This window comes from Phyllobacterium sp. RCAM01083, assembly GCF_055685835.1.
Window position 1 is genome coordinate 2,828,971 of the sequence record NZ_JBVFZN010000005.1, and the last position, 111,268, is coordinate 2,940,238.

The 111,268-nt window shown below is 57.7% G+C and carries 112 protein-coding genes, 2 tRNA genes and 2 pseudogenes (2 of these 116 running past the window's edge); 64 read left to right on the forward strand and 52 right to left on the reverse strand.

The annotated features are described in order from the left end of the window. Positions 1 to 186: the 3' end of a nicotinate phosphoribosyltransferase gene (gene pncB, locus ACZ25R_RS20655; protein WP_288193704.1), read on the forward strand. It extends 1,122 nt beyond the left edge of the window; 186 of the gene's 1,308 nt are visible here — the last part of the coding sequence; the start codon falls outside the window, past its left edge; its stop codon occupies positions 184 to 186. Positions 187 to 382: 196 nt separating this feature from the next. Here pncB and ACZ25R_RS20660 read toward each other — a convergent pair whose 3' ends face one another. Further along, a complete protein-coding gene (locus tag ACZ25R_RS20660) occupies positions 383 to 652 on the reverse strand; it encodes a BQ00720 family protein (protein WP_105734008.1) in 270 nt (89 codons plus the stop codon). 44 nt (positions 653 to 696) lie between these two features. Next, positions 697 to 1,119, reverse strand: coding sequence for an Hsp20 family protein (locus ACZ25R_RS20665; protein WP_223614066.1), 423 nt, complete (start codon positions 1,117 to 1,119; stop codon positions 697 to 699). Between the two features lie 112 nt (positions 1,120 to 1,231). Here ACZ25R_RS20665 and ACZ25R_RS20670 point away from each other — a divergent pair, with 112 nt between their 5' ends. Next, positions 1,232 to 2,170, forward strand: coding sequence for a nucleoside hydrolase (locus ACZ25R_RS20670; protein WP_346306162.1), 939 nt, complete (start codon positions 1,232 to 1,234; stop codon positions 2,168 to 2,170). Positions 2,171 to 2,325: 155 nt separating this feature from the next. Then, positions 2,326 to 2,886 carry a L,D-transpeptidase gene (locus tag ACZ25R_RS20675; RefSeq protein ID WP_472462062.1) on the forward strand — a complete coding sequence of 187 codons (561 nt, stop codon included), beginning with the start codon at positions 2,326 to 2,328 and terminating at the stop codon, positions 2,884 to 2,886. A gap of 4 nt (positions 2,887 to 2,890) precedes the next feature. Here the strand turns inward: ACZ25R_RS20675 and ACZ25R_RS20680 are convergent, their stop codons facing one another. From ACZ25R_RS20680 to ACZ25R_RS20710, 7 genes are all read right to left on the reverse strand, one after another. After that, the gene (locus ACZ25R_RS20680; protein ID WP_472462530.1) at positions 2,891 to 3,424 is read right to left on the reverse strand and encodes a DUF934 domain-containing protein; all 534 of its coding nucleotides are present in this window, start codon (positions 3,422 to 3,424) and stop codon (positions 2,891 to 2,893) included. 5 nt (positions 3,425 to 3,429) lie between these two features. After that, positions 3,430 to 4,182 carry a phosphoadenylyl-sulfate reductase gene (locus ACZ25R_RS20685; protein WP_472462531.1) on the reverse strand — a complete coding sequence of 251 codons (753 nt, stop codon included), beginning with the start codon at positions 4,180 to 4,182 and terminating at the stop codon, positions 3,430 to 3,432. Further along, positions 4,175 to 5,845 carry a nitrite/sulfite reductase gene (locus ACZ25R_RS20690; RefSeq protein ID WP_472462063.1) on the reverse strand — a complete coding sequence of 557 codons (1,671 nt, stop codon included), beginning with the start codon at positions 5,843 to 5,845 and terminating at the stop codon, positions 4,175 to 4,177. Before ACZ25R_RS20690 ends, ACZ25R_RS20685 begins: the two co-directional genes overlap by 8 nt. A 23-nt stretch (positions 5,846 to 5,868) precedes the next feature. Next, positions 5,869 to 6,183 carry a DUF2849 domain-containing protein gene (locus tag ACZ25R_RS20695; protein WP_223614062.1) on the reverse strand — a complete coding sequence of 105 codons (315 nt, stop codon included), beginning with the start codon at positions 6,181 to 6,183 and terminating at the stop codon, positions 5,869 to 5,871. 18 nt (positions 6,184 to 6,201) lie between these two features. Continuing rightward, positions 6,202 to 7,656, reverse strand: coding sequence for a siroheme synthase CysG (gene cysG / locus ACZ25R_RS20700; protein ID WP_472462064.1), 1,455 nt, complete (start codon positions 7,654 to 7,656; stop codon positions 6,202 to 6,204). 294 nt (positions 7,657 to 7,950) lie between these two features. After that, entirely contained in the window at positions 7,951 to 8,646 is a 696-nt protein-coding gene (locus tag ACZ25R_RS20705; protein WP_472462065.1) for a methyltransferase family protein, read from the reverse strand. A gap of 123 nt (positions 8,647 to 8,769) precedes the next feature. Further along, on the reverse strand, positions 8,770 to 9,168 hold the full coding sequence (locus tag ACZ25R_RS20710; RefSeq protein WP_472462066.1) for a chlorophyllide reductase: 399 nt from the start codon (positions 9,166 to 9,168) through the stop codon (positions 8,770 to 8,772). Between the two features lie 105 nt (positions 9,169 to 9,273). Here ACZ25R_RS20710 and ACZ25R_RS20715 point away from each other — a divergent pair, with 105 nt between their 5' ends. Both ACZ25R_RS20715 and ACZ25R_RS20720 read left to right on the forward strand, forming a co-directional pair. Continuing rightward, positions 9,274 to 9,855, forward strand: coding sequence for a DUF2975 domain-containing protein (locus tag ACZ25R_RS20715; protein WP_472462067.1), 582 nt, complete (start codon positions 9,274 to 9,276; stop codon positions 9,853 to 9,855). A gap of 10 nt (positions 9,856 to 9,865) precedes the next feature. Further along, on the forward strand, positions 9,866 to 10,078 hold the full coding sequence (locus tag ACZ25R_RS20720) for a helix-turn-helix domain-containing protein (protein WP_472462068.1): 213 nt from the start codon (positions 9,866 to 9,868) through the stop codon (positions 10,076 to 10,078). Here ACZ25R_RS20720 and ACZ25R_RS20725 read toward each other — a convergent pair. The 6 genes from ACZ25R_RS20725 to rph are packed head-to-tail and all read right to left on the reverse strand — an operon-like array spanning position 10,075 to position 14,295. Next, positions 10,075 to 10,440, reverse strand: coding sequence for a YraN family protein (locus ACZ25R_RS20725; protein ID WP_472462069.1), 366 nt, complete (start codon positions 10,438 to 10,440; stop codon positions 10,075 to 10,077). The genes ACZ25R_RS20720 and ACZ25R_RS20725 overlap by 4 nt on opposite strands. Next, positions 10,437 to 11,336: a 16S rRNA (cytidine(1402)-2'-O)-methyltransferase gene (gene rsmI, locus ACZ25R_RS20730; protein ID WP_346306154.1), complete on the reverse strand. Its 900-nt coding sequence runs from the start codon at positions 11,334 to 11,336 to the stop codon at positions 10,437 to 10,439. Before rsmI ends, ACZ25R_RS20725 begins: the two co-directional genes overlap by 4 nt. Before the next feature lie 9 nt (positions 11,337 to 11,345). Next, positions 11,346 to 12,518, reverse strand: coding sequence for a radical SAM family heme chaperone HemW (hemW, locus tag ACZ25R_RS20735; RefSeq protein WP_472462070.1), 1,173 nt, complete (start codon positions 12,516 to 12,518; stop codon positions 11,346 to 11,348). Then, a complete protein-coding gene (gene rdgB, locus ACZ25R_RS20740) occupies positions 12,518 to 13,162 on the reverse strand; it encodes an RdgB/HAM1 family non-canonical purine NTP pyrophosphatase (RefSeq protein ID WP_223614054.1) in 645 nt (214 codons plus the stop codon). Before rdgB ends, hemW begins: the two co-directional genes overlap by 1 nt. Then, positions 13,159 to 13,566, reverse strand: coding sequence for a VOC family protein (locus ACZ25R_RS20745; protein ID WP_223614053.1), 408 nt, complete (start codon positions 13,564 to 13,566; stop codon positions 13,159 to 13,161). Before ACZ25R_RS20745 ends, rdgB begins: the two co-directional genes overlap by 4 nt. A gap of 12 nt (positions 13,567 to 13,578) precedes the next feature. Further along, a complete protein-coding gene (rph, locus tag ACZ25R_RS20750) occupies positions 13,579 to 14,295 on the reverse strand; it encodes a ribonuclease PH (RefSeq protein WP_223614052.1) in 717 nt (238 codons plus the stop codon). A 137-nt stretch (positions 14,296 to 14,432) separates the two neighbouring features. On the opposite strand from rph, the gene hrcA reads away from it, so the two are divergent. The 3 genes from hrcA (at position 14,433) to ACZ25R_RS20765 (ending at position 17,117) form a co-directional block, all read left to right on the forward strand. Continuing rightward, the gene (gene hrcA / locus ACZ25R_RS20755; protein WP_403179521.1) at positions 14,433 to 15,503 is read left to right on the forward strand and encodes a heat-inducible transcriptional repressor HrcA; all 1,071 of its coding nucleotides are present in this window, start codon (positions 14,433 to 14,435) and stop codon (positions 15,501 to 15,503) included. Positions 15,504 to 15,630: 127 nt separating this feature from the next. Continuing rightward, complete coding sequence (gene grpE / locus ACZ25R_RS20760; RefSeq protein ID WP_223614050.1) at positions 15,631 to 16,344, forward strand: nucleotide exchange factor GrpE; 714 nt, start codon at positions 15,631 to 15,633, stop codon at positions 16,342 to 16,344. Between the two features lie 119 nt (positions 16,345 to 16,463). Then, positions 16,464 to 17,117: a trimeric intracellular cation channel family protein gene (locus ACZ25R_RS20765; RefSeq protein ID WP_223614049.1), complete on the forward strand. Its 654-nt coding sequence runs from the start codon at positions 16,464 to 16,466 to the stop codon at positions 17,115 to 17,117. On the opposite strand, the gene ACZ25R_RS20770 is transcribed toward ACZ25R_RS20765, so the two are convergent. Beyond that, the gene (locus tag ACZ25R_RS20770; RefSeq protein ID WP_472462071.1) at positions 17,109 to 18,101 is read right to left on the reverse strand and encodes an adenosine kinase; all 993 of its coding nucleotides are present in this window, start codon (positions 18,099 to 18,101) and stop codon (positions 17,109 to 17,111) included. The genes ACZ25R_RS20765 and ACZ25R_RS20770 overlap by 9 nt on opposite strands. Positions 18,102 to 18,267: 166 nt before the next feature. Between ACZ25R_RS20770 and ACZ25R_RS20775 the strand changes: the two genes are divergently transcribed. Next, positions 18,268 to 18,984 (forward strand): sulfate transporter family protein, encoded by a 717-nt coding sequence (locus ACZ25R_RS20775; RefSeq protein ID WP_472462072.1) that lies wholly within the window; start codon positions 18,268 to 18,270, stop codon positions 18,982 to 18,984. On the opposite strand, the gene nth is transcribed toward ACZ25R_RS20775, so the two are convergent. Beyond that, the gene (gene nth / locus ACZ25R_RS20780; protein WP_472462073.1) at positions 18,981 to 19,748 is read right to left on the reverse strand and encodes an endonuclease III; all 768 of its coding nucleotides are present in this window, start codon (positions 19,746 to 19,748) and stop codon (positions 18,981 to 18,983) included. The genes ACZ25R_RS20775 and nth overlap by 4 nt on opposite strands. 34 nt (positions 19,749 to 19,782) lie before the next feature. On the opposite strand from nth, the gene ACZ25R_RS20785 reads away from it, so the two are divergent. Together ACZ25R_RS20785 and ACZ25R_RS20790 are read left to right on the forward strand one after the other, a co-directional pair. Continuing rightward, entirely contained in the window at positions 19,783 to 20,277 is a 495-nt protein-coding gene (locus tag ACZ25R_RS20785) for a DUF2244 domain-containing protein (RefSeq protein WP_472462074.1), read from the forward strand. A gap of 131 nt (positions 20,278 to 20,408) precedes the next feature. Next, entirely contained in the window at positions 20,409 to 21,314 is a 906-nt protein-coding gene (locus ACZ25R_RS20790) for a methylated-DNA--[protein]-cysteine S-methyltransferase (RefSeq protein WP_403179532.1), read from the forward strand. Positions 21,315 to 21,339: 25 nt separating this feature from the next. Here ACZ25R_RS20790 and hisC read toward each other — a convergent pair whose 3' ends face one another. Next, positions 21,340 to 22,437 carry a histidinol-phosphate transaminase gene (gene hisC, locus ACZ25R_RS20795; RefSeq protein WP_472462075.1) on the reverse strand — a complete coding sequence of 366 codons (1,098 nt, stop codon included), beginning with the start codon at positions 22,435 to 22,437 and terminating at the stop codon, positions 21,340 to 21,342. Positions 22,438 to 22,651: 214 nt separating this feature from the next. Here hisC and ACZ25R_RS20800 point away from each other — a divergent pair, with 214 nt between their 5' ends. Both ACZ25R_RS20800 and cueR read left to right on the forward strand, forming a co-directional pair. Next, complete coding sequence (locus tag ACZ25R_RS20800) at positions 22,652 to 25,168, forward strand: heavy metal translocating P-type ATPase (RefSeq protein ID WP_472462076.1); 2,517 nt, start codon at positions 22,652 to 22,654, stop codon at positions 25,166 to 25,168. 7 nt (positions 25,169 to 25,175) lie between these two features. After that, complete coding sequence (gene cueR / locus ACZ25R_RS20805; protein WP_223614041.1) at positions 25,176 to 25,571, forward strand: Cu(I)-responsive transcriptional regulator; 396 nt, start codon at positions 25,176 to 25,178, stop codon at positions 25,569 to 25,571. Here cueR and ACZ25R_RS20810 read toward each other — a convergent pair. Further along, positions 25,568 to 25,861, reverse strand: a complete 294-nt coding sequence (locus ACZ25R_RS20810; protein ID WP_223614040.1) for a Dabb family protein — start codon at positions 25,859 to 25,861, stop codon at positions 25,568 to 25,570. The genes cueR and ACZ25R_RS20810 overlap by 4 nt on opposite strands. A 236-nt stretch (positions 25,862 to 26,097) precedes the next feature. On the opposite strand from ACZ25R_RS20810, the gene ACZ25R_RS20815 reads away from it, so the two are divergent. The 6 genes from ACZ25R_RS20815 (at position 26,098) to ACZ25R_RS20840 (ending at position 31,071) form a co-directional block, all read left to right on the forward strand. Continuing rightward, positions 26,098 to 28,794 carry a DUF4118 domain-containing protein gene (locus tag ACZ25R_RS20815; protein WP_472462077.1) on the forward strand — a complete coding sequence of 899 codons (2,697 nt, stop codon included), beginning with the start codon at positions 26,098 to 26,100 and terminating at the stop codon, positions 28,792 to 28,794. Further along, positions 28,791 to 29,477, forward strand: a complete 687-nt coding sequence (locus ACZ25R_RS20820; RefSeq protein WP_288195144.1) for a response regulator — start codon at positions 28,791 to 28,793, stop codon at positions 29,475 to 29,477. The genes ACZ25R_RS20815 and ACZ25R_RS20820 overlap by 4 nt, the downstream gene beginning before the upstream one ends. Before the next feature lie 89 nt (positions 29,478 to 29,566). Next, positions 29,567 to 30,028, forward strand: coding sequence for an OsmC family protein (locus tag ACZ25R_RS20825; RefSeq protein WP_223614037.1), 462 nt, complete (start codon positions 29,567 to 29,569; stop codon positions 30,026 to 30,028). A gap of 12 nt (positions 30,029 to 30,040) precedes the next feature. Next, positions 30,041 to 30,247, forward strand: coding sequence for a glutathione S-transferase (locus tag ACZ25R_RS20830; RefSeq protein WP_472462078.1), 207 nt, complete (start codon positions 30,041 to 30,043; stop codon positions 30,245 to 30,247). A 4-nt stretch (positions 30,248 to 30,251) separates the two neighbouring features. Beyond that, on the forward strand, positions 30,252 to 30,584 hold the full coding sequence (locus tag ACZ25R_RS20835; protein ID WP_464662083.1) for an ArsR/SmtB family transcription factor: 333 nt from the start codon (positions 30,252 to 30,254) through the stop codon (positions 30,582 to 30,584). Between the two features lie 13 nt (positions 30,585 to 30,597). After that, complete coding sequence (locus ACZ25R_RS20840) at positions 30,598 to 31,071, forward strand: SRPBCC family protein (RefSeq protein ID WP_472462079.1); 474 nt, start codon at positions 30,598 to 30,600, stop codon at positions 31,069 to 31,071. A gap of 16 nt (positions 31,072 to 31,087) precedes the next feature. On the opposite strand, the gene ACZ25R_RS20845 is transcribed toward ACZ25R_RS20840, so the two are convergent. Further along, entirely contained in the window at positions 31,088 to 32,041 is a 954-nt protein-coding gene (locus ACZ25R_RS20845; RefSeq protein WP_472462080.1) for a DMT family transporter, read from the reverse strand. A gap of 216 nt (positions 32,042 to 32,257) precedes the next feature. Between ACZ25R_RS20845 and ACZ25R_RS20850 the strand changes: the two genes are divergently transcribed. Then, positions 32,258 to 32,629 carry a hypothetical protein gene (locus ACZ25R_RS20850; protein ID WP_472462081.1) on the forward strand — a complete coding sequence of 124 codons (372 nt, stop codon included), beginning with the start codon at positions 32,258 to 32,260 and terminating at the stop codon, positions 32,627 to 32,629. Between the two features lie 22 nt (positions 32,630 to 32,651). Here ACZ25R_RS20850 and ACZ25R_RS20855 read toward each other — a convergent pair whose 3' ends face one another. After that, positions 32,652 to 33,257, reverse strand: a complete 606-nt coding sequence (locus tag ACZ25R_RS20855) for a TetR/AcrR family transcriptional regulator (RefSeq protein WP_472462082.1) — start codon at positions 33,255 to 33,257, stop codon at positions 32,652 to 32,654. 106 nt (positions 33,258 to 33,363) lie between these two features. Here ACZ25R_RS20855 and ACZ25R_RS20860 point away from each other — a divergent pair, with 106 nt between their 5' ends. Continuing rightward, positions 33,364 to 34,137, forward strand: a complete 774-nt coding sequence (locus ACZ25R_RS20860; RefSeq protein ID WP_472462083.1) for an NIPSNAP family protein — start codon at positions 33,364 to 33,366, stop codon at positions 34,135 to 34,137. 47 nt (positions 34,138 to 34,184) lie between these two features. Here ACZ25R_RS20860 and ACZ25R_RS20865 read toward each other — a convergent pair. Next, positions 34,185 to 34,260: transfer RNA gene (locus ACZ25R_RS20865), tRNA-Ala, on the reverse strand. Between the two features lie 164 nt (positions 34,261 to 34,424). Next, positions 34,425 to 34,814, reverse strand: a complete 390-nt coding sequence (locus ACZ25R_RS20870) for a TIGR02300 family protein (protein ID WP_105734052.1) — start codon at positions 34,812 to 34,814, stop codon at positions 34,425 to 34,427. Between the two features lie 252 nt (positions 34,815 to 35,066). Here ACZ25R_RS20870 and aroA point away from each other — a divergent pair, with 252 nt between their 5' ends. From aroA to rpsA, 4 genes are all read left to right on the forward strand, one after another. Continuing rightward, positions 35,067 to 36,422 (forward strand): 3-phosphoshikimate 1-carboxyvinyltransferase, encoded by a 1,356-nt coding sequence (gene aroA, locus ACZ25R_RS20875; protein WP_472462084.1) that lies wholly within the window; start codon positions 35,067 to 35,069, stop codon positions 36,420 to 36,422. Positions 36,423 to 36,427: 5 nt separating this feature from the next. Then, a complete protein-coding gene (locus tag ACZ25R_RS20880) occupies positions 36,428 to 36,784 on the forward strand; it encodes a hypothetical protein (RefSeq protein WP_472462085.1) in 357 nt (118 codons plus the stop codon). Positions 36,785 to 37,169: 385 nt separating this feature from the next. Continuing rightward, a complete protein-coding gene (cmk, locus tag ACZ25R_RS20885; RefSeq protein ID WP_464663154.1) occupies positions 37,170 to 37,826 on the forward strand; it encodes a (d)CMP kinase in 657 nt (218 codons plus the stop codon). Between the two features lie 126 nt (positions 37,827 to 37,952). Next, positions 37,953 to 39,653 carry a 30S ribosomal protein S1 gene (gene rpsA, locus ACZ25R_RS20890; protein ID WP_091879198.1) on the forward strand — a complete coding sequence of 567 codons (1,701 nt, stop codon included), beginning with the start codon at positions 37,953 to 37,955 and terminating at the stop codon, positions 39,651 to 39,653. Between the two features lie 70 nt (positions 39,654 to 39,723). On the opposite strand, the gene ACZ25R_RS20895 is transcribed toward rpsA, so the two are convergent. The 3 genes from ACZ25R_RS20895 to ACZ25R_RS20905 all read right to left on the reverse strand — a co-directional run bounded on the left by ACZ25R_RS20895 (position 39,724) and on the right by ACZ25R_RS20905 (position 42,759). Then, on the reverse strand, positions 39,724 to 40,311 hold the full coding sequence (locus tag ACZ25R_RS20895) for a hypothetical protein (protein WP_346306129.1): 588 nt from the start codon (positions 40,309 to 40,311) through the stop codon (positions 39,724 to 39,726). Between the two features lie 85 nt (positions 40,312 to 40,396). Further along, positions 40,397 to 41,395 (reverse strand): zinc-dependent alcohol dehydrogenase family protein, encoded by a 999-nt coding sequence (locus tag ACZ25R_RS20900; protein ID WP_472462086.1) that lies wholly within the window; start codon positions 41,393 to 41,395, stop codon positions 40,397 to 40,399. An 80-nt stretch (positions 41,396 to 41,475) separates the two neighbouring features. After that, positions 41,476 to 42,759, reverse strand: coding sequence for an ABC transporter substrate-binding protein (locus ACZ25R_RS20905; RefSeq protein ID WP_472462532.1), 1,284 nt, complete (start codon positions 42,757 to 42,759; stop codon positions 41,476 to 41,478). A 433-nt stretch (positions 42,760 to 43,192) separates the two neighbouring features. Between ACZ25R_RS20905 and ACZ25R_RS20910 the strand changes: the two genes are divergently transcribed. The 4 genes from ACZ25R_RS20910 (at position 43,193) to ACZ25R_RS20925 (ending at position 47,713) form a co-directional block, all read left to right on the forward strand. Beyond that, on the forward strand, positions 43,193 to 44,239 hold the full coding sequence (locus tag ACZ25R_RS20910; RefSeq protein ID WP_472462087.1) for a LacI family DNA-binding transcriptional regulator: 1,047 nt from the start codon (positions 43,193 to 43,195) through the stop codon (positions 44,237 to 44,239). Positions 44,240 to 44,352: 113 nt separating this feature from the next. Continuing rightward, positions 44,353 to 45,339 (forward strand): tagatose kinase, encoded by a 987-nt coding sequence (locus ACZ25R_RS20915; RefSeq protein ID WP_472462088.1) that lies wholly within the window; start codon positions 44,353 to 44,355, stop codon positions 45,337 to 45,339. Position 45,340: 1 nt separating this feature from the next. Beyond that, positions 45,341 to 46,609: a D-tagatose-bisphosphate aldolase, class II, non-catalytic subunit gene (locus ACZ25R_RS20920; protein WP_472462089.1), complete on the forward strand. Its 1,269-nt coding sequence runs from the start codon at positions 45,341 to 45,343 to the stop codon at positions 46,607 to 46,609. Positions 46,610 to 46,744: 135 nt separating this feature from the next. Continuing rightward, positions 46,745 to 47,713 carry a complex I NDUFA9 subunit family protein gene (locus ACZ25R_RS20925; RefSeq protein WP_472462090.1) on the forward strand — a complete coding sequence of 323 codons (969 nt, stop codon included), beginning with the start codon at positions 46,745 to 46,747 and terminating at the stop codon, positions 47,711 to 47,713. Between the two features lie 57 nt (positions 47,714 to 47,770). Here the strand turns inward: ACZ25R_RS20925 and ACZ25R_RS20930 are convergent, their stop codons facing one another. Then, positions 47,771 to 48,577: an undecaprenyl-diphosphate phosphatase gene (locus ACZ25R_RS20930; RefSeq protein ID WP_223614023.1), complete on the reverse strand. Its 807-nt coding sequence runs from the start codon at positions 48,575 to 48,577 to the stop codon at positions 47,771 to 47,773. A 161-nt stretch (positions 48,578 to 48,738) separates the two neighbouring features. Here ACZ25R_RS20930 and ACZ25R_RS20935 point away from each other — a divergent pair, with 161 nt between their 5' ends. The 3 genes from ACZ25R_RS20935 to ACZ25R_RS20945 are packed head-to-tail and all read left to right on the forward strand — an operon-like array spanning position 48,739 to position 51,478. Then, positions 48,739 to 49,431, forward strand: a complete 693-nt coding sequence (locus tag ACZ25R_RS20935; protein WP_223614022.1) for a glutathione S-transferase family protein — start codon at positions 48,739 to 48,741, stop codon at positions 49,429 to 49,431. Next, entirely contained in the window at positions 49,431 to 50,609 is a 1,179-nt protein-coding gene (gene queG, locus ACZ25R_RS20940; RefSeq protein WP_472462091.1) for a tRNA epoxyqueuosine(34) reductase QueG, read from the forward strand. Before ACZ25R_RS20935 ends, queG begins: the two co-directional genes overlap by 1 nt. Then, a complete protein-coding gene (locus ACZ25R_RS20945; protein WP_464663151.1) occupies positions 50,609 to 51,478 on the forward strand; it encodes an SDR family oxidoreductase in 870 nt (289 codons plus the stop codon). Before queG ends, ACZ25R_RS20945 begins: the two co-directional genes overlap by 1 nt. On the opposite strand, the gene ACZ25R_RS20950 is transcribed toward ACZ25R_RS20945, so the two are convergent. Beyond that, positions 51,475 to 52,515 carry a zinc-dependent alcohol dehydrogenase family protein gene (locus ACZ25R_RS20950; protein WP_472462092.1) on the reverse strand — a complete coding sequence of 347 codons (1,041 nt, stop codon included), beginning with the start codon at positions 52,513 to 52,515 and terminating at the stop codon, positions 51,475 to 51,477. The two genes, ACZ25R_RS20945 and ACZ25R_RS20950, sit on opposite strands and share 4 nt — an antisense overlap. Before the next feature lie 157 nt (positions 52,516 to 52,672). On the opposite strand from ACZ25R_RS20950, the gene mepA reads away from it, so the two are divergent. The 10 genes from mepA (at position 52,673) to ACZ25R_RS21000 (ending at position 62,213) form a co-directional block, all read left to right on the forward strand. Further along, entirely contained in the window at positions 52,673 to 53,662 is a 990-nt protein-coding gene (gene mepA, locus ACZ25R_RS20955) for a penicillin-insensitive murein endopeptidase (protein WP_472462533.1), read from the forward strand. A gap of 154 nt (positions 53,663 to 53,816) precedes the next feature. Continuing rightward, entirely contained in the window at positions 53,817 to 54,209 is a 393-nt protein-coding gene (locus ACZ25R_RS20960; RefSeq protein WP_223614019.1) for a methylglyoxal synthase, read from the forward strand. 44 nt (positions 54,210 to 54,253) lie between these two features. After that, on the forward strand, positions 54,254 to 55,282 hold the full coding sequence (locus tag ACZ25R_RS20965; protein WP_105734066.1) for a glucokinase: 1,029 nt from the start codon (positions 54,254 to 54,256) through the stop codon (positions 55,280 to 55,282). Between the two features lie 164 nt (positions 55,283 to 55,446). Then, entirely contained in the window at positions 55,447 to 57,279 is a 1,833-nt protein-coding gene (locus ACZ25R_RS20970) for an ABC transporter ATP-binding protein (protein ID WP_464662054.1), read from the forward strand. Continuing rightward, entirely contained in the window at positions 57,276 to 58,100 is an 825-nt protein-coding gene (gene dapB / locus ACZ25R_RS20975; protein WP_472462093.1) for a 4-hydroxy-tetrahydrodipicolinate reductase, read from the forward strand. The genes ACZ25R_RS20970 and dapB overlap by 4 nt, the downstream gene beginning before the upstream one ends. Positions 58,101 to 58,127: 27 nt before the next feature. Continuing rightward, positions 58,128 to 58,748, forward strand: a complete 621-nt coding sequence (locus ACZ25R_RS20980; protein ID WP_223614016.1) for a 2,3-bisphosphoglycerate-dependent phosphoglycerate mutase — start codon at positions 58,128 to 58,130, stop codon at positions 58,746 to 58,748. Positions 58,749 to 58,940: 192 nt separating this feature from the next. Next, positions 58,941 to 59,025: transfer RNA gene (locus ACZ25R_RS20985), tRNA-Leu, on the forward strand. Positions 59,026 to 59,219: 194 nt separating this feature from the next. Continuing rightward, entirely contained in the window at positions 59,220 to 60,314 is a 1,095-nt protein-coding gene (locus ACZ25R_RS20990; RefSeq protein ID WP_472462094.1) for an agmatine deiminase family protein, read from the forward strand. A 109-nt stretch (positions 60,315 to 60,423) separates the two neighbouring features. Further along, a complete protein-coding gene (locus tag ACZ25R_RS20995; RefSeq protein ID WP_288191847.1) occupies positions 60,424 to 60,603 on the forward strand; it encodes a hypothetical protein in 180 nt (59 codons plus the stop codon). Positions 60,604 to 60,686: 83 nt separating this feature from the next. Further along, on the forward strand, positions 60,687 to 62,213 hold the full coding sequence (locus tag ACZ25R_RS21000) for a UxaA family hydrolase (RefSeq protein ID WP_464662049.1): 1,527 nt from the start codon (positions 60,687 to 60,689) through the stop codon (positions 62,211 to 62,213). Positions 62,214 to 62,259: 46 nt separating this feature from the next. Here ACZ25R_RS21000 and ACZ25R_RS21005 read toward each other — a convergent pair whose 3' ends face one another. From ACZ25R_RS21005 to uxaC, 6 genes are all read right to left on the reverse strand, one after another. Beyond that, positions 62,260 to 63,105 (reverse strand): ABC transporter permease, encoded by an 846-nt coding sequence (locus ACZ25R_RS21005; protein ID WP_464662047.1) that lies wholly within the window; start codon positions 63,103 to 63,105, stop codon positions 62,260 to 62,262. Positions 63,106 to 63,107: 2 nt separating this feature from the next. Further along, complete coding sequence (locus tag ACZ25R_RS21010; RefSeq protein WP_346307870.1) at positions 63,108 to 64,010, reverse strand: ABC transporter permease; 903 nt, start codon at positions 64,008 to 64,010, stop codon at positions 63,108 to 63,110. Positions 64,011 to 64,018: 8 nt separating this feature from the next. Next, positions 64,019 to 65,086, reverse strand: a complete 1,068-nt coding sequence (locus ACZ25R_RS21015; RefSeq protein WP_223614010.1) for an ABC transporter ATP-binding protein — start codon at positions 65,084 to 65,086, stop codon at positions 64,019 to 64,021. Positions 65,087 to 65,147: 61 nt separating this feature from the next. Beyond that, positions 65,148 to 66,326: an ABC transporter substrate-binding protein gene (locus tag ACZ25R_RS21020; RefSeq protein ID WP_223614147.1), complete on the reverse strand. Its 1,179-nt coding sequence runs from the start codon at positions 66,324 to 66,326 to the stop codon at positions 65,148 to 65,150. Between the two features lie 91 nt (positions 66,327 to 66,417). Then, a complete protein-coding gene (locus ACZ25R_RS21025) occupies positions 66,418 to 67,926 on the reverse strand; it encodes a mannitol dehydrogenase family protein (protein WP_472462095.1) in 1,509 nt (502 codons plus the stop codon). A 23-nt stretch (positions 67,927 to 67,949) separates the two neighbouring features. Continuing rightward, positions 67,950 to 69,350 carry a glucuronate isomerase gene (uxaC, locus tag ACZ25R_RS21030; protein WP_472462096.1) on the reverse strand — a complete coding sequence of 467 codons (1,401 nt, stop codon included), beginning with the start codon at positions 69,348 to 69,350 and terminating at the stop codon, positions 67,950 to 67,952. 302 nt (positions 69,351 to 69,652) lie between these two features. Here uxaC and ACZ25R_RS21035 point away from each other — a divergent pair, with 302 nt between their 5' ends. The 4 genes from ACZ25R_RS21035 to gshB all read left to right on the forward strand — a co-directional run bounded on the left by ACZ25R_RS21035 (position 69,653) and on the right by gshB (position 73,541). Continuing rightward, positions 69,653 to 70,429: a GntR family transcriptional regulator gene (locus tag ACZ25R_RS21035; protein WP_472462097.1), complete on the forward strand. Its 777-nt coding sequence runs from the start codon at positions 69,653 to 69,655 to the stop codon at positions 70,427 to 70,429. A gap of 33 nt (positions 70,430 to 70,462) precedes the next feature. Further along, entirely contained in the window at positions 70,463 to 71,653 is a 1,191-nt protein-coding gene (gene uxuA / locus ACZ25R_RS21040) for a mannonate dehydratase (protein WP_472462098.1), read from the forward strand. 473 nt (positions 71,654 to 72,126) lie between these two features. Beyond that, a complete protein-coding gene (locus ACZ25R_RS21045) occupies positions 72,127 to 72,444 on the forward strand; it encodes a septal ring lytic transglycosylase RlpA family protein (protein ID WP_199537995.1) in 318 nt (105 codons plus the stop codon). Positions 72,445 to 72,599: 155 nt separating this feature from the next. Then, positions 72,600 to 73,541, forward strand: coding sequence for a glutathione synthase (gene gshB, locus ACZ25R_RS21050; RefSeq protein ID WP_223614006.1), 942 nt, complete (start codon positions 72,600 to 72,602; stop codon positions 73,539 to 73,541). Here the strand turns inward: gshB and ACZ25R_RS21055 are convergent. Further along, a complete protein-coding gene (locus tag ACZ25R_RS21055; protein ID WP_472462099.1) occupies positions 73,538 to 74,437 on the reverse strand; it encodes a LysR family transcriptional regulator in 900 nt (299 codons plus the stop codon). The two genes, gshB and ACZ25R_RS21055, sit on opposite strands and share 4 nt — an antisense overlap. Before the next feature lie 146 nt (positions 74,438 to 74,583). Between ACZ25R_RS21055 and ACZ25R_RS21060 the strand changes: the two genes are divergently transcribed. From ACZ25R_RS21060 to ACZ25R_RS21110, 11 genes and pseudogenes are all read left to right on the forward strand, one after another. Then, positions 74,584 to 75,465 (forward strand): MBL fold metallo-hydrolase, encoded by an 882-nt coding sequence (locus tag ACZ25R_RS21060; protein ID WP_472462534.1) that lies wholly within the window; start codon positions 74,584 to 74,586, stop codon positions 75,463 to 75,465. Between the two features lie 151 nt (positions 75,466 to 75,616). Continuing rightward, a pseudogene (locus tag ACZ25R_RS21065) lies at positions 75,617 to 75,715 on the forward strand (ATP-binding protein); the annotation flags it as partial. Between the two features lie 38 nt (positions 75,716 to 75,753). Beyond that, complete coding sequence (locus ACZ25R_RS21070) at positions 75,754 to 77,520, forward strand: recombinase family protein (protein WP_472462100.1); 1,767 nt, start codon at positions 75,754 to 75,756, stop codon at positions 77,518 to 77,520. 133 nt (positions 77,521 to 77,653) lie between these two features. Then, positions 77,654 to 78,280 (forward strand): hypothetical protein, encoded by a 627-nt coding sequence (locus ACZ25R_RS21075; protein WP_472462101.1) that lies wholly within the window; start codon positions 77,654 to 77,656, stop codon positions 78,278 to 78,280. Between the two features lie 135 nt (positions 78,281 to 78,415). Beyond that, positions 78,416 to 78,751: a hypothetical protein gene (locus ACZ25R_RS21080; RefSeq protein WP_472462102.1), complete on the forward strand. Its 336-nt coding sequence runs from the start codon at positions 78,416 to 78,418 to the stop codon at positions 78,749 to 78,751. A gap of 189 nt (positions 78,752 to 78,940) precedes the next feature. Further along, complete coding sequence (locus ACZ25R_RS21085; protein ID WP_472462103.1) at positions 78,941 to 79,501, forward strand: hypothetical protein; 561 nt, start codon at positions 78,941 to 78,943, stop codon at positions 79,499 to 79,501. Positions 79,502 to 79,616: 115 nt separating this feature from the next. Then, positions 79,617 to 79,985 (forward strand): hypothetical protein, encoded by a 369-nt coding sequence (locus tag ACZ25R_RS21090; RefSeq protein WP_472462104.1) that lies wholly within the window; start codon positions 79,617 to 79,619, stop codon positions 79,983 to 79,985. A gap of 253 nt (positions 79,986 to 80,238) precedes the next feature. Beyond that, positions 80,239 to 80,871 (forward strand): hypothetical protein, encoded by a 633-nt coding sequence (locus ACZ25R_RS21095; protein WP_472462105.1) that lies wholly within the window; start codon positions 80,239 to 80,241, stop codon positions 80,869 to 80,871. After that, positions 80,868 to 83,105, forward strand: coding sequence for an NACHT domain-containing protein (locus ACZ25R_RS21100; protein ID WP_472462106.1), 2,238 nt, complete (start codon positions 80,868 to 80,870; stop codon positions 83,103 to 83,105). Before ACZ25R_RS21095 ends, ACZ25R_RS21100 begins: the two co-directional genes overlap by 4 nt. 91 nt (positions 83,106 to 83,196) lie before the next feature. Further along, the gene (locus tag ACZ25R_RS21105) at positions 83,197 to 83,832 is read left to right on the forward strand and encodes a recombinase family protein (RefSeq protein ID WP_472462107.1); all 636 of its coding nucleotides are present in this window, start codon (positions 83,197 to 83,199) and stop codon (positions 83,830 to 83,832) included. A gap of 62 nt (positions 83,833 to 83,894) precedes the next feature. Beyond that, positions 83,895 to 84,473, forward strand: coding sequence for a histidine phosphatase family protein (locus tag ACZ25R_RS21110; RefSeq protein ID WP_472462108.1), 579 nt, complete (start codon positions 83,895 to 83,897; stop codon positions 84,471 to 84,473). 481 nt (positions 84,474 to 84,954) lie between these two features. Here ACZ25R_RS21110 and ACZ25R_RS21115 read toward each other — a convergent pair whose 3' ends face one another. From ACZ25R_RS21115 to ACZ25R_RS21125, 3 genes are all read right to left on the reverse strand, one after another. Then, positions 84,955 to 87,594, reverse strand: a complete 2,640-nt coding sequence (locus ACZ25R_RS21115) for a DNA polymerase (protein ID WP_472462109.1) — start codon at positions 87,592 to 87,594, stop codon at positions 84,955 to 84,957. Positions 87,595 to 87,663: 69 nt separating this feature from the next. Continuing rightward, complete coding sequence (locus ACZ25R_RS21120; RefSeq protein ID WP_472462110.1) at positions 87,664 to 89,307, reverse strand: DUF6119 family protein; 1,644 nt, start codon at positions 89,305 to 89,307, stop codon at positions 87,664 to 87,666. A gap of 37 nt (positions 89,308 to 89,344) precedes the next feature. After that, positions 89,345 to 89,503, reverse strand: a complete 159-nt coding sequence (locus tag ACZ25R_RS21125; protein ID WP_472462111.1) for a phospholipase effector Tle1 domain-containing protein — start codon at positions 89,501 to 89,503, stop codon at positions 89,345 to 89,347. A 175-nt stretch (positions 89,504 to 89,678) separates the two neighbouring features. On the opposite strand from ACZ25R_RS21125, the gene ACZ25R_RS21130 reads away from it, so the two are divergent. Continuing rightward, positions 89,679 to 90,431, forward strand: coding sequence for a hypothetical protein (locus ACZ25R_RS21130; protein WP_472462112.1), 753 nt, complete (start codon positions 89,679 to 89,681; stop codon positions 90,429 to 90,431). A gap of 115 nt (positions 90,432 to 90,546) precedes the next feature. On the opposite strand, the gene ACZ25R_RS21135 is transcribed toward ACZ25R_RS21130, so the two are convergent. From ACZ25R_RS21135 to ACZ25R_RS21145, 3 genes are read right to left on the reverse strand one after another with little or no spacing between them, the layout of a single operon-like run. Continuing rightward, positions 90,547 to 91,446 (reverse strand): plasmid partitioning protein RepB C-terminal domain-containing protein, encoded by a 900-nt coding sequence (locus ACZ25R_RS21135; RefSeq protein ID WP_472462113.1) that lies wholly within the window; start codon positions 91,444 to 91,446, stop codon positions 90,547 to 90,549. Further along, positions 91,443 to 92,354, reverse strand: coding sequence for a plasmid partitioning protein RepB C-terminal domain-containing protein (locus tag ACZ25R_RS21140; protein WP_472462114.1), 912 nt, complete (start codon positions 92,352 to 92,354; stop codon positions 91,443 to 91,445). The genes ACZ25R_RS21135 and ACZ25R_RS21140 overlap by 4 nt, the downstream gene beginning before the upstream one ends. Further along, the gene (locus ACZ25R_RS21145; RefSeq protein ID WP_472462115.1) at positions 92,351 to 93,916 is read right to left on the reverse strand and encodes a recombinase family protein; all 1,566 of its coding nucleotides are present in this window, start codon (positions 93,914 to 93,916) and stop codon (positions 92,351 to 92,353) included. The genes ACZ25R_RS21140 and ACZ25R_RS21145 overlap by 4 nt, the downstream gene beginning before the upstream one ends. 93 nt (positions 93,917 to 94,009) lie before the next feature. On the opposite strand from ACZ25R_RS21145, the gene ACZ25R_RS21150 reads away from it, so the two are divergent. The 3 genes from ACZ25R_RS21150 to ACZ25R_RS21160 all read left to right on the forward strand — a co-directional run bounded on the left by ACZ25R_RS21150 (position 94,010) and on the right by ACZ25R_RS21160 (position 97,528). Further along, the gene (locus ACZ25R_RS21150; protein ID WP_472462116.1) at positions 94,010 to 94,645 is read left to right on the forward strand and encodes a hypothetical protein; all 636 of its coding nucleotides are present in this window, start codon (positions 94,010 to 94,012) and stop codon (positions 94,643 to 94,645) included. A gap of 848 nt (positions 94,646 to 95,493) precedes the next feature. Then, positions 95,494 to 96,546 carry a type I restriction endonuclease gene (locus tag ACZ25R_RS21155; protein ID WP_472462117.1) on the forward strand — a complete coding sequence of 351 codons (1,053 nt, stop codon included), beginning with the start codon at positions 95,494 to 95,496 and terminating at the stop codon, positions 96,544 to 96,546. Positions 96,547 to 96,652: 106 nt separating this feature from the next. After that, entirely contained in the window at positions 96,653 to 97,528 is an 876-nt protein-coding gene (locus tag ACZ25R_RS21160; RefSeq protein ID WP_472462118.1) for a DUF3800 domain-containing protein, read from the forward strand. Positions 97,529 to 97,787: 259 nt separating this feature from the next. On the opposite strand, the gene ACZ25R_RS21165 is transcribed toward ACZ25R_RS21160, so the two are convergent. Both ACZ25R_RS21165 and ACZ25R_RS21170 read right to left on the reverse strand, forming a co-directional pair. Continuing rightward, positions 97,788 to 98,114 (reverse strand): hypothetical protein, encoded by a 327-nt coding sequence (locus ACZ25R_RS21165; RefSeq protein WP_472462119.1) that lies wholly within the window; start codon positions 98,112 to 98,114, stop codon positions 97,788 to 97,790. A 9-nt stretch (positions 98,115 to 98,123) separates the two neighbouring features. Beyond that, positions 98,124 to 98,540: a PH domain-containing protein gene (locus ACZ25R_RS21170; protein ID WP_472462120.1), complete on the reverse strand. Its 417-nt coding sequence runs from the start codon at positions 98,538 to 98,540 to the stop codon at positions 98,124 to 98,126. A 150-nt stretch (positions 98,541 to 98,690) separates the two neighbouring features. Here ACZ25R_RS21170 and ACZ25R_RS21175 point away from each other — a divergent pair, with 150 nt between their 5' ends. Together ACZ25R_RS21175 and ACZ25R_RS21180 are read left to right on the forward strand one after the other, a co-directional pair. Beyond that, a complete protein-coding gene (locus ACZ25R_RS21175) occupies positions 98,691 to 99,017 on the forward strand; it encodes a helix-turn-helix domain-containing protein (RefSeq protein WP_472462121.1) in 327 nt (108 codons plus the stop codon). Positions 99,018 to 99,063: 46 nt separating this feature from the next. After that, positions 99,064 to 100,500: pseudogene (locus tag ACZ25R_RS21180) on the forward strand (YifB family Mg chelatase-like AAA ATPase); the annotation flags it as partial. 63 nt (positions 100,501 to 100,563) lie between these two features. Here ACZ25R_RS21180 and ACZ25R_RS21185 read toward each other — a convergent pair. The 8 genes from ACZ25R_RS21185 to dnaK form a co-directional block, all read right to left on the reverse strand. Beyond that, complete coding sequence (locus ACZ25R_RS21185; protein WP_346307878.1) at positions 100,564 to 101,187, reverse strand: transglutaminase-like cysteine peptidase; 624 nt, start codon at positions 101,185 to 101,187, stop codon at positions 100,564 to 100,566. Between the two features lie 322 nt (positions 101,188 to 101,509). Next, positions 101,510 to 102,787: a polyhydroxyalkanoate depolymerase gene (locus tag ACZ25R_RS21190; protein ID WP_346307879.1), complete on the reverse strand. Its 1,278-nt coding sequence runs from the start codon at positions 102,785 to 102,787 to the stop codon at positions 101,510 to 101,512. Positions 102,788 to 102,980: 193 nt separating this feature from the next. After that, complete coding sequence (locus ACZ25R_RS21195) at positions 102,981 to 103,268, reverse strand: DUF1330 domain-containing protein (RefSeq protein ID WP_223614001.1); 288 nt, start codon at positions 103,266 to 103,268, stop codon at positions 102,981 to 102,983. Positions 103,269 to 103,323: 55 nt separating this feature from the next. Then, positions 103,324 to 104,019 carry an orotidine-5'-phosphate decarboxylase gene (gene pyrF, locus ACZ25R_RS21200; protein WP_472462535.1) on the reverse strand — a complete coding sequence of 232 codons (696 nt, stop codon included), beginning with the start codon at positions 104,017 to 104,019 and terminating at the stop codon, positions 103,324 to 103,326. A 97-nt stretch (positions 104,020 to 104,116) separates the two neighbouring features. Continuing rightward, complete coding sequence (locus ACZ25R_RS21205) at positions 104,117 to 104,698, reverse strand: NADPH-dependent FMN reductase (protein WP_464662013.1); 582 nt, start codon at positions 104,696 to 104,698, stop codon at positions 104,117 to 104,119. A 36-nt stretch (positions 104,699 to 104,734) separates the two neighbouring features. Then, positions 104,735 to 105,328, reverse strand: a complete 594-nt coding sequence (gene pmtA / locus ACZ25R_RS21210) for a phospholipid N-methyltransferase PmtA (RefSeq protein WP_464662011.1) — start codon at positions 105,326 to 105,328, stop codon at positions 104,735 to 104,737. An 84-nt stretch (positions 105,329 to 105,412) separates the two neighbouring features. Next, on the reverse strand, positions 105,413 to 106,543 hold the full coding sequence (dnaJ, locus tag ACZ25R_RS21215) for a molecular chaperone DnaJ (protein WP_223613999.1): 1,131 nt from the start codon (positions 106,541 to 106,543) through the stop codon (positions 105,413 to 105,415). An 859-nt stretch (positions 106,544 to 107,402) separates the two neighbouring features. Continuing rightward, the gene (gene dnaK / locus ACZ25R_RS21220; protein WP_403179652.1) at positions 107,403 to 109,319 is read right to left on the reverse strand and encodes a molecular chaperone DnaK; all 1,917 of its coding nucleotides are present in this window, start codon (positions 109,317 to 109,319) and stop codon (positions 107,403 to 107,405) included. A gap of 227 nt (positions 109,320 to 109,546) precedes the next feature. Between dnaK and ACZ25R_RS21225 the strand changes: the two genes are divergently transcribed. After that, complete coding sequence (locus ACZ25R_RS21225) at positions 109,547 to 110,707, forward strand: zinc metalloprotease HtpX (protein WP_472462122.1); 1,161 nt, start codon at positions 109,547 to 109,549, stop codon at positions 110,705 to 110,707. Position 110,708: 1 nt separating this feature from the next. Here the strand turns inward: ACZ25R_RS21225 and ACZ25R_RS21230 are convergent, their stop codons facing one another. Further along, positions 110,709 to 111,268, reverse strand: partial view of a Gfo/Idh/MocA family protein gene (locus ACZ25R_RS21230; protein ID WP_472462123.1) — the 3' portion only. 430 nt of this gene lie beyond the right edge of the window; only the last 560 of its 990 coding nucleotides appear in the window; its start codon lies off the right edge, out of view — the gene reads right to left on this strand; its stop codon occupies positions 110,709 to 110,711.

Here is a 111,268-nt window from a genome sequence, read left to right on the forward strand (position 1 = left end):
GCGCCGCGTTTCAACGATCAGCTCAATGCCATTTCGCTGGTCTGCAAGGTCAGCGAAGCCAATGGCCGCCCGGCGGTCAAGCTTTCGGACAACCCGAAGAAGGCAACCGGCGACAAGGCCGAAATCAAACGCTATCTGGACTTGTTCGGCGCGGAAGACCGGGTGGAACAGGCCGTGAAGGTTTAAGCAGAAGAAGCTGCATTGCCATCCTGCGTGGTTCGACAAGCTCACCATGAGGGGAGTGGTCTGGCTGCAATCCTCAACTTCCCTCATGGTGAGCTTGTCGAACCACGCACATTGCTGCTGCGATCTGTTTGATATGAACAAAACCCCGCCGGCAAGCCAGCGGGGTTTTGGAAATTCAGCGTCAACCGGACGGCTGTTACTGCAGCATGACTGTCTGCAGCTCGTGCTCCTGCGCGCCGACAAGGATATTGTCGCGTTCATCGGAAAGCACGATGGGATCGCCATTGGCGGCAAAGAGCGCCCAGAGTTCGACACCCGGCGTCATCGGCGGCAATGCAGGGAAACTGGTGGCGAGATCGTCGGTCTTCACCTTGCGCATATAGGCGACCTGTCCGGCGCCAAGACGCGAGAATTCCAGTTCACTCAGGAAATTCTTCGAAACAGTGTTTTGCATATCAGCCTCCATATTCGGACGGTCCTTCCAAAGGCCCCGTCCTGTTAGAGCCACGATCAGTCCTGAACTGCAATGTTGATGCGTTTGACCAATCGTTCGGGTTCCGGACGGTCGAGATCGATCGACAGAAGCCCATTCTTCAATGTGGCAGCACTCACGCGCATTCCATCGGCAAGAACGAAAATGCGCTGGAACTGGCGCGCGGCAATGCCACGATGCAGATATTCCCGTTCGCTTTCATCGGCCTGCCTGCCGCGGATGACCAGCTGATTGTCTTCAGTCGTCACTTCCAGATCGTCATTGGAAAAGCCGGCGACCGCGAGGGTGATACGAAGCTGTTCCCGGCCGTTATCGCCATGGATGCGTTCGATATTGTAGGGCGGGTAGCCGTCACCGGATTTGGCGATACGCTCCAGCGTCTTTTCCATCGTGTCGAAACCAAGCAGCAAAGGGCTTGAAAACGGTGTCATTCGTGTCATCTGTGCAGTCCTCAGAAAAGCGACCGAAAAGAGAAACCCGGAGATGGCATTTCCCTTCTGTCCTTTGATATGGTCGATCCCGATGCAGACTTCAAGAGAATGAAAGCAAGAGATGACGCGGAAAATCATAATTGACACGGATCCGGGCCAGGACGATGCGCTGGCAATCCTTCTGGCACTGGCAAGCCCGGAACTGGACGTTCTGGGAATCACGGCGGTTGCCGGCAATGTTCCCCTGGACCTGACCAAAACCAATGCCCGAAAGATCTGCGAACTGGCTGGACGACCGGATGTGAAGGTCTTTGCCGGCGCAGACCGGCCCCTGATGCGGGCGCTTGTCACCGCTGAAAACGTCCACGGCAAGACCGGCCTCGATGGTCCGGACCTGCCTGAGCCTGCCATGCCCCTGCAGGAGCAGCATGCGGTCGATTTCATCATCGAGACTTTGCTGACGCAGGAAAGCGGCACTGTGACGCTGTGCCCGCTCGGCCCCCTCACCAATATTGCACAGGCCCTGATCCGTGCCCCGCAGATCGCCACGCGCATCCGCGAAATCGTACTGATGGGCGGCGGCTTTTTCGAAGGCGGCAATATCACCCCGACCGCCGAATTCAACATCTATGTCGATCCACAGGCGGCACACATCGTGCTGACATCGGGTGTACCGATTGTGATGCTGCCGCTCGACGTGACGCACAAGGCGCTGACGAGTGCCCGGCGGATCGAACGCTTCCGGGCCATGGGAACCCGGTCCGGCGCTGCGTCCGCAGAGCTGCTCGAATTCTTCGAGCGGTTCGACGAAGAGAAATACGGCAGCGATGGCGGCCCGCTGCATGATCCGAACGTCATTGCCTATCTCCTGAAGCCGGACCTTTACAAGGGGCGGCATTGCAATGTCGTCGTGGAAACGGCGTCGGACCTTACCCTCGGCATGACCGTCGTCGACTGGTGGGGCGTGACCGACAGGCCGAAAAACGCCTTTTATATACGCGATGTGAACGATGAGGGATTCTTCGACCTGCTGATCGAACGCATCGCCCGCCTTCCCTGAGCCGAAACAGGTCCGGCAGCCCTCTGCCGGACCTATCTCCTTGTTTCATCACAAAAAGGTGAGTCAACGTAAACCTTCAGTCAGCAATTTCCGCCCATAATCCTCCCGTGACCGGAAGGCCCGCAAGGGCTGCGCTCAAGCCTATTGGGATCGATATGCTGACACGACGGACGTTCTTCTGCGGATTGATGGTGACCGTTGCCGCGCCTGAGGCAGCTTCGGCAAAACCCAGGAAACCCTTTATCCTCAATCCCGAATACATGCCGCAGATCGTTGACTATCCGACCTATGAAGAGGCCGGAACAGTCATCATCGATCCGCGCCACCGCTTTCTCTACCTCGTCGAGGATGAATATTCAGCCATCCGTTACGGCATCGGTGTCGGGCGGGCCGGACGGGCCTTCTCGGGAACGGCGGAAGTCGGCCGCAAAGCCAAATGGCCGCGCTGGCAGCCGACAGACAACATGATCAAACGCCAACCGGAAAAATATGCCCGCTATGCGGACGGGGTTGCCGGCGGCGGCAGCAATCCGCTGGGGGCCCGCGCCCTCTACCTCTACCGCAATGGCCGCGACACCTATTACCGCATCCATGGCACCACCGAACCCTCGTCGATCGGCAAGGCCGTCTCCAACGGTTGCATCCGCATGATCAATGACCATGTGGTCGACCTGTACGACCGCGTTCCCCTGGGAACGCCCGTGATCGTCCTCTGATCGCTCAGGAGCGCGTGTCGGGCACGCGGCGCCAGCTGTAGGTGCCCGCCCTGGTGTGGGAGCCGCGGCCAGGCTGATAATAAACCGGCGTATCGTGCAGGTTGTGGCCGGCGAGGCGTGTCAGCGTCACCGCGTGGGTGACCTTCAGCGTATCGAAGCCGGTGCGCAGCATGTAGGCAACCTGATCGATCAGCACATCGCCGACCGCACGCAGCTCGCCCTGAAACTGATGGCGATCCTTCAGAACCTCGGCCTTCGAATAGGAACGGCCATCATTGAAGGCCGGAAACTGCAGCGCAATCACCGGGATTGAACCAAGCAACGGCAGAAGCGGATCGATGCTTTCGCCGGGCGCGACGGAAACACCGATCCGCCGGTTGGTCGCATTGCGCACCCCCTCGTCAAGTCCGAGCCAGACGGCCAGCGGCAGGATGACCGCCGGGGCATCGCCTGCCTCCTCCAGCGTTTCAGCCGTGATATAGGGGTCCTCGCGGAAACCTTCGCGGCCCCACAGCTGGCTCTCGGGCTTTTCAGACATGTCATTCATAGGTTCGAATCCGTCAGGGAAATATTGCTCAGCTGGTCGGTGAGGCCAGTCAGGTGGATACCGCATTCGGTTTTATCGGTGCCTGCCCAGCGACCGGCGCGGTCATCTTCGCCTTCCTTCACCGGCGACGTGCAGGGCATGCAGCCGATGGACCGGTAGCCTTCAGCGACGAGCGGGTGCGGCGGCAATCGGTTGGCGGCCATATAGGCCTTCAGATCGGCAGACGTCCAGCGCGCCAGTGGATTGATGCGCACGCGCGCGCCAACGGACTCGAACACCGGCAATGCCGTGCGCGTCGAGGCCTGGAACTGCTTGCGTCCGGTCATCCAGGCGCGATACGGCGCGACAGCGCGGGCCATCGGCTCGACCTTGCGGATATAGCAGCAGCGGTCCTTGTTGGTCATGGACAGCGCCCCAAAGGGATCCTCGTCTTTCAGGCTCTGCTTGAGCGGATGAATGTCCTGCACGTCGGTCAGGCCGAGCTCGTGCACGAGCTGGTCGCGGTAGCGCAGCGTGGCCGGAAAATGCTTGCCGGTCTCGAGAAACAGCACCGGCAGGGCGCGATCCACCTGCGCGATCAGGTGCAGAAGCACCGAGGATTCCGCCCCGAACGAGGAAACCACGGCGATGTCCTGTTTGAAGAGCTGGCCGATCGCCAGTTCGATGATCTGCGCCGGGTCGAGATTGCCATAGCGGGCTTCAAGCGCCCGCGCTTCGTCCGCCACGGTGATCTCGTTGGTTTCAAGCAGCATTGGCAGCCTCGCTATAGAGCGCCTCCTTGAAGGGAGCAGCGCCCAGACGCCGGTAAGCCGCAAGGAAGGTTTCTTCCTTGTCCGTCCGGACTTCGAGATAGCGGTCGACGATGGTCTCGATCGCGTCGACGATTTCTTCGGAGGAGAAGCCGCGCCCGGTGATATCGCCGATGGTGCAGACCTCGTCGCCGGAGCCGCCGAGAGAAATCTGGTAGAGTTCCTCGCCCTTCTTCTCGACGCCGAGAATGCCGATATGACCGACATGGTGATGCCCGCAGGCGTTGATGCAGCCCGAGATCTTCAGCTTGAGTTCGCCGATATCGGCCTGGCGCGCCGGATCGGCAAAGCGTTCCGATATGCGCTGGGCAACCGGGATCGAGCGGGCTGTCGCCAGCGCGCAATAATCCAGACCCGGGCAGGAGATGATGTCGGTGATCAGCCCGGCATTGGCCGTGGCGAGACTGTCGGTCAGCAGCAGATCGTAAACGATGCGCAGATCGGCAATCGCCACATGCGGCAGAATGAGATTCTGCTCGTGGCTGACGCGGATTTCGTCCTGGGAGAACTGTTCGGCAATATCGGCAACCAGATCCATCTGGGCATCGGTGGCATCGCCCGGAATGCCGCCGATCGGCTTCAGGGAAATGGTCACGACGCCGTAATCCGGGTTCTTGTGCGGTGTCACGTTCTGGTCGACCCAGGCGGCAAAGGCATGATCCGCCTTGCGGGCACCGGCCAGTGCCGACCAGCCTTCCGGCCGCTGCGGCAGATGCGGCGGACGGAAGTAACTGTCGATGGCATCGACATCCGTCTGCGGCAGCTTCAGGTCGCTGTTCTTCAGCGCCAGCCATTCGGTTTCCACCTGGCGGGTCAGCTCTTCCGTCCCGGTTTCATGCACGAGAATCTTGATGCGCGCCTTGTACTTGTTGTCACGGCGGCCGTTGAGATTGTAGACGCGCATGATCGCGGTCGTATAGGTCAGCAGATCCTCAACGGGCAGGAAGTCGCGGATCTTCTTGGCAACCATCGGCGTGCGGCCCTGTCCGCCGCCGACATAGACGGCAAAACCGATCTCGCCCGCTTCGTTCTTTTTCAGATGCAGGCCGATATCATGCACCTGGATGGCTGCACGGTCGCGCTCGGCGCCAGTAACGGCGATCTTGAACTTGCGCGGCAGGTAGGAGAATTCCGGATGCATCGACGACCACTGGCGCAGGATTTCCGCATAGGGGCGCGGGTCTGCAACCTCGTCGGCGGCAGCGCCGGCAAAGTGATCGGCGGTCACGTTGCGGATGCAGTTGCCTGACGTCTGCAGCGCATGCATCTCGACTTCGGCAAGTTCGTCGAGAACCTTCGGCATGTCCTTGAGCGCGGGCCAATTGTACTGGAGGTTCTGGCGCGTGGTGAAGTGGCCGTAGCCGCGGTCATAGGTGCGGGCGATGTGGGCAAGCTTGCGCATCTGGCGCGACGACAATGTGCCGTAGGGGATGGCAACGCGCAGCATATAGGCATGCAGTTGCAGATAGACGCCGTTCATCAGCCGCAGCGGGCGGAACTGGTCCTCGGTCAGTTCGCCAGCCAAACGGCGCTCGACCTGATCCTTGAACTGCTCAACGCGGGCGGAAACAAACGCGTGATCAAACTCATCGTAACGATACATTCTGCGGGGCCTTCGATTATCAGTTAAGCAGCGTTTGCCGCAGGCTTTTCCGCCTGCTTGCCAAGGTCGAGACGGACGGTCGGGCCGAGCTGGCGGATGCGCTCGCGCAGACGGACCGGATAAAGATGCTCGCCGCGCTCTTCCACGTCGATGACATTGACGTCGATGACAAGATTGGACTTGATCGCCGCCTTGCCCGCTTCCTCCAGCGCCGCCGCCGCTTCCGCGTGGCGGGCCACGAGGGCGCCGTCAATGTGATCGAGCCATTCGCCATTGGCGCCAAGCCATACGGCTTCGCCATCGGTCAGACGGTTTGCAGTGAGAACTTTAACACTCATGATCATCATCCTTCGCAATCAAGCGGCATTGGATTGGAGGTGGCGCGCAGCCACCGGAGAGGTTGGGCTGCGGATAGCCAGCGGCTCGGCCTTGTCGATCGCGGCACCGGCCACGGCATCGCCGATGACCACCATGACGGGACCGTCAAGGTCGGGGCGCTGTTCCAACGCCGGCAAATCCTGCAGCGTGCCGTGGAACATGCGGCGATCCGCACGTCCGGCATTTTCGATCACGGCCACGCCGGTATCGGCATGCAGGCCGGCGCTCATCAGCCGCTCGGCGACCGAGGCTGCAACGCTGCGGCCCATATAAACCGCAATGGTTGCGCCCGAAATGGCGAGGCGCGCCCAATCGGGCAGCACTTCGCCTGCCATGTCATGACCCGTGGTGAACACAAGGGAGGATGCGACACCACGCAGGGTCAGAGGCAATTGCATATCGGCTGCCGCGGCAAAGGCCGAGGTGATGCCGGGAACGATCTCGAAAGGGATACCGGCGGACCGCAGCGCGGCCATTTCCTCGCCGGCGCGGCCATAGACCAGCGGATCGCCGGATTTGAGGCGCACGACGCGCTTGCCTTCACGGCCGAGCGAAACCAGCAGTTCGTTGATTTCGCTCTGGCTTTTCGAATGGCAGCCCTTGCGCTTGCCGACGGAAAGCCGGGCTGCATCGCGGCGGCCCATGGAGACGACCGCCTCAGGCACCAGTGCGTCATAGACGATGACATCCGCTTCCATGAGAACGCGGTGCGCGCGCAGGGTCAGCAGATCCTCGGCGCCAGGGCCTGCGCCGACCAGCCAGACATAACCTTTCGGCTCGTCCTGATTGTCGAGAAGCAGCCCGGCGGCCTGGCGGGCAGCGTCGAGATCATTGTTGTAGACCTTGCCGGCCACATCGCCCGAGAAGAACGAGCGCCAGAACAGACGGCGCGGCAGGCCTTTCTTCACCAGCTTTTCGACAGCGGGACGATAGGCATTGGCGAGACGGGCAAGATCGCCCAGGCGCGGCGAGAACGCCGCATCGATACGGGCGCGAATGATCTGGCTGAGCACGGGGCCCGTGCCTTCCGAACCAATGGCAATGGCAATCGGCGCACGGTTGACGATGGCGGGGGTGAAGAAATCGCAGAGTTCCGGACGGTCGACCACATTGACCGGGACATGCTGGCGGCGCGCTTCGGCGGCAATGGCACTGTCCTGCACTTCATCGCCTGTGGCAACAAAGGCCAGTTTTGCGCCCGAGAGGTGCTTTGGGGAAAAATCTTCCGCGACATGCTGGTGACGGCCCGCGCGGATGAACGCGGCCAGTTCGTGTTCCGGATGGGCCGCAACAATGCGGATCAGCGCATTCGTCTGCGCCAGAAGCCGGGCCTTGTTCAGTGCTTCTTCACCTTCGCCGACAACCACAACCACTTCATTCCGCACGCGGAAGAAGGCAGGAAAGACAGAAAGCTGATTGGCATGGATGGACATGAGCAAGACAATCCCGGTGAATGCTGGGATTATCGTTGATCGGACCGCTCTTTATAAGGAACAGAAGTGCGCCGAATCGAACGGCGGAGCATAGAATTTCTGAAAATCCCGGAACAAGCGGATTCCCTTTCCATGCATCACAAGAAAATGCCGCCCAGCCTTTGCCGGGAACGGCAAGACGGGACAGGCAACAGCAAACTGTGCCGGTTCAAGGAATACCGGCCCAATACACGACTACTTTTATCGTGTTAACGTGGAAATGCAAGCCCTTTCTGCATGTCGTGCAAAGGGCCATCACCACAGCGTCGGAACGAGACGGTAACGCACCTGCTGGCAAAAGGCGGTGTAACCCGGCAAATTCGCCTTGAGATATTTTTCCTCATCGAGCAGACGGGCAACGACCACCAGGCTGAGCGCGATGGCAAAAGGCAGAGACCACAGTGACCCGAGCGCGAGGGATGACGCGATGAAGGCCAGCACGCAGCCGGAATACATGGGATGCCGTACAACGCCATAGGGTCCGGTTGCGATGACCCGCTGCCCCGATTTGACCTCGATAATGCTGGAAGCATGGCTGTTTTCCCGGAATGCAAGAAAGACAATCCAGGCCCCGGCGAGAAAAGCGGCATTGCCAAGGATGACCACCGAGACGGGCGAGGGCAGCCCGGTAAAGTGACGCTCGATCCCCGGCATAATGTAGGTCAGGAGGCCGACCACGGCCGCTACGGTCTGGATGCGCTTCTGCGCCGGTTCGTGCTCGGCGCCCGCCCCGGCCCTCAACCGGCTTGCGACAAGGGCGGGATCGTGTTTGAGAAAATAATAGGAAATGAAGCTCGTACTGATGCTGAAAACCAGCCAGAAAAGCCAGCCCTGCCAGAACGACAATGACCAGGCGGGCAGCATGAGCAGCAACAGAAGGATGACGATGCCCTTCGCCTGCCCCTCCCACGCCTTCCTGTGCAGGTCATGCGGCGAGAGATGCATGGACATGATCAGCTCTCCTTCGGTTGGGGCGCGAGACCGGGGATATCGGACACCTCCGTCTGCTTCGGCCTTATCCAGTAGAATAGAGCCGAAACCCGATTGCCGGCAACCATCGTGGTGCCTGCCGCTTCAGTCGGCGAGCGCGCAGCCCGCACGCTTGATCATATCACGCACGATCAGCGGTGTGGCTGCCATCTGCTGCCATCGGCCCTTTGGCTGTACCTCCAGCGCGCGCCGCACCGCCTTGTCATCGAGAGTGATGCGGGTTCCGCACGCTGCGAGCGGCGAGCCATCCGTTTTTGCCGCAAAGTCCATGATGATAGCCGCGGTCTCTCCCACACCGGCGAGATAGGCGGTCAGAACCTGGCTCGCAGTGGGATTGGACGATGCCTGGTCGAGCATCGCCATGACCTGCGTGACCGAAATCTGCCCCTTGGCGGTGGACGCTGCCGCCATTGAGGCGGTGGCCAATCCAAGGGTGAAAGCTATGGAAATGAAAAATGCGCTGGCCGTTCCAAGAAGGGGCATTCCAAAAACTCCTGTGTTGGTTTGAAATTCGTATCTCGAAAATTTATTATTGTAAAACGATAATTTCTTGCTATTATTCTGGAAGAAAACTCACAGAGGTGCCCCATGAGCAATCTTTCTTCGCTTGATATGCCTACGACTGGACACATGCCGGCTCACCGCACGGAGCGCATCCGGCGTCTCAGTAAAATCATGTCGGGTCTGTATCTCGCCACATCGGTGATCTTGACCGCAGGAACGCTCTACTACTGGTTTGCGACGCCGCCGGCCGATATCCTGACAGCGGCCAAGCTACCGGTTACCGGAGTGGAAAATCTTGGTTTCCCGACCCGTCTTCTTGCTTTTCTCGTCTCGATGCTGCCACTGGCAGCGTTGATCTGGGGATTAAGGCAGGCCCAACGGTGCTTCAACGGCTTTGCCAAACAGCAGTTTTTCACGGCCGAAACCGTCGGCAGCCTGCGCGCTTTCGCAATGGCGGTCTTTGTATCGACACTCCTCCAGCCCTTCGCCTATGCAGCCCTCTCGCTCATCCTGAGCTGGACCAACCCGGTCGGACTACGCACACTGTCCATCGGCATCAGTTCGGACATGTGGCTCGGATTGCTGTTTGCCGGAACCATCATCGTCATTGCCTGGGTGATGCGGGAAGCCATCGCGATAGCCGATGAAAATGCCCAATTCATCTGAGGATAAGCCCATGCCCATCAAAGTCAGGCTCAATGTCATGCTGGCCGAGCGCAACGTGAAATCCAAGGATCTGGCGGAACATGTCGGGATAACGGAAGCCAATCTGTCCCTGCTGAAACAGGGCAAGGTGAAAGGCATTCGCTTCGAGACCCTGGAGCGCATCTGCGACTATCTCGACTGCCAGCCCGGCGATCTCATGCGGTATGACAAGGAGGACAGCTAGACCGTGAAAAGTGCCGGGACATGCACCGGCCAGCGCCATGGCACAATCGCCACGAGATCATACCGCAATGACAGGTTCGCGTAGTCGGGTTGACGGGCGAGCCACAGATCGGCCGCCGATTCGATGCGTTTCATGGCTGTCCAGGTCACCGCATCCATCGCCTGTTCAAGTGTCCGGCGGGCTTTCACTTCAACGATGAGAACAAGATCGCCGCGCCGGGCAATGAGGTCGATCTCGCCAAGTCTGGTCCGGTAGCGCCGCTCGACAATGCGAAAACCTTTCAGCATCAGCGCAACAGCAGCGAAATACTCGGCGAAGTGACCGCGCCTGTAGGCCCTGTGTCGCTCGCCCGCACCTGTCATTTCATTGCAAGCAACCGCTGGTAGAGTTCCCCCTTCGGCCGGCCCGTCATGCGCGATGCTTCGCCCGCCGCTTTGGCCGGCGACATTTCAAGGACAAGCGCACGCAGCAATGCATCGACATCATCGTCGGTACGGGCAATGTTCTGATCGCCCTCGGGCGGCCCGACAACAAGAACCACCTCGCCGCGGATGCGGTCCTCGCCATCGAATTCCGCCGCCAGTTCCGCCAGCGGCAGGGTAACCACGGTCTCGTAGGTCTTGGTCAGTTCGCGGCACAGCGATGCCTGCCGTTTCGGGCCGAACACCTCGACCATGTCCATAAGCGTGGCGGCGGCACGATTGGGCGATTCAAAAAACACCAGCGCGGCATCCAGCGTCTTCAGCGATTCAAGTTTCGACCGGCGCTGCCCCTGTTTCGACGACAGAAATCCGGCGAAGTAAAAGCTGTCGGTGAATAGACCCGAGGCCGTCAGCGCCGCCAGAACCGACGACGCACCGGGAATCGGCACCACGCGGATACCGGCTGCCTTGGCCTCCGGCACGAGGCGCCCGCCCGGATCGGAAACCAGCGGGGTCCCTGCATCCGATACAAGCGCCACGCTTTTTCCGGCAAGCAGGGCTTCGATCAGCTTTGGCCCGGCTTCCCCGGCATTGTGTTCATGATAGGCATAGGGGCGGCGGGAAATGCCGTATCTGTCCAGAAGAACCCGACTGACACGGGTATCCTCGCAGGCGATCACATCGGCTGCCGCGAGCGTTTCGATGCCGCGCAGCGTCATATCACCGAGATTGCCGATGGGTGTGGCGACGATGTAAAGCGCCGGCTCAAGCGGCCGGGCACGAAACGCCGTGTTGCCGATCTGATAATCCCGTTCCCTGGCTTCCCCGTCAGACACGTCGCACCCTCACGCTGCCAGATCGGCAATGACCGCATTCAGAACGATGGCGCCTTCGGGCGTCGTGCGGATGCGGCTGTTGCCGATATATTCGATCAAACCCTGTTCGGCCAAGGAAATCACGCGCTTTTCCTTGACGCCATGGCCGGTCAGCCGCTCATAGCGCGCAAGATCGATGCCTTCGACGAGCCGCAGGCCCATCAGCAGGAATTCATCACCTTCCTGTTCCCCGCTCAGCAACTCTTCCTCGACAACGCCATGGCCATCGCTCTCGACCTTGCTGACCCAGGTTTCCGGGTGACGTTCGGTGATCGTCACCGCGCGCTTGCCGTTCTCGATAAAGCGGCCATGGGCGCCGGGTCCGACGCCAACATACTCGCCATACCGCCAGTAGACGAGATTGTGCTGGGATTCGGCGCCGGGCGCCGCGTGGTTGGAAATCTCATAGGCCGGCAAGCCGCGCCGGGCCGTTACATCCTGCGTTTCCGCATAGAGCGCTGCCGCATGATCGCCATCGGGCGTTATCAGTTTGCCGGCTTTCCATAGCTGGTAGAAGGGCGTGCCCTCCTCAATCGTCAACTGATAGAGCGACAGGTGATCGGCGGCGTAGGAGATAGCGCGGTTCAGTTCCTCGCGCCATGCCTCGATCGTCTGGTCAGGACGGGCATAGATCAGATCGAAGGACAGGCGCGGAAAAATATCGCGCGCCAGCCCGATAGCCACCAGGGCTTCGTCGACATTGTGCATGCGCCCGAGCCGCCGCAGGTCAGGATCGTTCAATGCCTGCACACCCAGCGAGACACGATTGACACCTGCCGCCCGGTAGCCGCGAAAACGGTTGGCCTCGACGCTGGTCGGATTGGCTTCCAGCGTGATCTCGATATTGTCAGGCACCGACCAGTTCCTGGCAATCTCGTTGAGCACCGACCCGACAGTTTCCGGCTCCATCAAAGACGGCGTACCGCCGCCGAGAAAGATACTGGAAATCGTGCGCGGTCCGGTGCGCTCGCGCATGGTCGCCATTTCGCAGGCGAAGGCCGCGGTAAACCGCGGCTGGTCCACCGGCTGGTGACGGACATGCGAATTGAAATCACAATAGGGGCACTTGGCCATGCAGAAGGGCCAGTGGACGTAAACGCCGAAGCCCCCTTCGTTCTCCTGGCTGCGCAGCAATGGGGTCATCAGGCCCCCAGACAATCGCGGGCAAAATGCTGGAAAGCCCGTGCACGATGCGACAGGGCATCGGCTTCGCCAGGCTTCCAGCCATGTTTCTGCTCGGCGGTCATTTCCCCGAAGGTCGCATCATGGCCTTGCGGCTTGAACACCGGATCAAAACCGAAACCGGCAGTGCCGCGCGGCGGCCAGACGATCTCGCCTTCCACTTCGCCGCGATAGTAATTGGCTTCACCGTCTGGCCAGGCGAGGCAGATCACGGAAACGAAGCGGCCGCCGCGATCCCTGGCGTCAGTGATGCCCCGTTCCTGCAGCGCGGTTTCAACCTTTTGCATCCCATGGGCGAAATCCCGCTTGCCATCCGGCAGTTCCGCCCAGTTGGCGGTGTAAACGCCGGGGTCGCCATCCAGCGCATCGACACAAAGGCCGGAATCATCGGACAGCGCGACAAGGCCGGTCGCCTTGGCCGCCGCGAAAGCCTTGATGTAGGCGTTCTCTTCGAATGTGGTGCCGGTTTCATCCGGTTCAGGCAGACCGAGGTCACCCGCCGACACCACTTCGAAACCGAAGGGGCCAAGCAGATCGATCATTTCCTGGATCTTGCCCTTGTTGTGACTGGCAACGAGCAGTTTGCCTTTTTCGAGTGTTCTCATGTCAGGTTCCATAAAGCCGGTTCGGCAAATTCAATCGAGTTTCCGGACGGATCGCGGAAATACAGGGAGCGGGCGCCATTGGGCCAGTCAAATTCACTTTCGATGGCAATGCCATTGGCCTCAAGATGGGACTTCCAGCCGGAAATTTCATCCCGTGTTGCGCGAAAACAGACATGGCCCGGCCCCTTGGCACCATGGGCCGGGATGGGAAGACCGCCCTTGGGCCTTTCCCTCAGCTTTTCCGCATCGAACAGGATCAGGACACCGGCGCCGCAGCGGAAAAACACCGATTCATTGCCCGCCCGCAGGATGACGTCCAGTCCGAGTATATCGGCATAGAACCGTGCAGCCACGTCGATATCGGTCACATAGAGTGCTGTTTCCAGAATACCCGATGGCTGCATGGTGTTTTCCGTTTACGAGACCGCCATTTTCTGCAGCGAAACCAGCCGGGTGATGCCGTTGCGGGCAAGCCCCATCAAGGCCAGTAGCTCGTCCTGCGAGAATGGCTCGCCTTCCGCCGTTCCCTGTACTTCCACGATACCACCTTTGCCGGTCATGACGAAGTTGGCATCGGTCTGTGCCGTTGAATCCTCGGCATAATCGAGATCAATCACGGGCGTGCCGTCGGAGATGCCGCAGGAAATCGCCGCAACATGGTCCTTCAATACCTTTTCGACCTTGAGCATCTGGCGTGTTTCCATCCAGCGCAGGCATTCGTGCAAGGCAACCCAGCCGCCGGTGATGGCTGCCGTCCGGGTGCCGCCATCGGCCTGAATGACATCGCAGTCCACGGTGATCTGCACTTCGCCCAGCGCCTGCAGGTCCACGACGGCACGCAGCGAACGGGCAATGAGCCGCTGAATTTCCAGGGTGCGGCCGCCCTGCTTGCCGGATGAAGCCTCGCGGCGCATGCGATCGCCGGTCGAACGCGGCAGCATGCCGTATTCCGCCGTTACCCAGCCTTTGCCGGTATTGCGCATCCAGCCCGGCACCTTTTCCTCAAGGCTGGCGGTGCACAGCACGTGTGTATCGCCAAACTTGACCAGGCACGAGCCTTCAGCATGTTTGGAAACGCCGCGCTCGAAGGAAATGGCGCGCATTTCGTCTGGGGCTCGTTTGGAAGGACGCATGGAATGACCTCTTGAAAAATATGGTTGTCCGGCCTTTTAGAGCAACGGACGCTTAAATGGAACCATGAAGCAAAAGCTTTGATGATTGGACCGACAACGCCTATATTCCCTGGCAGAGAACAAGGGCGTCGCACAGAATGAACAAGGCAGTTACTCCCGAACCATTGCAATCCCTCGACCAGCGGTCACGGGATATTTTCCGGCGCATCGTCGAGAGCTATCTCGGTGACGGCGAACCGGTGGGATCGCGCAACCTGTCGCGCATCCTGCCCGTGACGCTTTCCCCGGCGACCATCCGCAATGTCATGAGCGATCTCGAGCATCTCGGCCTTGTCTATGCGCCGCACGTGTCGGCGGGACGGCTGCCGACGCAATTGGGCCTGCGGTTCTTTGTCGATGCCTTCATGGAGGTGGGCGACCTTTCCTCCGACGAGCGCAATTCCATCGAGGCGCAGGTGCGGGCGGGCGGCGACGCCCAGTCGAGCGAGAACATGCTGACGCAGGCCAGCCAGATCCTGTCGGGCATGTCGCGCGGCGCCGGACTTGTGCTTGCAACCAAAGCGGAAGGCGCACTCAAACACATCGAGTTTGTGCGGCTGGAACCCACCAAGGCGCTGGCGGTGCTGGTGACCCAGAGCGGCGACATTGAAAACCGGGTGATCGACCTGCCGCCCGGCGTGACGCCGTCGCAATTGATCGAAGCATCGAATTTCCTCAATGCGCATATTCAGGGCCGCACCATCACCGAAGCGCGCGTGGAAATTGCCCGCTTGAAGGACGAAACCCAGCAGGCGCTCGATGTCCTGTCGCAACACCTGGTCGAGCAGGGACTTGCGGTCTGGGGCGGCACGGGTGGCGGCCAACCGCCGCGGCTCATCGTGCGCGGGCGCGGGAACCTTCTGGATTCCATCAACGCCGAAGCGGATCTCGACCGGCTGCGCCATCTGTTCGATGATCTCGAGACCAAGGAAGGCACGATTCAACTGCTCGATCTGGCCGAAGCGGGATCGGGCGTGCGCATTTTCATCGGCTCCGAGAACAAGCTGTTTTCACTTTCCGGCTCATCTCTGGTCATCGCGCCCTATCGCGACTCGGAACAGCGGGTCATCGGCGCCCTCGGCGTTATCGGCCCCACCCGGCTGAACTATGCGCGCATTGTTCCGATGGTGGACTATACGGCGCAGCTGGTCTCACGACTGTTGCGATAGAGCGAAGGATACTGCACTGGCGCTGTGCCGCCACGCGAACTTCCTCCGCTTCGGGCATTTGCACTTGATTTTCATGGCCTAAACCTCGATATCCAGCGCACATTCGATTTATGAACGGACAGGATAGATGACTGAAGAAAAGAAACATCATGACGCACCCGATCTCGATCAGCGCGATCTGAAGAATCCGCGCGACCGTGATGCGCTGAAGCGTGCCGCCGATGATTTTCTGAAATCGCGCAAGGCAGAGGAATATGCCATGGCGCAGGAAGAGGAAGAACAGGCGGAAGCAGCCAACAGCGTCGAACTGGATGCATTGCGCGGCGAAAACGGCGATCTGCGCGATCAGCTGCTGCGTCTGGCCGCCGATATGGAAAACCTGCGCAAGCGCACTGCCCGTGATGTTCACGATGCGCGTTCCTATTCGGTCGCCAATTTCGCCCGCGACATGCTTTCGGTTTCCGACAATCTGAAGCGCGCGCTCGAAGCCATTCCGGCCGATGCCCTCGCCAATGGCGATGCAGGTTTCAAGGCACTGGCCGAAGGTGTGGAAATGACCGAGCGCTCGATGATGTCGGCGCTGGAACGCCACGGCGTCAAGAAGATCGAGCCACAGGGCCAGCGTTTCGACCCGAATTTCCATCAGGCCATGTACGAAATTCCCAACGCCGACGTGCCGCACAACACGGTGCTGCAGGTGGCGCAGGCCGGTTTCGTCATCGGCGACCGTATGCTGCGCCCGGCACTCGTCGGCGTTTCCAAGGGCGGCCCGAAGCAGGCTGCGGGCGAAGGCCAGGCAGAGCCGGGTCCGATCAACCCGCAGGCGGAAAAAGACGCATAACCATAGCGTCATCTCAACGACAAAGGCCAGATTCCGGCGACGGGGTCTGGCCTTTTCAATTTAGCTGTTTACGCTCCGTATTGGTCATGTTCTACCTTTTACATGGAGGGGAACAGCCGATGACATCGATCCAGATATTCAATTATGCGGGCGTTTTCGTTTTCGCCGCGACAGGCGGCCTCGCCGCCTCGCGCCGCCAGCTTGATATCATCGCTTTCGTGTTTCTGGCTGCGGTAACGGGCATCGGCGGCGGCACCCTGCGCGACCTCATCCTCGGTGTCCCCGTCTTCTGGGTCCGGGAGCCCGGCTATATCCTCGTCTGTGCCGCGGCGGCCATCATCGTCTATTTCTCCGCCAATCTCCTGGAATCACGCTACCGGCTTCTGCTGTGGCTCGATGCGCTGGGGCTTTCGGCCTACAGCGTCATGGGCGCGGCAAAGGCGCTGGCGCTCGGCTTCAGCCCGACCATTGCCGTTGTGACAGGCATTTTGACGGCCACATTCGGCGGCGTGCTGCGCGATATCGTTTCCGCGGAACCGTCGGTGCTGATGCGGCGCGAAATCTACGTCACCGCGGCGCTTGCCGGTTCGGTCGCCTACACGCTGCTGCTGGGGCTTTCGGCGGGGCCGGAGGTTTCGGCCCTGTTCGCCGCGCTGACCGCCTTTGCGGTTCGCGGCGGCGCGCTTTACTTCGGCTGGACCCTGCCGAACTACCACAAGGTGGGCCGCACGCCTGAAGAGCTCAAGCGTGACGGCATCGTTCGATCAGAGTAAACGGGCCTGCTGGGCAGCCACTTTCAGATTTTGCGCCGGACGCGGTCCGATCTGCTGGATCACGAGGCCGGCGGTCAACGAGCCGAGCCGCGCACAATCGGTCAACGAGCGGCCATTGGTGTAGCCGAACAGGAAGCCCGACGCATAGAGATCACCCGCACCCGTCGTATCGACAAGCTCGGCGATCTCGATCGCCGGAACGGCAACGGTTTCGTCTTTCGAGACAACCACCGAGCCCTTTTCCGAGCGGGTGATGGCGGCGAGCTTGCAATCCTTGCGGATGGCATCGAGCCCCTTTTCGAAATCGTCGGTCTGGTACAGCGACTTCAGTTCCGCCTCGTTGGCGAAAACAATATCAACCGTGCCGGAACGCATCAGCTCAAGGAATTCCTCGCGATAGCGATCCACGCAGAACGGATCCGACAGGGTCATCGACACTTCGCGCTTGTGCTCATGCGCAATTTTCGCCGACAGGCGGATGGCTTCCTTGGCGCGGGGCGGGTCCCAGAGATAACCTTCGAAATAGGTGACCTTCGCTTCCGATACCTTGGAGCTTTCCACGTCTTCCGGTCCAAGCTCGACGCAGGCGCCGAGATAGGTGTTCATCGAGCGCTCGCCATCGGGCGTAACGAAAATCATCGAGCGGGCCGTGGGCGGCGGCGCTTTCAACACCCGCGTATCGAAGGCAACGCCCTGCGCGCGGATATCGTGGGTAAAGATGTGACCGAGCGGATCGTCAGCAACCTTGCCGAAATAGGCGGCGCGGCCGCCAAGGCTGGCAACGCCGGCCGCGGTATTGCCAGCACTTCCGCCAGAAGCTTCGATGGCCGGTCCCATGCGCTCATACAGAAATTCCGCACGGTCGGCATCGATCAGGTTCATCGCATTCTTGATGATACCGTTCTTGACGATAAAATCGTCATCCGTGCGGGCGATGATATCGACAATGGCATTGCCGATGCAAAGCACGTCATAACTCGACATGAAAACTCCAGGATTGATTCAATTGCAGTTCTTGGCCTCTGGTTCGCCAAGTCCTAGCCGGAACAGCGGGCCTTGACTACCCCTAATGCGCGGGCGCGCCTTGTCTCTGCCGGACGCGCTCCTTATGTCCCAAACATTGGAAAGACCGGAAAGGAAGAACGGCACCATGATTTTTGACAGCGCCCAGGCCGCAGCAAGTCACCTGTTCCGGCCGGAATTCCGTTCTGTCCTGTGGAAGTCTCTCGGAATGACCGTGCTTCTGCTGATCGGTGCCTGGTTCGGGCTGCGGGAACTCTTTGCCTTGCTGGCATTGCCCTTTTTCGATCAATGGATGCCGGATCTGCCATCCTGGGCCGGCTGGCTCGGCTTTATCGCCGGTGTATTCGCCAGTATCGCCCTGGCGCTGGGGCTGGCACTGCTGATCGCGCCGGTTTCGGCCATCGTCGCCGGATTGTTTCTCGACGATGTGGCTGAAGTTGTGGAAAAGTCGGATTACCCGCTCGATCCGAAAGGCCGCCCGCCGCCGGTCCTGCGCTCCTTCGTGCTTTCGCTGAAATTCCTCGGCGTCATTATCCTCGGCAATATCATTGCACTGCTGATGCTTCTCATTCCCGGCGTCAACATCATCGCGTTCTTCGTGGTCAACGGTTATCTGCTCGGCCGGGAATTCTTCGAATTCGCCGCCATGCGGTTCCGCCCGGAAATGGAGGCTAAGGCGCTGCGGTCGAAACATGCAACGACGGTTTTTCTGGCCGGTCTCGTCATTGCGGCCTTCATGGCCATTCCGATCCTCAACCTTTTGACCCCGCTGTTTGCCGCGGCCATGATGGTGCACCTGCACAAGGCAGTGGCTCAATCGGAACCACCCGCAGGGCTGCGCTAGAAAACCTGTGGGGGCAGCGGTACCAAAGGCGCAGGCAACTCCGATGTCTTTTCCGCTGCCTTGCAGATATCGGCAATGACGCAGGCCGTGCATTCGGGCTTGCGGGCCTTGCAGACATAGCGGCCATGCAGGATCAGCCAGTGATGGGCGTGATAGAGATATTCCGCCGGAATGATCTTCATCAATTTGGCTTCCACCTGATCCGGTGTCTTGCCCGGCGCGAGGCCAAGCCGGTTGCCGATGCGGAATATATGCGTGTCGACGGCCATCGTCGCCTGCCCGAAAGCCATGCTGAGCACCACATTGGCGGTCTTGCGGCCAACACCGGGAAGCTTGACCAGCTCATCGCGATCATCCGGCACCTCGCTGCCATAGTCGCGGATCAGGGCTTCCGACAGGGCAATGACGTTCTTCGCCTTGTTGCGCCAGAGCCCGATGGTGCGGATGTATTCGCCGACAGTTGCCTCGCCGAGATCGCGCATCTTTTCCGGTGTATCGGCAACCTTGAACAGGGCGCGGGTTGCCTTGTTGACGCCGACATCCGTCGCCTGGGCCGAAAGCGCAACCGCGACCAAGAGGGTAAAAGCATTGACATGCTCGAGCTCACCCTTGGGTTCCGGCCGCTGGATCGAGAACCGGCGAAAAATCTCGTGGATCTCATCGGCGGTATAGCGTGTACCAGCGACAAGGCGCGGCCGCTTCGCCGGCTTTTCGGCGACCGCACTCACGTCAATCTGATCAAGTTTGCTCTTGGGATTTTCCATGACCCTTCTATACTCAAGCGTCATGAGCCAAACAATGAACCCAATTGACGCTGTCGCGCGCAATGAAGAGGAAATTTTCCGCGCCCTTCTGGTGCCGCACCGGTCGCTTGGCCGCAAAGGCTTTCTCATTGTCATGGCCGCGATCGGCGGATGCAGTTTTCTGACCGGTCTTTTCTTCCTGTCGCTGGGAGCATGGCCGGTTTTCGGCTTTTTCGGCCTTGATGTCCTCCTGATTTATCTTGCCTTCCGGATGAACTACACCGCAGCAAAAGCGCATGAAGAGGTCAGCGTTTCAAGGACCGCGCTGCAGATCAGGCAGGTGGCGCCGTCGGGCCGGACCAACCTGCACGAATTCAACCCGTTCTGGACACGGTTCAATGTCGCGCGACACGCGGAAATCGGCATCACCTCCATGCGGGTGGAGGGACAGGGCAAGGCGGTGACGATCGGCTCGTTTCTCAATCCCGATGACCGGGAAAGCTTTGCCATGGCATTCACCCGGGCCCTGGCCGCGGCCAAGGGCCGGTAGTTTTCATATCACGCAAGAATCGGGTGGCAGATCAGGCCCCTGCATGGTCATATGACACTCGACATGAATTGAAAGCCTGATCTGTCTTTGCGACGCAACGCATCGGATCATGCCGGAATGAGGTAACGACCATGAAACCGCATGCCATCCTTCAGAACGATATCACGCCTTCGGGCAATGACTATGCCATCGTCAGCCATATCATCGAGCGGATCAGTGAGGATTATCGCGACCAGCCATCGCTCGAGGTCCTGGCCAAGGAGGCAGGGCTTTCACCCACGGCCCTGCAGAAGCTTTTCACCCGCTGGGCGGGCCTGTCGCCCAAGGGCTTTCTGCAGGCCGTGACCATCGACCATGCCCGCCGGCTGCTCGACGAAGGCATGCCACTGCTGGAGACGGCCCTGGAAACCGGCCTGTCGGGGCCAAGCCGCCTGCACGACCTGTTCGTCACCCATGAAGGCATGTCGCCGGGCGATTACAAGACCCGCGGTGCGGGCCTCGTCATCCGTTACGGCTTCCATATCTCGCCCTTCGGGCGGGCCCTGGTGATGGTGACGGATCGCGGACTGGCGGGTCTTGCCTTTGCCGATCAGGGGCATGAACGCGAAACCATGGAAGACATGACATCGCGCTGGCCCAATGCCACCTATGTCGAAGACCTTGGCGCCACGTCGCCCTATGCGGCGCGGGTGTTCAACCCGGCTGAATGGCGTTCGGACCGGCCGCTGAAAGTGGTGATGATCGGCACGGACTTCCAGCTGCGTGTCTGGGAAGCCCTGTTGAAGGTGCCGATGGGCAAGGCCTGCGCCTATTCGGACATCGCCCAGGAAATCGGCTCGCCCAAAGCCTCCCGCGCCGTCGGTGCTGCGGTGGGCGCCAACCCGATTTCCTTCGTGGTTCCCTGCCATCGCGCCGTCGGCAAATCCGGCGCCCTCACCGGCTATCACTGGGGCCTGACCCGCAAGCGCGCCATTCTCGGCTGGGAAGCCGGGCAGATGGGCGACGGCACGCAACTCGACATGGCCCGTTCCGGCTGATCGCCGGCTCCTCCCGAGACACCCATCAAGGCCCGGCAGCAATGCCGGGCTTTTGTCCTTTCAACGATGCGATCACGTCGGCCAAGCCGGACAGAAGCGTCTCGCACTCTTCGTCCGTACCGATGCTGATGCGCAGATAGTCGTGTATGCGCGGTTTCGGGAAATGCCTGACCAGAATGGCCCTGCTTCTAAGCTCGGCAGCGATCTGCGCGCCGGGCAGCACGGCATGGCGTGCAAACAGAAAATTGGCCGCCGACGGAAGAACCTCAAACTGCATCGCGCGCAAGGCGACCGACAATCTTTCCCGGGTGGCCATGATCCGGTCGCGTTTTTCCTCGAACCACGCCCGGTCCTCCCAGGCGGCAACCGCTCCCGCGATGGCGAGACGGTCGAGAGGATAGGAGTTGAAACTGTCCTTCACCCGTTGCAGCGCTTCAATCAGCGCAGGCTGCCCGACGGCAAAGCCGACGCGCAGGCCGGCCAGCCCGCGCGATTTTGAAAAGGTCTGGGTCACGAGCAGATTGGGGAAGCGTGCGACCAGGGGGATCGCACTCTGTGCACCAAAGTCCACATAGGCTTCATCGACCACCACAACCTGGTCGGGATGATCGGCAAGCAATGCCTCGATTTCCGCCAGGGGCAAGGCCGCGCCGGTGGGGGCATTCGGATTGGGCAGGATGATTGCGCCGCATGCCTGCCGGTAGTCGGCAATGCGGACCGCCATCGTGTCATCGAGTGGAACAGCCCGAAAGTCTATTGCGTAGAGACGGCAATAGGTCGGGAAGAAACTGTAGGTGATATCCGGAAACAGCAAGGGCTTGTCGTGTTTCAGCAGTGCCTGGAACACGTGCGCCAGCACTTCGTCAGATCCGTTGCCGACAAAAACGTGATTGGCGTCAAGCCCATGGCTTTTGGCGATGGCTTCTCTCAGCCTGTGCGCCGTTGGATCGGGATAGAGCCGCAGCGCTTCCGTCGTCTCGGCTGCTATGGCCGCCAGTGCACGCGGTGACGGGCCATATGGGTTTTCATTGGTGTTCAACTTGATCAGATCGGGCAGCACCGGTTGCTCTCCCGCGACATACGGGGTCAATGTGTGCACGAGAGAACTCCAAAAACGGCTCATCTAAATGTCCAGTACTGCGTTGGCCGGGTGATCGCGATTCAAGCGAACAGTGCGCGTCGATTCCCGTACCATGGCAAAAACAGACTCTTGCAACAATCGAAATCCCCAGCCATTGCGCGGCATTGAAGAAACTTTCGGGCAGGCCTTGACCTTCCAGTTACTGGAAGAATTACCTTTGCATCACTATCTTCCCGTCCATGTCGAAAGTTCCATCATGAAACATGACCATCACGACCACGATCACGCTCACGCTCATAGCACCCATAGCCACAGCTGTTGCAGTACGCACGCGGCGCAGGCGGAGGTCGTGCGCGATCCGGTCTGCGGCATGCTGGTTGACCCTACGGCCGGCAAGCCGACGGCGGAGCATGCGGGCCGGGTGTTTCACTTCTGCTCGGCGGGCTGCCACAAGAAATTCACGGCCGACCCGGAGCCCTACCTGACGGCGATCGATCCGGTCTGCGGCATGACCGCCGACCGGGCGACGGCAAAACACTTCCTGCGGCACGACAACGAGAAATATTATTTCTGCTCGGCCAGCTGCATGGCGAAATTCGAAAAGGCGCCGCAGGACTATCTCGGCGACAGGCCGGCACCGAAGCCGATGCCAGCGGGAACCCAATATACCTGCCCGATGCATCCGGAAATCGTCAAGGACGGCCCGGGGTCATGCCCGCTGTGCGGTATGGCGCTCGAACCCATGGGCATTCCCACCGGGGATGAAGGCCCGAACCCTGAACTCGTCGATTTCACCCGCCGGTTCTGGATCAGCGCGCTCTGTTCCATACCGCTGCTCTTCATCACCATGGGCCCCATGCTTGGCCTGCCTTTCCGCGACTGGATCGGGGAAAGCCGCGCGATCTGGCTGGAACTGGTCCTCGCCACCCCGGTTGTCCTCTGGGCGGCCATCCCCTTCTTCGAACGCGCCTGGGCATCCCTCGTCAACCGCAGCCCGAACATGTGGACGCTCATCGCCATCGGCGTCGGTGCGGCCTATGCGTTCAGTGTCGTGGCAACACTCGTCCCCGACATTTTCCCGCATGCCTTCCGCATGCATGGCGGCAGTGTGCCGGTTTATTTCGAGGCGGCGGCCGTTATCATTACGCTTGTCTTCCTCGGACAGATCCTGGAGCTGAAAGCGCGCGAGCGCACCGGGTCCGCCATTCGCGCCCTGCTTGACCTTGCGCCCAAAACCGCGCGCCGCGTGGCAGCAGACGGGACGGAAAACGATATCCCGCTGGACGAGGTCGTGGCCGGTGACCGGCTGCGGGTCCGTCCGGGTGACAGTGTGCCTGTGGATGGCATTGTGCTGGAAGGCCGCTCGTCCATCGACGAATCCATGCTGACGGGCGAACCGTTGCCGGTTGAAAAGACTGAGAATGATGCGGTGATCGGCGGCACGCTCAACCGCAACGGCACGCTGCTGATCAAGGCGGAGAAAGTGGGCGCCGATACGGTCCTGTCGCAGATTGTCGGCATGGTCGCCACCGCCCAACGCTCGCGCGCGCCCATTCAGGGTCTGGCGGACCGCGTCGCCAGCTATTTCGTGCCTGCGGTGGTTCTCGTTGCCATCGTCTCATTCATCGCCTGGGCCTGGTTCGGACCGGAACCCGGCATGATCTACGGCCTTGTCGCGGCCGTCTCGGTGCTGATTATCGCCTGTCCCTGCGCGCTCGGTCTCGCAACGCCCATGTCGATCATGACGGCCACAGGGCGCGGCGCGCAGGCCGGTGTGCTGATCAAGGATGCGGAAGCGCTGGAACGTTTTGCCGGTGTCGATACACTGATCGTGGACAAGACCGGCACCCTCACCGAAGGCAGGCCGAAACTCACCGACGTCATTGCAGACGGACCAATTGCCGAGGACCAGTTGCTGATTCTTGCAGCCAGCCTCGAAAAAGGCTCGGAGCATCCGCTTGCCGAAGCCATCGTCGAAGGTGCGAAAGCCCGCACTCTTACCCTGCTCAAGGCCGAAACGTTCGAAGCGGTCACCGGCAAGGGCGTTTCCGGCAGCATCGGCGGGCAGTCCGTTGCGCTCGGCAACAAGGCCATGATGCAGGACGTCGGTGCCGACATATCCGCCCTGAGCGGGAAGGCCGATGCGCTGCGGACCGGCGGCAAGAGCGTTTTGTTCATGGCGATCGACGGCAAGGCCGCCGGCATCATCGCGGTCGCCGACCCGATCAAGGCCACGACGGCCGAGGCGATCCGCCTGCTGCACAAGGCTGGTCTCACCATCATCATGGCGACCGGCGACAACCAGATCACCGCCCAGGCGGTCGCCGCCCGGCTCGGCATCGATGAAGTGCGCGCCGACATGATGCCCGAGAGCAAGAAGCGGCTGGTCGATGAGCTCCGGGCCAAGGGCGCAAAGATCGCCATGGCCGGTGACGGCGTCAACGATGCCCCGGCACTTGCCGCGGCCGATGTCGGCATTGCCATGGGCACGGGTGCCGACGTTGCGATGGAAAGCGCGGGCATTACCCTGGTGAAGGGCGATCTCAACGGCATTGTCCGTGCCCGTCATCTCGCCGATGCAACCATCCGCAACATCAAGCAGAACCTGTTCTTCGCTTTTGTCTATAATGTGCTGGGTGTGCCGGTTGCGGCGGGCGTGCTCTACCCCGTCTTCGGCGCCATGCTTTCGCCCATGCTGGCGGCAGCGGCAATGAGCCTTTCCTCCGTATCGGTCATTGCCAATGCATTGCGGCTGCGGACACTGAAACTGTGAGGTTCACATGAATATCGGCCATGCATCGGAAAAATCGGGCCTCCCGGCCAAGACCATCCGCTATTACGAGGATATCGGGCTGCTGAAGCCCGACCGGTCCGACAACGGCTACCGGGATTATTCGATGTCGGATGTGCACAAGCTGCGTTTCCTGCAACGCTCGCGCGGGCTTGGATTTTCCGTGGAGGAATGCCGCCAGCTTCTGGCGCTCTACGAAGACAAGGAGCGCGCGAGCTCCGATGTCAAAAGCATCGCTCGGACGAAACTGAAGGAAATCGAGCGCAAGATCACCGAACTGCGCGAACTGCAGCACACCTTGCAGCACCTGGTCGCCCATTGCCATGGCGACCAGCGGCCGGACTGTCCGATTCTGGAAAGTATTTCCGGTACGGCTGACGCTTAAGCCAGCGTGGAAACCACATCGGCCGAAATGCGCAATTCGCGCAAGGGGCGAACCACCGCTGTGGTTTCACTGTAGATCGGGTGCGCCTTGTAGGCGGCCAGCGCCTCGGCGCTTGCGAACTCGCCATAAACGACAATATCGATTTCACCCGAGATCGGATCGGTCTTGGTGTTCTTCATGACCTCGAACACGAGGGAGTGCGGAATTTCTCCAAGCCGCTTGAGACGCGTATGGATCGTGTCGACATCATCCGGATTGCGGGCGCTGAAGAATACAATATGGCGGATCACGGTCTTGTTCCTGCTTGATCGAACTGGCGCGGACTTTTAAAGCACCCGCCTTCGACGTCAATAGGTGTGCTGTCGCAGGCGGCCTCCATGACCGGCATTTTGCCGGTCCGGCACACAGTCTGCCCTGGTCGCTGCGAACACGCGGCATCCTGCCCTTGGCATTTCCACCAAGGGTGGGGTAAAGGTTCTGGCGCTCAACCGGCGCAGGCGACCTGAAAAAGCAAACTGAGGCGTATATGGCCGACCACGGTCAACAGACACGACCCGATCCTGACAAGCTGCTGGAGCTGGCCACGCGCGAATCGCGCGGCAAGCTGACCGTTTTCCTCGGCGCTGCCCCCGGCGTGGGTAAAACCTATGCCATGCTGGTGCGGGCGCAGCGTCTGAAGGAAGACGGCACCGACATCGTCATCGGCCTTGCCGAGACGCATGGGCGCGCGGAAACCGCCGAACTTCTTGACGGACTGGACGTGCTGCCGCGCAAGCAGATCGGCTACAGGGGCCGCACGCTGGAAGAATTCGACCTTGACGCGGCCCTGGCGCGCAAGCCGAAAGTGCTGGTCCTTGACGAACTCGCCCACACCAACGCGCCCGGCAGCCGGCATCCCAAACGTCATCAGGACATTGAAGAGCTGATCTGGCAGGGTATCGATGTCTGGACTGCGATGAATGTCCAGCATCTGGAAAGCCTGTCCGATCTGGTGACAAAGATCACGGGAGTGACCGTTCGCGAGACCGTGCCGGATGTGGTCCTCAAGCGCGCCGACGAGGTGCTGCTGGTCGATCTGCCGCCGGCGGAACTGATTGCACGGCTGAAGGAGGGCAAGGTCTACCTGCCCGGCAATGCCGAACGGGCAGCGCGGGGTTTCTTCAAACCGGCCAACCTCACCGCCTTGCGCGAGCTTGCCCTGCGCCGTACCGCCGATCGCGTCGACGACCAGATGATCGATCTGTTGCGGCAAAACGCGATCGAAGGCCCGTGGGCCACCGGCGAGCGGCTTCTGGTCTGCGTCGGACCGGACAGCCTGTCCGAAAAGGTTGTCCGCACCGCAAGCCGCCTCGCCTCCGGCCTCAACGCCCGCTGGCTGGTGGTTTCACTGACCAAGACCAGCGATGCGGGCATGGACACGGCGGCAAACCAGCGGCTTGATGAAATCCTTGATCTGGCGGAAAGGCTCGGCGCGGAAACGCGGCGCGTGATCGCCCGGGACTTTGTCGACGAGATTTTCCGCATTGCGCGGCGCGAGAATGTGACGCAGGTCGTGCTCGGCCGCCCGAAAGGCAAGCGTTTCTCCAATCCGTTCCGGCGGTCGCTTCCCGACGAGATCGTCAAACGCTTCACCGATGTCGGCGTGCACATTGTTACCGGCGACGAGCAGGACAAGCCCTATGTGCCCCCGGCGCCGCAAAAGCGCTCGGCACGCGAACTCGCCACATCCATCGCCATTCCGATAGCGGCAACAGCCGTGACGACGCTTCTGGGGCTTGGCGCCAGCGAGATCGTCCACCCGCAAAACCTTTCCATGCTCTATCTCGTTGCCGTCATCCTGTCGGCGATGTCGAGCGGGCGTTTTGCCGCCATCATTGCCGCCGGCCTGTCGTTTGTTCTCTACAACTACTTTTTCATCGAGCCGGTCCACAACTTAAGCATCGCCAAGCCGCATCAGCTGTTTTCGCTGATCATCTTTCTCGGCGTGGCCTTGATGATCGGTGATCTCGCCGGGCGTTTGCGCGACCAGGTGGCGCGATCGCGCAATCAGGCAAAGAATACACAGGCCCTCTACGAATTCTCGCGCAAGCTATCGGGCACCGCCCGGCTGGATGATGTGCTTGTGGCTGCTGCCATGCACCTGCATTCAACGCTCGGAACGGGGGTGGTGATCCTGCTGCCGGAAGACGGCGACCTGTCGCTGCAGACCGCATGGCCGCCTGACATGACGCTCGACAATACGGACATGACCGCCGTGCGCTGGGCATTCGAGAAGAATGAACGGTCCGGGCATGACACAGGCACGCTGCCGCAGATCAGCTGGCAGTTCCTGCCGATCATGACATCGCATGGCGTTGCCGGCGTGCTCGGCCTTTCCATGACCGAGCACCCCGCCTCGCTGACCGAAAGCGAAGACCGCATGCTGGTCGCCATTCTCGATCAGACGGCGATCGCCATCGACCGTGCCCAGCTGGTGCGGGAAAATGCCAAGACGGCAGCATTGCAGGAAAGCGAAAAACTGCATGCCGCGCTGTTCTCCTCCCTGTCCCACGACCTGAAGACACCGCTGGCCTCGATCACGGGCGCCGTCACCACGCTGCGCGAGCTTGGCAGCCGCATCAAGCCGGAAAGCCACGACGATCTGCTGCTTTCCATCGAGGAGGAATCGGGGCGCCTGACCCGTTTTGTCTCCAATCTTTTCGACATGACCCGGATCGAAGCCGGCACACTGAAGGTCAAGCACAGCCCTGTCGACGCAGCGGATATCATCATTTCATCGGTCGAGCGCATGAAGCGGCTCAAACCGGGCGCCGCCATCGAGATCAGCATCGCTCCGGACCTTGCCACCGTCAGCGGGGATTCGTCCCTGCTCGGACAGGTGCTGTTCAATCTGCTCGACAATGCAGCGAAATATGGCGGCGACAGCCCGATCACCATCTACGCAAAGCAGGATGCGACGGAGGTGGCAATCAGCGTCACCGATCAGGGCAAGGGCATTCCGGCAAAGGACATCGACCGCATCTTCGAAAAGTTCTACCGGCGCGTCAAAGGCGATGGCCGGGCGGCGGGGACCGGCCTCGGCCTGTCGATCTGCCGTGGCTTCGTTGAAGCCATGGGCGGCACGATCAAGGCGGAAAGTCCAGCCATCCGCAAGCGCGGCACGCGGTTTATTATCCGGCTTCCTATTTTCGATGCAAGCGAGAGCGGAGATGCGACACCATGAACGAGAACCGCATTCTGGTTGTCGACGACGAGCCGCAGATTCAGCGTTTCCTGCATCCGGCACTGACGGCATCGGGCTATGACGTCATCTCCGCCGCCACGGGTGCGGATGCGGAACGGCTGATCGCCACCAGCGCGCCCGACCTTGTCATTCTCGACCTTGGCCTTCCCGACAAGGACGGCAAGGAGGTCATCAAGACCGTGCGCGCCTTTTCCGAAGTGCCCATCATCGTCCTGTCGGCGCGCGACCGGGAAGTCGAAAAGATCGCCGCGCTTGATCTCGGCGCCAATGACTACGTGGAAAAGCCTTTTGGCATCGGCGAACTGCTGGCGCGCGTGCGCACGGCGCTGCGTCAGAAAGTGGCGGGAACCAGCGTTCCCTCGCGCTTTGAAAGCAACGGTCTTGTGGTCGACATGGTCAAGCGGGTGGTGACGCTCAAGGGCGAAGCCGTGCACCTGACCCGCAAGGAATACCAGCTGCTGGTCCACCTTGTCCTGCATCCCGGACTTGTCGTCACCCATCGCCATCTCCTGGCATCGATCTGGGGAGCGGCCCACGTGGAAGACCTGCATTATCTCAGGGTTTTTGTCGGACAGCTGCGCGCCAAAATCGAGGAAGATCCCAACCATCCGCACTTCATCCGCACCGAGCCGGGGGTCGGTTACCGGTTCATCGCGGAATAGGATTCGGCCGCAGCCTGAAGTTCCTGTCGACAATGGCGCCAAGCTTTGTCAAGCTTCGGTCAATTCAACAACAGATTCGGGAAACGCCCATGACCTCCTTCAGCGCGACGGTTCTATGGAACCGTGCTCCAGATGCCGCATTTACCGACAACAAATACAGCCGCGCCCATGTCTGGCAGTTCGACGGCGGCGCTGAGGTGCCGGCATCCTCATCGCCGCATATTGTCCGGCTGCCCTATTCCGCTGCGGAGAATGTCGACCCTGAAGAGGCCTTCGTCGCCTCGCTTTCCAGCTGCCACATGCTGTTCTTCCTGGCGGGCGCGGCCAAGGGCGGCTTCGTCGTCGATGAATACCGCGACGCGGCAAGCGGAGAACTCGGCAAGAACGAACAGGGCAAGCTGTTTGTCAGCAAGGTCGTGCTGAAGCCGCAAGTCCGCTATGCCGGCGCGGCACCGGACCGGGCAACGGAAGAACACCTGCACCACGAGGCGCATGAACAATGCTTTATCGCCAATTCCGTCCGCACCGATATCAGCGTCGATCTGGGTTAAGGGGAAAACATCATGTCAGACCTGAAAATCAGCGACGCGGCCAACACCACCTGCCCCTGGTCGGGCGATCCGATCAGCGAAGACAGCCTCACGCTTTACAAGGGCGCCATTGTCGGCTTCTGCAACTCGGGCTGCCGTGACAAGTTTGAGAAAGCCGTCAATCACTTCGAGGAAGCGCTGGCGCGCACGTTGACAAATCCGGCCATCGGCATTACTTAAGTATATGCTTAACCAACAAGCCTCACTCGATCTTATGTTTCAGGCGCTGGCGGACCCGTCCCGGCGCATCATGGTGGAACGGCTGAGCCGCGGCCCGGCCTCGGTCAGTGAATTGGCGAAGCCTCTGACCATGTCCCTGCCCGCCGTAGTGCAGCATCTGCAGGTTCTCGAGAACAGCGGCCTGATCCGCACGGAAAAGGTCGGCCGGGTGCGCACATGCCACATCGAATGGACCGCCATGCGAACGGCCGAGCAATGGATGGATGAACGGCGCAAATCATGGGAGCGCCGGCTCGACCGGCTGGGCGAGTTTCTCGCCGAAGACGGCAATCAATAACCGGAGCGAAAGCATGACGAAGAGATCTGTCAAACACGATACATTCACCATCGAGCGCAGCTATGCCGCCGCCCCGGCGCGCGTCTTCTTTGCGCTCAGCGACAAGACCGCCAAGAGCAAATGGTTTGCCGGCCCCGATGACTGGGGCGTCGCCCGGTTCGAGATGGATTTCCGGATCGGCGGCCGCGAGACCAACAGCGGCGGACCGAAAGGCGGGCCGGTGCATAGGTTCGAGGCCCTCTATCAGGACATCGTCCCGGACCAGCGCATCATCTACAGCTATGACATGTATCTCGATGACAAGCGGATTTCCGTTTCACTCGCGACGATGGAACTCAAGCCGGAAGGCACCGGCACAAAGCTCGTCTTCACCGAGCAGGGCGCCTTTCTCGACGGATATGACGAGCCGGGACAACGCCAGCGTGGCACGGAAGAGCTGCTCGACGCTCTCGGCGCATCGCTGAAAGGCGCGCCTGTCAACGCCTGACGGGGCGTTTTCTGCCTCAGACCGGATCGCCGGAACCGGTAACGATGGCTTCGGCCGGTTCCGCCTTCATCCGCCCCTGCCGCTTCAGCTGCTGTTCGCGGAAGAAGATGAACAGGCCCGACGCCACGATAAAGCCTGAACCGATCAGCATGGGCAGGCGCGGCACGTCGCCAAACACCAGCCAGCCGAACACGATGGCCCAGAACAGAAGCGTGTATTGCAGCGGCGCAACGGTTGCCGCATCGGCCATCTTGAGCGCACGGTTGACGAGCATGTGCGCCAGCATGGCGACAACACCGAGCACGGCGAGCAGAACCAGATCCCTTGGGCTGACCGGTTTCCAGTCGAAATAGAGCGAGGCGGCGCCCGCAAGGCCGGCACCGACGATCTGCCAGAACACCAGCGTCGTATCGGGCGTGCCGCGCAACGAACGGCCGAGCAGCAGCATCAGGGCAAAAGTCATGCTGCCCAGAATGGAAATGATGGCCTGTGGCGTGAGGGCCTGCGACGACGGCTCCAGGGCAATGACGACGCCGATGAAACCGACGATGATGGCGCTCCAGCGACGCCAGCCGACGGGTTCCTTCAGCACGAGCGGCGAGATCGCGGCGACATAGATCGGGGCCGCCAGCCAATAGGTCATGACATCGGCCAGCGGCAGATAGACGACGGCAAAGTAGAAGGCGAAAATCTCCGCCGTCGACGCGGCAACGCGGGCAAGCTGCAGGACCCGGCGGTCCACCTGCAGGACTTTCTTCGGTCCCGAATACCAGAGGAATGGCGCGAGAATGATCAGGGCGGCGACACTGCGGACAAAGACGACCTGACCGACGGAATAGGTCGACACCAGCCATTTGCCCATCACGTCGTTCAGGGCGAACATCAGCATGCCCAGCAGCATCAACAGGACGCCGGTGCGCGCCAGGGATGATTCGGGCGTTCCGGAAAGGGCAACCGGGCGGGCAGACATGGGAGCTTCCTCGATTCTGATCTTTTCCGACTGGTTTGATCGATTTTCTCGCGCTAATCCAGTCGAAAACGGCAATCGCCGCGCGGGCCAGTGAAATAGTCTCCGGCGAGGACAACCTACCTATTTTTTGCTAGCGGCGGTGCTCTGGCACAAATCCGAATTCGAGACTATAGATTTGCACAGACTGTCATGTCTGTTCAGAGAAAGAATGCGCTCATGCCACAGGTTTCGCAGCTGTTCTTCAAATCCGCGACGATCTTGTTTCTACTGGGTATCATCATGGGGCTGCAAATGGGGATATCGGGCGATCACAGCGCCTTTCCCGCCCACGCCCATCTCAATCTTCTCGGTTGGGTCAGCAGCGCGATATTCGGCACCTACTACGCGCTCAACCCGGCAAAGGCCGCCGGACGCCTGCCAATGCTTCAGTTCATCGTCTACACCGTGGGTGTCGTTGTGATGATACCGCCGCTGTATTTCCTGTCGCTTGGCAATGCCGCGATGGAACCGCTGGTCGGCATCGGCTCGATGATCGTGTTCGCCGGCGTGCTCTTGTTCACGGCGGTGGTTTTCTCACGGCAGGCCTGACAAGCGGCTCAGCGTCTGAACTCTAGGGCAAAAGCTTTTCCAGCTGCACCGCGCAATCGCGCAGCGGCAGCGCGCTCTGACTGGCCTTGGCCATCGCCATGGCGCCGGAATAGGCGGCGATCACCAGTGTGGCCAGCGCCCCGGCCTGCCGGGGTGCGAGTGCCTGATCGTCATCCTGGAATCTCTGTGCAAGCACCCCGACCCAACGCTCAAAGATGGCGTTGGACGCATGGCGAAAATCAGGATCAGCCAGCGAAAGCTCCATGGCGAGATTGTTGAGCGGGCATCCCGTCACCGCCTGATTGCGCTCCAGTTCGCCGGCCACCGCGGAAAAAAACGCCAGGACGCCAGTCTTCGGCCGGTCTGCCCGCAGCACCGGCTCGATCGCGGTTGCGTTGACCTCGCGCGCCACCCGTTCTTCTATGACGGCAAGCCCCAGGGCCTTCTTGGTGGGGAAATGATGATGCAGGGCGCCGCCCGTCGCCCCGGCCGCCTGAACGACATCCTGAACGCTGGTCGAATGATAGCCGCGCCTTTGGAAAAGGTCCGCCGCCACATCGAGGATGCGTGAACGCATTCCCTGCGGATCATTGACCCTCTTCGGCTTTCCGATCGAATCCTGTGCCATGTCAGCCCCTTCACGCCGCCGCAGACTAACAAGTTGACAAAAACAGGACAACCGGTTTTATTAAAAACAGGATGACCGGTCTGTTTTATGGGGAGGATTGAACGAGATGCCCGAATTGATGCAATCAAAGGCTGTTCAGCGGACCGCGGCGGCGGGGAGGCATTTCAGTTCCATCGTCGAACTCAGGCGCTATACGCTTCATCCCGGCCGCCGTGACGACCTCATCGAGCTGTTCGACACCCATTTTCTGGAAAGCCAGGAGGCCTGCGGCACGACCGTCATCGGCCAGTTCCGCGATCCGGATGATCCCGACGCCTTTGTCTGGCTGCGTGGTTTTGAAGATATGGCAACCCGGCAGGGGGCGTTGACCGCGTTCTATGACGGCCCGGTCTGGCGCGCGCATCGCGACAGGGCAAACGGCACCATGATCGATTCCGACAATGTGCTATTGCTTCACCCCGCCGAATCATCCAGCGGGTTTTCGCTTCCCGCCGCCCGGCCGGCGTCCCCGACGGAAGCCGCGTCACCGGCGGTGTTTCAAGTGGTCACCTATCAACTCAAGCAGCCTGCGGACCAGGGCTTCCACAGCTATTACAGCATGTCCGTCGCGCCGCTCCTGCAAGGACGGGGCGACAATCCGGTTGCCGTCTTCACATCCGAGCACGGCGAGAACACGTTCACCCGGCTCCCCGTGCGGCAAAATGAAAATGTGCTGGCGGTCTTTTCCCGGTTTGAAGATGAGTCCGCACACAAAACCTATAGGGCAGCGCTGGAGAACGACGCGGCATGGCTGTCGGAGCAGACACGGCTCGCAGCCTATCTCACCGGCAAGCCACTTGTGACACGCCTGGTGCCGACTGCGCACTCGCGGCTGCGCTGAAGCGGCAACCATGTGCCGCGGACAAAATTCTGAAATCACTGAAGATTTGGTGGAGCCAAGCGGGATCGAACCGCTGACCTCTTGCATGCCATGCAAGCGCTCTCCCAGCTGAGCTATGGCCCCATTCCATTAGCCGGTTTCGGCTAAGCCGGATAAATCCGGCTGGACAGTCGAACGGTTGGGAACCGTTCCGAGGCGGGTACATATCGCCCGCCGCAGAGAAGATCAAGGTCTATTCGCCGGATATTTCCGTTATTTTTCGGAAGAGCGAAAGACCTTGTTCAAAATCAGTTTTCGTCGTCTTCGCCGATGCCGCCGCCGAGGATATCGGTAACGTCGTCATCTTCATCTTCCTCGTCTTCGGCAAGGAACGTGTCGTCATCATCGGCATCGTCGACGTCCACATCGACGTCATCGCCCAGATCCGGCACGTCGCCATCGACATCGCCATCGGCTTCTTCAAGCGAAACGAATTCCGGCTTTTCCAGAACGACATCGAGTTCTTCGGTCTCGACTTCTTCCTCTTCCTCACGCGCGGAAGGAACAGTCGAATCAAAATAGCTGAGCGGATAGCTCTTGCCTGTATAAGGGGAGACGATCGGATCGCGGTTCAGATCGTAGAATTTCTGACCTGTTTCAGGGTCGACTCGCTTGGTACCAAGTTTTGGATTTACCACGTTATGCCTCGTCTTCTGGCTGCGCCTGCATCCGGTATGCCATCGTCCAACCGTTTATGCCAGCGCTCATCAAATGGATTTCTGGTCCCATAAACGCAATTCAGCGCATTTGTCAAAGCCAAAACGACGCGAGATTGCCGTTCGGCCGAACTATGCATTTGCGAGATGACCGGACGAACAAGCTGTGTTAGGAACGCCGACGCCTACAGGCTCGAGATGAAACACCAATTTTCCTTGTGATTGATCGTACTCATGTCCCATTCCGCATTGCCCAAGCCCGCCACCGCCCGCCGTTCCAAGGCCCTGTCCGGAGATATTCGGATTCCCGGAGACAAATCGATATCGCATCGCTCCTTCATGTTTGGCGGCCTTGCCTCGGGCGAGACCCGCATCACCGGACTGCTGGAAGGCGAGGACGTGATCAACACCGGCCGGGCCATGCAGGCCATGGGTGCGAAAATCGCGAGGGAAGGCGATGTGTGGATCATTCAGGGCACCGGCAATGGCTGCCTGCTGCAGCCGGAAGCGCCGCTCGATTTCGGCAATGCCGGTACGGGTGCCCGCCTGACCATGGGGCTTGTCGGCGTCTACGCGATGGAAACCACCTTCATTGGCGACGCCTCCCTGTCCAAGCGCCCCATGGGCCGCGTGCTCAATCCCCTGCGGGAAATGGGCGTTCAGGTAACCGCATCAGACGGTGACCGCATGCCGCTGACACTGCGCGGCCCCAAGGTTGCCGCCCCCATCACCTACCGGGTTCCGATGGCGTCGGCACAGGTCAAATCAGCCGTGCTGCTGGCGGGCCTCAACACACCGGGCATAACGACGGTCATCGAACCGGTCATGACGCGCGACCATACGGAAAAGATGCTGCAGGGGTTTGGCGCCAATCTTTCCGTCGAAACCGACAAGGACAATGTCCGGCACATCCGCATCGAGGGCCAGGGCAAGCTCACCGGCCAGATCATCGACGTGCCCGGCGACCCGTCGTCGACGGCGTTTCCGCTGGTGGCGGCACTGCTCGTGCCCGGTTCCGATATCACCATCCGCAATGTGCTGATGAACCCGACCCGTACGGGCCTCATTCTGACCTTGCAGGACATGGGCGCCAGCATCGAGATCCTCAATGCCCGCCTTGCCGGCGGCGAGGATGTCGCGGACCTGCGCGTGCGCGCCTCCGAGCTGAAAGGCGTGATCGTCCCGGCTGACCGGGCGCCCTCGATGATCGATGAATATCCCGTGCTCGCCGTCGCGGCGGCCTTCGCCACCGGCGAGACCGTGATGAACGGCCTCGAGGAATTGCGGGTCAAGGAATCGGACCGCCTGTCAGCCGTTGCCAACGGCCTCAAGGCCAACGGCGTCGATTGCACGGAAGGCCCGGAAACCCTGAGCGTGCGCGGCCGCCCGGATGGCAAGAACCTCGGCGGCGGCACGGTCGAGACCCATCTCGATCATCGCATTGCCATGAGCTTCCTCGTCATGGGCCTCGTCGCGGAAAAACCCGTTACCGTCGACGACTCCACCATGATTGCCACGAGCTTTCCGGAATTCATGGACATGATGAGCGGCATGGGTGCCGAGATTTCCGTGCAGGAAACACCAGCCTGATACCGATGAGCGCGCTTTTTTCCGCCCTGACGGTTTACGCCCTTTATATGATGTCGAGCGTTCCGTTCGTCGTCTGGGCGGGACGAAGCGCCTATCGCGGCACAATTTCCAGTGGATCATCGCAGCCATGGCCCGGCATTTTGAGTTCGATCATGCGGGTCGTTCTTCCTTTGCTCCTGATCTTCCTCTATGCGTGGAATGTCTCCGATGGTTCCCGGCCGGATTTTTCCGTGCCTGAGACTGCGGGAACAAGCGATTGGATGCCCTATCAGTTTCTGCTTCTGCCGCCCGCGTTCGGATCAATCGTCGGTTATGGCATAGGCTTCCTCATGGGCGCAAAGGCAAGAAACAGAGAGCGATGATCGAACCTGCTGTCCATTTGCAGACTGCGTTGACAACGGCTCCCCTGCAGGCAGGGAGTGCCTGATGTTTTTCCTGCTCACCTCCCTGGTCATTGTTGGCGTTGCCTACGCCATTGAACGGTTTGCGCTGAAAATTCGCTTCGGGCTCTTCGCCCTGCTGTTCTGGCTGTTTGTCTTCCAGTTTGCCCTGATATTCGCCATCGATGCGCTGCTGCAGAACATGTCCGCCTATCTGCCGGCATGGCTTTCCGCACTGGCGACCACGGTCGGCGGGTTCGCGTTCGTCACGATCGGCATCACGCCGCTGATCACGCTCGTCCTTGCCGCGGCCTATCTGCTGTTCGCCCTTGGCAACTGGCTGTTTGACCGCGATGAAAAGGACGATATCCACGCGCCGGCGCCGTCTTTCACCATTGCCATCGACGGACCGGCTGCATCGGGCAAAGGCACGCTGGCCCGGCGGATCGCCGATTATTACGGCTATCATCATCTTGATACCGGGCTGACATACCGCGCGGTTGCCAAGGCGCTGCTCGACCAGAACATGGCGCTCGACGACGAATTTCTGGCGGAAAAGGCGGCACGCGGCATCGATCTGTCCAAACTCGACCGGGCAGCCCTGTCCACGCATGATGTGGGCGAAGCGGCTTCCAAGGTTGCCGTCATGCCCGCGGTCCGGCGGGCGCTGGTTGCCGCCCAGCAGGCGTTTGCCCAGCGCTCCCCCGGCACGGTCCTTGACGGGCGCGACATCGGAACGGTGGTCTGCCCGGACGCGCCGGTCAAACTTTACATCACCGCCTCCCCGCAAGCACGGGCGAAGCGGCGGTTTGACGAAATCAAATCCTCGGGTGCGGCCGTCCAGTATGAGGAGATTCTGGCGGATCTTACCCGCCGCGACGCCCGCGATATGGGCCGCACGGACTCGCCATTGAAGCCCGCTGCCGACGCGCACTTGCTAGATACGACGGAAATGGATATAGAGACCGCGTTTCTTGCTGCCAAAAAACTGATTGATCAGGCTTTGGTGGGAAACAGGCATTAAGCCAGCATCTGCTACCAGTCCATGCACCGGATTGCCCGCATAGGGCGGATTGGCTCGCAGATGAACCGCAACACGAACCACCGGTGCTGTGTCCGATGACGATGTCCGGACACACCAGGAGTATTTATGTCTCAAGCCAATCCAACGCGCGAAGATTTCGAAGCTCTTCTCGCCGAGTCCTTTGCCACCAATGACCTTGCTGAAGGTTATGTCGTCAAGGGCCGTATCGTCGCCATCGAAAAAGACATGGCGATCATTGACGCCGGCCTCAAGGTTGAAGGCCGCGTACCGCTCAAGGAATTCGGCGCGAAAGCCAAAGACGGCTCGCTGAAGCCTGGCGATATCGTTGAAGTCTACGTCGAGCGTATCGAAAACGCCCTCGGCGAAGCTGTTCTGTCGCGTGAAAAAGCACGCCGCGAAGAGAGCTGGGTCCGTCTTGAAGAGAAGTTCAACCGCGGCGAGCGCGTCGATGGTGTCATCTTCAATCAGGTCAAGGGTGGTTTCACCGTCGATCTCGACGGCGCCGTCGCCTTCCTGCCGCGTTCGCAGGTCGACATCCGTCCGATCCGCGACGTTACCCCGCTGATGCACAACCCGCAGCCCTTCGAAATCCTCAAGATGGACAAGCGTCGCGGCAACATCGTTGTTTCGCGTCGTACCGTTCTTGAAGAGAGCCGTGCAGAACAGCGCTCTGAAATCGTCCAGAACCTTGAAGAAGGTCAGGTCGTTGAAGGCGTCGTCAAGAACATCACCGATTACGGTGCGTTCGTTGACCTCGGCGGCATCGATGGTCTGCTGCACGTGACCGACATGGCATGGCGCCGCGTCAACCATCCGTCGGAAATCCTGAACATCGGCCAGACGGTCAAGGTTCAGATCATCCGCATCAACCAGGAAACACATCGTATTTCGCTCGGCATGAAGCAGCTCGAAAGCGATCCTTGGGATGGTATCGGTGCGAAGTACCCGATCGGCAAAAAGATCACCGGTACGGTTACGAACATCACCGACTACGGTGCATTCGTCGAAATCGAGCCAGGCATCGAAGGCCTTATCCACGTTTCCGAAATGTCCTGGACAAAGAAGAACGTGCATCCGGGCAAGCTGCTCTCGACCACGCAGGAAGTCGAAGTCGTTGTTCTCGAAGTGGATCCGGTCAAGCGCCGCATCTCGCTGGGCCTCAAGCAGACCCTCGACAACCCATGGACGACCTTCGCAGATAAGTTCCCTGTCGGCACGATCGTCGAAGGCGAAGTCAAGAACAAGACCGAATTCGGCCTGTTCATTGGCCTCGACGGCGATGTGGACGGCATGGTTCACCTCTCCGACCTCGACTGGAACCGTCCGGGCGAACAGGTCATCGAAGAGTACAACAAGGGTGACGTCGTCAAGGCGCAGGTTCTCGATGTTGACGTCGAGAAGGAACGCATCTCGCTCGGCATCAAGCAGCTCACAGGCGACAAGGTCGGTGAAGCAGCAACCTCGGGTGAACTGCGCAAGAACGCCGTCGTAACCGTTGAAGTCACGGGGATCACCGATGGCGGCCTCGAAGTCCGTCTGGTTGACCACGATCTCGACTCGTTCATCCGTCGTGCGGATCTTTCCCGCGATCGTGACGAACAGCGTCCGGAACGCTTCACGGTTGGCCAGAAGGTCGACGCCCGCGTCATCGCCTTCGACAAGAAGACCCGCAAGCTGCAGGTCTCCATCAAGGCGCTGGAAATCGCTGAAGAGAAGGAAGCCGTTGCACAGTACGGTTCGTCCGACTCCGGCGCTTCGCTGGGCGACATCCTCGGTGCCGCTCTGAAGAAGCAGGAAAAGAACTAAGCTTCTCCTGACGTTCTGACTGAAACGAAACCCGCCGGTCCCAGGACCGGCGGGTTTTTCTTTGCCGTTTTCAGATCGTGTCGAACTGGATCAGGATGAAGACGAGCTGACAGACAAGCGCCAGACTGAGGAACAGCCACTGCATCCTCTGCTCGCGCAGATAGGCAGCGGCACCGCAGACACTGATCAGGAAAAGATTGCGCAGGGGATAGACAGGCCCGAGCGAATGAAAATGCTCCCGGCCCTTCATCGCCGTGTCGGCGAAATCGACCAGGAAGATCGCCATCAACAGGCCGAAGAACCAGGCACGCCGCGACATGAAGTAGTTTTCGTAGCCGGAATACCCGTCCATGCTGTCGGGAAAAAGCATACCGCAGGCCAGAAAGTGCAGGCTGGCGTAAAAAATGACGAAGAGGTAGGCCTCGAACTTCCACACCAAAGTCTGGTGCAGGTAAAATTCAAACCACCAGAAATGCACCACGGTCAGAAAGGTGAAGAATACCCAGCCAAGATGAATCGGATAAATATTCTTGCGCAGCGGATGCTGAATGATGCGGGCGACGCCGGTGAGCAGCCGGGAAATACTCAGACCCAAAATGATACCGATGATCACACGCACATGGGTAAAGACTTCCGGGCTCGGAATATTGCCGTCCATTGTATGCTCCCCCTCAATTGACCGATTCTGACTGGTCCGGGGTTATGCTACCCAAGTCTTAACCCGAAGCAAACCTCGGGAAGATTTATTCAGCTGAGAATTGTACTTTCATGGTCTGCGGCGTTGCTGCGCCTTTCGCGAGATAGGGAAGAATGTCATCCAGCGGCAGGCGATGGGAGACAAGCCTTGCCATGGTTCCGTTGTCGCGCTGCAATATGGCCAAGGCATCGGGAATATTGCGGTTGAGCGAATGGGAGCCGACGAGACTGATCTGGCGGCGGAAAATTTCGAACGGGGCGATCTGAATGCGTGCGTCCGGCGCGCTGACCCCGAAAACCAGCGCCGTTCCGCCATCGGCCGTGTAGGCGATCATCTCTTCCACCACCCTGGCGATACCCGTCGCATCGGCGACAAAATCAAACGCCTTCGCCTGTTTCCCCAGCGCAGCCGAGCCGGATACCATCGGCTTGAGGCCGAGCGATTGGGCAAAGCTCAACCGATCCTCATTGATGTCGGCAACGCTGACATCCTCAACGCCTTCCGCTTGCAGCGACAGGGCCATCAGCAAGCCGATCGGGCCCGCGCCGAAGACAAGGGCGTTTCTGGCACGTACGGCATGAGCATTGCCGAGCCCGTTGAGCACGCAGGCCAGCGGTTCGGCAAGCGCTGCGATGTGAAAAGGCAGATGGCCGATGCCATGCAGGTGCGCGGTGTTGACCGTACTGTACTGCGCGAAGCCGCCGTTGCGCGAGACGCCATAGGCTTCAAGACGGTCGCACAGATTGGTCAATCCCTTGCGGCAGGACCGGCAGGTGCCGCAGGGAATGTTGGGATCGATGGCCACACGGTCGCCGGGACGCACATCCGTGACATCGTCCGCGACCATCTCGACGATACCGGCATATTCGTGGCCGGGAACAAGCGGAAAGGCGCCGTTGCCGTATCGCCCATGCAGCACGTCGATATCCGTATGGCACAGACCGGATGCCATCAGCCGGACCAGCGCATGGCCGGGCGCAAGTTCCGGTTCATCAAGATCGGCCAGACCGGCAATGCCGAGGCCAGTGAATTGAATGGCTTTCATGGCAAATCCATCCTGTTGCAGGGAGCGCTGGCTTGCAGTGTGCCGTGGCCCGCACATCCCATGCGGGCCACGGCAAGAGGCTATTTGATGTAGCCGGCGCGGGTCATGATCTGCTCGACCTGCCGCTGCCCGGAATCCAGCGCCTGGTCGACGGTTTGCGTGCCCGCCAGTGCCGACGATATCAGCTGGCCAACCGTCGTACCGAACGCCTGGAATTCGGGAATGGCCACGAACTGCACGCCGGTATAGGGCACAGGATCTTTCGTCGGCTTTGTCGGGTCGGCCGCCATGATGGATTTCAGGACCGTTGCGGCAAACGGCGCGGCCTTCTGATAGTCCGGATTGTCATAGGTGGATTTGCGTGTTCCCGGCGGAACCGCAACCCAGCCTTCACTGGCGGCAACCCGCTTGACGTACGCCTTCGACGTCGCCCATTTCAGGAAGGATTTTGCCGCATCCACTTTCTTCGACGTGGCGGGAATGGCCAGAGTCCAGGCCCAGGACCAGCCGGCGCCGTTGGATGTCACCTGAACGGGTGCCCGCGTGAACGCCACCTTGTCCGCCACCTTGCTTTGCTTGGGATCGAAAACACGGCCGGCCGCCGATGTCGCATCGATCCACATGGCGCAGTGGCCGGTGGCAAACAGCGCCTGGTTTTCATTGAAGCCGTTCGAGGTCGCACCGGGCGGGCCGTACTTCTTCATCAGGTCCACATAGGTCGCGATGGCCTCTTTCCACGGCGCCGAGTTGATCTGCGGTTTCCAGTCCATGTCGAACCAGCGCCCGCCATAGGTGTTGATCATGGTTCCGAGGAACGCCATGTTCTCGCCCCACCCGGCCTTGCCGCGTAGGCAGATGCCATACTGCTCTTTCGACGTGTCGGTCAGCTTGGCGGCAAACTGCTTGATCTGGTCATAGGTGGGCTGATCCGGCATGGTCAGGCCCGCCGCATCGAAGAGATCCTTGCGGTAGAGCGTGAACGAGCTTTCCGTATAGAACGGGACCGCATAGAGCTTGCCGTCGACCGTCAGGCCCTTTTTGATCGGATCGAGCAGGTCGGCGTAATCATAATCGTCGCCGAGGTCATCCACCGATGCCAGCCATCCGGACTTGCCCCAGATCGGCTCCTCGTAGCCGCCGATGGTCAGGATATCGAACTGGCCGCTTTTGGTGGCAATATCGGTGGTCACACGCTGACGCAGCACGTTTTCTTCCAGGACCACCCAGTTGAGCTTGTTGCCTGTCGCCTTCTCCCATTCGGGCGACAATTTCTGCATCACGATCATATCGGCATTGTTGACGGTCGCGATGGTCAATTCTTCTGCAGACGCAGTGCTGGCAAGAGCGCCGGTGGCGGCGGTCATGAACAGCAGGTGCGTTGCCCTCCTCAAGGTAACGCTCATTCTCTCCTCCTCCAAGGTTAAGTCTACGAACTTTACGCACGTAAACTTAAAATAAGTCATACCAAAATATTCGCAGGTCTGTATACAAGAATCTGCAGGGCGGATTTCTGCCGAAGCAGTGACCTTCCCCATGGCCGGCGTGCTTCCACTATCGCCGGCAGGGAACATTGCCGGGTGCCGTACGTTACAGGAGCGAAAGTTTGACATGATCCAGAATTGTTGTGGTTCAATCAAAAACTTGACGCATGTGATCGGCTCTGTAAATTTTTAATTGGCCTCGCGGGTTGCGGGTGCCGGGCATGCAAACGGAAAGACCGATGAAATTGTCTCACGACATTTTCTTCACAAGCACGGCGATGTCTCCTAAAACAGGCGAATCGGTCGTGAAAAGGGAATGCACGCGGTGAAAAAGACGATCAGAACAATGGAAGACTTTTCCGCGTTTGTCGGCCTGTCGCGGCCCACCGTGTCGAAATACTTCAACGACCCCAGCTCCGTGCGCAAGAAGACCCGCGACATCATCGAGGCCGCGGTCAAGCAGTCCGGCTTCCGCCCGAATATTTTCGCGGTCAATCTCAATCGCCGCCGCACCAATATTCTCGGCATCATCATCCCGAATTCAACCGATCCGTTCTACACGGCCCTGACCCGCCGGATCGAAGGCATCGCCGAACAGGCGGGTTATCTCGCCTTCGTTCTCAGCTCCGACGGCAAGCCGGAACTGGAAGAGCGCGCCATCGAAACCTTCAAGTCGATGAATGTCGCCGGGTCGATCATCGCGCCGCTCGGCGTACAGTCGCACCAGGAAAAACTGCTGAAACTGGGCGAGTCCATTCCCATGATCTATGTGGACTCACCCCTGGATACGGTTTCGCCCTTCGTCGGCACCAACAACCGGCAGAGTTTCCAGCTTATTGTCGATTATCTCACCCGTTCCGGCGATGCGCCCTGCTATTTCGGCATGCCGCCGGTCAACAGCAACGCATTTGAACGGCGCGAGGCCTATTGCGAAGCGATGGACAGCCTGAAGCTTGAGCCGCGCGTCATCGAAGTGGAACAGGCCGCCGACTGGGATTTCGAGAAATCCGCGTTCGATGCCACGACCCAGATCCTGCGCGATGGCGGCTTTCCCACCAGAACCGTGCTCTGCGCCAATGACCGTGTGGCTTTCGGCGTGATTGCCGCCGCCTTCCAGGCCGGCGTGAAGGTCGGGCGCGGCGAGGACTGCGACCTACGCGTTGCCGGCCATGACGATCAGCCCCTGTCACGCTACATGTGCCCGCCCCTGACGACGGTCGCCCAGAACTACAACGAGATCGGCAGGCTGGCGGCGGCCCTGCTGTTCCACAAGCTCGGCGAGCACCAGGACTCGAAATTCGAATTGCCTGCCAATGAACGGATATTGCTGAACGCCGAGATCATGCTGCGCATGTCAGCCTGAGGCAAAACTTGTCGCGCGTAAAGATTTATTTGTTGACACGGAAATAATAGAGCTTATCTGTTTGTGCCGAGCGTATTGACGATTCAAGCGCGAGACAACAGGCAGACAGCGACATGACGGTTGACGTGACCCCCTCCTCCCTGGCCCCGGAGAGCCTTGGCCCGACCATCACCGTTGGCGAAATCCTCGTCGAGATCATGGCCACCACGATCGGCAAGGGATTTCTCGATGCCCAGCCGCTGGTCGGACCTTTTCCAAGTGGTGCGCCGGCTATCTTTGTCGACCAGGTGGCCAAACTCGGCGGACAGGCCGGTATCATTGCCACGGTCGGCAATGACGATTTCGGGCGCCTTAACGTCGAACGGCTGCGCCGGGACGGTGCCGACGTCTCGGCCATCGCCGTCAGCCCTGACTATCCCACGGGCAGCGCCTTTGTCCGCTATGCCGGTGATGGCACGCGCGATTTCGTCTACAACATCGCCCGCAGCGCCGCAGGCAACATCGACCTGAACGACAGCGCCAGGGCCCTGATTGCGCGCGCCGGTCATTTGCATGTCATGGGATCCGCCCTGTCGATCCCGGCGGTTTGGCCGATCATCGACTATGCCCTCCGGGAGATCAAGCAGCGCGGCGGCACGCTCTCGCTCGATCCCAACATGCGCAAGGAACTGGCCGCCGGTGACGAGACCGGACACCAGTTCAAGGCTCTCGTGGCGGCGAGCGACCTGCTCCTGCCATCGGGCGACGAGCTTTTCGTGGCCTGCCCGGCCGCCACCGAAGACGAAGCGATCAAAGAGCTCCTCGCCTCCGGCATTGCGGAAATCGTGGTGAAGCGCGGCCAGCATGGCTCGGCGCTGTACACCAAGGCGGGCAGTGTCAGCCGCCCGGCATTCCTCGTTGATGAAATCGACCCGACCGGTGCCGGCGACTGCTTCGGCGCCACCTATCTCACCTGCCGCCGTCTCGGTCATGCAGCGGCGCAGGCGCTCGATTATGCCAATGCCGCCGGCGCCCGCAACGTGACCCGCCGCGGCCCCATGGAAGGCACATCGACCTTCCCGGAACTCGACCAGTTCATCGCTGCGACACCAAGGAAGTAAGATGTTCAAGTCCCTCGCCCAGTTGGCCACGGCGCACCGCAATGGTGACAATGCCGGTATCACATCCGTCTGCTCCGCCCATCCCCTTGTCATCAGGGCGGCCCTGCGGCGCGGCAAAAAGCACGGACAGATCGTCCTCATCGAGGCAACGTGCAACCAGGTCAACCAATATGGCGGCTATACCGGCATGACGCCGGTCGACTTCGTCGTCTTCGTCGAAGCGATTGCCCGCGAAGAAGGCTTTGACCGCAACAATCTCATTTTCGGCGGCGATCATCTCGGCCCCAATCCATGGCGCAAGCTGCCTGCGGAAGAGGCCATGGCGAACGCGGAAGCCATGGTCATCGACTATATCCAGGCCGGCTTCACCAAGATCCATCTGGACGCCAGCATGGGCTGCGCCGGGGAGCCGCCTGCCCTCGATGACGAGGTGACGGCCCAGCGCGCCGCGCGGCTCGCCAAGGCCGCCGAGCAGGCGGCAGCGGCAAGCGGCTTTGCTCTGCCCAATTACATCATCGGCACGGAAGTACCGGTTCCGGGCGGCGCGGACCATGAACTCACCGAGGTCACGCCCACCAGCCCGGATGCGGCACGCCACACCATTACAGTGCACCGCGCACGCTTTGCCAGCGAAGGACTTCAGGCTGCCTTCGACCGTGTCATCGGTATTGTCGTGCAGCCCGGCGTCGAGTTCGGCAATGAGAATGTCGTCGAATACGGGCCGGATCAGGCCGTGGCGCTGACGAAACTGCTGGCGCATGAACCGCAATTCGTGTTCGAAGCCCATTCCACCGACTACCAGACCGTGCAGTCGCTTTCGGCGCTCGTGCGCGACGGGTTTCCGATTCTCAAAGTCGGCCCCGGCCTGACCTTTGCACTGCGCGAAGCACTCTACGGGCTCGATCTGATCGCGTCGGAACTGGACACATCCTATGGCGAACGCCCGCTCGCTCGCGCGATGGAACGCCTCATGCTGGAAAAGCCGGGGCATTGGGCGTCGCATTACCACGGAGCGGACGATGCCCTGCATGTTCAGCGCCACTACAGCTACAGCGACCGCATCCGCTATTACTGGACCGAGCCGGAAGCCATGCAGGCCGTCAATGCGCTCATGGCGGCTCTGGCCGGGCGTGACATTCCCGAAACCCTGCTGCGGCAGTTTTTGCCCGATCTTGCCGTTCATCCTGCGGACCACAGCAATCCGGAAGCCATCCTGATCGCCGCCGTCGACCGGGTGCTTGCGGATTATTCCGCTGCCTGCGGCTGGTAACGGGCGCCCGGCACAATCTCGTCCGGCCAAGCGCGGCAACGCGCCGCGAGACCTGCTGTCGATCCACCCTTTGCCTTCGCGGCAAAAGGCTTTAAACAGCAGGGGAATATTGGACGATTTCCATAGGAGTGCCAGATGACAATCACGAAGCCAAAACTTGTCACGATTTTCGGGGGTTCGGGTTTTGTCGGTCGTCACGTCGTGCGGGCCCTGACCAAGCGCGGCTATCGTGTTCGCGTCGCCGTGCGCCGGCCCGACCTTGCTTTCCATCTGCAACCCCTCGGCGGCGTCGGCCAGATCCAGGCCGTTCAGGCCAATCTGCGTTACCGCTGGTCGATCGACCGTGCCGTTGCCGGGTCCGATCACGTCATCAATCTCGTCGGGATTGCCTATGAAAGCGGTGCCCAGCGCTTCAGCACCGTGCATGAATTCGGCGCCCGCGCCGTGGCCGAGGCTGCGCGCGCTGCCGGCGTTCCGCTGACCCACATGTCCGCGCTCGGTGCCGATGCGCACTCGTCCTCGCTTTATGCCAGCACCAAGGGCCGCGCCGAAGCGGCCGTGCGCGAGACATTGCCCGATGCGGTGATCATCCGCCCGTCCATCGTGTTCGGACCGGAAGATGATTTCTTCAACCGCTTTGCCGGCATGGCCCGCATCTCGCCCTTCCTGCCGCTGATCGGTGGCGGCAAGACCCGGTTCCAGCCGGTTTATGTCGGCGATCTCGCAGAGGTGTTTGCCCGCTCCGTCGATGGCGCGCTCAATGCCGGACAGGTCTATGAACTCGGCGGTGCCGAAGTGCTGACATTCCGCCAGTGCCTGCGGGAAACCCTGCGTATCATCGGACGCAAGCGCATCCTGCTCTCCATTCCATGGTGGGTTGCCAAGCTTCAGGGCTCTGTTCTCGGCCTTCTGCCGAAACCGCTTCTGACCAAGGATCAGGTACTGCTGCTGCAGAAGGACTCCGTTGTGTCCGAAGCGGCAAAGAGGGAAAATCGCACGCTGGAAGGCCTCGGCATCCAGCCGCAGACAATCGAGACGATCCTGCCGTCCTATCTCTGGCGCTTCCGTGCGCAGGGGCAGTATTCGAGCCAGAAACCCGCCTGATTCCGGCGGTACAGTTCCAAACAAAAACCCCGGCTTCGACCGGGGTTTTTTGTCTTCCTACTTCGCCAGGATAAGCGCGATCAGGCCGACCGTACCGACGATCACCCGCCAGTAGGCAAACAATGCAAAACCGTGCCGCGAGACATAGTCCAGAAGATACCGCACGACGAAGACGCCCGATATGAAGGCTGCGACAAAGCCGATGGCGATCAACGATGCATCGTTGAGCGTCAGCACATCGCGGTTCTTGAAGAGATCATAGGCAAAGGCGCCCGCCATGGTCGGCATCGCCAGAAAGAACGAGAACTCGGCCGCCGAGCGCTTGTCTGCGCCGAGCAGGAGCGCACCGACGATGGTCGAGCCGGAACGCGATGTTCCGGGGATCATGGCGAGACACTGGATGAAACCGATCTTCAGGCACAGCGACAACGGATAGTCCATCACATTGGTGTAGCGCGGCTTCAGGTCCAGCCGGTCCACCCAGAGCAGAATGATTCCGCCGACAATCAGCATGATGCAGATCAGCATCGGCGATTCAAACAGCACCGCCTTGATGAACCCATGCGCCAGCACGCCGATGACGACGGCCGGCAGGAACGCGACGAGAATGCCGGCGACGAAACGCCGGGTGCCCGCATCGCCGGGAAGGTCCCGGGCAATTTTCAGCAGGCGGCCGAAATAGACAGTGAGAATGGCCAGGATCGCGCCAAGCTGGATCAGAACCTCGAATGTCTTGCCGTTTGATTCAAAGCCGAGGAAGCGTCCGGCCAGCAGCAGATGCCCTGTGGAGGAGACCGGTATAAACTCTGTTAACCCTTCCAGCAATCCGAGAAAAAGGGCTTCGACAATTGTCTGCGATTCCATGATTATGACTTCCGATGGTGATCCCGGTCAGGATGATCACATGCTGTTTGCTTGTCTCACGCCGCAGTTGCGCCTATAGGTTCGCATAGACTCAAGGGCGGCCGAGCAATACGCTGCCCCCCGATAAAATGCCAGTTCGAAAGATTTATGAAACACCTGCCATGTTGACGCTTTTCCATCATCCGATGTCCACCGGTTCGCGCTATGCCCGGCTTATCCTCAACGAATACGATATTGAAGTTGAGCTGATCGAGGAAAACAGCTGGTCGAGACGCAAGGAGTTTCTGGCGCTCAACCCTGCCGGGACGCTGCCTGTGCTGCTGGCGGAAGGCGATGTTCCCGTTGCCGGCGCCACGGTGATTTCCGAATATATCGATGAGACGCGCGGCGCGCTGAAGCGCAGCCGCCGCCTGTTTCCCGAGGATTCGCTCAACCGCGCCGAAGTGCGCCGTCTCGTCGACTGGTTTCTGATCAAGTTCGAAAACGAAGTGACGCGGCACATGGCGCGCGAGCGCATTTTCAAGCTGCACATGACCGCCGAACAGGGCGGCGGCGCACCGGATTCCACCGCCATCCGGGCCGCCCGCGCCAATATCACCCAGCACATGAAATATATCGACTGGCTGACCGCGACGCGCAACTGGCTGGCTGGCCCAACCCCGAGCTATGCCGACATGGCCGCGGCCGCGTCGATTTCCATTCTCGACTATCTCGGCGAAATCAAGTGGTCGGAATACAAGGCCGCCCGGGACTGGTACACGCGCATGAAATCGCGCCCGTCCTTCCGCCCGTTGCTGTCCGACCGCGTGCGCGGCCTGCCGCCATCATCGCATTACGGCGATCTGGATTTCTGATGCTGCCCGCGGATGCAAAAGCCGCGACACGTTCAGGGCCAAAGGCGCAGCCGCAGCGGCTGAAGCAATTCATCATTGAGGAGGCGCGGGCCGCAGGCTTCGACCTTGTCGCGATTACACGGCCGGATGCCATTCCGCTCGCCGAAGAGCGCTTGCGCCACTATCTGGAAAAAGGCCGCCACGCCAGCATGGCCTGGATGGCGGAAACCGCCGAGCGCCGCGCCGACCCCCGGACGCTGTGGCCCGATGTGCGCTCGATCATCGTGCTGGCGATGAACTACGGCCCGGACAGCAATCCCCTGGACATCCTCGCCCGGAAGGACAAGGCGGCCATCTCCGTCTATGCGCAGAACCGTGACTATCACGATATCATCAAGGGCAAGCTGAAGGGCGTCGCCAGCCGGTTTGCTTCGCGGGCCGCCGGCGAAAACGTCAAGGTGTTCGTCGACACGGCACCGGTGATGGAAAAGCCGCTTGCCGAGGCGGCCGGTCTGGGCTGGCAGGGCAAACACACCAATCTCGTCAGCCGCAGCCATGGTTCCTGGCTGTTCCTGGGCACGATCTTCACCACCGCGGAACTCGAGCCGGACGGACGCGAAACCGATCATTGCGGCACCTGTCATGCCTGTCTCGACATCTGCCCGACCAATGCCTTTCCGGCGCCGTATCAGCTCGACGCCCGGCGCTGCATTTCGTATCTGACCATCGAGCACAAGGAGCCCATTGCACCGGAATTCCGCAAGGCCATGGGCAACCGCATCTATGGCTGCGACGATTGCCTCGCGGTCTGCCCGTGGAACAAATTTGCCGGGATGGCGCGGGAAGCCAGGCTGCAGGCGCGCGACGATCTGAAAGCCCCGGACCTGGCAACCTTCCTCGCGCTTGATGACGCCGCGTTCCGCACGCTCTTCTCCGGCTCGCCGGTCAAGCGCATCGGCCGGGACCGCTTCCTGCGCAACGTGCTCATCGCCAGCGGCAATTCCGGACAACCCGATCTGGTTGCGCTGGTCGAGCGGCATCTCGACGATCCCGCGCCCATCGTGCGCGGTGCCGCCGTCTGGGCGCTCGGAGAGCTTGTCGATACGGCGCATTTTGCTACGCTGCAAATACGCTATGCTGTGCAGGAAGGCGATGCCAGCGTACTAACCGAATGGCGCAATGCAGGAAAGAAACAATGATGCGGATTTTTCTCTTCGGGGCCGGTTATTCCGCCCGGGCTTTTGCCCGGATCATGGCCGGCACAACGGATTTCATCGGCGGGACGACACGCGACAACGACAAATTCGCAGCACTCAAACAGGATGGCATCACGCCATTCCTGTTTCAGGGCACCCATGCATCGCAGGAAATCGTCGGCGCCCTGGAACAGGTGACCCACATTGTCATTTCGACGTCGCCGGGGCAGACCGGCGATCCCGTTCATGCGCAGTTCGGCGAGACGATCCGCTCCGGCATGCCGAAACTCCAATGGATCGGCTATCTCTCCACCGTCGGCGTCTATGGCGATTATGGCGGTGCCTGGGTCGATGAAACCACGCCGTGCCATCCGGTGTCGGCGCGCTCCGTCGAACGGGTCGATGCCGAAAATGACTGGCAGAAACTGGCCGATGAACACAAGGTGCCGCTGGCGATCCTGCGGCTCGGCGGCATTTACGGGCCGGGACGCAATGCGTTCGTCAATCTTGCCAATGGCACGGCGCGCCGCCTCAACAAGACGGGACAGGTGTTCAACCGCATTCATGTGGACGATATCGCCAGGGCCCTGCGCTTTCTCGCCGAGCGCAACGAGGGCGGCGTGTTCAACATCACCGACGACGAACCCGCACCGCCACAGGATGTGGTCGCCTATGCCGCCGAGCTGATGGGCATCGAACCGCCGGCCGAAACCCATTTCGAGACCGCGGAACTGACCCCCATGGCGCGCTCCTTCTACGGTGAGAACAAGCGCGTCTCCAATGCACGCATCAAGAAACTGGGTTTCGCCTTCCGCTATCCCGACTATGGAACGGCTTTTTCGATGATGTGGCGCGACGGAAGCTGGCGCTAAAACCGCGTCACAACACTGATGCCGGTTCCCTCGAACCGGTCCATCGCCATCAGGGCCGCCGGCGCTTCATCGAGGGCGATCCGCTTGCCGATCAGCTTTTGCGGGGCAAGTTTTCCCTGCTCCAGCATGTCCATCAGTGCCTTGTAGCGAAAGGCCTGCATGCCATGGCTGCCAAGGATTTCCAGCTCATAGGCGATGACCTTGTCCATCGGGATCGGCGCGCGGGCGTGATCGCCCAGCATCAGGCCGACCTGCACGTGGCGGCCGCGGCGGCGCAGATTGGCGATGGAATTGAAACAGGTCGAGGGATGGCCAAGCGCATCGATGGAGACGTGGGCTCCACCCTTGGTGATCTCCTTGACGGCCCCGACGATATCCCGCTGCTGCGACCCGTTCACCGTGGCGACGGCGCCCAGTTCCCGGGCGAAGGCAAGCTTTTCCGCGGTCAGGTCGACCGCGATCACATTGGCGCCCATGGCCGTCGCGATCATGATCGCCGACAGGCCGACACCGCCGCAACCGTGGATAGCCACCCATTCGCCGGGCTTCACCCTAGCCTGATCGACCACCGCCCGGAATGAGGTCACGAACCGGCAGCCGAGGCTCGCCGCCGTGGCGAAATCCAGCGTATCGGGCAGACCGACCAGATTGGTATCGGCAAAATCCACCGCGACATATTCGGCAAAGGAACCCCAGGCGGTGAAGCCTGGCTGGAACTGATGTTCGCACACCTGATGATTGCCGGAGTTGCACTCGAAACAATGGCCGCATCCGCCGACAAACGGTACGGTGACCCGGTCGCCGATCTTCCACTGGGTGACATGGCTGCCGAGAGCCTGAACCGTTCCGGCAAGTTCATGGCCGGGCACGTGCGGCAACTGGATATCGGGATCGTGACCCATCCAGCCATGCCAGTCGCTGCGGCACAATCCCGTTGCTTCGACCTTGACGACAACGCCCGTCGAGGCCGGGACCGGATCGGCCACCGTACGGATTGACGGGGCTTGGCCAAATTGCTCGAAGACGACTGCTTTCATGACATGGCTTCCATTCGAATCAGGTCGAGGCACACACCTCGTTGCCATATTGCGACTTTCGCGCGAATCTGGCCATCATAAAGCCCGGATTCCCGCCGCAAATTTGCGGGAATTGCCTCTCGTTTGGTGGACAGTGGTCATGAAATCAAGAACCCTGATGCGTCTTGCACTAACGGCGCTCCTGTCTTTTTCCGCAGCGACGACCGCTTTTGCCGAGGACGGTCCGGCCAAACAGCTCTTCGGCGCGGTCAGGCTGCCGACGCTCGGCACCGCGCAATCGACGGGATTTTATGCCAAGGGCTGCCTTGCAGGCGGCGTGGCGCTGCCGGTCAACGGCCCGACCTGGCAGGTCATGCGCCTGTCGCGCAACCGCAATTGGGGGCATCCCCGCATGATCGCCCTGCTGGAGCGGCTGTCGCATGACGCCGCCGCCAAGGACGGCTGGCCGGGTCTGCTGGTCGGCGACATCTCGCAGCCGCGCGGCGGCCCGATGCTGACAGGCCACGCCTCGCATCAGGTCGGTCTCGATGCGGATATCTGGCTCACACCCATGCCCAATTACCGCTTCACCAACGACCAGCGCGAAAAGGTGGAAGCGAGGTCCATGCTGAAGGGCGACACGCTCTATGTCGACCCGGACAGATGGACGCCCGCCCATGCGGCGCTTTTGAAACGGGCCGCGAGCTATGACGAGGTGGAACGCATCTTCGTTCATCCGGGCATCAAGAAAAAACTCTGCGAGACCGTGCAGGGCGATCGCAGCTGGATGGCCAAGATCCGCCCCTATTGGGGACACTTCTATCACTTCCATGTCCGCATCAAATGTCAGCCCGGCTCGCCCAACTGCAAGCCGCAGGAGCCGATCGGCACATCCGACGGTTGTGACAAATCGCTGGCCTGGTGGTTCACCGACGAACCATGGCGCAAGGCCCCCGAACCGGAGAAGCCGGTCAAGCCCAAGATCATGATGTTGTCGGACTTGCCGAAGGCCTGCGCGCAGATCCTGGATGCGCCGGGACCGCAATCGGTGGATCAGGTCACCTATGGGCTCGGGGCAAAGGCCGCAGCGGGCAGCGATGTCCCGGCGGTCGTGCCGGACCAGCCATCGGCCGTGCCCCTGCCCAAGCAGCGGATCAAGACGAAATAGATATCCGAACCGCCGCCGCCCGGCATGTAGGCCGGGCGGCGATAGTGGCAAGGCAGCACCGGTTCAGGTCTTTTTTGTCTGCGGTCTTTTCAGGCGGGCACGAATTGAGTATAGGGTTTCAATCGATTTAAGACTAAGACCAGAGCAGTTCTTGATGCAGCAGCCTTTTCGCCTCGCACTGATCGCCCATGACCAGAAAAAGGATGACATGGTGGCGTTCGCGCGCGCCTATGAGAGCCTGCTCGCGCCCTGCACCATCGTCGCCACCGGAACCACCGGCGGACTGATCATGGAGGCCTGCCCGTCGCTGCAGATCACGCGGGTCAAAAGCGGCCCGCTCGGCGGTGACCAGCAGATCGGTGCGCTCATTGCCGAAGGCCTGATCGATGGTCTGATTTTCTTTGTCGACCCGCTGTCGCCCATGCCGCACGACGTGGACGTGAAGGCGCTGATGCGGCTCGGCATCGTCTATGACATTCCTATGGCCTTGAACCGGGCAACCGCCGAGGTTCTTGTACAAAAGAAGGGTTTGCTGCGCGCCGATTGACGGTTAAGCATGACGCAGCACGATTGAGATTGGGGACGGAATTTATGGTTACTTCTGCAGACACCGATTGCATCATGAAATTTCCAATCCTGGTTGGAGATATCGGTGGCACCAATGCGCGTTTCGCCATTCTTGTCGATGCCTATGCGGAACCGAAAGAGTTCCCCATCATCCAGACGGCTGATTTCGAGACCATCGACGAGGCCATTCAGAACGCCATCCTCGACCATACATCGATCCAGCCGCGCTCCGCGGTCCTGGCCATTGCCGGGCCGGTGGAGGGCGACGAGATCGACCTGACCAACTGTGCCTGGGTGGTCAAGCCGCGCCAGATGATGGAAACGCTAGGCCTTTCCGACATCACCGTGCTCAACGATTTCGAGGCGCAGGCGCTGGCCGTCGTCTCGCTGGAACCCAAGCATCTGGAAAAACTCGGCGGCGGCGCCGGAGACCCGCATGGCAGCCGTGCTGTCCTCGGACCCGGCACCGGCCTTGGCGTTGCCGGCATGGTGCGCTCGCGCAACAGCTGGGTTCCCGTACCGGGTGAAGGCGGCCATGTGGACATCGGCCCGCGCACGGCGCGCGATCTCGAGCTCTTCCCGCACATCGAACACATCGAGGGGCGCATTTCCGGCGAACAGCTGTTGTGCGGCCGCGGCCTGCAGAACATTTACCGCGCGATCTGCAAGGTTGCCGGAACGCCGGCCACGCTGCAGAGCCCTGCCGACATCACCGCGGCCGGCCTTTCCGGCGAATCCGCCGAGGCAAAGGAAACCCTGTCGCTGTTCGTCACCTATCTCGGCCGTCTTGCCGGTGACTTTGCGCTGACCTTCATGGCGCGCGGCGGTGTCTATCTCGCGGGCGGCATCGTCCAGAAAATCGTGGAGCCGCTGAAACACCCGTCTTTCCGTGAAGCCTTCGAAGACAAGGCACCGCATCGTCAGATCCTGACCGAGACGCCGGTCTATATCATCACGCATCCGCTTGCGGCACTCAGCGGGCTGTCCGCCTTCTCGCGCACGCCGACCCGCTTCGGCGTGGCAACCGAGGGCCGCCGCTGGCGCAAGGATTAGACTTTCGCGGAGACAGAAGGGCAACACCTGCCCTGTCCGTTCACGACGATGGCCAAAACCGATAGGCAAGGCGGATCAATAAGGTTATAGGGTCAGCTTGAAGAAGGGCGCGACCACTCGAAACCGTTGCCTGAACGCTTGATACGAACGAGTTGCCGTCCGTCATGAATGATCAGACCAAGAAGAAGAAAATCGATCCGAACGAAGCGCGCCGTGTCATCGGGCGTGTTTTGAGCGAAAATCTTCGGGACCACAGATCATCCTATGCCATCGCCCTTGCCGCGATGCTGGCCGTTGCACTCACCACGGCGTTCGTGGCCTATATCTTCAAGGACGTGATCAACAAGATCTACTACGAGCGGCGCGAGGATCTGATCCTCCCGATCAGCTTCGGCATTCTGGCCGCCTTCGTCATCCGCGGTGTGGCGACCTACACCCAGTCGGTCGTCATGGCGAAGATCGGCAACAATATCATCGCGCGCTACCAGCATCGCATTTTCGATCACCTGATGAAGCTCGGCCTCGATTTCTATCACGATACGCGGTCGGCCCAGCTTGCCGCGCGGATCAACCAGAACGTCGCCGGGGTTCGCGAGCTCATGGACATCACCGTGACGACGGTCGGCAAGGACATTCCAACGCTGATTGCCCTGGTGAGCACCATGGTCATCCTCGATCCGCTCCTGTCGCTGTTTGCGCTGCTGATCGGACCGCCGGTGATTTTGACCGTGCGCTATCTGGCCAAGCGGCTGCGCAGCATCCATCGTGAATCGGTGCAGGTGAATTCGCATCTCCTCGGCGCCATGCAGGAGGCGACACAGGGCATCGCCATCGTGAAGGCATTCACGATGGAAGACCAGTTGCGCAACAAGATCAGTCACCTGATCACCCGTGCCGAAGAGCGGGCGAACAAGATTGCGCGCGTTTCCGAGCGCACGACGCCGATTACCGAGCTGATTGCCGGCATCGCCATCGGATCGATGATCATCTACACCGGCTACCGCGCCGTCATCAACATGGAGCCGCCCGGCGCCATGTTCGGTTTCATGACCGCCGTGCTATTGGCCTACGACCCCGTTCGGCGCCTGGCGCGGGTCCAGGTAGGCCTGGAGCGATCCCTGGTCAACGCGCGCATGTTCTTCGAGATTCTCGATGTGGAGCCGCGTCAGGCGGACAGCATCGGCGCCGTCCCCATTACCGTCCCGACAGGCGAAGTCCAGTTCGACAATGTGCGCTTCAGCTACGGCAACGACGTGCCCGTGCTGCATGGCATCAGCTTTACCGCCGAAGCCGGCAAGACCACGGCCATCATCGGCGCTTCCGGGGCGGGCAAATCGACACTGATCGGCCTCATCCAGCGCTTCTACGATATCGACAGCGGCCGCATTCTCATCGATGGGCAGGACATTGCCTATGTCAGCAAGAAATCCCTGCGCCAGTCGATCGCCTATGTCTCGCAGCAGCCCTATCTGTTCGAGGGCACCATTGCCGACAACATCCGCTATGGGCGTCCCGATGCCACCGACGAAGAGGTGATCGAGGCGGCAAAGCTGGCCAATGCCGACGAATTCATCCGCCTGCAGCCGCAGAGCTACGGCACCGAGGTCGGCGAGAACGGCGCGACCCTTTCCGGCGGCCAGCGCCAGCGCCTGTCCATTGCCCGCGCCCTTGTCCGCAATGCGTCCATTCTCCTGCTCGACGAGGCCACCTCGGCCCTCGACAATGAATCGGAAAAGCGCGTGCAGCAGGCGCTGGAACACGTGATGCAGGGCCGCACGACCATCGTCATCGCCCATCGCCTGTCGACCATCGTCAATGCCGACCATATCGTCGTCATGGAAGCGGGCCGCATCGTCGAGGAAGGCGTGCACGAAACCCTGCTCGGGGTACCGAACGGCATCTATGCACGTTTCTATCAGTTGCAGGGCAAGGAAGAGTCGACCATCATCGACGACAATGACATGCAGCCAGCACCAGTGACAGGAACAGCCGAATGAGCGGGACATCGGAAATGAAGCTTGCAGTTGTCGGCGCCGGCGGCCGCATGGGCCAGACGCTGATCCGCGCGATCCAGGCCATCGACGGGGCCGTGCTTGCCGGCGCGATCGAGCGCCCAGGTTCACCGCATATCGGCCTCGATGCGGGCGAACTCGCCGGGGTCGGCCATCTCGGCATCCCCGTCACCGACGACGCCCTGTCGGTCTTTGTCGGGGTTGAAGGCGTGCTTGATTTCACCGCTCCGGCCGCAACGGTCGCCTTTGCCGAACTCGCCGCCCAGGCGCGCATCGTCCACGTGATCGGCACAACCGGCTGTTCGCCGGAGGACGATACCAAGATCCGTGCGGCGGCGCGGCATGCGGCCGTGATCAAATCGGGCAATATGAGCCTCGGCGTCAATCTCCTCGGCGTGCTGGTCAAGCAGGCCGCCAGGGCGCTGGGCGCGGATGATTTCGACATCGAAATTCTGGAAATGCACCACAAGCACAAGGTCGATGCCCCGTCCGGTACGGCATTGCTTTTGGGCGAAGCGGCCGTCGCAGGCCGCAATGTTTCGCTGGCCGATCACAGCGTGCGCGTGCGGGACGGGCATACCGGACCGCGCGAAGACGGCACGATCGGCTTTGCCTCGCTGCGCGGCGGTTCCGTCGTTGGCGATCATTCGGTCATCCTTGCCGGACCGGGCGAGCGCATCACCCTGTCCCACCACGCGGAAGACCGCACGATTTTTGCCCGCGGCGCCGTCAAGGCGGCGCTTTGGGGCAAGGGCCGCAAGCCGGGCCTCTATTCCATGCTCGACGTGCTTGGCCTCAACACCTGACTTTTCCCGTTCAACAGGAGTATTGCAATGTCCGGAACCCTCGTCCTTGTCCGTCATGGCCAGAGCGAATGGAATTTGAAGAATCTGTTTACCGGCTGGCGCGATCCGGGCCTGACCGAGCTTGGCCACAGCGAAGCCAAGGCTGCAGGCCAGCGGCTGAAGGCGAAGGGCCTGCATTTCGACATCGCCTACACATCCGTCCTGTCGCGCGCCCAGGTGACCCTGCAGCACATCCTTGACGAGGTTGGCCAGCCGGCGCTCGAGACGATCCGCGACCAGGCGCTGAACGAACGCGACTATGGCGACCTTTCCGGCCTCAACAAGGACGATGCGCGCGCCAAATGGGGCGAGGACCAGGTGCACATCTGGCGCCGCTCCTACGACGTTCCGCCGCCCGGCGGCGAAAGCCTGCGCGATACGGGCGCCCGAGTCTGGCCCTACTACCTGCACGACGTGCAGCCGCATGTGCTGCGCGGCGAGACGGTTCTGGTGGCCGCGCACGGCAATTCGCTGCGCGCCCTCATCATGGCGCTGGAAGGTCTGACCAGCGAAGAGATCATTGCGCAGGAACTGGCGACGGGCGTTCCGATCATCTACAAGCTCAACGCTGATTCGACGGTCGCATCCAAGGAAATCCTGACCGCCTGATCGGCCGCTGTTTCCCTGTGATTCGCATAAACCCGCGCCGGAACACCGGTGCGGGTTTGTTGTTTGTGCTGGTCTTTTCACCCTTATTTGCCGGTCTTTGCCGCAACAAGCGCAACGGAATGAGAATAGGTCGATAAATACCCGACAAATGGATTGACAGAGTTCCGCCCGCCCCTTACATGAGACCCCGCTGCCCAGATGGCGGAATTGGTAGACGCGCACGGTTCAGGTCCGTGTGCCGCAAGGCGTGGAGGTTCGAGTCCTCTTCTGGGCACCATTTCCCATTCGTCCGACGTATACCAACGTCCATGGATGATCAGAAAAGCCCCGGTTTTCCGGGGTTTTTTCTTGTCTATCGTTCACCCACGTTCATGCTGCTTCAGCAATCGCCCTCATCCGCATCACCAAAAGGCCACACATGGCCCCGATAGACGCGGTCTGACAGTGTGAATGGAACCGAAGGGGATAAACATGGCAGTCCGTCGCAACCTATTGAAAGCGGCCGTCGCTATCGGATTCACCGGAATGATCGGCAGAGGCGCAACCATGGCATTTGCCGCCGACAACAGCTGGCACATGCCCGACGAGGGCGATCCGCATAGGGCAACGTGGATGGCGTTTGGCCCCAGTGAAGACGTATGGGGCAAGAAACTCCAGCGCGGCGCGCAGAACAACCTTGCGACGATCGCCAAGGCCATCTCCGCGCACGAACCGGTGAACATGCTTGTGCGGGCGGAAGACCGGGAGACGGCCGAGCGCCTGTGCGGCGATGCGGTGACATTGTTCGTGCACGAAATCGACGATCTGTGGATGCGCGACACCGGACCGGTATTCGTCAAGAACAGCGCCGGCCAGCTGGCCGGGGTTGACTTCAACTTCAACGGCTGGGGCAACAAGCAGGAACACGGCGGCGACGCGGAAGTTGCGGAATTTGTCACCGGCAAGACGAAGGTGGAGACACTGCGCACCAAACTGGTGCTGGAGGGCGGCGGCATCGAAGTCGATGGCAAGGGCACGGCAATCATCACCGAGAGCTGCGTTTTGAACAAGAACCGCAATCCCGGCGTGAGCAGGGAACAGTGCGAGGAGGAGCTGGGACGCCTTCTCGGGCTGAAGAAGATCATCTGGCTGCCGGGCATCAAGGGCAAGGACATCACCGATGGCCATACGGATTTTTATGCCCGTTTCGTCAGCCCGGGTGTCGTCGTTGCCGGCCTCGACACTGATCCGACGTCCTATGATCACGCGGTGACCAAGCGGCACCTTGACCTGCTCAAGGAAGCGACCGACAGCTCCGGGCAGAAATTGCAGGTGGTCGTCATTCCCGGCCCCGGCAGCGTGCGGCCGCAGTTCGAGAACAAGGAATTCGCAGCGGGCTATATCAACTTCTACCTGTGCAACGGCGCTGTCATCGCTCCCGAATTCGGCGATGCGAAGGCTGACGGTTTCTGCCGTGACGCGTTGCGGGATGTCCTGCCGGGACGCGAGATCGTGCAGCTCAACATCGATGCGATCGCCGCCGGCGGTGGCGGCATCCACTGCACGACGCAACAGCAGCCTGCGTGACGACATTCCGGCGCCCGCAGGCGCACGCTGTATTCCCTGCAAATCTGTTTTCGCAAGATCGCCGGCATGCGGTACACTGGCCGCAAAGGTTTCAGCGGAGTATCAACGCATGATCCGGCTTGTCATCATTCTCGCACTGCTCATTCTCGTCCTGTTCCTGATCTACAGCATCGTCAACAGCATCCGCACGAAGCACATCGACTGGACCGGCATCGGCGTCACGCTCGCCTTGATCATGCTTGCCCTCTATCTGCGCGGCGTGACGGGTATCGGCGGCGTCGGTTTCTGAAAATCGCGTGCTTTGTGGTCACCTTGACACATTGCAACCTCTCGTCCGGCGAATTAATATATCAGTCCACTCAGGAGACTTTCATGGACACGCTTACATCCCCACGCCATCTGCGCCTGCACACCTCCGACAATGTGGTGGTGGCGGTGGATGCCTTTCAGGCCGGACAGCACGTGGAGGACGTGACCGTCAAAGACCGCGTGCCGCGCGGCCATAAACTTGCATCAAAGCCCATTGCGCTGGGGGAACCTGTGCGCAAATTCGGCCAGATCATCGGCTCGGCGTCGAAACCCATTGCCCCGGGCGAATGGGTGCACGAACACAATCTCGATTTCAGCAGCTTTGCCCGCCAGCCGGACAGCAGCCACGAAACCCATGCGGGCGGCATTCTGCCGGTTGAGCAGCAGGCGACATTCCAGGGTTTCCGCCGGGCCAATGGCCGCGCGGGCACCCGCAACTACATCGGCGTTCTGACCTCGGTCAATTGCTCGGCATCGGTCGCCCGCTTCATTGCCGAAGCGGTGCAGCGCTCTGGAATCCTCGATGACTACCCGATGATCGACGGCATCATTCCGCTGGTGCATGGCGGCGGCTGTGCACTCGACGTCAAGGGCGAAGGCTATGAGGTGCTCAAGCGCACCCAGTGGGGCTATGCCACCAACCCGAACATCGCCGCCGTGCTGATGGTCGGCCTTGGCTGCGAGGGATTCCAGATCGGCCGCTGGAAGGAAGCCTACAACATCGTTGAAAGCGATACGTTCCGCAGCCTGACCATTCAGGAAGTGGGCGGCACGCGCAAGACCATGGAAGCCGGCATTGCCGCCGTGCGCGACATGCTGCCGACCGCGGCCAATGTGAAGCGCGAGACCATCCCGGCATCGGAACTGATGCTGGCGCTGCAGTGCGGCGGGTCGGACGGCTATTCCGGCATCACCGCCAATCCGGCGCTGGGCGCGGCGGTCGACCTTCTGGTCAAGCAGGGTGGCACCGCCATCCTGTCGGAAACGCCGGAGATTTACGGGGCCGAGCATCTTTTGATCGAACGCGCCTCCAACCCGGAAGCGGTGACGCGGCTGCAATCCATCATTGCCTGGTGGGAGGATTACACCGCCCGCAACAGGATGGAGATGAACAACAATCCCTCCCCCGGCAACAAGGCGGGCGGATTGACCACCATTCTGGAAAAATCGCTGGGTGCGGTCGCCAAGTCGGGCACCACGCCGCTGGAGGCGGTCTATGGCTACGCCGAACCGGTGACGGCGCGCGGCCTCGTGTTCATGGACACACCCGGCTACGATCCCGTCTCCGCCACGGGACAGGTGGCAGGCGGCGCCAACATCCTCTGCTTCACCACCGGGCGCGGTTCGGCCTATGGCTGCAAGCCGACGCCGTCGATCAAGCTTGCCACCAACACCCCGATGTATACCCAGATGATCGAGGACATGGACATCAATTGCGGCGATGTGCTCGATGGCGTGTCGATCGAGGACAAGGGCCGGGAAATCTTCGAGCAGGTGCTGCGTGTGGCCTCGGGCGAGCGCAGCAAGTCCGAACTGCTTGGCTATGGCGATGCGGAATTCGTGCCGTGGCAGATCGGCGCGACGATGTAATCCGAAACGGGAGCCGATGGCTCCCGTTTTCATTTTCAGACCATGATCACGCTGCCGATTGCTGCTGCTTGGCCCGGGCGACGATCTGCGTCGGATTGACGAAGCGCAGCGCGATGAGCAGCCAGACCAGCGTCGTCACCATATAGACCACCGCCATGGCATCGATCGACTGCACGGCGCGCACACCGGATGCGAAGACCGAATAGTACAGCGCGACCACCAGCGTCTGGCTTGTCGGGCCCGCCGTGAGGAAGGTCAGCTCGAACATCGCCACCGTGCGCACGAGAACCAGCAGCAGCGAGGCGAGAATACCCGGCAGCAGCATCGGCATGAGCACGTGCAGGAACAGACGGAACGTGCCGGCGCCGAAGACACGGGCCGCCGCCTCCACCTTGGGATCGATCTGCTCGATGAACGGAATCATCACCAGGATGACGAAGGGAACCGTCGGCACCAGATTGGCCAGAACCACGCCCCAGAACGTACCGCCGACCCCCGCCTGATAGAGAACCGTGGCCAGCGGAATGCCGAAGGTGATCGGCGGCACCAGCAGCGGCAGCAGGAACAGCAGCATGATGAGCTTCTTGCCCGGAAACTCGCGCCGCGCCAGCGCATAGGCCGCCGTGACCCCGAGCAGGCCGGACAGGGCGACCACCGTGAAGACGATCTGGAACGTGACGATCAGGACGTCGCTGAGCTGGAATTCGGCCCAGGCGGTAAAATACCATTTCGTCGTCCAGCCGGCCGGCAGCCACGTGCCGAGCCAGCGGGTTCCGAAGGAGGAGATGATCACGGTTGCGATCATCGCCAAGAGGTTGACGATGAAGAAGCCGACCACCACCCAGACGGCGGTGATCCAAAGCTTTGCGCCAATGGTTGTATCGCGGATCATGGTCAGCCCTTTCCGCCGGCGGTCGAGCCGCGATAGAAGAGATTGCGAATGGCAAGGATCGCCACGACGATGGTGAGCTGTACGGTTGCCATGATCATGGCGATGGCCGAGGCCATGGAATAATCATACTGCTCGAAGGCCGCCTGATAGGCGGCGATGGAGATGACGCGGGTCGGGCCCGCCGGAGCGCCGAGCAGCACCGCCGACGGGAACACCGCAAAGGCCTGCACGAAGGACAGGCAGAACGCGATGGCCAAACCCGGTATCAGCAGCGGCAGCAGGACAAAACGGAAGCGCTGCCAGCTCTTTGCGCCATGCGTCGCCGCCGCCTGTTCCAGCGCCGGATCGATGCCGGTGACGTAGGACAGGGTCAGGAGAAAGGTGAAGGGAAAGCCGGTGATGATCAGCGAGGAAAACACGCCCCAATAATTGTTTGTGAGCTTCAAGGGCCGGTCGATCATCCCGAACAGCATCAATGTCCGGCTGAACCAGCCCTGCGGCCCGAGATAGTTCAAAAGCCCTTCGGCAACGAGCACCGTGCCAAGCGTCACGGGGAGAACCAGAATGGTCGTCAGCAGCCGCTGGCGGGTCATCAGGCGCACGCGGAAGGCGATGGGCAGCGCCAGGGCGATGCTGATGACCGTCACGGGAACGGCGAGCCAGAGTGTGGTCAGGATGGTGTCGTAGAGGAAGGGATCGGAGAAGAATTTCTGGTAGTTGGCAAACATCCCGCCTTCCTTCGGCGTGAAGGACAGGACCAGCCCGTAAATGAACGGATAGACAAACACGGCCAGCAGAAACAGCACGGCCGGGAGAACGAGGATCGTCACGCCGTCAATGCCGCGCAGGGCGAGGCGCTGGCGCAGCGACAACCGGTTATAGACGGGGGGAGCGGAGACAGCCATGCCGGGCCTCACGCGGCGAAGGCCAGCGCACGCGCCGGATCGATTGCGAGCCAGATGGAACTGCCGAGCGCCGCCGTCTGCGGCGCGTGGAACACCAGTTCCAGCCCTTCGGCGGTGCGGGCCGTGCCGACGAATTCGCGGCCGCGGTATTCGATGGTCTCGACCACGGCTTCCACCGTGTGTTCCGAGCGCTGGCCTGCTTCCACATCGTCGGCGCGGGCAGCGACGACGGCCGCGTCGCCGATTTTCAGACTGTCACGCGCGGTGCCGCTGAGCGTGGCTTTGCCCACGGAAACGCTGACGCGCGCGCCGTCGACAGAGACAACCTTCCCGGTCAGCCGGTTGCGGTAGCCCATGAACTCGGCAACATCGAGATGATCCGGCCGTTCATAGAGATCGCTCGGCGCCCCCACCTGCCGGATTTCGCCATCGCGCAGGACAACGATACGGTCGGCCAGCGACAGAGCCTCGTCCTGATCGTGGGTGACGTAGATCGTCGTTGCCCCGAGCTGGTTGTGGATGCGGCGGATTTCGGCACGCATCTCCAGCCGCAATTTGGCATCCAAATTGGATAGGGGCTCATCCATCAGCACCAGCGGCGGCTCGATGACGATGGCGCGGGCGATGGCCACACGCTGCTGCTGGCCGCCGGAGAGCTGGCCCGGCAGTTTATGTCCCTGACCCTGCAGGCGCACCAGATTGAGCGCTTCCTCGACCCGTTTGTCGGCTTCAGCCTTGGCGACATTGCGCATCTTCAGGCCGAAGCCGATGTTCTGGCGCACCGTCATGTGCGGAAACAGCGCATAGTTCTGAAACACCATGCCGAAACCGCGATCCTCGGGCTTCAGCGTGTCGATGCGCTTGTCATCGATGAATATGCCGCCGCCCGTCGTGGCGAGCAGGCCGGCGATGCAATTGAGCGCGGTGGATTTGCCGCAGCCGGAAGGGCCGAGCAAAGCGATGAACTCGCCCTTGCGGATGGAAAGCGACACGTCCTTCAACGCATTGTGCGAACCGAAGGCGCGGCTCATGCGGTCAAGACGGATTTCCTGGAATGGCGATGACGCCAGCAGCATTGGATACCTCATAATTGCGCGCCATCCGGGTTCCCCCGGATGGCGCTATTGTATGGATCGATCAGGACTTCTTGCCGGCGACTTCTTCGTCCCAGCGGCGGAAGGCGACAACCATGGCGGCGGGATCGAGCGGAACCTCGATCGGGTTGTTGGCAATCCAGTCGGCATATTCCTTGCGGCCGAATTCGGCCAAGGCATCCTGGCTTTCCTTCGGCGCCATGGAAAGCGGCACATCCTTGACTGCGGGACCCGGGTAGAAATAACCCTGATCGTAGGTATAGGCCTGCTGTTCCGGCGTGAGCAGGAAGCTCATGAGGTCGAGCAGCACGGCGAGCTTTTCCTCGGCAATGCCCTTCGGCACGCACATGTAATGCGCATCGGCAACCCAATGGAAACCCTTCAGCGGTGCGACGGCAGCTTCCTTCGGCACCACGCCGAGCACGCGCGGATTGATATCCCAGCCGGTGGTGGAGACCGTCATGTCACGCGTGCCTTCGCCGAGCTCCTTCATCAGCGCGCCGGTGCCGGTCGGGTAATACTCGATATATTTGTGCAGCTCCTTCAGATAGGCCCAGGTCTTGTCCCAGCCCTTGACCGGATCGTGCGGATTGCTGTCACCGAGCAGATAGGGCAGCCCCATCAGGAAAGTCCGTCCCGGACCGGAATTGGCCGGACGGGCATAGAGGAACTTGTTCGGATTTTCCTTGGCCCAGGCCAGAAGCTCCTCGACGGTCGTCGGGACCTTCTTCACCCGGTCCGGCATGTATTCAAGCAGCGGCCCGGAGGGATAATAGGTCACGACGACGCCGTGATCCTTGCCCAGCGCCAGCATGCGGTGCGCCGGCTCCTGATAGATGGCCTTCAGATCGGGCAGCGACGCGGAATGATCCGGCAGCAGCTTGACCCACAGATCCTGCTCCAGTCCGGCGGACAGGGCGTCGGTTCCGGTCAGCACCAGATCGATATCAAGCCGGTTGGCCGCCTGCTGCGCCTTCAGCTTCCCCGGAAGTTCCGGCGCAGGCGCCTTGGTGAAGGTGATCTTGGAAACAAGGTTGGGCTTGGCAGCCGCATAGTTCTCGATGGCCTTCTGCGTCAGGGCGAGATTGCCCGCGACGTCGGCAACATTGAGCGTCACCGGGGACGTCGGCAAAGCCAGTTTCCCCTGTGCAAAGAGACGTGTTGCCGGTAGCGTTGCCAGAACGGCCAAACCGCCAATGGCTTGCCTGCGCGTGATGCGGATCATTGTCTTCCTCCCAATTGTTCCCGGTTTAGCGATCGGTGGCCATCCTCCAGCCACTCATTTTGTCACTTGATATATTAATCTATCAGTTTCAGATAGCAAGCGCTTTCGCCCCGCCGCAAAACCCGGCCACCGTCCGGGCTGCGCCCTCATCCATCAATTCCGTCAAAGCCTTGCCGACGGCTTGGCAAAACGCCGTGCTTTCGGGCAGATCGCTGCCGAAAATCTGCTCCATGCCGAGATAGGCCTGCAAAAGAGCCGGTGCCGATGTCTTGCCGGCGATGCGGGCCTTGAATTCACCCGCCAGCGGGTCGCGCACATCGATCGGATTGCCCCGTTCATCGGTTCCGGTCGCATAGCGCATCCAGCCGGCAACACCCAGCGCCAGCCGGTCAAAGGGGGCATTCTCCCGCAGCCGCACGCGAATGGTGTTGAGCAGCCGCTGCGGCAGCTTTTGCGACCCGTCCATGGCGATCTGCCACGTCCGGTGCCGCAGCGCCGGATTGCGGAAGCGCTCCCGCAGCTGCTTCTTGTAGGCGTCAAGGTCGAAGCCGGGCAGCCCCGGCAGCGTCGGGGTGATCTCCTCATCCATCATTTGTTCGATCAGCGCGGCAAAACCTTCTCCCGCCATGGCGTCGGACACGGTTTCATGGCCGGCGAGATAGCCGAGATAGGCCAGCGTCGAATGGCTGCCATTGAGCAGGCGCAGTTTCATCAGTTCGAACGCGTCGACATCGGCGACGAAGGTGACACCCGCCTTTTCCCAGGCCGGGCGCCCGGATGGAAAATGATCTTCCACCACCCATTGGCTGAACGGTTCCGTCATGATCGGCCAGCGGTCGGCAAGCCCGGTATCCCGGGCGACAGCGTCGCGGTCCGCATCGGTCGTGGCGGGCACGATCCGGTCGACCATCGTCGAGGGAAAGGCCACGCTATCCCCGATGAAGGCACCGAGCTCCACATCCCGCAATGCGGCGAAGCGCGTGACCACCCGCTTCAGCGTCTGCCCATTGGCCGGAAGGTTGTCGCAGGACAGAAGCGTGAAGGGTGCGGTGCCGCTGGCGCGGCGCCGGGCCAGGGCCTCGACGATAAAGCCGATGGCCGAGCGAGGCGTTGCAGGATTGGCCAAGTCATAGACGATATCCGGATGATTTTCATCGAGCGAGACGGAGGCGGGGGAATAGCAATAGCCCTTTTCCGTGATCGTCAGCGAGACGATCCGCACCGCCGGACTGCTCATGGCGTCCAGCAGGGCCTGCGGATTTTCCGGCGCGACCAGCACATCCCCGATGCTGCCGATCACACGATAGCTGCTGCCGCCGCCATCGCGCACGGCCACCGTATAGAGCCCGCCCTGGGGCTGCAGTGCGTCGCGCGTATCGGCGCTGCGCAGCGATGCACCCAGAATGCCCCACCGGGTATCCCCCGATGCAAGCACGCTGTCCGTATAAACGGCCTGATGGGCGCGGTGAAAGGCACCGATGCCCAGATGCACAATGCCGGTTTCAACCGCGCTGCGATCATAGGCCGGGGTTGCAACGCCGCCAGCAAGCTGCGGCAGGCTGGCGGGGGAAAGATAGGTCTGGTCGGCGTGAGCCATTGGGCGATCTCGTCTGTTCTGTTTCAAAGACGGTAGGCTTGTTTGGCCAGCCGGTAGCTCAGGTCGTGGGCAATCGTGTGCGCCTCATCCTCGTCCAGCCGGTGATCGGCGACAAGCCGCGCGAGATAAGCGCAATCCACCCGGCGAGCCATGTCGTGCCGGGCGGGAATGGACAGATAGGCCCGCGTGTCATCGTTGAACCCGACGGTGTTGTAGAACCCGGCCGTCTCGGTGGTCAGTTCGCGGAAACGGCGCATGCCTTCCGGGCTGTCATGGAACCACCATGCCGGTCCGAGCCGCAGGGCGGGATAATGCCCGGCAAGCGGCGCCAGTTCACGGCTGTAGCTGGTCTCATCCAGCGTGAAGAGAATGAGGGTCAGTTGCGGATTGTTGCCGAACGCGTCGAGCAGCGGTTTAAGCTCCTCGACATAGCCGGTCGAACGCGGAATATCCGCCCCCTTGTCGGGACCGAAACCGGCGAAAACCCTGGCATTGTGATTGCGGAAGGAGCCCGGATGCAGCTGCATGACCAGCCCGTCATCAATGCTCATGCGCGCCATTTCGGTCAGCATCTGGGCGCGGAACAGATCGGCATCCGCATTGGAAACATCGGGCCGCAGGACCCGCTCGAACAGCGCCGCGGCGTCAGTGACGGGCAGATCGGCGGTGCGCGCGCTGGGATGGCCGTGATCGCTTGAGGTGGCGCCCCGGGCCTTGAAATAGGCACGCCGGTTGCGGTGCGCCTCGAGATACCCCTTGTAGTTCAGCGACGTGCCGGCAAGGGCAATGAGCCTTTCCACATTCGTGCGGAAATCCGCCCGCGACGCATCGATCACCGCATCGGGCCGGTAGGCGGGAATGACACGCCCGTCCCAGCCCGACTTTCGGATGATGTCGTGGGCCGCGAGGTCATCCGTCGCCGCATCGGTCGTCGAGATCACCTCGATGCCGAACTGCTTGTAGAGTGCGCGCGGGCGCATCGCGGGATCGCCGAGCTTGTCGGCAATACGGTCATAGAGCAGGTCGGCATTGCCTTCGTTCAATCGCTCCGTGATGCCGAAAACCGTTTCCATGGCATGCTCGAACCACAGGCGCGACGGCGTGCCGCGAAACAGGTACCAGTGTTTGGCAAACAGCCGCCAGATCGTGCGGCCGTCGGTTTCGACAGGCCCGCCATCGTGACGCGGCACACCCAGATCCTCGAGCTTGACACCTTGAGAATACAGCATGCGGAAAATATAATGGTCGGGCTTGACGAAGAGACTGGCCGGATCGGGGAAAGCCTCGTCATGGGCGTACCACAGCGGGTCCGTATGACCGTGCGGCGAGATGATGGGCAGGCGCTCGACGTCCGAAAAAAGCCGCCGCGCGATGGAACGGGCATCGGCTTCGATGGGGAAAAGTCGATCTGGGTTGAGAGGCATCGTCGGTCCTTGCTGTCATCTTCCGCACCGGCCGATACACCATACGCCGTGTGTACCGGAGCCGAAGCCGTGAAATTGCCCCTGTCGAGGCGCTTTTCGCATCGCGCGAGCCGCCTTGGGTGTCTTGTGAACATTCGGCTTTTGCGATCTTGGCGAAGAGTAAATAATAATATATTAGTATGTCAACTGGATCGATGTGCCCTGAAATCGTTTCATTCGCGGCTTTGGCACTATGATTTCGCGCGGAATTCTACCATTCATGACGGTGGATTCATCCGCGACACAGGAAATGGAGCGCTGGAATGGCAGCACAGAACCGGGGAGAAAAAAGTTTGGCCGTGGCGACACCGTCCGAACCCATCGCCTCAGCACGAGACAATGCGACGCGTTTCGCCAAATCCGGCACGCGCGGCGCCCCAGCCGGACGCATGACGACAGCCACGGCGATTTACCGCGAACTGCATGCTGCCATCGTTTCCATGCAGATGACCCCCGGCACCGCCCTCAACGAAAAAGTCTTGACGGAACGCTTTGGCGTCAGCCGCACCCCGGTTCGCGAAGCGCTGATCCGGCTGGTGGAAGACGGGCTGGTCGATGTCTTTCCGCAGTCAGGCACCTTTGTTGCCCGCATCCCGGTTGCGCTGATCCCGGAGGCCGTGGTTATCCGGCAGGCGCTGGAAGGCGCGACCGTCGAGCGCGCTGCGGCGGTTGCCAGCGCCAAGGATGTGGAATGGCTGGACGAGATTCTGGCGCGCCAGCAGTTTTTTGCCGACCGGCAGAACATGAGTGCCTTCCACGAAGCCGACGAGGCCTTTCACGAGGCGATTGCCGGTATCGCCGGCCATCCCGGCATCTGGCACTATCTGAAGCCGGTGAAAGTGCAGATCGACCGTGCCCGCCGCATGACGCTGCCAGCCCTCGGCCGCATGGAGAACGTGCTTGCCGAGCACAGGATCATCCGCAATGCCATCGAAATTCATGACGTACCGGCCGCCTGCGCGGCAATGAAGCAGCATTTGAATGCCGTCATTCCCGATATTGATGAACTGAGAAAAAGCCACCCGGGCTCATTCGTCTGAACCCGGCGATTACACGAAATGACGGAGGACTGAATGCGTCAGGCATGGAGATGGTTTGGGCCAAAAGCCGGTGTCACGCTGGACAATGTGCGCCAGGCCGGGGCGACCGATATCGTATCGGCGCTGCACGAGGTACCGATCGGTCAGGCCTGGACCGAAAAACAGGTACATGAACGCAAGTCGCTCATCGAAACCACCCCCGCCGGGCGTATTCCCCTGACCTGGTCGGTGGTCGAGAGCATTCCGATTCCCGACGCGGTCAAACGCCTCGGTGGTGCGGCGAAGCACGAAATCGCCGCCTGGATTGCCAGCATGGAAGCGCTCGCAGCCAATGACATCCGTGTCATCTGCTACAATTTCATGCCCGTTGTCGACTGGTGCCGCACCGACCTCGATTATGTCACGCCGACCGGTTCGACCGCGATGCGCTTCGACCACAACACCTTTGCCGTGTTCGACCTGCACATCCTGCAGCGCACGAATGCGGAAGCGGCCTATTCGCCGGAGGACCGCGCTATCGCGGCGGCGCTCTACGCCGGGATGAGCGGACAGGAAATCGCCGACCTCACCCGCAATATCGCCAGCGCGCTGCCCGGCTCGACAACCGAGCCGCTGACCATCCCCGCCTTCCGCGACAAGCTCGAAGCCTATTCCGGCATCGACGCCGGCAGACTGCGCCAGCATTTGATCGAATTCCTCGAAGCCGTCACGCCCGTGGCTGACGATCTCGGCGTCAAGCTGACACTGCATCCGGATGATCCGCCCCGTCCGCTTTTCGGCCTGCCGCGCATTGCCTCGACGGAGGCCGATTATGCCGCCCTGTTCGACGCCGTTCCATCCCCAGCCAACGGCATGTGCTTCTGCACGGGAAGCCTTGGCGTTCGGGCCGACAATGATCTGCCTGCAATCGCCCGCCGCTTTGCCTCGCGCATCCACTTCTCCCACCTGCGCGCCACCACCCGGGAAGGCGACGGCCGCAGCTTCCATGAGGCAGCGCATCTGGAAGGCGATGTGGACATGGTCGCCGTGCTGAAGGAATTGCTGGCCGAAGACCGCAAACGCGACCGGTCCGGCAGCATCATCTTCCGCTCCGATCACGGTCACCGCATGCTGGACGACCTGACGAAAGAGGTCACGCCGGGTTATCCCGCCATCGGCCGCCTGCGCGGCCTGGCCGAACTGCGCGGTATCATCCACGCGCTGGATGCCGGGACCTTCGCCTGAATTCCGATCAGGCGCCGATATCGAGGCAAACCCCGGCACGCACGTGCCGGGGTTTTTCATTTTCAATCGTTAATTCCGCTTAACACATTTGGCCCGAAACCGGGGATTTCAGAGTCTTCGTTTAGGCTTTCGTTCAGTATTGATCACATTACCGCCATATTTCAAAGGGAACCGCGGCAATAGTTCCATGGATGCAAGCATCCTTGATCACGTTTTGAGTCATAATAAGACAAATTTTTTGAATGACTTGGCTGATATTGCGGGATTTGCTCACTGATATTTCCCTTTCGGGCCACCTCGAGGACACATTTACCCAAAATAGAATGGATCACTCACTCACGTGATGATCTACTTGCCCATGATCATTCTTATGCGTGCGTCTTCAGTCTGGCAGTACCTGCCGCGGGCCGTTTTAAAGTGCGAATTTCAATATGGTCTCCATTGCAAGTATCCGTAAGGTACTTACTGCAACCATGCTTCTTCTGATGTTTGGTATCGTTTCGGCGAACGCCGGTTCTGCCTGTGGCGGTGCCTCCTGGTACGCGCTTCATTCCAAGACGGCTTCCGGCGAGCGCATGAACCCCTCCGCTCTCACGGCCGCGCACCGCACCCTGCCTTTCGGTTCCAAGGTGAAGGTTACCAACCAGCGCAACGGCAAGTCGATCGTCGTGCGCATCAACGACCGCGGCCCGTTCATCAAGGGCCGTGTGCTCGATCTTTCCAAGGGCGCTGCGAACCGTCTGGGTTTCGTTGGCGCGGGCCATACCAATATCTGCATGGCCAAGCTCTGATAGACCTTCCCGCGCATCCCCGCCGGAAGGCAGGGATGCGGCCTCTTCGCGCTATTCTGCCCTCTACAATATCTTGATCGCGGTGCAGGATTGACCTTGACCATCGAACGTGACATCGCCATGTCAGCACTCCTAATCCTGTCGGGGGACGTTCCATGGCATTGAAAGTCGCGGTCCAGATGGACCATATCAATTCGATCCGCATCGCAGGCGATACGAGCTTTGCCCTGTGCCTCGAGGCGCAAGCCCGCGGCCACGCGCTCTATCACTACACGCCGGACCGGCTCAGCATGCGCGACGGCATCGTTCGCGCGCGGGTGGAAGAACTGCAGGTCCGCGATGTGGAAGGCGACCACTTCACCCTCGGTGAACCGGTTTCCCGCGACCTGTCCGAGATGGATGTGGTGCTGCTCCGGCAGGACCCGCCCTTTGACATGAACTATATCACGACGACGCATCTGCTCGAGCGCATCCATCCGAAAACGCTTGTCGTCAATGATCCGGCCTGGGTGCGCAACAGCCCGGAAAAAATCTTCGTCACCGAATTCCCCGACCTCATGCCCGATACGCTGATCACCAAGGATCCGCAGGAGATCGTGGCCTTCCGCAAGGAGTTCGGCGACATCATCCTCAAGCCGCTCTACGGCAATGGCGGCGCCGGCGTGTTCCATCTTGCCGATGGCGACCGCAACCTGACATCGCTGCTGGAAATGTTCGGCCAGATGTTCCGCGAGCCAATCATTGCGCAGCGCTATCTCAAGGATGTGCGGGCCGGTGACAAGCGCATCATCCTGATCGATGGCGAGCCGGTCGGTGCGATCAACCGTGTGCCGTCGGAAAGCGACGCGCGCTCCAACATGCATGTGGGCGGGCGGGCCGAGAAGACCGAACTGACGGAACGCGAGCGCGAGATCTGCGCGCACATCGGCCCTTCCCTGCGGGAGCGCGGCTTCATTCTCGTCGGCATCGATGTCATCGGCGACTACATGACCGAAATCAACGTGACCTCACCGACGGGCATACGCGAAGTCAAGCGCTTCGGCGGCGCCGATATCGCCGCGCTGTTCTGGGACGCTGTCGAGGCCAAGCGGCGCTAACTGCGCCGTTCCCGTTCCATCGCCTCAAGGATATCGACAAAGGCGCGCACGCGCGCCGGCCTGTATTTGGCCGGCGGATAGACCGCATGAATGCCACCCGCCGGCAATGACCAGCCGGGCAGCAGGCGCACGAGCCGGCCGGCCGCAATATCCTGCACCACCTGGTAGTCCGGCATGACGGCGAGCCCGATACCGGCGAGGACGCAGACATAGCTTGCCTCGGTGCCATTGGCGCTGACAACGGACTTGCCCGTCACAACCACCTTTTCATCGCCTTTTGCAAACAGCCAGCGCAACGGTTCCTTCAGCGCCCCGTTGGCGATCCATTTCGCCGCTTCGAGCGCGCCGGGATGCACAACGCGACCGATCTGCCCGGCATAGGCGGGCGAACAGACGAGATGCTGCTCGAACGTGCCGATCCGCCGGGCCTGCGCGCTGGAATCCTCCAACCAGCCGACACGGATGGAGAGATCAAGCTCATTGTCGACCAGATCGAATTTGACATCGGTGAAGGTGAGATCGGCCTGCATCTGCGGATGGCGCTGCAGATAAAGCGCCAGAGCCGGCGCCACAACCTTTGCGCCATAATCCAGCGGCGCAGTCAGCATCAGGGTCCCGACAGGTGTTCCGGTCTCGGACGACACCTCCTCGATCGCGTTTTCGGCCTCGCGCAGGACGACGATGCAACGTTCGTAGAAACGCCGCCCCGCCTCCGTCGTCCGCAGCCGCCGTGTCGTGCGGATCAAGAGCGCCGTGCCCAGCTCCTCCTCCAGTTTCGACACCTGATGGCTGACGACGGCCTTGGCGACACCCAGCCGGTCGGCGGCGGCGGTGAACGATCCCATATCCACCACGGTGACGAAATAGATGAACCTGTTGAAACTGACCGCGGCCATGACGCGCCTTATTATACGAAATAATCATACAGTCTGTCATTTTGATCGGGATTTTTCAAGAAACCCGTCCATGTCACTATACGCCCCACAGTGAGAAACCGAGCGAGGACCGAGACGTGCGAACCCTTCTGACACGACGCGATACGATGAAATCCCTTCTGGCAGCCGGTGCCGTGGCGGCTCTGCAGCCACTGAGCGCCATTGCGGCCAGGTCCGCTCCCACGCTGGCATGGACCTATTTCCAGGCGGATGAGAACGGTTTCCGCCGCACCCCCGTGCTGCTGACCGGCGCGAAGGAAGCGATCCTGCTCGATGGCGGGTTTACACTCTCCGATGGACGCGCGGTTGCCGGTGCGATCAAGGCGACCGGCAAGACCCTTACAACGATCTACATCAGCTGCAGCGACCCCGATTACTATTTTGGCCTGCGCCCCATCGTCGATGCCTTCCCCAAGGCAAAAGTCCTTGCGGCGCACGCCACCGTGGACGCCATCAAGGGCAACGTACAGGGCAAGCTCGACGTCTGGGGGCCGCAGCTCAAGGACAATGGACCGAAGGTGCTGGCGGATGTCGTCATTCCGGAAGCCTCAGACCTGTCTTCGCTCGACCTGGAAGGAAACAGGGTCGAGATTGTCACCATCAAGGATATGAAGGATCGCCGCTATCTCTGGGTGCCCGGGCTTGAAGCGGTTTTCGGCGGTGTGCTGGTTTCCTCCGGCGTCCATGTCTGGGTTGCAGACGAACCGACCGTGGAAGACCGGAACAAGTGGATTGCCGCGCTTGGCGAAATGGCGGCGCGCAATCCCCGGATCGTCGTGCCGTCGCATCAGGTTGCCGGCGCCCCGCAGGGACTCGCGGCGGTAAAATTCACCCGGAACTATCTCGAGACGTTCAACACGGAAGCCGGGAAAGCCAAGACCAGCGGCGAACTGATCTCCGCCATGAAGGCGCATTACCCCGACCTGCTCGATATCTCATCACTTGAACTGGGCGCCAAGGTCGCCAAGGGCGAGATGAAATGGGGCTGATGGCCTCCCGCTGAACCGCATCGCGCCGAATTCCGTCCCCGGCGCGATCCGGCCGTTCTCCTAACGTTCTTGTCATGCCGCACAAATTATGATGAGGTGCCGTTATTGGCACTGTTCATTTTTTTAGATGCGGTATTTTAGGGAACGATTGATGGTCACCCGCGCGCGCACCGTCGCATTTCAGGGCATTGAGGCCCAGCCTGTCGATGTGCAGGTGATGATCGCCCCCGGCAAAATGGGAATCCACATTCCGTGGTATATTAAATTCAAAGCGTGTAAGATAGGGGAATGCAAACAGAACGCCCCTATGCTTATTCCTATGTCCGCATGTCCACCAATATACAGCTTAAAGGCGACAGCCTTCGCCGCCAGAAAGACGCCTCGCAGAGGTACGCTGAACTCAATAATCTGAAATTGATTGATGACTTCAAGCTTGAGGATATCGGGGTTTCCGCATTCACTGGCGCGAATGTAGAAACTGGTTGCCTTGGCGTATTCCTTGAACATGTAAAAACGAACAAGATCCCAAAAGGCTCCTTTTTACTCGTAGAGTCTCTGGATCGATTGAGTCGTCAAGACCTCTTGGAATCGGTACCGCTCTTTCTCAGCATCATCAGGGCCGGAATCAATATTGTTACCCTAATCGACCAGCGTCTGTATCCAGCTGGGGAGGCAAAATTCGAAGAACTGTTATTCTCGATTATTACTCTGAGCAGAGCCCATGAAGAATCAAAAACAAAAAGCATGCGCGTTTCTGCTGCGTGGAATAACAAACGAGCGAACCTTGATACCCAAAAGCTTACAAAGATTTGTCCAGCATGGCTCGAACTCTCGGAGGACCGTAAGAGTTACAAGGTAGTCTTGAACCATGATCAAACCATAAAACGTATTTTTTCAGAAGCGGATGCCGGACACGGATCATTTTCGATTGCTAGCAAATTGAATAGAGAGGGTATTCCTACGCTCGGTAAATCAAACGGCTGGCACCAATCCTACGTAAGCAAAATACTAGCCAACAGGGCCGTCATTGGTGAGTTCCAGCCACATCGCTATGTCAACGGTGAACCGGTCGCCTCCGGAGAACCAATTTCTAATTATTTCCCAGTGCTTGTGTCTGAAGATCAGTTCTTGAGAGTGCAGGCCGGAAGGCGTTCTAGACAGGTGACGGGAGCCGGAAGAAAGGGTCCCGAAAATAGGAACCTCTTTACCCACATTGCAAAATGCGAATACTGCGGAAGCCCAATGCGGTTCGTCAACAAGGGATCTGGGCCTAAAGGTGGATACTATCTAAAGTGTACGAATGCCGTACGCAAATTCGGATGTGTTACCACCGGCTGGAAGTACGCAGATTTTGAGACATCCTTCTTGTACTTTGTGAAAGAGATCGATTTAGCCGCCACCCTCCGAAACGTTGAGCAAAAATCAGATCGGTCCATTCTTGAGGCCAAACTCGACGCTACGAACGAGAGAATTCGCGAATTGGAACAGAAACGCGAACAAACCTACGAACTGGTAGGCTCAATGACCAGCGACTTTCTTCGATCAAAGCTTGAAGAATGCGAATCTCAAATTCAGATTCAGATGAATACGAAATGGGAAATAGAAACCCAAATTGCCCAGTTCCGAGACATCAAAGAATTAGATGAAAATGAGGTAAAACAACAAATCCTTGAACTGCAATTATCTGGAACACATCAGATTGCTGAAAAGAGAATGGCTGTTGCTCAAAAACTCCGTTCGATGGTTACAGCACTAACTGTGGCACCCGAGGGGGATAAACCAAAACTGGCTAAGATTGACGAATTTCTACGGCAAGCTCAAACGGAAGAGACTGAACGAAAAAGAATACTGACCTATATCGATGAGGCTCAGCAGGAATTTGGGCGTACCAATCGTAGTTTTACCGTTACGCTGGCAGATGGGATTGCTAGAAAGGTTATTATTGAAAGTAATGATCCGACGAAATTCATTACTCAAGTTACCATGCAACCCGACGAATGGACCTCGGAAAAATTAGACTGGGCGCCTGAAACACCGTTTAGTTTGAATAAATAAGGCATAATCGATAGGCGGTTGTGCTGTGTAAATACCCTCATAATTTCTATCGATGTTTGTCATTCCGTCCGTCTGAAAATCAGATGGATTTATCATTCTATGGAATTTTCAAGAAACATTTAGAGGATAGAAATTGTCTTACAGGTTCAATAATGCATACGGTTTTTGGTTCGATGAAGTGCTAAAAAGCTACATTGAAAAACATAAAAACCCAGATCAATCGAATGAAGAATATGCCCTTCAAAATGGATTTTTCATCACATTAAATTTCGACCGCAACGCAGTTGCTTCGCGTCAGCGAACTCTGACGGAAAGCGATCAAAACGTCGGTTCGATTGAGTTCTGGAACACCAATCACCTTTATAATGTGATCTGCAATCGTCTGATTGGAAGAAGGTTTCTAGACGTTAAAAACCAAGACAGGCTTCCAAAGATGATAGCTTGTGCTGACGTCAATGGAACTCGTTACTGGCATTCAATGGGTGAGGTTGAAAACGTTCACCTTCATACGATTTGGATGGTGCCAAGTGATCTGACAGAGAAATTCAAAACAGCTATCAATGAGATCGAGCTTTCAAAATTCGATTTCAGAGAGATCAATATCCAGCCTCTATGGGGGTTTGATAGCAATAAACAGAGACCATCAAAGCTGGCTACTTACACGTCAAAGTTTCTGGATTTCAACAATGACAAACTTCAGGTGGAAGAGGACATAATGATCTTTCCACGGGAGAAAGCCTATCAATTTAGTCGGCATTAAAATGGCGTTTTAAATGGGATGGGCCTTAGCTCCTCTTCTTGTGACCTCTGTCACCCGACAATGTCATGGCCGTAAGAACCGCTTCATTATTCCAATACAGAATGTGCTCATTTTACCCCCCTGTTGGAGAAAGTGATGAACAAGCAGTTTGATACCTATGTATCCCGAATCTCATACCTAGGGACTTTGATTTACAGTGGATGGTTTATCGTGCTCGCAAATAATGCCGTCTCTTATATGGAAAAATCCACCCGGAAAGACGACTATATTTACGCCTTAATCCTTGCCCTTGCATGCATCCCGTTATCTTGCCTGGCTCATCTAACGGCATTGGAAAGACCTAAGGTTCGGGGACGATTTTATGCAGCGATTATCGGAATCGGAATTGCAATGCCGATTTTCTTCTCAATACTCTCTGGAGCGTCATTTGTATCCGCGATGATGCACGTGAGTGGACCAACAGTGCGATAAAATCTCCCTCCTTTAAAACATCCGTGACAGAACGAACAACAGCCGCGTGAGAGGACATTTGTTGTCTCCGTTCTCAAAGCTGCACTGCGAAGTGCTGTGCACAACGCGAATTCTGAATGTTTTTGCTTTGTTCATGCTTTGCTCACGCTATAATCGAATTAGTGATGGTGATTCAAGGACTTTGCTCCCATGAAGAAACGGCATGAAGAATGGTTAAAACTGACTACCGGAAATAAGCCCGTACAAGTTAAAATTGGGCAGCCGCTCATTCGTATGATTGACCTTCCTGACTTTCAACGGATGGAGGATAAGCTTCGGATAAACCCGCCAGTGCGCGGCCTGCTAGATGCTGGGGCAGAGGCCTTTATCAATCAACTTTCTGAGAAGACTTTTGGTACCACTCAAGACGATACGTTGTTTAAAAACCTTCCGGGATACGATGATTTACCCGGCTGGTCTGAGGAGCGTGAAGCGATTGATGAGCTTTATAATACGCATGAAGATCGCTTTGAGACGTCCGAGGTAACCGACGACGAGGCTGTCGCAATACTAATGAAATTGGGTTTTGATTTTAATGACCACAGGGGACAGCCGCTTAACTGTACTAAGCTCTTCTGTCGTCAAGCGGAAGCCGCAGCCAAGGGCATTATGGGGATGGTGCCGGATCGCGAAGCTGCAAACCTTGAATCTTGGGCTAAAGCTATGGAGCGTGAGGTTGAGTTGCGGATGAAAAAGAAGCGATCAGCCTAACATCGAGCTTTTGGAGATTATGTTTTCAAACATCGCAATTGGTATAATAATCAACGCTCGTTGACCCATTTCAGTTTCAGCCGGATGCCGTTCGCACTCAACAAGGAGAAAGCTAATGGCATTAGAAGGATTGAAACTGACCGTATCGAAACAAAAGCCGAAACTCGATGCTTCGGCTCAGCGTCGCAAGCGCCTGATCACTCAGGTCGAAAAGCAGATCAAGTTTGTCGATCAGACGTCACAGGGAAAGTCACCTCGTGGCCGCTGGTGGTTTGAAGACGAAGATGGGAAACTGATCCTGTCGATCAAATACGGTCGCACTGCTCTGGAACTTGCCAAGGGCAAAAATGCAATTATCTGCGAAGCGCTGACAGATGTGATTGTTGCATTGGAAAAGGCAAAAGCCGCCGCAGTTTCTGGATCGTTTGACGATCAACTGGCGACCATTTCGGAGCAGATCAAGAGACGGTTTGGAAAGAGGTAGATCGGCATCTCGATCTCTGGAAACTTTCTTGCCACCGAATGTAACGGATGAGCAGTAAATGCCAATCTACCATATTGCATTTTAGCGGTGCACATTGCGATATTGCGTCACTATAATGACACGCAAGCACATTTGATCGAATGTTTATCTTTTCGAACACTGATGTAAATCATCTGATATTTATCAAAAGTTTAGAGCTTTCAGTCACTTATTGGTTAAGTGACAACTGACACGATGGATTTACGCTGGCACAATGGAAATTCCAAAAATTAAGCAAGTAACGACTTTCATAGATTGGAATTCTCAGATTCATGCAACTGGCATTAGAGGCCGTGGGGAAGAATTTCTCGCGGAAAAAACGTTAGACTTGGTCGGCAGGCGAATCGGCAGAGCTTTATCTAAAATTGCCCCTTCATATCGCTTTAATGTTGCCTTACGGGTTTATCATGGATGGCATAAGGGCTTTGAGAAAACGGTCCGTCGAAAAGCGTTAATTACCGCAGCTGCTAGGGCGGATTTTGCAGCATTGTCGTGCAAAGCTTCCGTATCCATTAGGCGTGACATTGAATACGGAGACCGATTATTTTCTGCGCTTCAGTGTAGATTACACGATAGAATTGGCAGCCATCTGCCCAATACTCTACGTGATAGGGGCGGTATGCCCGAAGAAAAGATGGTAGACACAGCAATCGCCAGTGACATTGTAGATCATGCTCATCGCGAGCCAGATCGATGGCTGTTGGCTATGGGTGAAGACGATGATTTGATACCTCCATTGTTTGTCGCCGAATCTGCTGTTTCAGCGGCGGGAGGCAAAGTCATACTCGTCCGTGGTAGAAGTGGTGAACCCTTCTTTAAACTCGAAAATATTTGGTGTGAGGCATGACACAAGATAACTCATGGGTTGACGACCTCGTACTATTTTCTGACTTGGGTACAGAGATACCAAAGTCCGTAAAACACAACGAAGACGTCATCGTTAGACTGTATCGTGAAGGTGAGTTAATGCAACTCACTATCCATCAAAGCGGTCAAATTCGAGAACTGTATAAAGACGAGAATAAGACTCACGCAAACTTTCGTGCTCTTTTGGCGTCCCCCTCCTTTGCCGACTTAGCAAAGTGGGCTGACAGTCAAGCGCTCCTATTAAAAGATCGGGTAATAGAAGAGAGTATCCCTGTTCGGGCATTATCTTCATCTCGCGGAATGGTGGACAGCGCCTTAGAATTATTCGGCAACACTTTGCCTTCAAATGGGCCCAAGCCAAGGGTCTCCGTCACACTAGTAGATGGCCCGGCTGGCATAGGAAAGACCAGTTTTCTACGTCATTTAGCCTATCAACACGCCTCAACCTTCAAAGTGAAACGACACCCCCTCTTTTTGCACGTCGAAAGCCGAGGGCGCATGCTGCAAAACCTAACTGACCTGATGGCATTTAGTCTCCAAACACTACGGCTGCGCGTGACGTACGATCAGATACCTGTCCTTGTACGTCATGGATTAGTAACACTAGCGATCGATGGTTTCGATGAGCTTGGTGATCCGAGTGGGTACGACCTAGCTTGGGCTCAAATAAATGAATTGATCAATTCTGTAAGAGGTGAAGGGCAAATTATTTTAGCCGGACGCGAAACTTTTGTGGGAGAGGGACGAATGCGATCGGCCCTTAAGTCAATCGACACAGTGGTTGACCATTTGGAAACCGTCACGTTGCAACCTTTGAAGCGTAAGGAGGGTATTGACTGGCTTATCGAAAATGGTTGGGCGAGAGCTGACATTGAAGAAGAAGAGGTAGCCGCTCTTTTTGACGAGGGCTCTTATGCTTTGCGCCCCTTCTTTTTGAAAGAACTATCTCGGCCAGAGATTGCTGAAAAAGTTAAGAACAAGAACATTGATGATCTCCTTAGCTTCTTAGTTAGTTCGATGATCGAACGAGAGGTCAGCAAGTTTGGCCCTGACATTGAAGCTGCGGTAAGTGATCAAGCTGTATCAAATTTTTTGCAGCGATTTTTGGAAGAAGTTGCTCGTGATCTTGCAGAAAATCAAACTGATGCAGTTCCGACGGACACCCTTTCATGGATAGCAGAAGTTGTTGCTTCTGAATTCATTCCATCCAATATAGCTGGCATATTCAAGCATCGTGCTAACGTCGTTGCATTCCTGACGAACGACGACAGGCGAGGATATCGTCGATTTGTGCACGATCAAATCTCTAACTACTTTCTTGCAAAATCTACGATTCGTTCGATTTTAAACAACGAGCTTCCAAAGCATGTGCGACGGAATATCTTCGGTATTGAGTTTCTAGAGAACTTCTGTTCCGTTATGCGAACGGTTTCGCAAAGCGATGTAGACAATTTTATAAGCATCTCTCTCAAGCAAATTCGCGAAAATGGGGATTCGGATAGGTCTCGGAGAAACCTTGCCGCATTGGTCATTGCTACCGGATGTGTGCAAAAAGTGGATGACAATTTACTGATTTCAGATATCAGTCTAGACGAAGTGTTTTTGACAGAAACCTGCTCACCCATTCGTATGAAAAATGTTACAATTGCCCAATTGTATGCAAAAGGTGCGGATTTCAGGAATATTAAGTTTGAAGGAAATTGCGCTGTAATATCCCTCATTGCTGATGAGATAACAATACCGCCAGAATTAGATTTTACACCGTATTATATTACTCTTCCTGGCAGAACACTCACCGATTTGGAAGAAAAGCAAGATTGGATTCTTAGTAGATTTTATGCTAATTTTGAAATTGAAGAAGAGATTATAGTTGAAAATATACTTAAAAAGTTTCCATTGTTCGATCTGCTTGGAAGACTAGGAAGAAATCGGTCTTACTGGCTTAAGGATGATGAGGAAAAACAAACTCGCCGCATTCTGGATGATGACCATTGGCCTCTCCTAAGGGAGCTACTTTTAAAACACGACTTACTGCTTGAAAGGGATAATGTTGGTGGAAAAGGAAGGCCGGGGACTTTCTATCACCTAAAGAACAAACAATCAGTAATTGATTTCAATAATCCATCAAAAGCGGTTGCGCCCTTGCTAAGAGAGATGCTGACTGAAAGTTGGAAAATAGAGCACCAAAAGAAACCGCGTCGAACCGAACATTAATCTCTACGATGGTCGGCAAGATCTGTTCCCATATTCAAGAAACTACGTGACCCTTCAAGCATAAACGAGCGTTTATGTTTGACGAGGATCGATGAAATACGTTGGCTATTACCGGGTTTCGACCAAAAAGCAGGGCAAATCCGGCTTGGGTCTGGAAGCCCAAAAACAGATGGTGGAAATGTTCGCTGAAGCGAATGGCGACCTTGTCGCCGAGTTTGTTGAAGTTGAATCCGGGAAGAATGATCAAAGGTCAGAACTGTCGAAGGCGATGGCTTTGGCAAAGAAGTCTGGAGCTTCGCTTCTGATTGCCAAACTGGATCGATTTTCGAGACGCGTCAGTTTCATCGCAACAATGATGGAAAAGGGGGTTCCTCTGGTGATTGCCGAAATGCCGAATGCGACGGATTTCCAGCTTCATATTTTTGCAGCTCTCGCACAGGAAGAACGAAGACTGATTTCCGAGAGAACCAAGGCGGCGCTTGCACAAGCCAAGAAGCAGGGAAAGAAGCTTGGGTTGAATGGATTGATCCTTGCCGAGAAGAACCGGATCGAAGCGAAGGCATTTGCCTCGTCACTTTTGGATCATCTCGATGAAGGGTGGGAAAGCCACTCATTCAGTGAGATTGCCAGACGGTTGAATGACAAGGGTATCAAGACGAGAACCGGCGGAAGATTTTATCCTCAGACGGTCAAAAACTATCTGCCATTCTTGAAAACTGTCTCCTGAATGCTGGACAGGAAACTCGAAGCATTCAATGTTCGGGGAAAACAGGTTGATGGGAGTGTTTTATGACAACCGTCTATTTTGTCACTCATCCTGAAGTGAACATCGATGCGAATGTACCGGTTCCACACTGGAGCCTATCAGACAAAGGCAAGGAGCGAATTGAGGCTTTCTGCACTCGTCCCGAACTTGCCGCTGTCACCGATGTGTTTGTCAGCGACGAACGTAAAGCATTGGATTGCGCCGAGGCATTCAAAGACAGACACAACCTCCGTTTTACCATTGATCCTCGCTTGGGAGAGAATGACCGGTCATCAACTGGCTTTGTCCCTCCACCTCGCTTCTGGGAAATCGTTGACGAGTTTTTTGCCAAACCACATGCAAGCATTCTTGGATGGGAGCGGGCAATCGATGCACAAAACCGGATAAAGTCGGCGGTCAAAGATAGTCTGGCTTCCCGTACCGGCAACGGTGACGTGGTCATCTTTTCTCATGGTGGTGTGGGAACGTTGTTGTTATGCGATTTGATGGACCAGCCGATATCCCGTGAATACGGACAACCAATCAGTGGCGGCGGATGCTTCTTTGCCTTTGAGGGTAGTAGTAATCGATTGATTGACGGTTGGACGGATATCGTTCCCTGAATACCTTGCCTGCGGCAAGCGGTGGAACCGCCTCTTTGTGAACGAGGTTTTTGGGTGTATCCCGAATTCAGGTGATACAGTATAAATATGGCTTACCTTCGATAATTTAAATTAAATCAAAATCCGTAAAAGTTGTATATGGGTGTGAGGAGAATAACATTTACGGATTTTACTTGTCTACGCAGTAGACGCGTCTTTATTATTAAACAATTACTGTGTCATGTAAACGATAAACTGGATACCGTGACGATCCATCGACAGGTGGGATAAATATTGAAATCGATGATGAGAACGAGTGTGAGTTGTCGATGAGGGTGAGATTTCAATATTTATGTCGGTTGTCGATGGTGAGGGGTGGATCGTTGTTAATTCCAACCCTCTTGAATCAAAAAAGAAAAAAGACCGGCGAAGCCGAAATCCGGAACGGATTTCTCTTGGTTCAGATTTGAAAACTGCTTCCCTCTTGAACGGAGCCGTGTCCTCAGTTTGATCTGGGTGGCTCCATCACCATGTCGATATCCAATTCTGGATAGTGGTTTTGTTTCAGCAATTGGATGGCTTGCATCGCCCCGTCTGTCCGGAAGGATTGATGCGGTTTGAAACCTGCCCTCTTGCCGTTATCGATATCGGAAATTTTGCATGGTATTCCACAGTCGATCAGTGCCGCCTGAAAACGGACGTGGGAGATCTTGCCCTGGCGCTTGATCACCAGATCAAATCCTGCCTGCCCCTGTTTGAATGCCCGGCACAAATCCTGTCTTAACCTCTCTATGTCCCCACCTTGTTTACGTAGATATTTTGCCCTGTCGCGATCAGGCGTGGAGTTCGTTTGAAGGTAGACCATGAAGCTATCAAAATCGGCTTTTGTCTTGAGGCACTGGAACGGTTTGTTGTTGTATTTTTCCCATGCCTTCCGGACCTTATTGAATTCCTCTTCATCCTCGAGTGGCGCAGTCTCAAACGACAGATGCGTGTAAGTTTTACCATTGAAGCTCACCGATTGATCTGTGGCCTCCAAAGGCCTGCGTTTCCAATCGAACTCCATTGATACGCGTTTTGAAACGTCCCTGAAAACGAAATCAGTTTCATTTCTGACCATATCCTTGATGCCGATCCCGGTCGTGTATTCCAGTTTCTGATCGGGAAAGCGGTTGAAGAACAGTTCAACGATGTGAGAGTTTTGCTGCTCATCATCGTAAAGGCTGTTGGTTTTGATCCCACCTTTTTGCAGGACAAGATTGTTCTTGCCGCTGCCTTTTTTTAGCGTTGCCGACCCTCGTGTCCGCCACCCCAAAGGTTGCCTGATCTGATGTTTGGTTTCCAATGAGGTTTGATCGCCTATCAGCACCTGTCGAGCCTGACGGAATGATTGGAACAACGGTCCAGCAGTTGATTTCTTTATCTCATCATCGGTCGCGTTGGTCAGCAATCCGTCCGTTGTGGCACTGAATATTTTGGTGTTCGATGGAAAACCGTTGAGTATTTCACCAAGGACACCACGAGTGTAGGAAGTGATGAATGCGGCGAAGAATGGTTGTGTTAGGTCGCTTGGTGGAAGGTTAAGCATATCGTCGTCATGGAGATCGTAGACGCGCCTTTCACGCAAACCCTGCGCTGTCTTGCCGTAGGTACTATTACCTACTTCTTTCCAGAACAGATTATCGAGCGTTCCCTTGGCGTGCTCATTCCGCTTTTCAATGCAGCTTCGAATGAAATCAACAAATATCGGCTTCGTTTTGTCCGTATCAACAAGGACGGCTGTTTTGATTGCTAGTTTGGCTCCAAGCCTCAACGCCAGAGAAAGCTCTGGAGCCGCACAGTAAGTTTCTCCCTTTCGAGGAAAAATAATCCCATGCGCTGTCCTGACTGGCAGTGTTGGAAAGCGGACGGTTTTCGGAAACTCAAATTCCACCCAAGCAAAGCCCAGATCGTCAATCTTGAAATCATCAACCCGATTGACCTCGCGAACACTATCCCAATCGGGCATGCCAATGAGAGACATCGCTGTCGGGTAGGCCGAGCTTAGGTCGATGTCCTTCCAATCATCCTCGTCAGCGATGCCAAAATGGTACTGCTCGTTGCGCCCACCGTGAAAGCATTCCGTTATGAAATCCTGCTCAAAATGCACTTTTGGCACGTAAGGTGTTTCTATCTTTTTGGTGAAATAGCCCAGTTTTTTGTTGAACTTTCTGCTTTCAATCTGCTGTCTGCCGACTATTTCGTAAGGATCGAGATCACTATCTTTCCAGCCCTCCCAAACCAGCTTGCGACCAAAGCTTGTCAGCGTAACTGGCATTTTAAATTCGCTGAACAATTTTTGACTTTGCCTGATGATCCGTTCGCCATATTCGACGCAGATTTCAGCATCTCGGATGGCGTAATCACGAAACTTTGCCCAATTCGTCCTTCGAAACTCCTTCATGTTTTCCTTGATACGAAGTTCCGCTTCTGCACTTTCTGCTAGGGCCATCTTCTCATAGCCCAGAATATCACCAATTGCGGCGAGTGATTTGGCATTGGCCGGAGCGAGCAATATCGTGTCACGCATGCGAATATTAAACGTTCCAAGCTCGTAGCCATGTTCATCGAACACGGGCAGTTTTTGCGAGGCATCAATCGAAACAAACGTGCTGCGGACGTTGGAAAGCAGTTTCTTTGCGTGATCAGCAAAGCCTTCGAATGCCGGCAGATCTGCTCGGGTGAAATGTCCGATCAGATAGATATCACTGGGAAGAGCAATGTTTGGATATCTCTGAACAAGAGCGCCGACGCTGGCCACGATGAAATCGTTGAGCAACAATCTTTGGTTTTCCTCTGGGATAATGATCCCTGACACCGAAACTGCTTCGACGTTCTCATTGGGGTCGTCCTTAATAAGCTTGACGCAGTACTGATAGGAGAGAACTTCGTTTCGTCCCCGTCCGCTCTTGATCTCGTCGGTAGTCACCGGCTTGATGGACTGATACTCCGTATCAAAGCCCAACAGCAGAAGCCCCCTTGTCGATTGGCCCTTCTTTTTGGCCTTTGGTGAAAAGTTATGCGGCTCAATTTTGACGGTGATGGGCATTTTGCCCTGTTCGTCAGTCGCGGTATTGAATGTTTGAATATTGGATGTAGCCAAGATTTAGCCTGCGTGATCGAGTTTAAATGTCTTACCCAGTGTTGTAGACATGCTGTATATGCGTTCGGATCAAATTACTTCGGGTTGAAGCCCAATAAACTTAACGACAACTCGGTAATCCATTGCGGTCAAATTAATGACCTCGTCTCGCAATGAAATTTTACTGAAAAAAGGGATATTAAATTCGCCATTCTGCCGAGGTGCGTCGGCGATTCTAAATTCGATGGTCCAAGGTCTAGCAATATCGTCTATAGCTAGCTGTAAGGCTCCCGCTATTTCGTTTCCGCTTATTTGGGTTACTAGTTGCTGCAGCTGAGGCCAAGCCGCCGGAAATCGTTTGAATTGTTGGGCTGAATTGGCACCTTGTTTAAAAAAGTGACTCAGAACATTCGATCGGCGTGAACTTTTCTTCACGTGGATAAACCGTTTCCCGGGTATATCAAGCAAATCACAAGGCTCAAATCCCGACCTTGGTACATCGGGAATTTGGATGGAAGTTTGATCTAACAGCACGTAGCCGTTAGCCAACGCAGTCTCCTCATTGAAGCTTTCCTCCGTTTGATATCGCCCGTTGTTGTTGTCATCATATACTTTCCGAAGCGGTATCGGTGCTATCTCCCAGTTTTCGAGAAGATTCTGGAATGATGTCTCTATCGAATCTCTAAAGATTTGGTCGATTCGATACCATTGCCCTTCATTTATAGCGTACCGCGCTTCTTCGTGGACAATAGAACCAACCAAACCCTGTCGGATTGACCATCTGCGATTTGGAAGATTGCCATCCTCATAAAGCGCTTCGATTTTATGCTCTTTGATTGTTTCAAGCTGAAGCATGCCTAAGTCGTCCGCCAGTGCTTCAATATAGTTTCGTAACAATACATCTGGATATCGCCTTCGCATCCCGGGTCCAATGAACCTGTAAGCGACACCCTCATCGCCATAATTGACTGGCAATCCTAATTCAAACTCGTCTTGTCGGTTTCTGATACTTCCGACCGCAATGTTATCAAGTACAGAAACTAGCCGCGGATCTGAAATCGGTGTAACCGAATCTAGAATTCTAAAACTAGTTTGCTGATAGGCATCGGAACCAAAGAAATCCAAGGCCTCCGTAGCAATCTCGGGTAGATCCTCTAGCGAAAAATCCCCGGAGACTTTCAATGATTGAGAGCCCGTTATGTTGTCGGCCGTAGCGTCTAGCCTTGTACCCCCTCCAATTTTACGGACAAGGTCGAGAGCATCGTCGAGGCCAAACGAATTGAAATCTCGTTGAAAGGGTGAAACCGCCGCTCCTCGAAGGGCGTCACCTAAATTTGCTCTATCGAGCCGTTTCAGTTTTCCTTCGTCGACCGCATTGATAGCGACTCTAAGGCCAAAATCTCCCTCAAAGTTTTCTTCATTGAGATACATCCATCCGTGAGCAAATGTGGCGGCGAACATTCTCTCTGCTGTCCGAAAGACAAGTAGGCCACATGTCGATTTTGTTTCTATGCGCCCCGCAATGTCAAAAGTTCTGCGCAATTCGAGCAGCCATTTGGGTGGGGTGTCTTGTCCAACAAATACATAGAGGCGTGCACCGTCGCCAAACCCAGCCGCCTCGACTACACGTGTTGATTGATTGCTTAGTTTTTCTTGGCCACTTTCCGATAAAACGTCTTCAAAATTCTCAACATCCGCTTTCGCCAAGTGGAGTGTAAACGTCCTCTTTGCCACGCTGTTCCCCTTCCCCCAATATTAGTCCCATTCGGCGTTAGTTAGGTACACCTCTCAGATAGAGCACCGATTGTTGAATGCCTCCCGTTTCTCGGGTGGAATGAATTGAACGCGCCATCAACGCCACTTTGGTCTCGGCATTGTCGCCATCAGCACTGTTCCACGTCCCATCAAAACAAATGACCAGTCGCTTCATTTTGCCCCGTCGCTTTTCTCAATCTGCGTCAATAACCCCCTCCGACACTCGAAATATGCCTTACCGGCGACAGAAAAGCTAATATTACGGAAGCTGCCTAAACTTACTCATTTCCGTGATGCTCGACAGAAAAATACTGACATGCAATTCTTAGTCATGGATGGAGGAGTTTCCAATGGCAATAAAATTCCAAGACTTAACAAAAATACTTCGTTTCTTTCCAATTGACGTAGTAGGAATTGCTTCTTTCTTCATTGTTGTTGGTGTTTCTCTACATATTGCGTTCTGGATGGGATATATAGATACATCCGTGTTTTCGGGACACCTTCGCAAAGACACGCCAATAATTGTTACTCTGGGTTTTTCACTGTTAGTAATCGGATTTTTAATTGCCATCGCAAGAGCAATCTCTCCAGACAAGAAGCCATTTATTTTTGAAGGAAGCTCGGAGGAGATAAAGAGAGGGGCGATTGCCTATTTGCAGACACACCGACGATGGTACGCTCACTGGGCGACCTTTTACGGCAAGCTTTGGAATGTTCTCACGTGTTCGGTGATAGCACTGAGTGCGCTCGCTTCAATTCTATCTGCCTATGGTAGTGGGGTTGATAAAATCTATCCAACCGTCACGGCTGCATTGTCAGCACTTTTCGGGACTATCCTTGTACAGTACCGTGTTAGAGACATGTGGCAGCTCCGTGAGCAAGGCCGCATTGACGCGGAAAAGTTAGTTGCCAACGCTCTCCTCATTCCAACTAGTGACGAAGATGCAACGTTGCGCGCAGCCGTATCACTTCGACTTGATGCCCATACGCTGGAAAGTGAACAAAACAAACGATATTTTGGTGAGCCTTCATCCAAGCAAAAGGCTGATGAGGGATCGAACGGCAAGCCCAATGATAATGGCGACGACGGTGACAGAGCTTAAACCGCTTGGCTTCCGGTGTGTTGGGGTAGGGTCAAATGCACTTAAAACGTTAAAATAATGAAGGTTTCGGGTGTCAGTGGTGTCGATAGCTGTGCCGACATTGGCGCGAATATTCTCACTCGCGTTGCATCGCTCGTGCGTCTGTCCCGACTGCGTCCATGACGTTTCTGATTTCGTTGGTCAAATCCGGATAGTGGCTGACGAGATACGATGAGATCGCCTCGTTCCGCATCAGTCTGGAAAGATACCCCTTTGCCACCACCAGAACGAGTGTCGTTTCACCGAGTGTATCCTGAACCATCCGGTAGTCCTGATAAAGTTTCTCCATCTCCCGTTCCATACGGGCGATGTCTTCAGGCGAGGCCATGACCTGTTTCGGCTTTTTGGGGTCCAGCAACATTTCCTGACGGGTCGCGGAGAGGATCATTGTTGCATAGGTCACGGTGAAGCGGTTGGCCGAAATCATCATTTCAGCAGCCTCGATCTGGCGCATCGATTTCATCTTGCGGAGCACTGGAAAGACGCCTCTTGCGACCATTCGGTCTTTCAACAAGTCGATGACTTCAGGTGCGATCCCATCCAGCAGATGCTGTCTTAGGCGGATTCGTTCCACATTGACGCTGAGAGCCTTGGCTATTCGCTCCATCGGAACTTTCTTCTCCAAGGCCTTAAGGATCATCTGGTGTTCTTGAATAGAACTGATCCGGTTAATCTGCCTGTTGTATGTGAATCCCTCATCATCAGTGGAAACCAGACATACGGTTTCAGTCGCCCCCAAAGCCTTGAGCGCTTCTAACCTCAAATGACCATCCAAAAGGATGTAAGACGGATCGTCTTCCGGCTCCCTCTTATCGCGGAATACGGCAAGAGGCTCTATGATTCCAACATCCTCAATCGACGCCAGAATTGTTTTGAACTTCGTTGTGTCCCGAATATTGCGCGACACGGTGCGGGTCGGAAATATCCTTGCCAAAGGAACCACTAGGGTTTGTTCTTCGAAGCCACTCGTCGTCACAATCGCCTCTCGCCATAAACACGTTCTGCCAGCGGCTTCGGAAGATCAACAATTCCTTCGGCTCTCAGAAGGGTTCTGAAATGGTCGTCCGCCAGGATTTGTTTCATTGCAGTTGCGAGAATCAGCAGCCTCTGTTCCGCAAGCTCCGACTTCTGGATTGCCAGTTTCTGTCGTCGAGCCTCTTCTTGAAACGTCTGTGCAAGTTTGGCGGCAGTCATGGTTTTTCCCGATTTTTGCCCTCCCGAGCCATAACCCTGTCCAAATGATTTGCGGCGCACGATCAAGCGCCGGACCCTAAGCAACTGCTCGCCCTTTAAAGCACCGGTCTCATAGGCTTCCATCATTGCAAGCTGAACGTCAGCCTCACTCGATCTGGCAATCTCTTTTGCAAGGGAAAGAGGAAGCCAGCCCTTTTCAACCGCTCCAATCAACCGGTCTTCCCCGCCGCGAAGCAAGACCAAAATGCCAGCTATATAGGTTGGTTCAAGGCCAGTCTTGCGCCCTATTTGGGCATTGGAATAGCCCCGGTCAGACAACACCTGTACGGCGCTGAGCAAATCCCGGTTTGAGTGTTTTCTTCGAGCCAGATTTTCAATCAGGCTCATCAGATAGCGATCCACTTCTGATGCCTTGACCACTATCGCTGGTATGTGGGTCTCACCCAATGCTTGGAATGCCTCGATACGCCCCTGACCACAGATCAAGTCATATCTGCTTTTCGATTGATCTTGCCCTTGTTCCGCTACCGTAATGGGACGTTTCAGGCCAATGGTCGCGATACTCTCGACAATGCCTGCAAAAGCCTTTTTGCTTCGCACGCGCGGATTACCGATCCGGATATCGACTATCGGTATTTTTCGGATCGTCTGTGCTGAGCTCACTTGATATGCCGATTTAGTGCTGCTCATCGGATTAACTCCCTGATGAAAGTTCGTTTTGCCAAGTCAAACAGCGCACCAAGTGAATCGAACCGGTAGATATCCAGCTCGCTGCCGTTATTCTCCGCAAGACGAAGCCTTTCACTGGTGACGTCTAGGGATGGAAGTAGGTAATAGTCCTTTGCGGATTGCTCTCCAGTCTCCATCCGCACTGCAATCGTAATGTCAGCGCCCAGACTTGCATCAAGCCGGATAAGCCACCTGTGGGAACCGGCCGCCGTCGCGTGGCATCTGCTCAGCGCCAATACAGCCGTGATCTCATCATTCAAGGTCAACACATCTGTGCGGTGATCAATTCTAACCGCTGCTCCTATACGTTGAAGTTCCGCGGTGATCATTGCTACGATCTGCGGATACTTCTGGCGGAGGCGTCGGTTGATCTCGATGTAACGATAGTCTCGGTCTGGCTGATATCCAATAAGTTGATAGGTTCTCAGTAGGCTGCCAAATCTGTTTTGATAGGAACTGCTCGACGGACATTTTTCTGTCTCGTCGATAATCAGACCTGAAAGATATCCATGCCGTTGAAGTAGCGTTCGAAGCAGGGTGAGCATTTCCTCGTCCGATAAACGGTACGATCTGCTCGCAATTATTGTTTGGGCTGAATCAAATAATTCTTTGCTGATAATGGCTTCAAAAGCGTTGTCGGCTCTTACCCATTGAGAGGGCGTATTGCGCACACGCGACGTTTTCAGCTTATTAGACGTGCGGTTCCACACATTGTTTCCGATGTATTTCTCGTTGATCAAAACCTGATGCACGGTTCCTCGTGTCCACAAGCGGTCAAGATCGGTATGAATTCCACGGGCATTGAGTTTTGCGGCAATCTGACTTTCTGTTAGCCCCCTTTCTACAAAATCAGCATAGATTTCCCGCACCGTTGCCACTTCCTCACCGGGTCCAGGTATCAGGATAACGCGATCAGTTTGAATGCTTTTGTGTTCCAGTCGTTTTAGTGCAAATTTTCGATTGCCTTTGTCATCTACGAGTTGGCGACGTAGTCCAAAACCAGCGGGACCGCCTTGCCGAAAACCCTTTTCAATCAAATTGGTCTGTCCAAGATGGACTTTGACTGAAAGAACACGGCTGTGATCGCTTGCCATTTTCTTGGAAACAAGACGATGGATGTCCGATCCAATGCTTCCATCATTTTGAAACTGCTCTGCGCAGAATACGATTTTTACACCTGCTTGTTTGAAGCGGTACTCGTAAAAGGTACTTTCATCGGAATCCTGATAGCGTCCCCATCTCGTCACGTCATAAATCAGGATAGCTGCAAAGTCCGCTGTACCGTTTTCAACGTCAGCCAGCATTCTTTGCATTTCGGGGCGGCCCTTGAACGTCAGACCGCTTTTGCCCTCATCAGCGTAGGAGCGAACTATCTCAAAGCAATGCTTCTCGGCATACTGGTGAATGATCTTGGCTTGGTTTTCCGTCGAGTATCGTTGGTGTTCCGTGGACATACGCAGGTATTCAGCCGCCCTAACAGGCGTCGCTTCCGCCTTGTCTGTGTCTTGACCAACTGTTCCCATTTTGGAGCCATTTTGGGTAGGGAGCTTAAATGCTTGTAACAAACGCTGTGTAGTCTTGCGATCCTTCGCAGTGTATCGGAGGTTGTAAGAAGAATGTTTCCAGAAAACGGAAGATCTCTACGGCCCACCAACATGGGCAGAAACCGCAGATTCAACTATGCCGAGTTAATAAGTATTGCCTTGAATTCAGAGGTCGGGCGCGATCCGAACCGGGTAAAGCTAATCGCAAATTGGACCGGAGCGGATGAAAGAACGGTACTCAATTGGCTGACAGGCATTTCCGGGCCAAAAGGTGAGTATCTGGTTTACCTGCTTCGAAAATCCGATGCTGTCTATGAAACCATTATGAGCTTGGCCCAGCGTCAGGACGCCTTGGAACATCACTTTTCTAAACAGACTCACAATCATCACATAATCTATCCGAGCTCGTCAAAAGAGAAAGTCGGCGAAAGAGCCTTTTCTGACCCGAATGTCCCTAATGGAGTCCCTGATGTCCCTATTGATGACCCTGAATTTGATGACATGCATCTTCGACATAATTGGTTCCTTCAATGTCTGCGTAGAAAGCCCAAGGCGGGCAGTCGGGATATCAAGGAATTCTTTGGCGTGTCGTTAAAAACAGCAAAACGCGATATCGCGTCATTGAAAGCCGAGAATAAAATCATTTTCAAAGGGAACAAGCGCAAAGGGAGATACGTGCTCTTAGACAGCTCATATCAACCACCGTGAAAATAGGTGATGAGGCTCAAACCGCATCGCGATAATTCGCATAGCTCGTATGCGGATTTGTGCATTGCACCAAATTTGTACGATGCTATTTTGTGGGCGTTAGGTTCTTTCCTCCCAGAAATCCTAACGACGAATGCAGCAACCTCCTCCCTGTTGCATTTACAATCAAGGCCCAGCGCACCTCCTCCCGCGCTGGGCCTTTTTTATGCGTTCAGCCTATTTGTCTGGTCTTTCACTATTGCTCCAAACGGAAGCAATCCAAACTGACTTGATCGTTGTGTGAGACCATTTTTGGCCTGACGCTCAGGGGATGTCGCAAAGCCCAATTCCCGAAAATTTCAGAGCGTACATTTTACTGGAAGATGTTCAGTATTCACCCGAACCAGATTGCTGGATTCAGCAGGGAAGCATTGTATTTGCGTGTGTCCAACCAGACTATGGAATGGCCGCTTTTGATGGTTTTGCGATGGGAGAGCCTCACGTTGCTGTGACGCTCGATCCGACGGGGGATTATCCGTTTTGGACGGTTCCTATACGGATTTTGGTGAAAGCTGTTAGGGCGCTTGATAGTGGAAAAAGCGCTCCGTAGCGCTGTTTGTTATTGTTCACATCAGATGTGAATTATGCGCCAGCAACGTCTGCAACGTTGCCAAATCATTGGTTTGGAAAAATGGAAATTTACTAATATTGAAAGTCACATGACATTGAGCCTTTGGCACCTTCTGTATTTCAATAAATGCAATTGTTCAAAATTTTTTTTATTCTTGAACCAACTCTGTCCAATTTAAGAAATCAGCTTGACGGCTTACCTGGTATTGGCAACTCTAGTCCCACAGACAGGGGGAATTATGAGTACTTTGGAAGAAAGCCTTCGTGCAATTTCTGACCGCGTTAAATCTCACTCAAGTACAATGATAACCGAAGAGGCAGTTAAGACAGCGGTCGTGTTACCGTTCTTACGAGCCTTGGGCTACGATGTATTTGACCCTTCGGAGGTTGTTCCAGAATTCACGGCGGATGCCGTTGGTAAGAAGGGGGAGAAAGTTGATTATGCCATCAAGATCGAAAATGAAACCCGGATTTTGATCGAATGCAAGCCGATTTCAGCCACTCTTGAGAAGAAGCATCTCGATCAGCTCTACCGATATTTCAGTGTTACCAATGCTAAGTTTGCCATTTTGACAAACGGTCGAACGTTTAATTTCTACACGGATCTGGAAGCTCCCAATAAGCTTGATGCGCGGCCTTTCTTTGTCTTCGACATTTCTGATTTCAATGCTGGGATCGTAACAGAACTTCGCAAATTTGAAAAAACTAACTTTGATGTTTCCGCTATTTTGGCGACAGCCGAACGTTTGAAGTACACGTCCGGAATCAAGAAAGTCATCTCCTCATTGATCGAAGACCCATCAGAGGATTTCGTTCGGCTCGTTGCCGGAACCGTTTATGATGGTCGAATAACCGCTCAGGCACGAGAAATGTTGACAGGGGTAGTTCGAACCGCGTTCCGTGAAGTGATTATGGATTCTGTAAAGAACCGGCTTTCCAGTGCCCTTGCAGATACCGAACAAGTCATCGAGAAGATTGATAATCCTATCGAAGATGAGCCGGAGGTCATCACGACTGACGAAGAGCGCGAAGGCTATATGATTGTAAAGGCAATTGTGCGGGATACGATCAGCCCAAAGCGAGTCGTGATGCGTGACCAAAAATCCTATTGTGGCGTGCTAATTGACAATAACAACCGCAAACCACTTGTACGGCTTTGGTTCAATAGATCAGTAAAATATATTGGATTATTTGATGGCGAAACCGAAGAACGAGTTATTATTGATTCATTAGATCAGATTTATGATCATTCTGATCGGTTGCGGACCACCGCGAAGAAATACGGAGATTAGAATTATCACGATTGCGAAGAGCTTTTGATCTATTCGTTTTCGTTCCCAAACCTTCTGGTTTCAAATCAGGTTTCATGATCGTTATCTCAGGATCGGCTCGTAATCATTGACAACATTTCCTGATGCACCTGATCATGACTATGTGGCTTTTATCGATGAGGCCGGTGATCCTGGATTAAAGGCCGTGCGCCCAATAGACGATGTAGGGGGCACGGAGTGGATTACAATTGCTGCAGTTTTGGTTCGAAAACCGAATTTCTCAAACGTACCGCACTGGGTTGCGTCAATGGTTCAAGATATCGGTATTCGCCAACGTAGTGATCTGCATTTTCGAGACTTATCGCCAACAAGAAAAACTGTCATTTGCCAGCGATTGGCGGAGCTCCCTGTTAGATTATTTGTTGTAGCCTCAAATAAAAAGAATATGCGTGGCTACAGAAATCCAAACGCTGAAAAAATTCCGGCAAATCAGTGGTTTTACAATTGGTTGGTAAGGATACTGATTGAACGGATAACTCACTACGTCGAGTATCATTCGCTGAAGACCTTCGGAGAGCGCAAGCTTGTGAAGTTTGAATTTTCACAGCGAGGAGGTCATTCTTATAGTCAAACAGCAGCTTACCATGAATTGCTTCGTGTTCAGTCGCGCAATGACAATACGATCCTTAAGAAATGGGTTCCTGTTGCATCTGTTATGAACTGGAAGCTGGTCGATTCATTCCCGCACAAGAGCCGCGCCGGACTGCAACTTGCCGATGTAGTCGCCAGCTCATTTTATCAGGCCGTGGATTGTCTAGATACCGGACCGTGTGACCCGAAATACGCCATGCTCTTACGAGACAGGATCGCGTTCCGTGGCAATAAAAGATATTCGGATTACGGCGTAGTTCTACAACCTACGCCAGATTGGAAAGCTGACATCTCAGAGTCTCAGCGGTCAATATTTCGCTTTTACCGCTACGGCTTTCAAGAAAAATGGTAGGCCCCGGCCCCGTTTCGTTCGCGGCGCTAGGCTATCATCCACTGGATAACCGTCCGCAAATAAGGGCATTAAGCGTTGGCTGAACCAGCTTATGCCCGAGGGTGATCGGCGTTTCCTACCACAACTAAATGTAACGCACGAATTGCAAAAAGTCAATACAATCAAAGGTTTATCATAGGAGTCACTAAGTCATTGATATAGGATTCTTTTTTGTTCTTTGATCGCGTTTTCGGCAAAACTATTTTTGACCCTGTATAAATTATCGGAGTTGTTTAATTACGGTCTTGGAACCCGCATCCCAATTGGATAGTTCTCCTTTCGAACATGCGTATGAGTCTCCGCTCTCTCCGACACCAAAGCTGACTGCACCTTGGCTTGGATCATCAAATGTCACGTAGATGTCCTTCGGCTTGGCCTTCCCCCGAAGGTATTTCAGCGCATATTCGAAACACCGATAATCGCGATCTTCCAAACCACGCTGAATATACGTTCGTGTAGCGTTATCCAGCCTGTCCAGCCGGACCGTTTCAGCAGAAGCCGCTGTTGAGAACACGACACCAAGGAGAGCAAGTACAAGAATCCTCATCATGCTCTCCTAACTCGTATGAATGCGAACGTTGGGATTCTGCTTCAGTTGTTCCGTCGCCTTACGGATTTTCTCGCGGGTTTCTTTGGGAGAGAGAATTTTCTGGATGTTCCAGTTTCCGGAAACGTCCGACGTGTTGACCTTGACTGATCCAATCTGAAGCATCCGGTCAATCACTCCCTGATCAAGCTTGGTATCCTTGATCCGGTACAGTTCTATGTCGTCAATCTTCTTGGCGATGATCCCCTTTTCGAGGATCAATCGGTGATTGGTCAGCGTGTATTTGGTTGTCCGCCTGACGACCACCAGATACGCAACGATGAACAGGAAAAAGCCACCCGTAGCGACTGACAGAAAAATCCAAAGCGGATTGAGAAGCACATCGCGCAGTACCGGCTTATCGACCCAAATCGTCTGTTCTTCCATTTCTTCTCCGTATTGTAGGTTTGCCTGATCTTTTCATAGCTGTTGTCGGCAAATCGATCCACGGCAAAATCGTAGATAACTACGGATTTCAATATCAAATTGCGACTTTACTCTGTTCAACCGAAAGGGCGATAAAGGCAATGCTGAATAATGTCAGCCACGAAGAGATTCGGTATCGCCCTTAGGGAGCTTCGAAAGCAAAGAGGTCTCACGCAGGAAGAGCTTGCGGTCAAAATTGATCGCTCGACGGATTCTGTGTCTCAACTTGAGCGAGGTATTAATGAACCGAGCTTCGAAACGCTTTACCGGCTAAGTGAAGCCTTACAAGTACCGGCGGCTTTTCTTCTCAGCTTGCCCGATCAGAATGTGACGGATCAGAAGTACGAGCTCGTCGCGAACGGGACAGCAATATTGCTGGACCTCTCAGAACGCGATTTGAAGATAGCAATCCAACAACTCAAGTCTTTTCTTCAGTAATCGAAATGGCCCAGCCACTTCAAATTTAATTCGCCCGGATATCCATATTGTGGGCCTGCCCGACAAGGCCGTGGCCGAAAGCCGCGAGCGCGTGCAGGCGGCGCTGCATGCCTCCGGCCTGTCCCTGCCGCCCAAGAAGGTCACCGTCAATCTCGCACCGGCGGACCTGCCCAAGGAAGGCAGCCATTACGACCTGCCGATCGCCATGGGCCTGATGGCGGGGCTCGGCGCCATTCCCGCCGATGTGCTGGAGGCCTATGTCGTTCTCGGCGAACTGTCGCTCGACGGCACGATCACCCATGTGGCCGGGGTTCTTCCTGCCGCGATCTCCGCCAACCGGCAGGAGCGCGGCCTGATCTGCCCAGCCTCCTGCGGACCCGAGGCTGCCTGGGCGGGCGCGCAGATCGATATTCTGGCGCCGCGCAGCCTGATCAGCCTCGCCAATCATTTTCGCGGCCATCAGGTGCTGTCGCGCCCTGAACCGTGCCTGCAGACCAATGCAACCGATCTGCCCGATCTGAGCGATATCAGAGGACAGGAAGGCGCCCGGCGTGCATTGGAGATTGCCGCCGCGGGCGGCCACAACCTCCTCATGATCGGGCCGCCCGGCGCGGGAAAATCCATGCTCGCGCAGCGGCTTCCGTCCATCCTGCCGCCGCTGCTGCCGCACGAATTGCTTGAGGTGTCGATGATTGCTTCGGTCGCCGGCGAATTGCCGGGCGGCAGGCTCACCGACCGGCGGCCATTCCGGGCACCGCACCATTCCGCCTCCATGGCGGCGATGGTTGGCGGCGGCATGCGCGCCCGCCCCGGTGAAGTCTCCCTCGCCCATCGCGGCGTGCTGTTTCTGGATGAATTTCCCGAATTCGCGCCCCAGGTGCTCGACTCCCTGCGCCAGCCGCTGGAAAGCGGAGAATGCGTGATCGCCCGCGCCAATCACCGTATTTCCTATCCGGCGCAAATCCAGCTCGTCGCCGCCATGAACCCCTGCCGCTGCGGCATGGCCGGAGAACCGGGACACCGCTGCGCCCGGGGGCCACGCTGCCGCCAGGATTACCAGGCCCGCATTTCGGGTCCGCTGCTTGACCGCATCGACCTTCGCATCGACGTTCCCGCCGTCAGCGCCGCCGATCTCATCCGCCGTCCCGTTGCCGAAAGCAGCGCATCGGTCGCACTGCGCGTTGCCCGCGCCCGGGACCTGCAGAGACGCCGCTACGAACAAATGGGATCGCCCGCCGTGACAGTGAACGCCCATTGCCCCGCGGCGTTGATCGAGGAGGTTTCCCGGCCAGACAAGCCCGGCCAGGCACTGCTGCAGCAGGCTGCCGAACAGATGCGCTTTTCCGCACGCGGCTATCACCGGATTCTCAAGGTGGCGCGGACATTGGCCGACCTTGACGGGGCCGAAGCTGTCGGGCGCATTCACGTGGCTGAGGCCATTTCCTACCGGATGGCACAGGACGCAGCCAACGAGGCGGCGTGAAATGTACAAAAGCAAAAGCCGGACCTTGGCGGTCCGGCATGTCTTGATTGCCTTGGCAGTGGTTTAGTGAACCGAGCCGACCAGAATATTGCTTGGGGCTTCGATGCTGACCCAGCGGCCGGTATTGTTCGTGGCCTGGCGCTTCAGGTAGGTGTACTCGGTTTCCGACCAGTTCTTGACGCTGTCGGCAAGGTTGTCGAGGATGAAATCGCCGGTATCGGTGCGCACCGTCAGAACCGCATGGCCTTCGCCATCGGGCTTGCGCACAACGGTGATCAGCAGATCGGCCGGGGAAACGCCCGCCTGCATCAGTTCACGGCGCTTTTCCAGGACATAGTCTTCGCAATCGCCGACATTGCCGACCTTGTCGGGATAGCCCCAATATTCCTCGACGCCGTAAATTTCCATGTCCGTCAATGGCTTGACCGTCTGGTTCACATGGCTGTTGACGTTGACGATCAGTTCCCAGAAATCACGCGTCATCTTGGCCGGCGCAACATTGCGGCTGCGGATCGAGCACTCATCCGGCAGGCGCTTGCAGAATTCATAATGGCCGATCGGCTGGGATGTCAGACCGCCGGTCTGCATGAAAGCTTCAGCTGCGGAGGCGGAATTTGCGATGAGTGCGCCAGCGAAAAGTGCCGCCGCAACCCCCATCGACCTCAAAATCTTTACCGCTCCGAACATGCTTTACTCCGAACCCAACCAGCCTTCGTTAACAAAACGTTAATGGCCGGGAGGGATATGAGTCAATCACAATGGCGCCACGATCCCGCCATTGTTAATATATGGTTAAAATTTGAACTTCCTAGATTTTGACGAAAATTTGAAGGTTGTACGCGGCGGCAGCTCACAACCGCAGGGCGATAACGCCCTTGCTGACCGCCTGCGAAAGGTACGTGGCCATGTCAGTAGCGATTTGAATTCATTGCGTTTTACTGAGGAGCGGAAGAAAAATGCCGGAAGATTCAGTCTTCCGGCATGGCTGTCCGACAATTGGACGGCATGTTCAGCTGCGTGCGCGTTTACCGATCGGGGTGACATTGCTCTTGCGGTTGGCCTGCGCATGGTCGTTAACGAATTGGACGATACGTGGTGCAATTTCAGCACGGAAACGCGATCCGTTGAACACGCCGTAATGGCCGACCTTGGCCTGCAGATGATGCATGCGCATGGCGTCAGGGATGTTCACACACAGCGTTTGGGCGGCTTTGGTCTGCCCGACACCGGAAATGTCATCGTTCTCGCCCTCGACCGTCAGCAGCGCGACGGTGCGGATCGACGCGGGATCGACCAGCTTGCCCCGGTGGGTCATCTCACCCTTGGGCAGGGCGTGGCGGACAAAAACCGTATCGACCGTCTGCAGGTAGAATTCCGCAGTCAGATCCATCACCGCCAGATATTCGTCGTAGAACTCCCGGTGCTTGTCGGCGGAATCGCCATCTTCCTTGACCAGGTGCATGAAGAATTCCTTGTGCGCCGTGATGTGGCGGTCAAGATTCATGCTCATGAAGCCGGAAAGCTGCAGGAAGCCGGGATAGACATCGCGCATGAAGCCGGCATGTGGCCATGGCACCGACATGATGACATTGTCGCGGAACCAGTCGATGCCCTTCTCCTCGGCCAGGATATTGACCGCGGTCGGGTTCTTGCGTGTATCGATCGGTCCGCCCATCAGCGTCATGCTGGACGGCGCAAACCGGTCGCCATTGGCTTCCATGACCGACACGGCGGCGAGAACCGGGACCGATGGCTGGCAGACCGCCACCACATGGGTGTCTTCACCCAGTGCGTGGAACATGTCGATGACATAATCGATGTAATCATCCAGATCGAAACGGCCGGCGGTCAGCGGCACGGTGCGCGCATCGACCCAATCGGTGATGTAGACGTCCGCATGGGGCAGCAGGGCTTCGACGGTGCCGCGCAGCAGCGTGGCATAGTGGCCGGACATGGGCGCAACCACCAGAATCTTCGGGTCCGCAGCACGCTTTGACGACAGCGCGCGCTTGAAGTGGATCACGTTGCAGAACGGCTTTGACCAGACGATCTTTTCGCGGATTTCCACTTCCTCGCCGTCCACGACGGTCGTTGGAAGATTGAAAACCGGCTTGCCGTAGGTGCGCGTGGTTCGCTCGAACAGCTCGCAGCCCGCCGTAATGGACCGGCCGATAATCGTCTGCGAAAAGGGATTGAGCGGATTGTCGTAGAACAGCTTGGTTGCATCCGCCAGGGCCCGGTAGGGCTGGAGAGCGGCATGATTGAGTTCATAAAGCTGGTAAAACATTCCACTGTCCGATCATATCAACACAACGGCGATCTCACAAACATGATCATCAAAGATGAAAATGTTCTTGATGGGAGAATGACCCTAGCCGGTTTGTTCGATATTGCAATGCAACAAACGGATTAGTGAAAAGAAAGATGTTCACAATTTCCTGTGCAGGCGCAACATGAATTGCGCACTGCACAGGTAAAGATCAGGCGCCTTCGACAATGACCATTTCGCCGTCGGCATATTGCTGCCGGATGAGCTTGGCCGCCTGGTATTCCGCTGAGTTGTAGCAATCGAGGGCATGCTGCACCGATGGAAACTCGATCACCACATTGCGGCCGCGCGCCGTGCCTTCCAGTTCATGAAACGTGCCGCCACGTGCCAGGAAATGTGCGCCGAACCGTTCGAAGGCCGGCTTTGCCGTCGTTATGTAACCCTTGTAGCCCTCCGCATCGCGAACATCGATGCGCGCTATCCAATATCCCTTGGCCATACATCCTCCACATCATGCATTGTCCGGTGACTCACCCGGACCGCGGTGGATTTGATCAGACGCCCGCCATTTCGGCAAGGATCGCTTCTGCCGCAGCCCTGGGATCGCCGGCGGCAACGATGGGCCGGGCAACCACGAGATGGCTCGCGCCGGCGCGCAGCGCATTGGCAGGCGTCATCACCCGCTTCTGGTCACCCACATCGGCCCCCTTCGGCCGGATACCCGGCGTGACGACGGCAAGGTCCGGCCCGACAATCTTGCGCACGGCGGAGGCTTCCGCCGCCGAACAGACGATGCCGCCCATTCCCGCATGCAGGGCCTGTTCGGCACGGATCAGCACCAGCGTGTGCGGATCGTGCTCGTAACCGGCATCGATCATGTCCTGCTGGTCCATGGAGGTGAGGACCGTGACGCCGAGCAGGCACAGGTCCGAACCGCGCGCAGCTTCCACGGCCGCCTGCATGGCCTTGGGGTAGGCATGCAGCGTCAGCATGGAAACGCCCATCTTGACGATATTCTCGACGCCCTTGGCGACGGTATTGTCGATATCGAGGAGCTTCATGTCCAGGAAGACTTTTTTGCCGGACTGAACGAGTTCCGAGGCAAATCCAAGGCCACCGGCAAACGCCAGCTGATAGCCGATTTTGTAGAAGGATACCGTATCCCCGAGCGTACCGACGATATCGCCCGCCGCCTTCAGGTCAGGCACATCAAGGCCTACGATGAGGCGATCGCGCAAAGCCGCTTCCATCATGACAAACCACCTTTTCCGTTGATCGCCATCCCATGGCACACCAGCGCCCGATAGGAAAGATCACAACGGCAAAAGGACGGGTAAAAACCGCCTGTCAGCGCGATTTTGCCAGCCGTGCATGGTCGATCAGCGATTGGCAGACCCGTTCCATGGACCGTGCGGTCCGTTCATCGTGAAACGAGCCATCGCTGGCGAAGGCCTCATGGGCATGGGCCACGGAACATTGTTCGCTGATGATCAGCGTTCCGACATTCATCAGCACGGAGCGCAGGTGGTAGAGCCCGCGGACACCGGCAAAATTGCCGTCGGAGGATGAACAAAGCGCGACGATCTTGCCGGCATAGGGCCGCAAAGGCTTTTCGCCATCGCGCGAAATCCGGCTGACCCAGTCGATGGTGTTCTTCAAGAGCGGCGGGATCGACGAATTGTATTCGGGCGATGCGATGAGAATGCCGTCATGGGCGGCAAACAGCCGCCCGAGCTTCATGGCATTCTCCGGTATGCCTTTTTCCTTCTCTAGATCCTGATCCATGATCGGCAGCGGGTAGTCGATGAGGGCTATGCGTGTCACCTCGGCGCCCAGTGCTGCCAATGTCCGGGTGGCGACATCGGCGACCTGGCCGCTGAAAGCACCGGTACGGTTCGAACCTGCGAAAACGAGGATCTTCGGCAGCATGGGGTTCCCTCTGTGGGTCAGACAATGAAAGGCAAATCAGGCGCGGCGGTAAATCCACAGGCGGGCGGGCGGGACATTGCGGATGATGAAATCGAGGTGTTCGATCTTGTAATTGCCGCGGCCGGCGGGAACCGGCGACATCGGACCGTAGGTGATCTGGACGATCGGGCGGCCATGCGGCACGCGGCGCAGCAGGTCCTCGATGATCTTCACCCGGTCGCCGACCGGAAAATTCAGCAGCGGCACCGCCGAAACGACCGAATCAAACATCCGGTCCTTGTGACCGCCGAGCGTCTTGTCGAGGTTGAACGCGTCGCCCTCGATAATGTTTACGCCGGGGAAATCCGCGCGCAGATGCGCGGCGAAATCCGAGGAATATTCGACGCAGAACAGATTGTCAGGCGTAACGCCGCGATTGAGAATCGCCCGCGTGATCACGCCGGTGCCGGGTCCAAGTTCGAGTACCGGCAATCCGGAATGCGGATTGACGACGCTGGCCATCCGGCGCGCGGTGATGGAACTGGTCGGCAGAATCGAGCCCACGGCCTTCGGTCCATGCATCCAGCCTTTGAAAAACCGGATCTCCTCGCCGAATTTTTCAGCGAGTTTTTTTCCCAGTGGTCGTGTCATTCCCATCCTCCCGTCGCAGGTAGACAAATTTATGACGCAACTCGTGGCGGAAGCAAGGCCAGTTGTCTTAAATCCGTAACAAATTTACTCGCTGAGTCCCTCGAAGAATTCCTTCATGCGGGCAAAAAAGCCTGACGATTGCGGGCTGTTGTCCTGGGACGACACGCGCTCGAACTCTTCCAGCAACTCGCGTTGGCGCTTGTTGAGATTCTGCGGCGTCTCGATGGCAATCTGGATATAGAGATCGCCCATGGCGGGCTGTCGCAAAACCGGCATGCCCTTGCCCTTGAGGCGGAATTGCTTGGCGTTCTGCGTGCCTTCGGGGATCTTGACCCGCGTCTGCGTGCCGTCAAGCGTGGCCACCTCGAACTGGCCGCCCAGTGCCGCTGTGGTCATGGAAATCGGCACCTTGCAGTAAAGGTCCGATCCGTCGCGCTGGAAGAATTCATGCGGTTTCAGCGACAGGAAAATATAGAGATCGCCGGATGGCCCGCCGCGCACGCCCGCTTCGCCTTCCCCGGTCAGCCGGATGCGGGTGCCGTCTTCGATACCAGCGGGAATGTTGACCGAGAGCGAACGCTCCTCGGTGATTCGGCCCTGGCCGGAGCACTTCGTGCAGGGATCCTTGATGGTCTGGCCGCGGCCATGACACGTCGGGCAGGTCCGCTCGATGGAAAAGAACCCTTGCGCCGCCCGGACACGGCCGGAACCGCCGCAGGTGTTGCAGGTGACGGGGGATGTGCCCGGCTTGGCGCCGCTGCCTGAACATTCATCGCAGGTGATGGATGTCGGCACGCGAATCTGCGCCGTCTTGCCCGCATAGGCCTCTTCCAGCGTGATTTCCATGTTGTAGCGAAGATCGGCACCGCGCTCGCGTCCGCCGGAGCGGCGCTGACGCCCGCCACCCATCATTTCGCCAAAAATATCCTCGAAAATATCGGCAAAGCCACCGGCGCCGCCAAAACCGCCGCCGCCTCCGCCCATGCCGCCATTTTCAAACGCCGCGTGACCGAACCGGTCATAGGCCGCGCGCTTGTTGGGATCTTTCAAGGTTTCATAGGCTTCGCCGATTTCCTTGAATTTGTGCTCGGCGTTCTCATCGCCCGGATTCTTGTCGGGGTGATATTGCATCGCCAGTTTACGGAAAGCGCTTTTCAGCTCTTTCTCATCAGCGCCTCTCGCTACGCCGAGGGTTTCGTAATAGTCAGCCTTCATCCAAACACTCGTTCCATGAAATCAGAGAGCCTCACGCAGAGGCTCGTTTTAGACCGGTATTTAGGTGTTCAGCGCCCCGAATGCCATAGTCTACTTGGATTGATTCGTTCCACTTGGCGCATATTTGCGCATTATTGCGTTTGTGTGGCAATCCTTCCACGCTTTTATGCACGTGAGAAAACCGAAATGACCCGATCCGCCGCCGCCTGAAGGGCTGGCGCACCGCGATTATCCGCCTGTGTTGACCTGTGGCATTGCTCATAACCGGCCTTTCCCGTTGCCACGCCCGCAATTGCGTCTGGCTGTTGAAAAAGGGAAAGACGGGCGGTCCCTGGAACGCGGGTCTTGGGGTATGCGGTATGCTATGCTTGCGATCCAAGGACCACCCGCTCCGGCGATTTTTGAGGATTTTGCCTTGTTCTGCCCGTTCCCTCGCGAGGAATGGAGGCAGAGAGGCGAAACCTCCCCGGCCGCACAGGTTTTCCTCCCCGCGAGGCCGAAGCGCCGATCCTTTCCCGACTTTCGAAAGTTTCCGGAAGCATTCCCGCCGGAAAGGACACGTTGAGAATAACTTGGGTTGGGACGTGTTGGATAAGTCGGCGTGATTTTTTTCTGATGAGGCGTGGCAGAGCTGTGGTGCGTGGTTCGACAGGCTCACCATGAGGGAGGTTGAGGAATTGCAGCGAGTCAAGTTCTGCACCTATCAGATTAACTTTGCAGCCCACCCAGTCCCCTCATGGTGAGCCTGTCGAACTACGCACAACATGCGACTTTGTCTTGCAGGCAAGACATTGCACGCTAGCACAAACAAAAAGCCCGGCATTTCTGCCGGGCTTTTCATCACATCGTGTGCTGCGGATTAGGCAGACTTCTTCTTGCCGTTTTCGTCGATTTCTTCGAAATCGGCGTCGACGACATCTTCATGACCCTTGGCCGTGGCTTCGGTCTTGTCGCCTTCACCTTCAGCAGCCTGGGCTGCTTCATACATAGCCTGACCGAGCTTCATCGAAACTTCGGCGAGCGTCTGTGTCTTGGCCTTGATGGCTTCGGCGTCATCGCCTTCGGCTGCAGTCTTCAATTCGGCCAGAGCCGTTTCGATTGCCTGCTTGTCCTCGGCCGAAACCTTGTCGCCGTAATCCTTCAGCGACTTTTCCGTCGAATGGATCAGGGCTTCCGCCTGGTTCTTCGACTCGACCGCCTCGCGGCGCTTCTTGTCGGCCTCGGCATTGGCTTCGGCGTCCTTGACCATCTTTTCGATATCGGCATCGGAAAGACCACCGGATGCCTGGATGCGGATCTGGTGTTCCTTGCCCGTGCCCTTGTCCTTGGCCGACACGTTGACGATACCGTTGGCATCGATGTCGAAACCGACTTCGATCTGCGGAACGCCGCGCGGTGCCGGCGGAATGCCCACGAGGTCGAACTGGCCAAGCGCCTTGTTGTCGGCAGCCATTTCACGCTCGCCCTGGAAGACGCGGATCGTCACGGCGGACTGGTTGTCCTCGGCCGTGGAGAAGGTCTGCGACTTCTTCGTCGGGATCGTCGTGTTGCGGTCGATCAGACGGGTGAACACGCCGCCGAGCGTTTCGATGCCGAGAGACAACGGCGTCACGTCGAGCAGCAGGACGTCCTTGACGTCGCCCTGCAGAACGCCAGCCTGAATGGCTGCGCCCATGGCGACAACTTCATCAGGGTTCACGCCCTTGTGGGGTTCCTTGCCGAAGAAGGCCTTTACCACTTCCTGGATCTTCGGCATGCGTGTCATGCCGCCGACCAGAACCACTTCGTCGATTTCACCGGCCTTGAGGCCTGCATCCTTGAGCGCTGCCTTGCAGGGCTCGACGGTGCGCTGGACCAGATCGTCAACCAGGCTCTCGAACTTGGCGCGCGACAGCTTCATGGTCAGGTGCTTCGGGCCGGAGGCATCGGCCGTGATGAACGGCAGGTTGATTTCGGTCTGCTGAGCCGACGACAGTTCGATCTTGGCCTTTTCCGCAGCTTCCTTGAGGCGCTGCAGGGCAAGCTTGTCGTTCTTCAGGTCGATGCCCTGTTCCTTCTTGAACTCGGCCGCAAAATATTCGACCAGGCGCATGTCAAAGTCTTCACCACCAAGGAACGTATCGCCATTGGTCGACTTCACTTCGAAAACGCCGTCGCCGATTTCCAGAACGGAAACGTCGAACGTGCCGCCGCCCAGATCGTAGACGGCAATGGTCTTGCCTTCCTTCTTGTCGAGGCCATAGGCCAGGGCAGCTGCGGTCGGCTCGTTGATGATGCGCAGGACTTCCAGACCGGCGATCTTGCCGGCATCCTTGGTGGCCTGACGCTGGGCATCGTTGAAGTAGGCAGGAACGGTAATGACGGCCTTCTCGACCTTTTCACCGAGATAGGCTTCCGCCGTTTCCTTCATCTTCTGCAGAATCATCGCGGAAATCTGCGAGGGCGAATATTTCTGGTTGTGAACTTCCACCCATGCGTCGCCATTGTCGCCTTTGACAATGTGGTAGGGCACAAGCTTCTTGTCCTTTTCAACGGTCGGATCGTCAAAACGGCGTCCGATCAGACGCTTGACCGCAAAGACAGTTCCTTCAGGATTGGTGACAGCCTGGCGCTTGGCCGGCTGGCCGGCAAGGCGCTCATCGCTATCCGTGAAAGCGATGATCGATGGCGTCGTGCGCGCACCTTCCGCATTTTCAATGACCTTCGCGTTCTTTCCGTCCATGACGGAGACGCAGGAATTGGTCGTACCCAAATCGATACCGATAACTTTAGCCATTATACTTCTCTCCATTCAGCAGGCTGCCGGGACCTCTGCCGAGCATTCCATTCAGCAGCCCCTAGGGGGGGTTAAACAATACAAGACGACCACAGCGAGCCGAACTTGCGTGTTGTGGGCTATATAAGAAGGCTGAAATTACCATGCAAGTCAGAAGCTGCGGCATTTACACGCCTAATTGCCTTAAAAGACTCGGCAAACCGGCTTTTTAGCGCCATATATCGCCTATGACCGATGATGCACTCCACTTCAACCTTCCCGAACACCGGCGCAGCCAGCTGATCAATACGCTGCATACATGGCTGCTTCTTGCCGGAAGCCTGGCATTGCTCATTGTCTGCGCTTTTACGCTGGCGGGGCCCGTCGGCATTATCTACGCCTTTGTTTTCGGCGCAATAAGCCTTGTCGCCATACGGCGCATCAGTCCTCAGATGGTACTCAAAATGTATAAAGCAAGGGCTGTAACACGCGCAGAGTTCCCGCAAGGGCTTGCCATCGTCGAGGAACTATCCCGCCGGGCCGGCCTGCCACGCCCGCCCGAACTCCACGTCATCCCCTCCCGCATGATGAATGCCTTTGCGGTCGGCCGGAAAGACAATTCCGTGGTCGCGGTGACGGACCAGCTGATTCGGGTGCTGACGGCGCGCGAACTCACCGGCGTGCTGGCGCATGAAATCAGCCATATCCGCAATGAGGACCTGAAGGTCATGGCACTGGCCGACACGGTGTCGCGCTTCACCTCGCTGATGTCGACCATCGGCATGGTATCGCTGCTCTTCAACATCACATTCCTGGCCAGCGGCGCGCATGCGCAGGTGCCATGGCTGGGTGTCCTTGTGCTTTTGGTTGCACCGACCATCGGCGGCCTGCTGCAGATGGCGTTGTCGCGCACCCGGGAGTTCGATGCCGATCTCGGTGCATCCCTGCTGACGGGCGACCCGGACGGGCTGGCCCAGGCCCTGACGAAACTGGAAAAGGCCCAGGGCAGGCTGTGGGAAAATCTCATTCTGCCTGGCGGACGCATTCCCGATCCGTCGATCCTGCGCACGCATCCGCTGACGGAGACCCGCGTGGCGCGACTGAAGGCCCTGAAGGATGCATCGGGTGTGGTTGCCCGCGGCGAAGCACTGCCGGACGACATCCTCGCGACGCTCATGGTCAAGCCGCAGGACCGGATCCGCACCCGCCCTTCAGCGGTTCCGCAGATCGGCCGCCAGCACGGGCGCTGGAATTCCAGCAATCTGGAAATCCTGTCGCTGCTCAACACCCAGTCCGGCAGGCCGGTGGTATCCGGCCCGGAAGCCGAGTGCGAAGCCTGCCCGAGAAGCCTCAACACCCCGGATGGCGACCCGCACGTGCATGTGGCACGCGGCGGCGTGTATTGGTGAACTAGGAAACGGCTTCCCAATTGCCGGTTTCCCCGGCGCGATAGATCGCATCGATCAGTTTCTGGTTGAGCACCGAGCTTTCCAGCGAAAACACGGCCGCGTCTTCACCCTTCGCCGCGCGGGCAAAGGCCTCGATCTGCAGGCGATAATGGTTCACGTCGCCGAAACTCCATTCGGTGGCACCCGTGTGGGTCTTGTCATGCAGCGTGACGCGGGCATGGTCATACTTGCCTGTGTTGAACGGTCCATGCACCTCGATAAACCCTTCATCGCCGTGGAAGACCATGGACTGGCGCGCGGCCAGCTGGGTGGCAACGTAGAAGGACAGCTCGAAAGCAGCGAAATCGGCGCGCACGCTGGCATAGCAGTCCGTGCCGAAATCCGCATCGCGCTCGACATTGGCCGAAACCCTGACGGGCTCCTTGCCGGTGACGAAACGGGTGACCACCGTTGGATAGACACCGATATCCGGCAGCGCGCCGCCGCCGAGCGACAGCTGGTTGCGCATGTTGCCCGCATCCCTGTTGAAATAGGTGAAAGCCCCCTGCACGTGACGTAGGC

Excerpts from the sequence above, each read along its gene's own strand:
- ACZ25R_RS20850 (WP_472462081.1), top strand. The coding sequence starts at position 32,258 with ATGCCACAGGTTTCGCAGCTGTTCTTCAAATCCGCGACGATCTTGTTT.
- nth (WP_472462073.1), bottom strand. The coding sequence starts at position 19,748 with ATGGAAAATCCCAAGAGCAAACTTGATCAGATTGACGTGAGTGCGGTC.
- dnaK (WP_403179652.1), bottom strand. The coding sequence starts at position 109,319 with ATGGCTAAAGTTATCGGTATCGATTTGGGTACGACCAATTCCTGCGTC.
- ACZ25R_RS21085 (WP_472462103.1), top strand. The coding sequence starts at position 78,941 with ATGAAGAAACGGCATGAAGAATGGTTAAAACTGACTACCGGAAATAAG.
- ACZ25R_RS20915 (WP_472462088.1), top strand. The coding sequence starts at position 44,353 with ATGACGGTTGACGTGACCCCCTCCTCCCTGGCCCCGGAGAGCCTTGGC.
- ACZ25R_RS21150 (WP_472462116.1), top strand. The coding sequence starts at position 94,010 with ATGTTTCCAGAAAACGGAAGATCTCTACGGCCCACCAACATGGGCAGA.
- rpsA (WP_091879198.1), top strand. The coding sequence starts at position 37,953 with ATGTCTCAAGCCAATCCAACGCGCGAAGATTTCGAAGCTCTTCTCGCC.
- ACZ25R_RS20715 (WP_472462067.1), top strand. The coding sequence starts at position 9,274 with ATGAGCAATCTTTCTTCGCTTGATATGCCTACGACTGGACACATGCCG.
- ACZ25R_RS21100 (WP_472462106.1), top strand. The coding sequence starts at position 80,868 with ATGACACAAGATAACTCATGGGTTGACGACCTCGTACTATTTTCTGAC.
- ACZ25R_RS20710 (WP_472462066.1), bottom strand. The coding sequence starts at position 9,168 with ATGCCCCTTCTTGGAACGGCCAGCGCATTTTTCATTTCCATAGCTTTC.
- grpE (WP_223614050.1), top strand. The coding sequence starts at position 15,631 with ATGACTGAAGAAAAGAAACATCATGACGCACCCGATCTCGATCAGCGC.
- ACZ25R_RS21225 (WP_472462122.1), top strand. The coding sequence starts at position 109,547 with ATGACCGATGATGCACTCCACTTCAACCTTCCCGAACACCGGCGCAGC.
- ACZ25R_RS20995 (WP_288191847.1), top strand. The coding sequence starts at position 60,424 with ATGATCCGGCTTGTCATCATTCTCGCACTGCTCATTCTCGTCCTGTTC.
- ACZ25R_RS21060 (WP_472462534.1), top strand. The coding sequence starts at position 74,584 with ATGAAATCCCTTCTGGCAGCCGGTGCCGTGGCGGCTCTGCAGCCACTG.
- ACZ25R_RS20670 (WP_346306162.1), top strand. The coding sequence starts at position 1,232 with ATGACGCGGAAAATCATAATTGACACGGATCCGGGCCAGGACGATGCG.
- queG (WP_472462091.1), top strand. The coding sequence starts at position 49,431 with ATGCTGCCCGCGGATGCAAAAGCCGCGACACGTTCAGGGCCAAAGGCG.
- ACZ25R_RS20820 (WP_288195144.1), top strand. The coding sequence starts at position 28,791 with ATGAACGAGAACCGCATTCTGGTTGTCGACGACGAGCCGCAGATTCAG.
- ACZ25R_RS21110 (WP_472462108.1), top strand. The coding sequence starts at position 83,895 with ATGACAACCGTCTATTTTGTCACTCATCCTGAAGTGAACATCGATGCG.
- ACZ25R_RS20845 (WP_472462080.1), bottom strand. The coding sequence starts at position 32,041 with ATGTCTGCCCGCCCGGTTGCCCTTTCCGGAACGCCCGAATCATCCCTG.
- ACZ25R_RS21175 (WP_472462121.1), top strand. The coding sequence starts at position 98,691 with ATGTCAGCCACGAAGAGATTCGGTATCGCCCTTAGGGAGCTTCGAAAG.
- ACZ25R_RS20935 (WP_223614022.1), top strand. The coding sequence starts at position 48,739 with ATGTTGACGCTTTTCCATCATCCGATGTCCACCGGTTCGCGCTATGCC.
- hemW (WP_472462070.1), bottom strand. The coding sequence starts at position 12,518 with ATGACCCCATTGCTGCGCAGCCAGGAGAACGAAGGGGGCTTCGGCGTT.
- ACZ25R_RS20815 (WP_472462077.1), top strand. The coding sequence starts at position 26,098 with ATGGCCGACCACGGTCAACAGACACGACCCGATCCTGACAAGCTGCTG.
- dapB (WP_472462093.1), top strand. The coding sequence starts at position 57,276 with ATGAGCGGGACATCGGAAATGAAGCTTGCAGTTGTCGGCGCCGGCGGC.
- ACZ25R_RS20835 (WP_464662083.1), top strand. The coding sequence starts at position 30,252 with ATGCTTAACCAACAAGCCTCACTCGATCTTATGTTTCAGGCGCTGGCG.
- hisC (WP_472462075.1), bottom strand. The coding sequence starts at position 22,437 with ATGAGCCGTTTTTGGAGTTCTCTCGTGCACACATTGACCCCGTATGTC.
- ACZ25R_RS20785 (WP_472462074.1), top strand. The coding sequence starts at position 19,783 with ATGAACCCAATTGACGCTGTCGCGCGCAATGAAGAGGAAATTTTCCGC.
- ACZ25R_RS20690 (WP_472462063.1), bottom strand. The coding sequence starts at position 5,845 with ATGTATCGTTACGATGAGTTTGATCACGCGTTTGTTTCCGCCCGCGTT.
- ACZ25R_RS21015 (WP_223614010.1), bottom strand. The coding sequence starts at position 65,086 with ATGCTGCTGGCGTCATCGCCATTCCAGGAAATCCGTCTTGACCGCATG.
- ACZ25R_RS20765 (WP_223614049.1), top strand. The coding sequence starts at position 16,464 with ATGACATCGATCCAGATATTCAATTATGCGGGCGTTTTCGTTTTCGCC.
- rph (WP_223614052.1), bottom strand. The coding sequence starts at position 14,295 with ATGCGTCCTTCCAAACGAGCCCCAGACGAAATGCGCGCCATTTCCTTC.
- ACZ25R_RS20910 (WP_472462087.1), top strand. The coding sequence starts at position 43,193 with ATGCACGCGGTGAAAAAGACGATCAGAACAATGGAAGACTTTTCCGCG.
- ACZ25R_RS21035 (WP_472462097.1), top strand. The coding sequence starts at position 69,653 with ATGGCAGCACAGAACCGGGGAGAAAAAAGTTTGGCCGTGGCGACACCG.
- ACZ25R_RS21125 (WP_472462111.1), bottom strand. The coding sequence starts at position 89,503 with ATGAAGCGACTGGTCATTTGTTTTGATGGGACGTGGAACAGTGCTGAT.
- ACZ25R_RS20745 (WP_223614053.1), bottom strand. The coding sequence starts at position 13,566 with ATGCAGCCATCGGGTATTCTGGAAACAGCACTCTATGTGACCGATATC.
- ACZ25R_RS20695 (WP_223614062.1), bottom strand. The coding sequence starts at position 6,183 with ATGAGTGTTAAAGTTCTCACTGCAAACCGTCTGACCGATGGCGAAGCC.
- ACZ25R_RS20680 (WP_472462530.1), bottom strand. The coding sequence starts at position 3,424 with ATGTCTGAAAAGCCCGAGAGCCAGCTGTGGGGCCGCGAAGGTTTCCGC.
- ACZ25R_RS21005 (WP_464662047.1), bottom strand. The coding sequence starts at position 63,105 with ATGATCCGCGATACAACCATTGGCGCAAAGCTTTGGATCACCGCCGTC.
- ACZ25R_RS21000 (WP_464662049.1), top strand. The coding sequence starts at position 60,687 with ATGGACACGCTTACATCCCCACGCCATCTGCGCCTGCACACCTCCGAC.
- ACZ25R_RS21165 (WP_472462119.1), bottom strand. The coding sequence starts at position 98,114 with ATGAGGATTCTTGTACTTGCTCTCCTTGGTGTCGTGTTCTCAACAGCG.
- ACZ25R_RS20660 (WP_105734008.1), bottom strand. The coding sequence starts at position 652 with ATGGAGGCTGATATGCAAAACACTGTTTCGAAGAATTTCCTGAGTGAA.
- ACZ25R_RS20900 (WP_472462086.1), bottom strand. The coding sequence starts at position 41,395 with ATGAAAGCCATTCAATTCACTGGCCTCGGCATTGCCGGTCTGGCCGAT.
- ACZ25R_RS20965 (WP_105734066.1), top strand. The coding sequence starts at position 54,254 with ATGGTTACTTCTGCAGACACCGATTGCATCATGAAATTTCCAATCCTG.
- ACZ25R_RS20825 (WP_223614037.1), top strand. The coding sequence starts at position 29,567 with ATGACCTCCTTCAGCGCGACGGTTCTATGGAACCGTGCTCCAGATGCC.
- gshB (WP_223614006.1), top strand. The coding sequence starts at position 72,600 with ATGGCATTGAAAGTCGCGGTCCAGATGGACCATATCAATTCGATCCGC.
- dnaJ (WP_223613999.1), bottom strand. The coding sequence starts at position 106,543 with ATGAAGGCTGACTATTACGAAACCCTCGGCGTAGCGAGAGGCGCTGAT.
- ACZ25R_RS20830 (WP_472462078.1), top strand. The coding sequence starts at position 30,041 with ATGTCAGACCTGAAAATCAGCGACGCGGCCAACACCACCTGCCCCTGG.
- ACZ25R_RS21140 (WP_472462114.1), bottom strand. The coding sequence starts at position 92,354 with ATGAGCAGCACTAAATCGGCATATCAAGTGAGCTCAGCACAGACGATC.
- ACZ25R_RS21145 (WP_472462115.1), bottom strand. The coding sequence starts at position 93,916 with ATGGGAACAGTTGGTCAAGACACAGACAAGGCGGAAGCGACGCCTGTT.
- ACZ25R_RS21055 (WP_472462099.1), bottom strand. The coding sequence starts at position 74,437 with ATGGCCGCGGTCAGTTTCAACAGGTTCATCTATTTCGTCACCGTGGTG.
- ACZ25R_RS21010 (WP_346307870.1), bottom strand. The coding sequence starts at position 64,010 with ATGGCTGTCTCCGCTCCCCCCGTCTATAACCGGTTGTCGCTGCGCCAG.
- ACZ25R_RS20665 (WP_223614066.1), bottom strand. The coding sequence starts at position 1,119 with ATGACACGAATGACACCGTTTTCAAGCCCTTTGCTGCTTGGTTTCGAC.
- ACZ25R_RS20880 (WP_472462085.1), top strand. The coding sequence starts at position 36,428 with ATGAGCGCGCTTTTTTCCGCCCTGACGGTTTACGCCCTTTATATGATG.
- ACZ25R_RS20860 (WP_472462083.1), top strand. The coding sequence starts at position 33,364 with ATGCCCGAATTGATGCAATCAAAGGCTGTTCAGCGGACCGCGGCGGCG.
- ACZ25R_RS21080 (WP_472462102.1), top strand. The coding sequence starts at position 78,416 with ATGAACAAGCAGTTTGATACCTATGTATCCCGAATCTCATACCTAGGG.
- ACZ25R_RS21155 (WP_472462117.1), top strand. The coding sequence starts at position 95,494 with ATGAGTACTTTGGAAGAAAGCCTTCGTGCAATTTCTGACCGCGTTAAA.
- ACZ25R_RS20950 (WP_472462092.1), bottom strand. The coding sequence starts at position 52,515 with ATGAAAGCAGTCGTCTTCGAGCAATTTGGCCAAGCCCCGTCAATCCGT.
- ACZ25R_RS21190 (WP_346307879.1), bottom strand. The coding sequence starts at position 102,787 with ATGTTTTACCAGCTTTATGAACTCAATCATGCCGCTCTCCAGCCCTAC.
- ACZ25R_RS20775 (WP_472462072.1), top strand. The coding sequence starts at position 18,268 with ATGATTTTTGACAGCGCCCAGGCCGCAGCAAGTCACCTGTTCCGGCCG.
- pmtA (WP_464662011.1), bottom strand. The coding sequence starts at position 105,328 with ATGACACGACCACTGGGAAAAAAACTCGCTGAAAAATTCGGCGAGGAG.
- ACZ25R_RS21025 (WP_472462095.1), bottom strand. The coding sequence starts at position 67,926 with ATGGCTCACGCCGACCAGACCTATCTTTCCCCCGCCAGCCTGCCGCAG.
- ACZ25R_RS20720 (WP_472462068.1), top strand. The coding sequence starts at position 9,866 with ATGCCCATCAAAGTCAGGCTCAATGTCATGCTGGCCGAGCGCAACGTG.
- ACZ25R_RS21070 (WP_472462100.1), top strand. The coding sequence starts at position 75,754 with ATGCAAACAGAACGCCCCTATGCTTATTCCTATGTCCGCATGTCCACC.
- ACZ25R_RS21170 (WP_472462120.1), bottom strand. The coding sequence starts at position 98,540 with ATGGAAGAACAGACGATTTGGGTCGATAAGCCGGTACTGCGCGATGTG.
- ACZ25R_RS20925 (WP_472462090.1), top strand. The coding sequence starts at position 46,745 with ATGACAATCACGAAGCCAAAACTTGTCACGATTTTCGGGGGTTCGGGT.
- ACZ25R_RS21045 (WP_199537995.1), top strand. The coding sequence starts at position 72,127 with ATGCTTCTTCTGATGTTTGGTATCGTTTCGGCGAACGCCGGTTCTGCC.
- ACZ25R_RS20895 (WP_346306129.1), bottom strand. The coding sequence starts at position 40,311 with ATGGACGGCAATATTCCGAGCCCGGAAGTCTTTACCCATGTGCGTGTG.
- ACZ25R_RS20945 (WP_464663151.1), top strand. The coding sequence starts at position 50,609 with ATGCGGATTTTTCTCTTCGGGGCCGGTTATTCCGCCCGGGCTTTTGCC.
- rdgB (WP_223614054.1), bottom strand. The coding sequence starts at position 13,162 with ATGAGAACACTCGAAAAAGGCAAACTGCTCGTTGCCAGTCACAACAAG.
- ACZ25R_RS21095 (WP_472462105.1), top strand. The coding sequence starts at position 80,239 with ATGGAAATTCCAAAAATTAAGCAAGTAACGACTTTCATAGATTGGAAT.
- ACZ25R_RS21105 (WP_472462107.1), top strand. The coding sequence starts at position 83,197 with ATGAAATACGTTGGCTATTACCGGGTTTCGACCAAAAAGCAGGGCAAA.
- ACZ25R_RS21090 (WP_472462104.1), top strand. The coding sequence starts at position 79,617 with ATGGCATTAGAAGGATTGAAACTGACCGTATCGAAACAAAAGCCGAAA.
- mepA (WP_472462533.1), top strand. The coding sequence starts at position 52,673 with ATGCGTCTTGCACTAACGGCGCTCCTGTCTTTTTCCGCAGCGACGACC.
- ACZ25R_RS20725 (WP_472462069.1), bottom strand. The coding sequence starts at position 10,440 with ATGACAGGTGCGGGCGAGCGACACAGGGCCTACAGGCGCGGTCACTTC.
- cysG (WP_472462064.1), bottom strand. The coding sequence starts at position 7,656 with ATGTCCATCCATGCCAATCAGCTTTCTGTCTTTCCTGCCTTCTTCCGC.
- pyrF (WP_472462535.1), bottom strand. The coding sequence starts at position 104,019 with ATGGAAGCGGCTTTGCGCGATCGCCTCATCGTAGGCCTTGATGTGCCT.
- ACZ25R_RS20790 (WP_403179532.1), top strand. The coding sequence starts at position 20,409 with ATGAAACCGCATGCCATCCTTCAGAACGATATCACGCCTTCGGGCAAT.
- ACZ25R_RS21195 (WP_223614001.1), bottom strand. The coding sequence starts at position 103,268 with ATGGCCAAGGGATATTGGATAGCGCGCATCGATGTTCGCGATGCGGAG.
- ACZ25R_RS20705 (WP_472462065.1), bottom strand. The coding sequence starts at position 8,646 with ATGTCCATGCATCTCTCGCCGCATGACCTGCACAGGAAGGCGTGGGAG.
- ACZ25R_RS21185 (WP_346307878.1), bottom strand. The coding sequence starts at position 101,187 with ATGTTCGGAGCGGTAAAGATTTTGAGGTCGATGGGGGTTGCGGCGGCA.
- ACZ25R_RS21130 (WP_472462112.1), top strand. The coding sequence starts at position 89,679 with ATGGCAATAAAATTCCAAGACTTAACAAAAATACTTCGTTTCTTTCCA.
- hrcA (WP_403179521.1), top strand. The coding sequence starts at position 14,433 with ATGAACAAGGCAGTTACTCCCGAACCATTGCAATCCCTCGACCAGCGG.
- ACZ25R_RS20840 (WP_472462079.1), top strand. The coding sequence starts at position 30,598 with ATGACGAAGAGATCTGTCAAACACGATACATTCACCATCGAGCGCAGC.
- ACZ25R_RS20970 (WP_464662054.1), top strand. The coding sequence starts at position 55,447 with ATGAATGATCAGACCAAGAAGAAGAAAATCGATCCGAACGAAGCGCGC.
- ACZ25R_RS20855 (WP_472462082.1), bottom strand. The coding sequence starts at position 33,257 with ATGGCACAGGATTCGATCGGAAAGCCGAAGAGGGTCAATGATCCGCAG.
- ACZ25R_RS20990 (WP_472462094.1), top strand. The coding sequence starts at position 59,220 with ATGGCAGTCCGTCGCAACCTATTGAAAGCGGCCGTCGCTATCGGATTC.
- ACZ25R_RS20930 (WP_223614023.1), bottom strand. The coding sequence starts at position 48,577 with ATGGAATCGCAGACAATTGTCGAAGCCCTTTTTCTCGGATTGCTGGAA.
- ACZ25R_RS20980 (WP_223614016.1), top strand. The coding sequence starts at position 58,128 with ATGTCCGGAACCCTCGTCCTTGTCCGTCATGGCCAGAGCGAATGGAAT.
- ACZ25R_RS21205 (WP_464662013.1), bottom strand. The coding sequence starts at position 104,698 with ATGCTGCCGAAGATCCTCGTTTTCGCAGGTTCGAACCGTACCGGTGCT.
- ACZ25R_RS20800 (WP_472462076.1), top strand. The coding sequence starts at position 22,652 with ATGAAACATGACCATCACGACCACGATCACGCTCACGCTCATAGCACC.
- ACZ25R_RS20905 (WP_472462532.1), bottom strand. The coding sequence starts at position 42,759 with ATGACCGCCGCCACCGGCGCTCTTGCCAGCACTGCGTCTGCAGAAGAA.
- ACZ25R_RS20770 (WP_472462071.1), bottom strand. The coding sequence starts at position 18,101 with ATGTCGAGTTATGACGTGCTTTGCATCGGCAATGCCATTGTCGATATC.
- ACZ25R_RS20960 (WP_223614019.1), top strand. The coding sequence starts at position 53,817 with ATGCAGCAGCCTTTTCGCCTCGCACTGATCGCCCATGACCAGAAAAAG.
- cueR (WP_223614041.1), top strand. The coding sequence starts at position 25,176 with ATGAATATCGGCCATGCATCGGAAAAATCGGGCCTCCCGGCCAAGACC.
- ACZ25R_RS20675 (WP_472462062.1), top strand. The coding sequence starts at position 2,326 with ATGCTGACACGACGGACGTTCTTCTGCGGATTGATGGTGACCGTTGCC.
- uxaC (WP_472462096.1), bottom strand. The coding sequence starts at position 69,350 with ATGCCTCTCAACCCAGATCGACTTTTCCCCATCGAAGCCGATGCCCGT.
- ACZ25R_RS20920 (WP_472462089.1), top strand. The coding sequence starts at position 45,341 with ATGTTCAAGTCCCTCGCCCAGTTGGCCACGGCGCACCGCAATGGTGAC.
- uxuA (WP_472462098.1), top strand. The coding sequence starts at position 70,463 with ATGCGTCAGGCATGGAGATGGTTTGGGCCAAAAGCCGGTGTCACGCTG.
- aroA (WP_472462084.1), top strand. The coding sequence starts at position 35,067 with ATGTCCCATTCCGCATTGCCCAAGCCCGCCACCGCCCGCCGTTCCAAG.